The sequence below is a fragment of the Leifsonia sp. NPDC056824 genome, assembly GCF_042789575.1.
In the GTDB taxonomy this organism is placed as follows: Bacteria; Actinomycetota; Actinomycetes; order Actinomycetales; family Microbacteriaceae; genus Leifsonia.
Window position 1 is genome coordinate 1,455,135 of sequence record NZ_JBHUAV010000001.1, and the last position, 102,515, is coordinate 1,557,649.

General features: G+C 69.7%; 106 protein-coding genes and 1 tRNA gene (1 of these 107 only partly in view). 65 read left to right on the plus strand and 42 right to left on the minus strand.

What is annotated here, in order from left to right; genetic code table 11:
• Positions 1–729 carry the 3' portion of a sugar phosphate isomerase/epimerase family protein gene (locus ACFRFH_RS07280; RefSeq protein ID WP_382462315.1) on the plus strand. It extends 408 nt beyond the left edge of the window, so the window shows 729 of its 1,137 coding nt (coding positions 409–1,137); its start codon lies beyond the left edge, outside the window; it ends in the stop codon at positions 727–729.
• Here the strand turns inward: ACFRFH_RS07280 and ACFRFH_RS07285 are convergent.
• On the minus strand, positions 722–1,309 hold the full coding sequence (locus ACFRFH_RS07285; RefSeq protein ID WP_382462316.1) for a TetR/AcrR family transcriptional regulator: 588 nt from the start codon (positions 1,307–1,309) through the stop codon (positions 722–724). The genes ACFRFH_RS07280 and ACFRFH_RS07285 overlap by 8 nt on opposite strands.
• A 113-nt stretch (positions 1,310–1,422) precedes the next feature.
• Between ACFRFH_RS07285 and ACFRFH_RS07290 the strand changes: the two genes are divergently transcribed.
• From ACFRFH_RS07290 to ACFRFH_RS07330, 9 genes are read left to right on the plus strand one after another with little or no spacing between them, the layout of a single operon-like run.
• On the plus strand, positions 1,423–2,412 hold the full coding sequence (locus tag ACFRFH_RS07290; protein WP_382462317.1) for a sugar phosphate isomerase/epimerase family protein: 990 nt from the start codon (positions 1,423–1,425) through the stop codon (positions 2,410–2,412).
• Complete coding sequence (locus ACFRFH_RS07295) at positions 2,409–3,419, plus strand: sugar phosphate isomerase/epimerase family protein (RefSeq protein ID WP_382462318.1); 1,011 nt, start codon at positions 2,409–2,411, stop codon at positions 3,417–3,419. The genes ACFRFH_RS07290 and ACFRFH_RS07295 overlap by 4 nt, the downstream gene beginning before the upstream one ends.
• Positions 3,420–3,421: 2 nt before the next feature.
• Positions 3,422–4,714 carry an ABC transporter substrate-binding protein gene (locus tag ACFRFH_RS07300; RefSeq protein WP_382462319.1) on the plus strand — a complete coding sequence of 431 codons (1,293 nt, stop codon included), beginning with the start codon at positions 3,422–3,424 and terminating at the stop codon, positions 4,712–4,714.
• 55 nt (positions 4,715–4,769) lie between these two features.
• Positions 4,770–5,816 carry a sugar phosphate isomerase/epimerase family protein gene (locus tag ACFRFH_RS07305; protein WP_382462320.1) on the plus strand — a complete coding sequence of 349 codons (1,047 nt, stop codon included), beginning with the start codon at positions 4,770–4,772 and terminating at the stop codon, positions 5,814–5,816.
• On the plus strand, positions 5,809–6,591 hold the full coding sequence (locus tag ACFRFH_RS07310) for a nuclear transport factor 2 family protein (RefSeq protein ID WP_382462321.1): 783 nt from the start codon (positions 5,809–5,811) through the stop codon (positions 6,589–6,591). The genes ACFRFH_RS07305 and ACFRFH_RS07310 overlap by 8 nt, the downstream gene beginning before the upstream one ends.
• Positions 6,592–6,601: 10 nt before the next feature.
• Positions 6,602–7,018, plus strand: a complete 417-nt coding sequence (locus ACFRFH_RS07315; RefSeq protein ID WP_382462322.1) for a DUF6379 domain-containing protein — start codon at positions 6,602–6,604, stop codon at positions 7,016–7,018.
• Positions 7,015–8,196, plus strand: coding sequence for a Gfo/Idh/MocA family protein (locus tag ACFRFH_RS07320; protein ID WP_382462323.1), 1,182 nt, complete (start codon positions 7,015–7,017; stop codon positions 8,194–8,196). Before ACFRFH_RS07315 ends, ACFRFH_RS07320 begins: the two co-directional genes overlap by 4 nt.
• A gap of 14 nt (positions 8,197–8,210) precedes the next feature.
• Positions 8,211–9,218 carry a sugar phosphate isomerase/epimerase family protein gene (locus tag ACFRFH_RS07325; RefSeq protein ID WP_382462324.1) on the plus strand — a complete coding sequence of 336 codons (1,008 nt, stop codon included), beginning with the start codon at positions 8,211–8,213 and terminating at the stop codon, positions 9,216–9,218.
• On the plus strand, positions 9,218–10,084 hold the full coding sequence (locus ACFRFH_RS07330; protein ID WP_382462325.1) for a ThuA domain-containing protein: 867 nt from the start codon (positions 9,218–9,220) through the stop codon (positions 10,082–10,084). Before ACFRFH_RS07325 ends, ACFRFH_RS07330 begins: the two co-directional genes overlap by 1 nt.
• Positions 10,085–10,165: 81 nt before the next feature.
• On the opposite strand, the gene ACFRFH_RS07335 is transcribed toward ACFRFH_RS07330, so the two are convergent.
• Positions 10,166–11,476 carry a restriction endonuclease subunit R gene (locus ACFRFH_RS07335; RefSeq protein WP_382462326.1) on the minus strand — a complete coding sequence of 437 codons (1,311 nt, stop codon included), beginning with the start codon at positions 11,474–11,476 and terminating at the stop codon, positions 10,166–10,168.
• Positions 11,477–11,731: 255 nt separating this feature from the next.
• On the opposite strand from ACFRFH_RS07335, the gene ACFRFH_RS07340 reads away from it, so the two are divergent.
• Positions 11,732–12,088: a hypothetical protein gene (locus tag ACFRFH_RS07340; RefSeq protein WP_382462327.1), complete on the plus strand. Its 357-nt coding sequence runs from the start codon at positions 11,732–11,734 to the stop codon at positions 12,086–12,088.
• A gap of 45 nt (positions 12,089–12,133) precedes the next feature.
• Here the strand turns inward: ACFRFH_RS07340 and ACFRFH_RS07345 are convergent, their stop codons facing one another.
• On the minus strand, positions 12,134–13,120 hold the full coding sequence (locus tag ACFRFH_RS07345; RefSeq protein ID WP_382462328.1) for an Abi family protein: 987 nt from the start codon (positions 13,118–13,120) through the stop codon (positions 12,134–12,136).
• A gap of 104 nt (positions 13,121–13,224) precedes the next feature.
• Positions 13,225–14,493, minus strand: coding sequence for an ROK family protein (locus ACFRFH_RS07350; protein WP_382462329.1), 1,269 nt, complete (start codon positions 14,491–14,493; stop codon positions 13,225–13,227).
• Between the two features lie 226 nt (positions 14,494–14,719).
• Between ACFRFH_RS07350 and ACFRFH_RS07355 the strand changes: the two genes are divergently transcribed.
• Genes ACFRFH_RS07355 through ACFRFH_RS07385 form a run of 7 tightly spaced genes read left to right on the plus strand, consistent with a single transcriptional unit; the run spans position 14,720 to position 21,660 of the window.
• A complete protein-coding gene (locus tag ACFRFH_RS07355) occupies positions 14,720–15,739 on the plus strand; it encodes a VOC family protein (protein WP_382462330.1) in 1,020 nt (339 codons plus the stop codon).
• A gap of 2 nt (positions 15,740–15,741) precedes the next feature.
• Positions 15,742–16,740: a cyclase family protein gene (locus ACFRFH_RS07360; protein ID WP_382462331.1), complete on the plus strand. Its 999-nt coding sequence runs from the start codon at positions 15,742–15,744 to the stop codon at positions 16,738–16,740.
• A gap of 48 nt (positions 16,741–16,788) precedes the next feature.
• Positions 16,789–17,922, plus strand: coding sequence for an FAD-dependent monooxygenase (locus ACFRFH_RS07365; RefSeq protein ID WP_382462332.1), 1,134 nt, complete (start codon positions 16,789–16,791; stop codon positions 17,920–17,922).
• A complete protein-coding gene (locus ACFRFH_RS07370) occupies positions 17,919–18,902 on the plus strand; it encodes a fumarylacetoacetate hydrolase family protein (RefSeq protein WP_382462333.1) in 984 nt (327 codons plus the stop codon). Before ACFRFH_RS07365 ends, ACFRFH_RS07370 begins: the two co-directional genes overlap by 4 nt.
• Complete coding sequence (locus ACFRFH_RS07375; protein WP_382462334.1) at positions 18,899–19,681, plus strand: SDR family NAD(P)-dependent oxidoreductase; 783 nt, start codon at positions 18,899–18,901, stop codon at positions 19,679–19,681. Before ACFRFH_RS07370 ends, ACFRFH_RS07375 begins: the two co-directional genes overlap by 4 nt.
• A 19-nt stretch (positions 19,682–19,700) precedes the next feature.
• Positions 19,701–20,861 carry an alpha/beta hydrolase family protein gene (locus ACFRFH_RS07380; RefSeq protein WP_382462741.1) on the plus strand — a complete coding sequence of 387 codons (1,161 nt, stop codon included), beginning with the start codon at positions 19,701–19,703 and terminating at the stop codon, positions 20,859–20,861.
• Between the two features lies 1 nt (position 20,862).
• A complete protein-coding gene (locus ACFRFH_RS07385; protein ID WP_382462335.1) occupies positions 20,863–21,660 on the plus strand; it encodes an SDR family NAD(P)-dependent oxidoreductase in 798 nt (265 codons plus the stop codon).
• A 9-nt stretch (positions 21,661–21,669) separates the two neighbouring features.
• Here ACFRFH_RS07385 and ACFRFH_RS07390 read toward each other — a convergent pair whose 3' ends face one another.
• The 3 genes from ACFRFH_RS07390 to ACFRFH_RS07400 are packed head-to-tail and all read right to left on the minus strand — an operon-like array spanning position 21,670 to position 24,721.
• Entirely contained in the window at positions 21,670–22,386 is a 717-nt protein-coding gene (locus ACFRFH_RS07390; protein WP_382462336.1) for an SDR family oxidoreductase, read from the minus strand.
• Between the two features lie 35 nt (positions 22,387–22,421).
• Positions 22,422–23,270 carry an aldo/keto reductase gene (locus ACFRFH_RS07395; RefSeq protein WP_382462337.1) on the minus strand — a complete coding sequence of 283 codons (849 nt, stop codon included), beginning with the start codon at positions 23,268–23,270 and terminating at the stop codon, positions 22,422–22,424.
• Between the two features lie 11 nt (positions 23,271–23,281).
• Complete coding sequence (locus ACFRFH_RS07400) at positions 23,282–24,721, minus strand: MFS transporter (RefSeq protein ID WP_382462338.1); 1,440 nt, start codon at positions 24,719–24,721, stop codon at positions 23,282–23,284.
• Positions 24,722–24,821: 100 nt separating this feature from the next.
• Between ACFRFH_RS07400 and ACFRFH_RS07405 the strand changes: the two genes are divergently transcribed.
• From ACFRFH_RS07405 to ACFRFH_RS07415, 3 genes are read left to right on the plus strand one after another with little or no spacing between them, the layout of a single operon-like run.
• Positions 24,822–25,712: a helix-turn-helix domain-containing protein gene (locus tag ACFRFH_RS07405; RefSeq protein ID WP_382462339.1), complete on the plus strand. Its 891-nt coding sequence runs from the start codon at positions 24,822–24,824 to the stop codon at positions 25,710–25,712.
• A 14-nt stretch (positions 25,713–25,726) separates the two neighbouring features.
• Positions 25,727–26,062 (plus strand): carboxymuconolactone decarboxylase family protein, encoded by a 336-nt coding sequence (locus tag ACFRFH_RS07410; RefSeq protein ID WP_382462340.1) that lies wholly within the window; start codon positions 25,727–25,729, stop codon positions 26,060–26,062.
• 11 nt (positions 26,063–26,073) lie between these two features.
• On the plus strand, positions 26,074–27,057 hold the full coding sequence (locus tag ACFRFH_RS07415) for an aldo/keto reductase (protein WP_382462341.1): 984 nt from the start codon (positions 26,074–26,076) through the stop codon (positions 27,055–27,057).
• A 42-nt stretch (positions 27,058–27,099) separates the two neighbouring features.
• Here ACFRFH_RS07415 and ACFRFH_RS07420 read toward each other — a convergent pair whose 3' ends face one another.
• The gene (locus ACFRFH_RS07420; RefSeq protein ID WP_382462342.1) at positions 27,100–27,828 is read right to left on the minus strand and encodes a FadR/GntR family transcriptional regulator; all 729 of its coding nucleotides are present in this window, start codon (positions 27,826–27,828) and stop codon (positions 27,100–27,102) included.
• A gap of 124 nt (positions 27,829–27,952) precedes the next feature.
• On the opposite strand from ACFRFH_RS07420, the gene ACFRFH_RS07425 reads away from it, so the two are divergent.
• The 11 genes from ACFRFH_RS07425 (at position 27,953) to ACFRFH_RS07475 (ending at position 41,254) form a co-directional block, all read left to right on the plus strand.
• Complete coding sequence (locus tag ACFRFH_RS07425; protein WP_382462343.1) at positions 27,953–29,224, plus strand: ABC transporter substrate-binding protein; 1,272 nt, start codon at positions 27,953–27,955, stop codon at positions 29,222–29,224.
• Entirely contained in the window at positions 29,221–30,213 is a 993-nt protein-coding gene (locus ACFRFH_RS07430; RefSeq protein WP_382462344.1) for a carbohydrate ABC transporter permease, read from the plus strand. Before ACFRFH_RS07425 ends, ACFRFH_RS07430 begins: the two co-directional genes overlap by 4 nt.
• On the plus strand, positions 30,213–31,046 hold the full coding sequence (locus ACFRFH_RS07435) for a carbohydrate ABC transporter permease (RefSeq protein WP_382462345.1): 834 nt from the start codon (positions 30,213–30,215) through the stop codon (positions 31,044–31,046). Before ACFRFH_RS07430 ends, ACFRFH_RS07435 begins: the two co-directional genes overlap by 1 nt.
• A gap of 10 nt (positions 31,047–31,056) precedes the next feature.
• Complete coding sequence (locus ACFRFH_RS07440) at positions 31,057–32,244, plus strand: mandelate racemase/muconate lactonizing enzyme family protein (RefSeq protein WP_382462346.1); 1,188 nt, start codon at positions 31,057–31,059, stop codon at positions 32,242–32,244.
• A gap of 9 nt (positions 32,245–32,253) precedes the next feature.
• Positions 32,254–33,102, plus strand: a complete 849-nt coding sequence (locus ACFRFH_RS07445) for a fumarylacetoacetate hydrolase family protein (protein WP_382462347.1) — start codon at positions 32,254–32,256, stop codon at positions 33,100–33,102.
• Complete coding sequence (locus ACFRFH_RS07450) at positions 33,099–34,493, plus strand: aldehyde dehydrogenase (NADP(+)) (RefSeq protein WP_382462348.1); 1,395 nt, start codon at positions 33,099–33,101, stop codon at positions 34,491–34,493. Before ACFRFH_RS07445 ends, ACFRFH_RS07450 begins: the two co-directional genes overlap by 4 nt.
• A gap of 103 nt (positions 34,494–34,596) precedes the next feature.
• Positions 34,597–36,039, plus strand: a complete 1,443-nt coding sequence (locus ACFRFH_RS07455) for a glycoside hydrolase family 5 protein (RefSeq protein WP_382462349.1) — start codon at positions 34,597–34,599, stop codon at positions 36,037–36,039.
• Between the two features lie 3 nt (positions 36,040–36,042).
• Entirely contained in the window at positions 36,043–37,146 is a 1,104-nt protein-coding gene (locus ACFRFH_RS07460; RefSeq protein WP_382462350.1) for a zinc-binding dehydrogenase, read from the plus strand.
• 24 nt (positions 37,147–37,170) lie between these two features.
• Positions 37,171–38,898: an IlvD/Edd family dehydratase gene (locus ACFRFH_RS07465; protein ID WP_382462351.1), complete on the plus strand. Its 1,728-nt coding sequence runs from the start codon at positions 37,171–37,173 to the stop codon at positions 38,896–38,898.
• Positions 38,895–39,776: a fumarylacetoacetate hydrolase family protein gene (locus ACFRFH_RS07470; protein ID WP_382462352.1), complete on the plus strand. Its 882-nt coding sequence runs from the start codon at positions 38,895–38,897 to the stop codon at positions 39,774–39,776. Before ACFRFH_RS07465 ends, ACFRFH_RS07470 begins: the two co-directional genes overlap by 4 nt.
• On the plus strand, positions 39,773–41,254 hold the full coding sequence (locus tag ACFRFH_RS07475) for an aldehyde dehydrogenase (NADP(+)) (RefSeq protein WP_382462353.1): 1,482 nt from the start codon (positions 39,773–39,775) through the stop codon (positions 41,252–41,254). The genes ACFRFH_RS07470 and ACFRFH_RS07475 overlap by 4 nt, the downstream gene beginning before the upstream one ends.
• Here the strand turns inward: ACFRFH_RS07475 and ACFRFH_RS07480 are convergent.
• Together ACFRFH_RS07480 and ACFRFH_RS07485 are read right to left on the minus strand one after the other, a co-directional pair.
• Entirely contained in the window at positions 41,242–42,105 is an 864-nt protein-coding gene (locus tag ACFRFH_RS07480; protein ID WP_382462354.1) for an SMP-30/gluconolactonase/LRE family protein, read from the minus strand. The two genes, ACFRFH_RS07475 and ACFRFH_RS07480, sit on opposite strands and share 13 nt — an antisense overlap.
• On the minus strand, positions 42,102–42,881 hold the full coding sequence (locus ACFRFH_RS07485) for an SDR family NAD(P)-dependent oxidoreductase (protein WP_382462355.1): 780 nt from the start codon (positions 42,879–42,881) through the stop codon (positions 42,102–42,104). Before ACFRFH_RS07485 ends, ACFRFH_RS07480 begins: the two co-directional genes overlap by 4 nt.
• A 139-nt stretch (positions 42,882–43,020) precedes the next feature.
• Here ACFRFH_RS07485 and ACFRFH_RS07490 point away from each other — a divergent pair, with 139 nt between their 5' ends.
• The 9 genes from ACFRFH_RS07490 to glsA all read left to right on the plus strand — a co-directional run bounded on the left by ACFRFH_RS07490 (position 43,021) and on the right by glsA (position 51,892).
• The gene (locus ACFRFH_RS07490) at positions 43,021–44,049 is read left to right on the plus strand and encodes a LacI family DNA-binding transcriptional regulator (RefSeq protein WP_382462356.1); all 1,029 of its coding nucleotides are present in this window, start codon (positions 43,021–43,023) and stop codon (positions 44,047–44,049) included.
• A gap of 247 nt (positions 44,050–44,296) precedes the next feature.
• Positions 44,297–45,673 carry an ABC transporter substrate-binding protein gene (locus ACFRFH_RS07495; protein ID WP_382462357.1) on the plus strand — a complete coding sequence of 459 codons (1,377 nt, stop codon included), beginning with the start codon at positions 44,297–44,299 and terminating at the stop codon, positions 45,671–45,673.
• On the plus strand, positions 45,670–46,599 hold the full coding sequence (locus ACFRFH_RS07500; protein ID WP_382462358.1) for a carbohydrate ABC transporter permease: 930 nt from the start codon (positions 45,670–45,672) through the stop codon (positions 46,597–46,599). The genes ACFRFH_RS07495 and ACFRFH_RS07500 overlap by 4 nt, the downstream gene beginning before the upstream one ends.
• Positions 46,599–47,387 carry a carbohydrate ABC transporter permease gene (locus ACFRFH_RS07505; protein WP_382462359.1) on the plus strand — a complete coding sequence of 263 codons (789 nt, stop codon included), beginning with the start codon at positions 46,599–46,601 and terminating at the stop codon, positions 47,385–47,387. Before ACFRFH_RS07500 ends, ACFRFH_RS07505 begins: the two co-directional genes overlap by 1 nt.
• A 23-nt stretch (positions 47,388–47,410) precedes the next feature.
• Positions 47,411–47,767, plus strand: coding sequence for a tautomerase family protein (locus ACFRFH_RS07510; RefSeq protein WP_382462360.1), 357 nt, complete (start codon positions 47,411–47,413; stop codon positions 47,765–47,767).
• Positions 47,764–48,846, plus strand: coding sequence for an NAD-dependent epimerase/dehydratase family protein (locus ACFRFH_RS07515; protein ID WP_382462361.1), 1,083 nt, complete (start codon positions 47,764–47,766; stop codon positions 48,844–48,846). Before ACFRFH_RS07510 ends, ACFRFH_RS07515 begins: the two co-directional genes overlap by 4 nt.
• Complete coding sequence (locus tag ACFRFH_RS07520) at positions 48,843–49,790, plus strand: aldo/keto reductase (protein ID WP_382462362.1); 948 nt, start codon at positions 48,843–48,845, stop codon at positions 49,788–49,790. The genes ACFRFH_RS07515 and ACFRFH_RS07520 overlap by 4 nt, the downstream gene beginning before the upstream one ends.
• Positions 49,787–50,770, plus strand: coding sequence for a Gfo/Idh/MocA family protein (locus ACFRFH_RS07525; protein ID WP_382462363.1), 984 nt, complete (start codon positions 49,787–49,789; stop codon positions 50,768–50,770). The genes ACFRFH_RS07520 and ACFRFH_RS07525 overlap by 4 nt, the downstream gene beginning before the upstream one ends.
• Before the next feature lie 51 nt (positions 50,771–50,821).
• Positions 50,822–51,892, plus strand: coding sequence for a glutaminase A (gene glsA / locus ACFRFH_RS07530; RefSeq protein ID WP_382462364.1), 1,071 nt, complete (start codon positions 50,822–50,824; stop codon positions 51,890–51,892).
• 21 nt (positions 51,893–51,913) lie between these two features.
• Here the strand turns inward: glsA and ACFRFH_RS07535 are convergent, their stop codons facing one another.
• Positions 51,914–52,888 carry an RNA polymerase subunit sigma-70 gene (locus ACFRFH_RS07535; protein ID WP_382462742.1) on the minus strand — a complete coding sequence of 325 codons (975 nt, stop codon included), beginning with the start codon at positions 52,886–52,888 and terminating at the stop codon, positions 51,914–51,916.
• Between the two features lie 173 nt (positions 52,889–53,061).
• On the opposite strand from ACFRFH_RS07535, the gene ACFRFH_RS07540 reads away from it, so the two are divergent.
• Positions 53,062–53,508, plus strand: a complete 447-nt coding sequence (locus ACFRFH_RS07540) for an SRPBCC domain-containing protein (RefSeq protein ID WP_382462365.1) — start codon at positions 53,062–53,064, stop codon at positions 53,506–53,508.
• A 13-nt stretch (positions 53,509–53,521) separates the two neighbouring features.
• Here ACFRFH_RS07540 and ACFRFH_RS07545 read toward each other — a convergent pair whose 3' ends face one another.
• Positions 53,522–54,376 carry a lipase family alpha/beta hydrolase gene (locus ACFRFH_RS07545; protein WP_382462366.1) on the minus strand — a complete coding sequence of 285 codons (855 nt, stop codon included), beginning with the start codon at positions 54,374–54,376 and terminating at the stop codon, positions 53,522–53,524.
• 215 nt (positions 54,377–54,591) lie between these two features.
• Here ACFRFH_RS07545 and ACFRFH_RS07550 point away from each other — a divergent pair, with 215 nt between their 5' ends.
• The 3 genes from ACFRFH_RS07550 to ACFRFH_RS07560 are packed head-to-tail and all read left to right on the plus strand — an operon-like array spanning position 54,592 to position 55,813.
• Positions 54,592–54,927, plus strand: a complete 336-nt coding sequence (locus ACFRFH_RS07550; RefSeq protein WP_382462367.1) for a metalloregulator ArsR/SmtB family transcription factor — start codon at positions 54,592–54,594, stop codon at positions 54,925–54,927.
• A complete protein-coding gene (locus ACFRFH_RS07555) occupies positions 54,924–55,427 on the plus strand; it encodes an SRPBCC domain-containing protein (protein ID WP_382462368.1) in 504 nt (167 codons plus the stop codon). Before ACFRFH_RS07550 ends, ACFRFH_RS07555 begins: the two co-directional genes overlap by 4 nt.
• Positions 55,428–55,432: 5 nt before the next feature.
• Positions 55,433–55,813, plus strand: coding sequence for a VOC family protein (locus tag ACFRFH_RS07560; RefSeq protein WP_382462369.1), 381 nt, complete (start codon positions 55,433–55,435; stop codon positions 55,811–55,813).
• Here the strand turns inward: ACFRFH_RS07560 and ACFRFH_RS07565 are convergent.
• The 7 genes from ACFRFH_RS07565 to ACFRFH_RS07595 all read right to left on the minus strand — a co-directional run bounded on the left by ACFRFH_RS07565 (position 55,801) and on the right by ACFRFH_RS07595 (position 63,545).
• Positions 55,801–56,934, minus strand: a complete 1,134-nt coding sequence (locus tag ACFRFH_RS07565; protein ID WP_382462370.1) for an alkaline phosphatase family protein — start codon at positions 56,932–56,934, stop codon at positions 55,801–55,803. The genes ACFRFH_RS07560 and ACFRFH_RS07565 overlap by 13 nt on opposite strands.
• On the minus strand, positions 56,931–58,226 hold the full coding sequence (locus tag ACFRFH_RS07570) for an alkaline phosphatase family protein (RefSeq protein WP_382462371.1): 1,296 nt from the start codon (positions 58,224–58,226) through the stop codon (positions 56,931–56,933). Before ACFRFH_RS07570 ends, ACFRFH_RS07565 begins: the two co-directional genes overlap by 4 nt.
• A gap of 87 nt (positions 58,227–58,313) precedes the next feature.
• Complete coding sequence (locus ACFRFH_RS07575; protein WP_382462372.1) at positions 58,314–58,520, minus strand: hypothetical protein; 207 nt, start codon at positions 58,518–58,520, stop codon at positions 58,314–58,316.
• Between the two features lie 65 nt (positions 58,521–58,585).
• Entirely contained in the window at positions 58,586–59,824 is a 1,239-nt protein-coding gene (locus ACFRFH_RS07580) for a DNA polymerase domain-containing protein (RefSeq protein WP_382462373.1), read from the minus strand.
• 73 nt (positions 59,825–59,897) lie between these two features.
• Complete coding sequence (locus ACFRFH_RS07585) at positions 59,898–60,758, minus strand: NAD-dependent epimerase/dehydratase family protein (RefSeq protein ID WP_382462374.1); 861 nt, start codon at positions 60,756–60,758, stop codon at positions 59,898–59,900.
• Positions 60,759–60,762: 4 nt separating this feature from the next.
• Complete coding sequence (locus tag ACFRFH_RS07590) at positions 60,763–62,559, minus strand: glycoside hydrolase family 2 protein (RefSeq protein WP_382462375.1); 1,797 nt, start codon at positions 62,557–62,559, stop codon at positions 60,763–60,765.
• Positions 62,556–63,545, minus strand: a complete 990-nt coding sequence (locus ACFRFH_RS07595) for a LacI family DNA-binding transcriptional regulator (RefSeq protein ID WP_382462376.1) — start codon at positions 63,543–63,545, stop codon at positions 62,556–62,558. Before ACFRFH_RS07595 ends, ACFRFH_RS07590 begins: the two co-directional genes overlap by 4 nt.
• Positions 63,546–63,708: 163 nt before the next feature.
• On the opposite strand from ACFRFH_RS07595, the gene ACFRFH_RS07600 reads away from it, so the two are divergent.
• From ACFRFH_RS07600 to ACFRFH_RS07615, 4 genes are read left to right on the plus strand one after another with little or no spacing between them, the layout of a single operon-like run.
• Positions 63,709–65,034 carry an ABC transporter substrate-binding protein gene (locus tag ACFRFH_RS07600; protein ID WP_382462377.1) on the plus strand — a complete coding sequence of 442 codons (1,326 nt, stop codon included), beginning with the start codon at positions 63,709–63,711 and terminating at the stop codon, positions 65,032–65,034.
• A 57-nt stretch (positions 65,035–65,091) separates the two neighbouring features.
• Positions 65,092–66,045, plus strand: coding sequence for a carbohydrate ABC transporter permease (locus ACFRFH_RS07605; protein ID WP_382462378.1), 954 nt, complete (start codon positions 65,092–65,094; stop codon positions 66,043–66,045).
• Positions 66,045–66,932 (plus strand): carbohydrate ABC transporter permease, encoded by an 888-nt coding sequence (locus ACFRFH_RS07610; protein WP_382462379.1) that lies wholly within the window; start codon positions 66,045–66,047, stop codon positions 66,930–66,932. Before ACFRFH_RS07605 ends, ACFRFH_RS07610 begins: the two co-directional genes overlap by 1 nt.
• Before the next feature lie 18 nt (positions 66,933–66,950).
• Positions 66,951–68,165: a family 1 glycosylhydrolase gene (locus ACFRFH_RS07615; protein ID WP_382462380.1), complete on the plus strand. Its 1,215-nt coding sequence runs from the start codon at positions 66,951–66,953 to the stop codon at positions 68,163–68,165.
• Between the two features lie 38 nt (positions 68,166–68,203).
• Here the strand turns inward: ACFRFH_RS07615 and ACFRFH_RS07620 are convergent, their stop codons facing one another.
• Positions 68,204–68,635, minus strand: a complete 432-nt coding sequence (locus tag ACFRFH_RS07620) for a VOC family protein (protein WP_382462381.1) — start codon at positions 68,633–68,635, stop codon at positions 68,204–68,206.
• 61 nt (positions 68,636–68,696) lie between these two features.
• Here ACFRFH_RS07620 and ACFRFH_RS07625 point away from each other — a divergent pair, with 61 nt between their 5' ends.
• The 6 genes from ACFRFH_RS07625 to ACFRFH_RS07650 all read left to right on the plus strand — a co-directional run bounded on the left by ACFRFH_RS07625 (position 68,697) and on the right by ACFRFH_RS07650 (position 73,972).
• Entirely contained in the window at positions 68,697–69,296 is a 600-nt protein-coding gene (locus tag ACFRFH_RS07625; RefSeq protein WP_382462382.1) for a class I SAM-dependent methyltransferase, read from the plus strand.
• Positions 69,297–69,429: 133 nt separating this feature from the next.
• A complete protein-coding gene (locus tag ACFRFH_RS07630) occupies positions 69,430–71,052 on the plus strand; it encodes a Re/Si-specific NAD(P)(+) transhydrogenase subunit alpha (RefSeq protein ID WP_382462383.1) in 1,623 nt (540 codons plus the stop codon).
• Positions 71,049–72,425, plus strand: coding sequence for a Re/Si-specific NAD(P)(+) transhydrogenase subunit beta (gene pntB / locus ACFRFH_RS07635; protein ID WP_382462384.1), 1,377 nt, complete (start codon positions 71,049–71,051; stop codon positions 72,423–72,425). The genes ACFRFH_RS07630 and pntB overlap by 4 nt, the downstream gene beginning before the upstream one ends.
• Positions 72,426–73,091 (plus strand): DUF2510 domain-containing protein, encoded by a 666-nt coding sequence (locus tag ACFRFH_RS07640; protein ID WP_382462385.1) that lies wholly within the window; start codon positions 72,426–72,428, stop codon positions 73,089–73,091.
• Positions 73,092–73,161: 70 nt separating this feature from the next.
• Positions 73,162–73,250: transfer RNA gene (locus ACFRFH_RS07645), tRNA-Ser, on the plus strand.
• 188 nt (positions 73,251–73,438) lie between these two features.
• Positions 73,439–73,972 carry a hypothetical protein gene (locus tag ACFRFH_RS07650; RefSeq protein WP_382462386.1) on the plus strand — a complete coding sequence of 178 codons (534 nt, stop codon included), beginning with the start codon at positions 73,439–73,441 and terminating at the stop codon, positions 73,970–73,972.
• Here ACFRFH_RS07650 and ACFRFH_RS07655 read toward each other — a convergent pair.
• Positions 73,933–74,481 carry a tyrosine-type recombinase/integrase gene (locus ACFRFH_RS07655; protein WP_382462387.1) on the minus strand — a complete coding sequence of 183 codons (549 nt, stop codon included), beginning with the start codon at positions 74,479–74,481 and terminating at the stop codon, positions 73,933–73,935. The genes ACFRFH_RS07650 and ACFRFH_RS07655 overlap by 40 nt on opposite strands.
• 449 nt (positions 74,482–74,930) lie before the next feature.
• Between ACFRFH_RS07655 and ACFRFH_RS07660 the strand changes: the two genes are divergently transcribed.
• Both ACFRFH_RS07660 and ACFRFH_RS07665 read left to right on the plus strand, forming a co-directional pair.
• The gene (locus ACFRFH_RS07660) at positions 74,931–75,608 is read left to right on the plus strand and encodes a DUF433 domain-containing protein (protein WP_382462388.1); all 678 of its coding nucleotides are present in this window, start codon (positions 74,931–74,933) and stop codon (positions 75,606–75,608) included.
• A 1-nt stretch (position 75,609) separates the two neighbouring features.
• Positions 75,610–76,026, plus strand: coding sequence for a hypothetical protein (locus ACFRFH_RS07665; protein ID WP_382462389.1), 417 nt, complete (start codon positions 75,610–75,612; stop codon positions 76,024–76,026).
• Positions 76,027–76,496: 470 nt separating this feature from the next.
• On the opposite strand, the gene ACFRFH_RS07670 is transcribed toward ACFRFH_RS07665, so the two are convergent.
• From ACFRFH_RS07670 to ACFRFH_RS07690, 5 genes are all read right to left on the minus strand, one after another.
• On the minus strand, positions 76,497–76,895 hold the full coding sequence (locus ACFRFH_RS07670) for a DUF2834 domain-containing protein (protein WP_382462390.1): 399 nt from the start codon (positions 76,893–76,895) through the stop codon (positions 76,497–76,499).
• Positions 76,892–77,863, minus strand: a complete 972-nt coding sequence (locus tag ACFRFH_RS07675) for a hypothetical protein (protein ID WP_382462391.1) — start codon at positions 77,861–77,863, stop codon at positions 76,892–76,894. The genes ACFRFH_RS07670 and ACFRFH_RS07675 overlap by 4 nt, the downstream gene beginning before the upstream one ends.
• A complete protein-coding gene (locus ACFRFH_RS07680) occupies positions 77,860–78,486 on the minus strand; it encodes a MerR family transcriptional regulator (RefSeq protein ID WP_382462392.1) in 627 nt (208 codons plus the stop codon). Before ACFRFH_RS07680 ends, ACFRFH_RS07675 begins: the two co-directional genes overlap by 4 nt.
• Before the next feature lie 54 nt (positions 78,487–78,540).
• The gene (locus ACFRFH_RS07685) at positions 78,541–79,179 is read right to left on the minus strand and encodes a hypothetical protein (protein WP_382462393.1); all 639 of its coding nucleotides are present in this window, start codon (positions 79,177–79,179) and stop codon (positions 78,541–78,543) included.
• 94 nt (positions 79,180–79,273) lie between these two features.
• Entirely contained in the window at positions 79,274–80,557 is a 1,284-nt protein-coding gene (locus ACFRFH_RS07690; RefSeq protein ID WP_382462394.1) for a DNA cytosine methyltransferase, read from the minus strand.
• Here ACFRFH_RS07690 and ACFRFH_RS07695 point away from each other — a divergent pair.
• A complete protein-coding gene (locus ACFRFH_RS07695) occupies positions 80,505–81,419 on the plus strand; it encodes a helix-turn-helix domain-containing protein (RefSeq protein ID WP_382462395.1) in 915 nt (304 codons plus the stop codon). The genes ACFRFH_RS07690 and ACFRFH_RS07695 overlap by 53 nt on opposite strands.
• A gap of 41 nt (positions 81,420–81,460) precedes the next feature.
• Here the strand turns inward: ACFRFH_RS07695 and ACFRFH_RS07700 are convergent, their stop codons facing one another.
• The 6 genes from ACFRFH_RS07700 to ACFRFH_RS07725 all read right to left on the minus strand — a co-directional run bounded on the left by ACFRFH_RS07700 (position 81,461) and on the right by ACFRFH_RS07725 (position 86,773).
• Entirely contained in the window at positions 81,461–82,057 is a 597-nt protein-coding gene (locus tag ACFRFH_RS07700; RefSeq protein ID WP_382462396.1) for a TetR family transcriptional regulator, read from the minus strand.
• Between the two features lie 288 nt (positions 82,058–82,345).
• Positions 82,346–82,609: a putative immunity protein gene (locus ACFRFH_RS07705; RefSeq protein WP_382462397.1), complete on the minus strand. Its 264-nt coding sequence runs from the start codon at positions 82,607–82,609 to the stop codon at positions 82,346–82,348.
• Positions 82,610–82,637: 28 nt separating this feature from the next.
• The gene (locus ACFRFH_RS07710; protein WP_382462398.1) at positions 82,638–82,958 is read right to left on the minus strand and encodes an ATP-dependent DNA ligase; all 321 of its coding nucleotides are present in this window, start codon (positions 82,956–82,958) and stop codon (positions 82,638–82,640) included.
• 251 nt (positions 82,959–83,209) lie between these two features.
• Complete coding sequence (locus ACFRFH_RS07715) at positions 83,210–84,304, minus strand: fatty acid desaturase family protein (RefSeq protein ID WP_382462399.1); 1,095 nt, start codon at positions 84,302–84,304, stop codon at positions 83,210–83,212.
• A gap of 145 nt (positions 84,305–84,449) precedes the next feature.
• A complete protein-coding gene (locus ACFRFH_RS07720) occupies positions 84,450–84,656 on the minus strand; it encodes a cold-shock protein (protein ID WP_369961448.1) in 207 nt (68 codons plus the stop codon).
• A 635-nt stretch (positions 84,657–85,291) separates the two neighbouring features.
• Positions 85,292–86,773, minus strand: coding sequence for a PQQ-binding-like beta-propeller repeat protein (locus ACFRFH_RS07725; protein WP_382462400.1), 1,482 nt, complete (start codon positions 86,771–86,773; stop codon positions 85,292–85,294).
• 54 nt (positions 86,774–86,827) lie between these two features.
• Between ACFRFH_RS07725 and ACFRFH_RS07730 the strand changes: the two genes are divergently transcribed.
• Both ACFRFH_RS07730 and ACFRFH_RS07735 read left to right on the plus strand, forming a co-directional pair.
• Positions 86,828–87,469: an NADPH-dependent F420 reductase gene (locus ACFRFH_RS07730; protein ID WP_382462401.1), complete on the plus strand. Its 642-nt coding sequence runs from the start codon at positions 86,828–86,830 to the stop codon at positions 87,467–87,469.
• A gap of 79 nt (positions 87,470–87,548) precedes the next feature.
• Positions 87,549–89,399, plus strand: a complete 1,851-nt coding sequence (locus ACFRFH_RS07735) for an alpha-amylase family glycosyl hydrolase (RefSeq protein WP_382462402.1) — start codon at positions 87,549–87,551, stop codon at positions 89,397–89,399.
• Positions 89,400–89,420: 21 nt separating this feature from the next.
• Here ACFRFH_RS07735 and ACFRFH_RS07740 read toward each other — a convergent pair whose 3' ends face one another.
• The 3 genes from ACFRFH_RS07740 to ACFRFH_RS07750 all read right to left on the minus strand — a co-directional run bounded on the left by ACFRFH_RS07740 (position 89,421) and on the right by ACFRFH_RS07750 (position 91,181).
• The gene (locus tag ACFRFH_RS07740; RefSeq protein ID WP_382462403.1) at positions 89,421–89,714 is read right to left on the minus strand and encodes a DUF2277 domain-containing protein; all 294 of its coding nucleotides are present in this window, start codon (positions 89,712–89,714) and stop codon (positions 89,421–89,423) included.
• Between the two features lie 244 nt (positions 89,715–89,958).
• A complete protein-coding gene (locus ACFRFH_RS07745) occupies positions 89,959–90,444 on the minus strand; it encodes an FBP domain-containing protein (protein ID WP_382462404.1) in 486 nt (161 codons plus the stop codon).
• 290 nt (positions 90,445–90,734) lie between these two features.
• Positions 90,735–91,181 (minus strand): hypothetical protein, encoded by a 447-nt coding sequence (locus ACFRFH_RS07750; RefSeq protein ID WP_382462405.1) that lies wholly within the window; start codon positions 91,179–91,181, stop codon positions 90,735–90,737.
• Positions 91,182–91,328: 147 nt separating this feature from the next.
• Here ACFRFH_RS07750 and ACFRFH_RS07755 point away from each other — a divergent pair, with 147 nt between their 5' ends.
• Genes ACFRFH_RS07755 through ACFRFH_RS07765 form a run of 3 tightly spaced genes read left to right on the plus strand, consistent with a single transcriptional unit; the run spans position 91,329 to position 94,046 of the window.
• Positions 91,329–92,888 (plus strand): phospholipase D family protein, encoded by a 1,560-nt coding sequence (locus ACFRFH_RS07755; RefSeq protein ID WP_382462406.1) that lies wholly within the window; start codon positions 91,329–91,331, stop codon positions 92,886–92,888.
• Between the two features lie 59 nt (positions 92,889–92,947).
• Positions 92,948–93,463, plus strand: a complete 516-nt coding sequence (locus ACFRFH_RS07760; RefSeq protein ID WP_382462407.1) for a GNAT family N-acetyltransferase — start codon at positions 92,948–92,950, stop codon at positions 93,461–93,463.
• Between the two features lie 31 nt (positions 93,464–93,494).
• Positions 93,495–94,046, plus strand: coding sequence for a GNAT family N-acetyltransferase (locus ACFRFH_RS07765; RefSeq protein WP_382462408.1), 552 nt, complete (start codon positions 93,495–93,497; stop codon positions 94,044–94,046).
• A gap of 19 nt (positions 94,047–94,065) precedes the next feature.
• Here ACFRFH_RS07765 and ACFRFH_RS07770 read toward each other — a convergent pair whose 3' ends face one another.
• The 6 genes from ACFRFH_RS07770 to ACFRFH_RS07795 all read right to left on the minus strand — a co-directional run bounded on the left by ACFRFH_RS07770 (position 94,066) and on the right by ACFRFH_RS07795 (position 98,895).
• Positions 94,066–94,545, minus strand: coding sequence for a hypothetical protein (locus ACFRFH_RS07770; protein ID WP_382462409.1), 480 nt, complete (start codon positions 94,543–94,545; stop codon positions 94,066–94,068).
• Positions 94,542–95,870 carry a hypothetical protein gene (locus ACFRFH_RS07775; RefSeq protein ID WP_382462410.1) on the minus strand — a complete coding sequence of 443 codons (1,329 nt, stop codon included), beginning with the start codon at positions 95,868–95,870 and terminating at the stop codon, positions 94,542–94,544. The genes ACFRFH_RS07770 and ACFRFH_RS07775 overlap by 4 nt, the downstream gene beginning before the upstream one ends.
• A gap of 104 nt (positions 95,871–95,974) precedes the next feature.
• Positions 95,975–96,706, minus strand: a complete 732-nt coding sequence (locus tag ACFRFH_RS07780; protein WP_382462411.1) for a hypothetical protein — start codon at positions 96,704–96,706, stop codon at positions 95,975–95,977.
• A gap of 123 nt (positions 96,707–96,829) precedes the next feature.
• Positions 96,830–97,516, minus strand: a complete 687-nt coding sequence (locus ACFRFH_RS07785) for an SDR family oxidoreductase (protein ID WP_382462412.1) — start codon at positions 97,514–97,516, stop codon at positions 96,830–96,832.
• A gap of 24 nt (positions 97,517–97,540) precedes the next feature.
• On the minus strand, positions 97,541–98,221 hold the full coding sequence (locus ACFRFH_RS07790) for a GntR family transcriptional regulator (RefSeq protein ID WP_382462413.1): 681 nt from the start codon (positions 98,219–98,221) through the stop codon (positions 97,541–97,543).
• Positions 98,221–98,895: a GntR family transcriptional regulator gene (locus ACFRFH_RS07795; protein WP_382462414.1), complete on the minus strand. Its 675-nt coding sequence runs from the start codon at positions 98,893–98,895 to the stop codon at positions 98,221–98,223. The genes ACFRFH_RS07790 and ACFRFH_RS07795 overlap by 1 nt, the downstream gene beginning before the upstream one ends.
• A 293-nt stretch (positions 98,896–99,188) precedes the next feature.
• On the opposite strand from ACFRFH_RS07795, the gene ACFRFH_RS07800 reads away from it, so the two are divergent.
• Entirely contained in the window at positions 99,189–100,133 is a 945-nt protein-coding gene (locus ACFRFH_RS07800; protein WP_382462415.1) for a helix-turn-helix domain-containing protein, read from the plus strand.
• 36 nt (positions 100,134–100,169) lie between these two features.
• On the opposite strand, the gene ACFRFH_RS07805 is transcribed toward ACFRFH_RS07800, so the two are convergent.
• Positions 100,170–100,889 carry a GntR family transcriptional regulator gene (locus ACFRFH_RS07805; protein WP_382462416.1) on the minus strand — a complete coding sequence of 240 codons (720 nt, stop codon included), beginning with the start codon at positions 100,887–100,889 and terminating at the stop codon, positions 100,170–100,172.
• Positions 100,890–101,025: 136 nt separating this feature from the next.
• Here ACFRFH_RS07805 and ACFRFH_RS07810 point away from each other — a divergent pair, with 136 nt between their 5' ends.
• Positions 101,026–102,378, plus strand: a complete 1,353-nt coding sequence (locus tag ACFRFH_RS07810; protein ID WP_382462417.1) for an ABC transporter substrate-binding protein — start codon at positions 101,026–101,028, stop codon at positions 102,376–102,378.
• Positions 102,379–102,515: the final 137 nt, after the last annotated feature.

The following is a 102,515-nucleotide window of genomic DNA, read 5'->3' on the forward strand; positions in this document are numbered from 1 at the left end:
TCGATGGCCGCGCTCGCGCCGATCGCCGAGCAGTACGGCGTGACGCTCGCGCTGGAGGTGCACGCCGACCAGTACGCCTCGCACCCGCGCATCCTCGCGCTGCGCGACCGCTACGAGGAGGTCGGGTCGCCCTTCCTGGGCTTCACCGCCGACTGGGGCGCCACCACGGTCGGGTTCGCGCCGTCGCTGCTTGAGGCCTACCGGCGACGCGGCGCGACGGAGGAGCTGCTGGGTCAGGTGGTGGAGCTCTGGAACGAGTTCTACGAGGCCGGGCCTCCCGCCGACCAGGCCGACCACGGCCAGCGGTTCGGCCGGTTCATCGGCCTCGCCGCGCAGAACGGACGTCCCGACCTCGGCATCGACTTCGCCATCAACGGCACCGGCCTGTTCGGTCCGGCGCGCGTCGACGACTGGCTGGAGATCATGCCGTGGATCAAGCACGTCCACGGCAAGTTCTTCGGCATCGACGAGAACCACGAGGAGCCGTCCGTGCCGGTGCGCGACCTCATCGCGCTGCTGGTGGCGAACGGTTACAACGGGGCCATCTCGAGCGAGTACGAGGGCTGGCACTGGAACCACTGGCAGTCGCCGTTCGAGATCATCCGCGACGAGCAGGCCGTGCAGCGGTCGGCGGCGCAGAACACGGGCAGCCGGATGGTCACCGACGCGGCGGAGGCGCGGCTCCAGCTGGGTCGGTGGCTGCCGAGCAGGGAGGGGGCGATCAGTTGAGCAGCATCGCATTCACCTCGCGCATCGTCCGGGCCGGGTCCACCAGCCCGGGAGACAGCAGTGCCTGAAGCGCGAGGCCGTCCTTGAGCGCCAGGAGCATGGTGGCGGCCGTCTCGGCCGGCCACTCCGTGGGGAGCGCCCCGGCCTCCTGGGCCGACGCGATCGCCTCGGTCAGCTGCGCGCGCAGCCGCGTGTAGAGGTCGGCGAAGTACTCGTGAGCGGCGTGCTCGGGGTTCGTGGCCTCAGCCGAAAGGACCGTGTAGAGCCGCATCACGGCGGGCTCGCGGGCGTTGTCGGCCATCGTCTCGGCGAGGGCCTCAACCGGAGTGCTGTTGGTGGCGATCGCGGCCGCGAAGCTGGCGCCGTCGAGCTCGTCGCGTCGCGCCAGTACGGCCGTGAGGAGGTCCTCCTTGCTGGGGAAATGGTGAAGGAGGCCCTGCCGGGAGACCCCGCACGCCGTCGCGATGTCGGTCAGCGTCGCGTTGTCGAACCCCGATGTCCCGAAGGCCGCGATGGCCTGCTCGAGGATGAGTTCCTTGCGCGCGCGCCCCGACGCGTAGCCGTCTTCCCTGCCGCTCATAACCCGTAGCCAATCATGAAAATAAAAACTTACGAAGAGGTAGGTATTCATGTTACGGTCCCCGACAGACGGGTCAAGCCCGCTCGCACGCCATCGACGATGAAAGGCACAGCGTGACCACCGAAGCAACGGTCGCCGGCGACACCGCCGGAACGAGACCGATCAAGTGGAGCTACATGGACCACTGGCGGGCGAACGGCCCCCGCGGCCCGTACGACCAGTGGCACTCCCGCCAGACCATGACCCGCTTCCTCCGCCAGGTCGCCGCCGTCGGGTTCGACGCGATCGACACCTTCGACTTCCGGTTCTGGCAGATCCTCGAGCAGTACGGCTCGGTGGCGAACTACCAGGAGTTCGTGCAGGAGCAGGGCCTCGAACGGATCGTCAACACGTTCCACGGCGTCTACTACGACCCCGAGCGCTACGCGCCGGAGGTGCCGGCCACGCACGACACGATCCTCGAGGACTTCAAGGTCACGCTCGACCGCTGGTCGGGCATCCAGCTCGACAACATCATCGTGATGCCCGGCTCGCGGTTCTTCGACGAGCAGGGCGTGACCGACGACGGCCTGAAGCACGCGGCGGAGGTCTGGGGCAAGGTCGGCGAGCTCACGCAGCAGTACGGCGTGAACCTGACCTGCCACCACGAGTTCTACGGCGGCATCCGCACCCGCGCGCAGATCGACGCGTTCTACGGCTACGCCGACCCGCGCTACGTGAAGTTCTTCGTCGACACCGCCCAGCACTGCATCGCCGACGTCGACCCGGTCGACGTGTACGAGGCGCACCACGAGCGCGTGAGCGGCTTCCACTTCAAGGACACCCGCACCAAGGACGTCAACGACGACTACCGCCTCTGGCCCGACGCCGAGCTCTCGGCCGTCACGACCGAGAAGTGGTTCTACGAGATGGGCACAGCGGAGGGCCTCGTCGACTTCGAGTCGATGATGCGCTCGGTGCGCGACCACGGCTACACCGGCTGGATCAGCGTGGAGCACGACAAGGCCGACAAGATCGGCGGCGACTACTCCGAGAGCACGGCGATCGCGCGCTGGTACGCCAAGAACGTGCTCGACCGCATCTACCAGGAGGAGCGGGCATGACCGGCATCCGGTGGGGCTACGCCCTCAACCAGTGGGACACCAACATCGACGCGTTCGTGCGCAAACGCGACCACGAGCGGGCCTTCAAGACGATCTCGATCAGCGGGTTCTCCGGCGTCGAGCTCACCGCCGAGAGCTTCGGTCCGTGGGAGCCGCTCGGCTCGCCCGAGCAGATCGCGAATCTCTACGGGTCGCTCGACGGCCTCCGTCAGGTGCTCGCGGACTGCGCGCTCGACGGCGTCTCCAGCTACGTCTACGACCCGTTCATCGGGTTCGACGTGGAGATGGGCCGCGGCCACGACCCGCTCGACCCCGAGGCCGTCCCGCGGATCACCGCGACCGCGGTCTGGTTCGCGGAGGCCCTGGCCGAGCTGGGCGGGGAGGTGCTCGTCGTCCGCCCGTGCGGCTCCGCGTGGCAGACCGGCGCGCTCGACGACGACCGCATCGCCGCCCTCGCGACGTGCTGGAACACGGTCGGCGCCGCCGTCGCCGCGGCCGGCATCTCGCTCGCCCTGCACTTCGACTTCCTCTCGGCGCTCCGCCTCGACGACGGCCTCGCCCGGCTGCTCGACGCGACCGACCCGGAGCTGGTCGGCCTCGCGCTCGACACGGCCGAGTTCGCCGTCGCCGGCCTCGACCCCGTCGCGGTTTTCGAACGCCACGCGGATCGCGTCCGGCACATCCAGTTGAAGGACGCCCGCGAGGTGGTGGACGCGACCGACGCCCTCACCCCGCACGCCGAGCAGTTCGTCCGCACCGAGGGCGGCGCTCGCCGCGTCGAGCGCTGGTTCTTCGAGCCGACCGACGAGGGCGGCCTCGTCGACTTCGAGTCGTTCGCGCGGTCCCTCGCGCGCCACGAGTACACCGGTTGGATCGTCGTCGAGTCCGACCAGAGCCCTCACCCCGCCGAGAGCGCGATGGTGAGCGGCTGGTACGTCCAGAACGTCCTCGCACCACTCACCTCCGCTGCGGGAGAACTCTCCGCCAGCGCCGTCGGAAAGGCCTGACCATGACCACTCGCACAGCACCGTCGAAGCGGGCCCTCCCGCTCGCGGCCGCCCTCGCCGCCGGGGCACTCGTCCTCGCCGGCTGCTCCGGCAGCGGCTCCTCGGGAGGCGCGGAGCCCAAGACCATCACGTTCGCCTTCGGCGCGACGAACGACCAGGACAAGGCCGCCTACTCCGGCCTCGCCACGGCGTTCGCCAAGACCCACACGGGCGTGACGGTCACCCCGCAGAACCTCCCGGCGCAGAGCTACCCGAGCACGATCGGCACCCGCGTGCAGGGCGGCAACGCCCCGGACACCTTCCAGTCCGAGGGCGGGACCGGCCAGTCGTACTCGATCATCCCGTTCGCCAAGGCCGGCCAGCTGCTGCCGCTGACGGACAGCGCGATCCTCTCGGCGCTGCCCTCGTCGCAGAAGGAGCTGTGGGTCTACAACGGCAAGGCCTACGGCGTGCCGCTCGGCAGCAACGCCAACGGCGTCATCTACAACGACGACCTGGCGAAGTCGATCGGCGTGGACATCACCGCCGCCACGAGCCTGGACGGGATCATCGCCCAGTGCGGCAAAGCCCGCGCAGCAGGCAAGACGATCTACGGCCTGGCCGGCGGGGCGACCGCGAACAACGCCTTCTTCGCCCTCGGCCTGGCCACCTCCACCGTCTACGGCCCGGACAAGAACTGGAACACGAAGCGCGCCCAGAACACGGTGACCTTCGCGGGCACCAAGGGCTGGAGGACCGCGCTCGAGTCGATCAAGAAGATGTTCGACGCCGGCTGCTTCCAGGACGGCGCGGCGAGTGCCGGTTTCGACGCCCTGACCAACGGCGCCTCGTCGGGCAAGATCCTCGGCTTCTTCGCCCCCAGCAACGCGGCCAAGGAGATCATGGACGCCGCAGGCGGTCATGTGAAGCTGGTGATCCTGCCGATCGCGGCTCCGGGCGGCACCAAGACCTACCTGTCCGTCAGCGCCGACCAGAGCGTCTCCGCGAGCGCGAAGACCAAGAGCCCGCAGCTCGCGCAGGAGTTCCTGAAGTACATCGTCTCCAAAGACGGCCAGGAGGCCTACTCGCAGGCGGTCGGCACCATCCCGGTCACCGCGGACGCCTCCACGAAGCTCCTCCCGCAGTTCGAGCCGGTGAAGGACCTCATCGACGCGAACACCGTGCGCGGCCTCCCGTCGACCGACTGGACCAACGTCAAGGTCTACAACGACCTCGGAAACGGCGTGCAGGGCATCCTGACCGGCCAGCTCACCGTCAAGCAGGTGCTCCAGCAGATGGACGCCGACTGGGGTTGATCCCGGCCGGACCGATCGCACGACATCGAACGACCACACGAAAGGAACCACCATCATGGTGAACGACACCGGCATCGCCGGCACGGGCATCGAGCTCGGCACCACCCTCTACTCGATGACGAGCGAGTTCGCGGCGGGCATCTACACGCCGGAGACGCTGATCGCGGCGGTCGCCGAGAACGGCATCGGCCCGGGCGTCGAGTTCAACATCGCCCAGCTGCTGCGCACCTACCCGGACGTCGACGCGGAGTTCGTGAAACTCTGGTTCGACTCCCTGGAGAAGTACGGCCTGGAGCCGAGCGCCGTCGGCACGAACCTCGACATGGGCCGCCGCAAGGACCGCGACATGACGCCGGACGAGGAGCACGACTTCCTCGCCCGCCAGCTGAAGACCGCGCACACGCTCGGCTTCAAGCGGGTGGTCATCCGCTCGGCCGGCCGCGAGCTGCTGCGCAGCCTCCTGCCGCTCGCCGAGAAGTACGACCAGCGCCTCGGCTACGAGATCCACGCGCCGCAGGGTCCGAACGACCCCAAGGTGCTCGGCATCCGCGAGCTCTACGAGGAGCTCGGCAGCGACCGGCTCGGCTTCACGGCCGACTTCTCGTCCACGATGCACAGCCTGTCGCCGACGCTGCTCTCGCAGCTCGCGAAGATGGGCCTCGACGAGAAGCACTTCGGCGTGATGGACGAGATCTGGCACGAGCCCACTCCCATGCATGTGCGCAACCAGAAGTTCGAGGACTACCTCACCGGCGAAGGCGTGGACCCGCTGCGGTTCGGACCGTTCACCCGCCTTGCGTTCAACATGCACGGGCTGGTGCCGCCGGAGGAGTGGCTCGACATCATGCCGCAGATCTTCCACGTCCACGCGAAGTTCTACGACATCGACGCGGAGGGGCAGGAGCCCGCGATGGACATCCCGCGCATCGTCCGACAGTTCGTGCAGGGCGGCTACCGCGGCTACCTGTCCAGCGAGTGGGAGGGCCACGCGTTCTCCGACCTCGGCGAGGCCGACCCGATCGACCTCGTGAAGAAGCAGCACGCGCTCATGCGGCGCACCATCGAAGACGCCGTCGCCGAGAAGGAGTCCCTTCATGTCTGACACCGCCGTCGAGCCGAACATCGCCGACCTGACCGCCGAGCTCGCGCGCCTGCGCGAGGAGGTCGCCGCCGCGCAGGGCCTCGCCCGTCGAGCCGCCGACCGGGGCGAGCTCGAGAACCTGTTCAGCACCTACATGTACCTGCACAACGCGTTCCAGGACGAGCGGATCATCCCGCTCTGGGTGAAGGAGGGCACGGAGGGCATCCGCGCCCGCTACACCAACGCCGGGCAGTACACGACGTGGGAGAGCGTCACGCGCTACCATCGCGGCCGGCCGTCGCCGGAGGGCAAGCTCATCCTGCACGCGACGACCACGCCGGTCATCGAGGTCGCCGCCGACGGGAACACCGCCAAGGGCGTCTGGCTCATGGCGGGCACCGAGTCGGGACTGACCGACCCGGAAGTCGCCAAAGCCTTCCCCGACATGTATTCGCCCGACCTGGTGCAGGGCAAGAAGGTGTGGGCGCACTGGGTCTGGTGCAAATACGCCATCGACTTCCTCCGCCAGGACGGCGAGTGGAAATTCTGGAAGTTCCGCTGCTACGAACTCGCCCGCGCGCCCTTCGAGGAGAACTGGGTCAGCTTCGGCGAGAAGAACCAGGGCGCGTTCGACCTGGACCTCATGTACTTCGGCGACGACGGCACGCCCGTCTTCATGCCGCCGGCCGACGAGCCGGTGCCGAGCGAGAACCACCCGTACAGCCCGTCGACCGTGCAGCAGCTCGAGCCGGAGCCTCCCGCGCCGCACGGCACGTTCACCGACACGTTCAAGTAAGGGATCGATCATGGCAACTCACAACTCGCTGTTCTCCGAGAAGGACGTCCGGCGTACCGCCGACGGCATCGCGGTCTCGGTCCAGCTTCCCTGGTACCGCAGCCTGTGGCTCTCCGCCGTCGACGACGTCGCGGCCACCGTCGACGGCGTGCCGATCCCGCGCGACGGCCTCCGCTTCGAGCTGAACGGCCGCAGCTACCGCATCGAGGAGCTGCCCGAGCAGTCCGAGACGCTCTGGTTCGTCGCCGACCGTCCCGACGTCGTGATCCCGCTGGGCCACGCACCGGAGGCGGGGGAGAAGCACACAGTCGAGGTCGTCCTCACGATGCGCCTGCTCTACATGCAGATCATGCCGGGCGTCGACGGCGGCCCCGGCCGCTACGTCACCAACCGGGTCCCGGTCGAGCGCGAGCTGGTGCTGGCATGACGCTCCGCGTGGCCATGATCGGCCACGGCTTCATGGGTGCGGCGCACTCGGTGGGCTGGCGGCAGGCGCCGCGCGTCTTCGACCTCCCGGAGGCCGTGGAGCTGGCCGTGATCGTCGGCCGGAACGAGCAGGCGGTGTCCCGGGCCGCCGCGAAGTGGGGCTGGGCATCGCACGCGACCGATTGGCGCGAGGTGATCGCGCGCGACGACATCGACATGGTCGACATCGTGACGCCGGGCGACTCGCACGCCGAGATCGCCATCGCTGCTCTGGAGGCCGGAAAGCACGTCCTCTGCGAGAAGCCGCTCGCGAACAGCGTCGAGGAGGCCGAGGCGATGGCCGCCGCCGCCGAACGCGCGGCCGAGCACGGCGTGCACGCGATGGTCGGGTTCACCTACCGGCGTGTGCCGGCGGTCTCGCTGCTGCAGGACCTCATCGCGCGTGGCACCATCGGCGAGGTGCGGCAGGTCCGCGCCGCGTACCGCCAGGACTGGCTGGTCGACCCGTCCGTCCCGCTCGGCTGGCGGCTCCAGAAGGAGCACGCCGGTTCGGGCGCGCTGGGCGACATCGGCGCGCACATCGTCGACATGACCCAGTTCGTGACCGGCAGCCTCGTGACGCGGGTCTCCGGCACGGTCGAGACCATCGTCTCCCAGCGACCGGTGCTCGGTGAGCGGTCGGGGTTCACCGGCAGCGCCACCGGAGCGCTCGGCGAGGTGACCGTCGACGATGTCGCGATCTTCACGGGCCGGCTCGACAACGGCGCGCTGGTCTCGTTCGAGGCCACGCGCTTCGCGACCGGACGCAAGAACGCCCTCACCATCGAGGTGTCCGGCTCGGAGGGCGCGCTGGCGTTCGACCTGGAACGCCTCAACGAGCTGCGGCACTACGACCGGAACGCGCCGGCGGAGCTGCAGGGGTTCACGACGATCCTCGTGACCGAGCCCCAGCATCCCTACGTCTCGGCGTGGTGGCCGCCCGGGCACATGCTCGGCTACGAGCACGGCTTCTCGCACCAGGTCGTCGACTTCGTCACGGCCATCGCGCACGGCTCCGCGCTCGACCCGACCTTCGCCGACGGGCTCGCGGTGCAGCGCGTGCTCGCGGCGGTGGAGGAGAGCTCCGCCCAGGATTCGGCGTGGGTCGCGGTGGAGGCCGCGGCTCCCGCGCGCGTGTAGAGAGAGGAACCACCATGACTCGCCCGATCACCCTGTTCACCGGCCAGTGGGCCGACCTGCCCTTCGAGGAGGTGGCGCGGCTCGCCGGCGAGTGGGGCTACGACGGCCTCGAGATCGCCTGCTGGGGCGACCACCTCGACGTCGCCCGCTGGGACGATGCCGACTACGTGCAGTCGCGCCGCGACATCCTGGAGCGCAACGGCCTGAAAGTCTGGACGATCTCCAACCACCTCGCCGGCCAGGCCGTCTGCGACGACCCGATCGACGAACGCCACCGCGACATCCTGAACGACCGGGTGTGGGGCGACGGCGACCCGGACGGCGTGCGGCAGCGCGCCGCCGAGGAGCTGAAGCTGACCGCCCGGATGGCCGCCGCGCTCGGCGTGAAGACCGTGACCGGCTTCACCGGCTCCTCGATCTGGAAGGCCGTCGCGATGTTCCCGCCGGCCTCCGACGAGTGGATCGCCGCCGGCTACCGCGACTTCGCCGACCGCTTCCATCCGATCCTCGACGTGTTCGAGGAGGTCGGCGTCCGGTTCGCGCTGGAGGTGCACCCCTCCGAGATCGCTTACGACTACTGGACCGCCAAGGCGACCCTGGAGGCGATCGGCCACCGGGAGAGTTTCGGCATCAACTTCGACCCGTCGCACTTCATGTGGCAGCAGCTCGACCCGGTGGCGTTCGTGCTCGACTTCGCCGACCACATCTTCCACGTCCATGTGAAGGAGTCGATTACCAACCTCGACGGCCGCAACGGCGTGCTCGGCTCGCACCTGCCGTGGGCGAACCCGCGCCGGGGCTGGACGTTCGTCTCGACCGCGCACGGCGAAGTGCCGTGGGAGCCGATCTTCCGCGCGCTCAACTTCATCGGCTACACCGGCCCGACCTCCGTCGAGTGGGAGGACGCCGGCATGGACCGCCTCCAGGGTGCGCCGGAGGCCATCGCGTTCGTCCGCGGGCTCAACGCGATCACCCCGCCCGCCGCCGCGTTTGACGCGGCCTTCTCGACGAAAGCCGACTGATGACCGTGCTGAACGCCCTCATCCTCTCCGGTCACATGACCCGCGAGCACGACAACGAGCACCGCAGCTTCCGTCAGCACAACGTCTGGCTCACCCAGCTGCTGGAGGACACCGGCCGCTTCCGCGTCCGGGTCGTGGAGGACCCGCGCGGCCTCGGCGCCGAGATCATCGACAAGTACGACGTCGTGATCGTCGTCTTCGAGGGCCGCGACGGCTACCACGAGAAGGCCGTCGGTTTCGGCGCCGAGACCGACGCGGCACTGCTGAGGTTCGTGCGCGACGACGGCAAGGGCATCGTCTGGTTCCACGGCTCGGCCGCCCAGGAGGCCGACTGGGGCTACCCCGACGAGTACAACGTCCTCCGCGGCTCCCGGCTGACCGTGGCCGGCGGACTCCGGCCCCGGCCGTGGGGCGAAGCCCAGCTCGACACGACGGAGCCGCGGCACGCGATCACCGACGGCATCAGCGCACGCTGGACCGTCACCGGCGACGACATCCTCACCGGTGTGGAGATCCTCGACGGCGCGCGGGTGCTGCTCACGACCTACGACGACCTGGAGTCCTACGAGAAGGCTCCGGTCTGGCCGATGTCGCACTACCCGGTGGCGATCCCGGAGCAGGGCATCGCCGGCCTCCCCGGCATGAACACCGACCAGCCGATCGCCTGGATCAACGAGTACGGCGCGGGCCGCTCGTTCACGATCACGATCGGCCACGACATCGACACGTTCCGCCGGATCGAGTTCATCCGGATGTTCCCGCGCGGCGTCGAGTGGGCCGCGACCGGCGAGGTCACCCTGAACGGCCCCGACCGCCGGGGCGAGCGCCGCTTCCTCCCCTGGCCCTACTACAACCACGAGGCCTAAGCCCGTTCTCGCCTCCGCCGAGGGGCACGTAGTTGTCACTTTTCGCGCCCGAAAGCGACAACAACGTGCCCCTCGGTGCGCTCAGAGGGAGGCGCGGGCGAGGGCGAGGTGGGCGCGCGTCATGTCCGCGGGTGAGGCGTCCAGCCACTCGTGGCCGCCCCACTCGCTGCACAGGATGCCCGCGAAGCCGGACGGGCGCAGAAGCCCGCCGAGGTCACGGAGCGGCTGCGAGACCCGGCCGTCGGCGTCGTCCAGGTCCCAGAACTTGAGGTGGAAGGCGCCGACGAGCGGGAGGACCCCGTCGAGAACCGACACCGACGAGCGGCCGAAGCGCACGAGCAGGTTCATGTACAGCGCGTGTGCGGCGGGCGGCACCGCTCCCGAGCGCAGGTGGCTCACGATCGCGTCGAGAGTCTCGGCCTCCAGCCACGCGTCGGTCAGTCTCGTCAGCAGGCCGCCCGGGATGCTCGGGGCGAGCGCTGCGAGATAGCTGACCGGCAGCGCCGGCATCAGCATGCTGGTGTCGACGAGCAGCCGCACCCGTGGATCGTCGAGCGCTGCGATGTCCTCGATCGCCCCGGCGACCATCGGCGTGCTCGGTGTCTGCTGTCCTTGCAGCTCCTCGTAGAGGGTGAGCCCGAGCTCGTGCAGCACCGGCTGAACACGGTGGAGCAGCGCGGGCCCGGCCTGGCCGATCGGCAGACGTACGCCCTCCGCGCCGAGGTCGTGCGCGGTGCGGAGCTGGGGGAGCAGGAAGGCGAACCGCTCGTCGTCGTCGCGCCTCCGGGCCGGGCTCAGCCAGTCGTCCAAGCTCGCGCCGACAATGCCGACCCGGCCGCCGGCGGCTGCGATCCGGTCGCGCAGGTCCTCAGCCTCCGCCGCGGGCGTCGACGGGAACGACCGCCACAGCTGTCCCGGTTCGAGTTCGACCACGCGCGCCACGTCGGAGGCCACGATCCCGACCGCGATGTCGGTGGCGGGACGGTCGGCGCGGATGACCTCCGGCGTCCAGTTGAAGGCGCTCGCGGCGAGCGTCCACGGTGTCTCGGCTGCCGTCGGGAGCGTCCGGAGCCTCCGCTCGATCGCGAAGTCGAGAGTGAGTGGCGCGTCCGGGCCGGCCGGGAGATACGGGATGAGCAGCCGGAACGACAGCGCGACCGTGTGCATGCCGGGGGAGAGCGCGCCCGGTCCGCGCAGGAGGAGGCGATCCTGGACGAACCACCAGCCGTCACCCACCGGCGCTTCGACGGCGCGCTCGTCCCCGTCGATGCGGAGGCGCACTTCCGAGACGCTCGAGAGCGGGAGTGACCGGATCCACGGGAGGCTCACGCGAAGAGCGAATCCGTCCGCGGTCATCGTCAGGGCGTCGTCGGTCAGGATCGGGAGGGCCATGAAACGCCTTCGCATCGGCTTATGGACGCAAACTACACGCTTATGTCTGAAACCGAAAGAAGTTGGGACTGGGCTGCGCTGAGCGAGTCGGCGACCATTTGATTGCTACAAAATAATAGCCCGAATATTTGTAGCCGTGATAAAGTGACGCATGGTACCGCCTGGTGAACGTCTATCCGGACGGGCGCGAGTCCGGTGTATTCCATGCAATGGAGCTGGGTCCGAAGTTCCGGCGATACAGGGAGGAGAATTCGAATGGCTGAGAAGAACGATGCAGAGTACGCCGCACTTGCCGCACGGCTCACCGATCCCGAGGTGGAACTGCCGAAGCCGCAGGGTGTCCTGACGGGCGACGACGCCGCGGCGGCCGGACGCGAATTCATGCTGCGCGAGTACGGCTCGCCGGAAGCGCTGGATGCGGCATTGCGAACTGCTGGGCGACCGCGGCTGGGCACACATCCCAAGGGTGCTTCCCCAACGGTGCGTGGTCGGATCGCCGAGGCTGAGCGCGCCGCGTTCGATGAACTGATCAGGCAGACCGGAAAGAAGGAGAGCGAACTGGTCCGGGAGGCGGTCCACCTCCTGCTCGAGCAGCACAAGCTGGCCAGCTGAGCGCTCCCGCGCGCGGGCTCACGGCACCGCCTTCCACAGTCGTCGTTACGGCGTCCATAGTTCAAGGCGATCCCACCGCTCCGGTGCTCCCAGCGAAGCGACCGTGAGTGCGTCCGACGCGGGGAAATCGCGCAGCAGCGCGACTAGGCGCGCGGGCCAGTCGGTTTCGGGATCGATCGATGGCAGCAGGAAGGCGACCACTGCGAGCGCGTTGTAGACGCCGAAGACATTCTTCGCGTCCTCGCTGTCGCGAAGATGATCGAGCACAGGGATCTGTCCCCGTTTGGGCCGTGCCGGTGCGTACTGGAGTTTGCGATTGAAGAGTCGTGCGTGGTGGGCCGCGGCATTTCGCACGTAGTTCAGACTGGCCAACCAGCTCGACATCAGTGTCTTGGTCGGGACCCCGAACGCCACGGCGATCTCCTCCGCATCGATCTGGTTCACGCCGCGGTAGAGCACGGACAGCTGCCCGAGCTCGAGGAGCTCGGTGAGCGCCCAGACCGGCATCCGGTCGTCATACTTGTCGCGAAAATGCGCCACGAAGAGTTCGTCGGAACTCGCTCTGCGCGCGTTCACCCGCTGGAGCCACTGAACGTGCTTGCTCGGACTCGGGCGTCCATCGTCGATGATCTCCGCGCTGAAGGGCTCCACGAAGTAGGTAGGGTCCTCGTGGGCGAACGCTGCCCTGCGACCGAGCACGTACCCGATGCGCATGCGCACCGCGATCTCGATTCGCTCGACGGCTTCCAACACCAGGATGCGCAGCCGTCGGTCAAAGTCGAGCGTCGCCTCACCGTGGGCCAGGGTGGTCCCGTGTCTGTAGTCGCTCAGCACTCGGATGCGCGTGCGACCGCCCGCGTCGACGTATTCTTCGGATTCGCGGAACGGGTAGAGGTAGCCGGTCAGACGGTAGTAACCGATGGCGCCCAGGATCACTTCGGCATGGCTCGTGTCCTCGACCACGAGGCCGTGCTCCACCAGCCGCTCGACCTGCTCGTCCAACGACAGCCATGGCTTGGTGTATTCGACCAACAGCCCCCCCAAAAAGAAAATCAGCCCGCGCCTTTCGGCAACGGGCTGATCATGATGGGAAAACGCTACCACAGCCAACCGACACGATTACCGGAACCCATGCGTCAGGCGGCCACCGCCTTCACCCCGTCGATCGTCGGCCGCCCCTCCGCGAACCAGCGCGGGAAGGTCACCTCGAACAGTTCCTCCAACGCCAGCTCCGCACCCCCGCGCAGCGGCTCCTTCTCGTCGCCGACCGAGCGCACGATCGACAGGTCGCGCGTGGCGAGCGGCAGCGACAACTCGTAGACGCGCTGCCGCACCTCTGCCAGGAAGATCTCGCCCGCCGCCGACACGGCGCCCCCGACGACGATCACACCGGGGTTGAACATGTTGACGAGCGCGGCGATCGACTCGCCGATCAGCCGTGCGGAGCGCTGCACCAGCGAGATCGCGAGCGCATCCCCGTCCATCGCCGCGATCGAGACCGCCTCCGGGGTGATCGGCTGGCCACGCTCGACCAGGCCGGCGAGGATGCCGCCCGCGCCCCCCTCGAGCGCGCGCTCGGCGTCGCGCATGATCGCCCAACCGGAGGCCTCCGCCTCCAGGCAGCCGACCTTGCCGCACCGGCAGACCTCCGTCGAGTCGCGCACGCGGACATGGCCGATGTCGCCCGCCGCCCCGTTCGCACCGCGGTGGATGCGGCCGTGCGAGACGAGGCCGGCGCCGATGCCGCTGCCGACCTTGCAGTAGATGAGGTCCACGTTGTCGTCGCGGCGGTGGCTACGCTCCGTAAGGGCCAGGAGGTTGACGTCGTTGTCGACCCAGACCGGGGCCTCGAACCGCTGCTCGAAGCGGCGGCGCACGTCGAAGCCGTTCCAGCCGGGCATGATGGGCGGCGCGACGGGCGAGCCCGTCTCGAAGTCGACCGGGCCGGGCACGCCGACGGCGACCGCCCACACCGGCCGGTCGTCCTCGGCGGCGAGAAGCTCGTCGATCATCCCGAGCGCGGTGTCGATCGTCTCGGCGGGGCCGCGGCCGATGTCCCAGGGGCGGTGCGCCTCCGCGACGACCTCGCCGTCGAGGGTGGCCAGCCCGACGCGGATGTGGAGGGCGCCGAGCGCGCAGACGACGATCCGGCCCTGGTCCGAGCGGAAGCGGAGGGTGCGCGGTGCGCGGCCGCCCGACGACGGGCCGTACTCGCCGTCCTCCAGGAAGCCCATCTCGATCGCCGCGTCGACGCGTTGCGCGACGACGCCGCGGCCGAGGCCCGTCAGCCGGCCGATCTCGGGCCGGGTGTCGGCCTCCCCGGTGCGGACGAGGTTCACCACGCGCAGCAGGCTCATGACCTCGTCGGTCTGCGCGCCGAATCGGAGTGCGGAATCCCTAGCCATGCTTGATTCTGACACAACCTCACCCAGTGGGAGGTAGAACGAGCCCGTACTTGGGTGTCGAATTTCGCAGCTTGCGCCGCAGTGCGACCAAAGAAAGACCGTTGCCGACCTAGGGAATCAGTCTCATCGATCCCCGGCATAGCCGATACGCGGTTCCCCGATATCGCTCTGGCACCGAAAGTAGAAGCCGGGCACTCACATTCCGCCCGTCTGGAAAGGATCAAGGATGATCAAGCTTCTCTCCCACCTGTCGTATGTGGAGATCACGTCCCCGGATGTCGAGACGTCCGTGAAGTTCTACGAGGAACAGGTCGGACTGACCGTCGTCGACCGCATCGACGGCTCGGTGTACCTCCGCTGCTGGGGCGACTACTACGCATACTCGGTCGTCGTCTCGCCCGGCCCCGAGCCGACGCTCGCCACGATGGCCTGGCGCACGTCGAGCGCCGAGGCCCTCGAGGAGGCCGCCGCGCGCATCGAGGCTGCCGGCATCGAGGGCGAGTGGCTCGACGATGTGCACGCGATCGGCCGCGCCTACCGCTTCACCGGCCCGTGGGGCCACTCGATGACCCTGCACTGGGACGTCACCCGCCACCAGGCGCCCGGCCACGTCGCGTCCATCTACCCGGACCGCCCCGAGAAGCGCAGCAAGGTCGCCGGCGCCCCGCGCCAGCTCGACCACGTCACGATCGCGACCAGCGATGTCGACGGCTTCGCGCAGTGGTACAACGACGTGCTCGGCTTCCGCATCATGGCCCGCACCGTGCTCGACGAGGCGCCCATCTCGATCTTCTCGGTGCTCACCACCAACGAGAAGTCGCACGACCTCGGCGTCGTGCTCGACGGCTCCACCCGCGCCGGCCGCGTGAACCACTACGCGTTCTGGGTCGACACCTACGAGGAGCTGCTCATCGCGGCCGACACTCTGATGGAGAACGGCGTGCCGATCGAGTACGGCCCCTCCATCCACGGCATCGGCGAGCAGACGTTCCTCTACTACCGGGAGCCGTCCAGCCTCCGCATCGAGCTCAACACCGGCGGCTACCGCAACTACGTGCCCGACTGGCAGCCGAACACCTGGAAGCCGTCGCTGGGGTCCAGCAACTTCTACCGGAACGGCGCCATGCCGATGTCGATGACCGAGTCGTTCCCGGCCGCCGACGGCCCGAGCGCCACCGAGGAGGGCGTGCCCGAGGAAATCAAGGAAGCGCTGCTCAACCCGTACGCCGTGCAGGGTCGCGGCTGACGATGGCCGCACCGAGCGAAGACCCGGCCGACCTGGACCGCACCGACCCGGAGGCCGAGATCGCGGCGCGGGCGGAGGCCTACCGCAACTGGGGTCGCTGGGGCGAGGACGACGTGCTCGGCACGCTCAACCTCATCGACGCGGCCAAACGGGCGGACGCCGCCGCCCTCGTCCGTGAGGGCACGGCGATCTCCCTGGCGCAGTCGTTCGACATGAACGGCCCGCAGAAGGGCTGGCGCCGGCGCACCAACCCGGTGCACACGATGCTGGACACCGGGACGGACGCCGAGCGCGGCACCCAGGGCTTCCCGCACGGGCTCGGCGGCGCCGACGACGTGATCGCGATGCCGCTGCAGTGCTCGACGCAGTGGGACGGGCTCGGCCACATCTTCGATCACGGCTACGCCTGGAACGGCCGCCGGGCCGGGGACGTCGTGACGAGCGACGGCGACCTGGTCACCGGCATCGAGCACGCGGCCTCCGCGATCGTCTCGCGGGGGGTGCTGCTCGACCTGGGGCGGCACCTCCGGCCCACGACCGGAGAGTTGGAGGACGGCTACGCGATCACCGCAGCCGACCTCCGCTCGTGCGCGGAGGCGCAGGGCCCCTCGAGCACGGTGCGCACCGGTGACATCGTCCTGGTACGCACCGGACAACTCGCGCGCGTGCGTCGCGACGGCTGGGGCGAGTATGCGGGAGGCCCGGCCCCCGGCCTCTCGCTGACGACCGCCGGCTGGCTGCACGACACCGGGATCGCCGCGATCGCGACCGACACCTGGGGCTTCGAGGTCCGCCCGAACGAGTTCGACGTCCCCGCGTTCCAGCCGCTGCACCAGGTCGTCATCCCGAACCTCGGGCTCACCATCGGCGAGATGTGGGACCTGGAGGAGCTTTCGGCCGAGTGCGCGCGGCTCGGGAGATACGATTTCCTCCTCTCGGCTCCGCCGCTGCCCATCACGGCGGCCGTCGGGTCGCCGATCAACCCCATCGCACTGCTGTAGCGGCCTCGCCGTCCAGCCGCGTACGCAGAAGAACAGAGAGGTTCTCACATGACCGCCGTCACGAAGGTCGCGATCGCCGGAAGCGGTGTCGCGGGTCTGGCCACCGCCATCCAGCTCGCCAAGGCCGGCGTCGAGGTCGACGTCTTCGAGTCCAAGCCCGAGCTGAGCGCGCTCGGCTCGGGGATCACGCTGCAGGGGAACGCCCTGCGGGCCTTCGCGGCGCTCGGCGTCTGGGACGATGTGCAGCGCGAGGGCTACTTCTTCGAGGGGCTCACGCTGCGAGCGCCGGGGCCGGACGCCCCCGCCATCGCCGAGCTGCCCGAGGTGAAGACGGGCGGTCCGGACTTCCCCGCGACGGGCGGGATGTACCGTCCCGACCTGGCGCGCATCCTGCTCGCGCACGCCCAGGCGGCGGGAGCGAACGTCCGGTTCGGCGCGAAGGTCACGGGCGTGGCCGAGACCGAGGGCGGCGTCGCGGTGGAGGTCGACGGTTCGCCCGCAGGCGCATACGACCTCCTCGTCGGCGCCGACGGCCTCAACTCGGCCGTCCGCGAGCTGATCGGCATCGACACCAAGCCGCTGCCGACGGGCATGGGCATCTGGCGCTCGTTCGTCTCGCGTCCCGCCTCCGTCGAGCACAGCGAGCTGTACTACGGCGGCCCGGTCTACATCGCGGGTTACACGCCGACCGGCGAGGACACCATGTACGCCTACCTGGTCGAGCGCGCACAGGACCGCACCGGGCTCAGCGACGAGGAGTCCGTCGCGATCATGCTGGAGGAGTCGGCGGCCTACGGCGGACCGTGGAACGACATCCGCGCCGACCTCCAGGCCGGCGCGCACGTCAACTACACCTGGTTCACCCAGCACATCGTGCCGGCGCCGTGGAACCGTGGCCGCTCGGTCGTGATCGGCGACGCGGCGCACTCCTGCCCGCCCACGATCGCGCAGGGCGCGGCGCAGGCGCTGGAGGACGCGCTGGTGCTGACCGAGCTGCTGCTCGCCGCCGACACCGTCGACGACGCGCTCTGGGACGCCTTCCACGCCCGCCGCATCCCGCGCGCGCAGGCCGTCGTGGAGGCCTCCGTGCAGCTGGGCCAGTGGCAGATCGACCACGACCGGGAGGCCGACGCCCCCGGGCTCATCTTCGGCATCGCGCACCGGATGGCGGAGCCCGCATGAGGATCGCCCGCTGGACCGGCGACGGCGCGACCGTCTCCGAGGGGTTCGTGATCGGGGATCGGGTGGCCCCGTTCCCGGAGGGCCTCACCGTAGCCGAGGTGCTCGCCCGCGGGCTCGCCGAGGCGCACGCGCTGTTCGCTGCGGTTCAGGAGGCCGACGGCGCCGCCCTCGCCGACGCCCGGCTCCTCGCCCCGCTCGTGCCCGCGTCGATCCGCGACTTCGTCGCGTTCGAGGAGCATGTGGAGGGCGTGAGCGCGTCCGTCGATGGCAAGAGCGAGGTCGTGCCCGAGTGGTACCAGGCGCCGACGTTCTACTTCACCAACCCGCACACGGTGCTCGGGCCGGACGAGGTGCTGCGGCCTCCTGTCAGCGCCCGCCTCGACTTCGAGCTGGAGGTGGCGACCGTGATCGGCGGGGCCGGCGGCGCGAACCTCACCGCCGACGAGGCGGCCGGCGTGATCTTCGGCTACACGATCATGAACGACTGGTCCGCCCGCGACCTCCAGTCGCGCGAGATGAAGGTGCGCCTCGGCCCGGCCAAGGGCAAGGATTTCGGCACCAGCCTCGGGCCGTGGATCGTGACGGCCGACGAATTCGAGCCCTTCCTCGACGACGACGGCTTCCTGGCCGTCCGGGCCGAGGTGTTCGTGAACGACGAGCGCATCGGGCACGACCTCGTGTCGAACATGGGCTGGCCGTTCCCGGAGCTGGTCGCCTACGCCTCCCGGAACTCGCGGGTCGTGCCGGGCGACGTGCTGGGCTCCGGGACGACTGGCAACGGCGGCTGCCTGGCCGAGCTGTGGGGCCGCCGCGGCGAGCTCACTCCGCCTCCGCTGACCGAGGGCGACACCGTGCGCATGGCGGTGGAGGGCATCGGCGAGCTGATCGGACCCGTCGGTGCGGCCGTCGCCGCCCCCGAGCTGCCGGCGGCGCGCGAGCGTTCGCGTGCCCGCAGTCGTGGGGAGCGGGTCGCGCAGTGACCGCGCCGGACCTGTTCGCGGATCTCGACGGCGCGACCGTCGTCGTCACCGGCGCCGCGCGCGGTCAGGGGGCCGCGGAGGCGCGGCTGCTCGCCGCCCTGGGCGCGCGTGTGATCGCGACCGACGTCGTCGATCCCGCCGACGCCCTAGATGACGCCATCGCCTTCCGCCACCTCGACGTCACCGATGAAGCGGCCTGGGCGCAGCTCGCCGCCGACCTGGCCGAGACGCTCGACGGAAGTCCACTCCGCGGCCTGATCAACAACGCGGGCGTCACCCACCGCGCCGGCATCGACCGGACCGAACGCGCCGACTGGGACCGCGTCATCGCCGTGAACCTGACCGGCCCGATGCTCGGGATGCGCGCGCTGTCGCCGCTCATGGCAGCAGGCTCCTCGATCGTCAACGTCGGCTCGGTCGCAGGGCTGACCGGTCACTACACGGCCGCGTACACAGCCTCCAAGTGGGGCCTGCGCGGGTTGTCGCGGGTCGCGGCGACCGAGTACGGGCCGCGCGGCATCCGCGTGAACACCATCCATCCCGGGTTCATCGAGACCGACATGACCGCCAATGCGCCGGCGGCGATGCGGGAGGCGCAGCTCGAACTGACGCCCCTGGAAAGGCTGGGTGAGGCCGCCGACGTCGCCGGTCTCGCCGCCTTCCTGATCTCGGACGCGTCGGGCTACATCTCCGGCGCCGACCTCCCCGTCGACGGAGGCTTCGCCTCCTCGGCCGGAGCCAAACACCTCGCCGACCGCATCGCGGCCGGCGCGCAGTAGAAGGAGCCCTCCCGTGTTCATGTACTTCCCGACCAACTACGTGTGGAGCCTCGCCGTCGTGGCGACCCTCAACAACGGCGGCTTCATCGACGAGGTCGACCGGGCGTGCAAGCCGGTGCTGCTCGCCGCGCAGAACGGCGACGACGCCGGGACGGCCGAGCTGTACGCGGCGTGGGAGGCCGTCGCCGACCGGCTCGTCGCCAAGGCACGCGCCGACGAGGAGGCCGGCCGCCGGATCGGTGCGGGGGAGACGTACTACCGGGCGTCGCTGTACACGTCCCAGGCCGAGCGGCTGCAGTCGCCGCGCTGGGAGGGCCGCAACGCCGCGTACCAGAAGTCGATCGACCTGCTGCTGAAGCATGTCGAGCTCAGCGGCGTCCCGCTCACCCGGGTGGAGGTGCCGTACGAGGGCTCGTCGCTGCCCGGCTACTTCTACCGCGCGCCGGGCGACGGCCCGCACCCCGTCATCATCCAGTGGAACGGCCTCGACTCGACCAAGGAGATGATGTACTACTCCGGGTTCCCGGCCATGCTGGCCGAGCGCGGTATCTCCACGCTGATGATCGACACTCCCGGGTCCGGGGAGGCCCTGCGCCTCCGCGGCCTGACCGCCCGCTACGACACCGAGGTCTGGGCGGCCGCCATCGTCGACTGGCTGGAGGCGCACGCCGCCGAACTCGACGTCGACCCCGGACGCATCGGCATCGTCGGCTGGTCGCTCGGCGGCTACTACGCGCCACGCGCCGCGGCGTTCGAGAATCGCCTGAAGCTGGCCGTCGCGTGGGGTGCGAACCACGACTGGGCCGCCGTGCAGGAGGCTCGTCGCAACCGGGAGGGCGAGAACCCGGTCCCGCACTACTGGGACCACGTCTTCTGGGTCTGGGGCGTGAACGACATGGACGAGTTCATCGCCAAGACCAGCTCGATGCATTTGAACGGCGTCGCCGAGAAGATCACCGTGCCGCTGCTGATCACCCACGGCGCCGGCGACCGGCAGATCCCGGTGCGGTACGCCCACGAGACCTACGAGCAGGCGGTGAACAGCCCGCGCCGCGAACTGCGGGTCTTCGACGACCCGGAGGGCGGTACGGAGCACATCTCCATCGACAACATGCCCTACGTGGCCGGCATCATCGCGGACTGGATCGCTGAGACGTTCTCCGCGGACGGACCCCGATGAGATGACGACGCCTGAACCGGCTGGAGGCAGCGGCAGGCTGCAGGGCAAGGTCGCGGTCATCACGGGAACCGCGGGCGGTCAGGGACGAGCGGCGGCCCTCCTCTTCGCACGGGAAGGCGCCACGGTCATCGGCTGCGACCTCGACGCCGGGCGGAGCCGCGAGACCGTCGCCCTGGTGAAGGCCGCCGGCGGCACGATGCAGAGCACGCACCCGCTCGACCTGACCGACGACCAGGCCGTGGCCGCGTGGGTCGCCGGCATCGTCGCCGAACACGGCCGCATCGACATCCTCTACGCCAACGCGGGAGCGACCCGCTTCGCGCCCGTCGAAGAGACCACAGCCGCCGACTGGTCCTGGGTGCTGCGGCACGAGCTGGACATCGTCTTCCTCCCGGTCAGGCACGCCTGGCAGCACCTCAAGAAGACCGCGGGAACCGTCGTGCTTGTGGGCTCTACGGCAGGCGTGTCCGGCTCGACCACGAACACCCGGATCGCACACACCGCGACCAAGGGCGGAGTGGTGGCGATGACGAAGCAGCTGGCGGCCGAGGGCGCCCCGTTCGGAATCCGCGTCAACTGCGTCAGCCCCGGCATGATCCGCACCCCCGCGACGGAGGGCGACCTGCTCGCACCGGACCATCCGATGCGAACCATCGCGGCGTCGATCCCGCTCGGCCGGATCGGCCTGCCGGAGGAGGTCGCATCCTGTGCGCTGTTCCTGGCGAGCGGGGATGCGTCGTACGTGACCGGGGCGAATCTCATGGTCGACGGCGGGTGGTCCGCGGTTCTGCCTGGATAGGCGGGCCGCTCAGACCTGAGTCGCCGGCCGAAGCAGGATCTCGTTGATCGCGAGGTGGCGCGGACGGCTGAGGGCGAACACGATGACCTCGGCGATGTCGGCCGCGGTGACCGTGGCCTGGCTGTACGCGTCGTTCACCGCCGCGCTGGTCTGCGCGTGGGTGATGTGGGTGGGGAGCTCGGTGGCGACGACGCCGGGCTCGATCAGGGTCACCCGCACACCGGGAAGGAGTTCTTGGCGCAGCGACTCGGACCATCCGTTCAGCCCCCATTTGGTGGCCGCATACACGCCGTTGCCCGCGCGGGCGGTGCGTCCGGCGACGGAGGAGATGTTGACGATGTCGCCCCTGCCAGCGGTGAGCTGGTCGAGGAAGACCTCCGTTGCGGTGATCGCGCCGAGCAGGTTGACGTCGATCATGCGCCGGTAGTCCTCGCGCTGGTCGGCGGAGAACGGTCCGAGCAGCATGATGCCGGCGTTGTTGATCAGCACCTTCGCCGGTCCGAGTTCGTTCCGGACGCGTTCGGCGGCGGCGACGAGCTGATCGCGGTCGGTGACGTCCGCTTCGATGGCGATCGACCCGTTTCCGAGTTCCGCCGCGAGGGCGTCGATGCGATCCGCGCGGCGTGCGAGCAGCGCGACCCGGTAGCCGGAGGCGGCGAGCGCGCGGGCGGTGGCTTCGCCGATTCCGGAGGAGGCTCCGGTGACGACGGCGACGAGGTCGGACATGGGTGTTCCTTTCGTGGGGTGTCGGATTCGAGTGGTCAGCCGAGTCGGCGGGCGCTCAGCCAGCGGACCATGTCGGGGTCGGCGTGGTCGAAGAACTGCGACTCGCCGGTGTGGAGGCCGGCGATCCGCGCCATCTCCTCGCCCGAGAGCTCGAAGTCGAACACGTCGATGTTCTGCGCCATCCGGTCGGGGCTGACGGTCTTCGGGATGACGACGACCTCGCGCTGGATCATCCAGCGCAGCACCACCTGGGCGACGGTCTTGCCGTGCGCGTCGCCGATGGCCGTCAGGACGTCGTTGGTGAACAGGCCGTTCTTGCCTTCGGCGAACGGGCCCCAGGACTCGAGCTGGACTCCCTCACTCTTCATCAGCTGCTGGTAGTCGACGTTCTGCCGGAACGGGTGGGTCTCGATCTGGTTGACGGCCGGGGTGATCTCGTTGTTGATGATGAGGTCGAGGAGCTGGTCGGGTGCGAAGTTGGAGACGCCGATGGCACGGGCGCGGCCGTCGCGGTTGAGGTTCTGCATGGCGCGCCACTGGGCGTAGTAGTCGCCGAAGGGCTGGTGGATCAGGTAGAGGTCCACGTAGTCGAGCCCGAGCTTCCCGACCGAGTCGTCGAATGCGCGAGCGGTGTTCTCCTCGGCGGGCTGGTCCTGGATCCAGAGCTTGGTGGTGATGAAGAGGTCCTCGCGCGGGATGCCGCTGGCCGTGATCGCGGCGCCGACGGCCTCCTCGTTGCCGTAGGCGGCGGCGGTGTCGATGGAGCGGTAGCCGGCGGCGAGGGCGGCCTCGACGGCCTGCTGGGTCTGGGCGTCGTCGACCTGGAAGACGCCGAAGCCGAGGATCGGCATCGTCGTGCCGTTGTTGAGGGTGACGGTCTGCATGAGTGTTCCTTTCAGTGGTGGTTGGTGGCGGACCGGCGTGCGGCGAGGTCCGCGGGAAGAATGAAGATCAGGGTCACGACCAGGGCGATGCCGACCATGACGGCACCTCCGGTGTACGAGTCGGCGACCCGGTCCGCCAGGGTGGCGGCGCCGGCTCCAATGGCGGTGAGGGCTGCGACGCCGAGGGTGCTGCCCAGCTGGTGGGCGGTGTTGACCAGGCCGGACGCGGCGCCGGCGTCTTCGGCGGGAGCGCTGGCGATGCCGGCGGCGGTGAGTGGCCCGAAGCAAAGGCCTTGTCCGATGCCGAACAGGGCGAGCGGGCCAGCGAAGCCGAGTAGATACGAGGTTTCGGGGGTGATCTGGGCGAGCCAGATCAGCGCGGCGAGGACGATGGCGATGCCGACGGCGACCAGCCACGCGTTCCCGAACCGGCGGGTGAGCCGGGCGACGAACAGGGAGACCCCGAATTGGAGCAGGCTCATCGGCAAGAATGCGACGCCGGTCTGCAGAGGTGTCCACCCGTAGACACCCTGCAGGAACTGGGTGGTGAAGAAGAAGAACCCGATTCCGGTGCCGGCGAACAGGAGCCGGGCGACGGCGGCGCCGCTGCGTTCCCGGCTGGCGAACAGCCGCAACGGCATGATCGGCTGTTGTGCTCGCCATTCGTTCAGAACGAAGATGGCAAGCACCACCACTCCCGCTGCGAGGGGGACGAGGGTTCCGGGTGCCGTCCAGCCGTGGTCGCCGCCCTCGACGATGCCGTAGACCAGCGCGCCCATTCCCAGCGTGGAGGTGATCGCGCCGAGCAGGTCGAAGCGGCCACGGACGATCGGTGAGGTGGGCAGGAACCGGAGGGCGAGCACGATCATTACGATGGCGATCGGCACGTTGATGAAGAACCCGACCCGCCAGCTCAGCAGCGAGGCCAGCGCACCACCGGCGACCATCCCGACGCTGGCGCCGATCCCGGCGGTTGTGCCGTAGGCCGCGACCGCACGGGTCCGCTCGCGTCCTGGTGCGAAGGTGGCGGTGATCAGCGACAGCGAGGACGGTGCCACGATCGCCGCGCCGATGCCCTGGAACGCGCGGGCCCCGATGATCCATGCTTCTGACTGGGCGGTTCCGACCAGCAGCGATGCCAGACCGAACAGTGCCAGGCCGACAATAAACACCCGGCGCCGTCCGAGCAGGTCGCCGGCGCGAGCCCCGAGCAGCAACAGCCCGCCGAAGACGAGCGTGTACGCATCCTGAACCCAGGAGAGCGCGGCCGGGGTGAGTTGCATCGTCTTCTGGATCTGCGGGAGACCGGTGAAGATGATGGAGTTGTCCAACACGATCATGAAATAGCTGACCAGCACGATCACCAGCACCGCCCGAGGATGCGCGGTCGCCCGAGTCGACTGAGGGGTCGCCTGAAGGGCGGCCGGGCGAGTGTCGTTGTTCGTTGTCATTGATCCAGTTCAACCCGTATCTCTCCCGCGAGGCAGTGACGGGTTATCCGTGTACCGGCAGTCAGTCGCTCGATACCCGCCGGCGTCGTAGCGTTGCGGCATGGACAACAGGGACGAAGTCAGCGAGTTCCTCCGGACCCGCCGCGCCCGCCTGACCCCCGAGGGGGCCGGGATCATCGGCGGCGGCCGGCGTCGCGTGCCGGGCCTGCGCCGGGAGGAGGTCGCGATGCTCGCCGGAATGAGCAGCGACTACTACGCGAAGATGGAGCGCGGCAACCTCGCCGGCGTCTCCGCCGAAGTGCTCGACGCCCTCGCAGCAGCCTTGCGGCTGGATGAGGCCGAGACCGAGCACCTGCACGACCTCGCCAGGGGCGCCGGTCCCGAGCCGGTCCGACGCCGCCCGCGGCCGGTCGCCGCCACCACGATCCGCCCGAGCCTTCAGCGGTTCCTCGACACGAACACGATGACGCCGACCTTCGTCCAGAACCGGCGCAAGGATCTGATCGCAGCGAACCCGATCGGACTCGCCCTGTTCTCGCCGCTGTTCGCGGACCCCGCCAACCAGCGAAACAACGCCCGGTTCACGTTCCTCAGTCCCGCCTCCCGGGTCTTCTTCACGGACTGGGACAAGGGCGCCGACAGCATCGTCGCGTCGATGCGGACCGAGGCCGGGAAACACCCGCACGACAAAGACCTGACCGACCTGATCGGCGAGCTCGTCACCCGCAGCGACGCCTTCCGCATCCGCTGGGCGGCCCACAACGTCAAGCCGCACCGGTCCGGGAGCAAACGCATCCACCACCCCGACGTCGGAGACCTCGAGTTCGAGTTCGAGGGGATGGAGCTGCCCGGCACCCCCGGCTGGATGCTCTACGCCTACACGACGGAGCCCGGCTCCTTCACCGAAGAACGCATCGCGCTCCTCGGCAGCCTCAGCATCACCCCGGACGAATCCACCGGCACGACCGCGCACAGCCGCGATCGCGCCTGACCGTGAGGACAACCATGTCAGCAACCAACCCCGCCGTCGCACCCGACCTCATCCGCCGGCACGCGCCGAAGCTCGCCGATCTCACCGACGACGTCCTCTTCGCCGACGTCTGGGAGCGGCCGGAGCTGTCGCCCCGCGACCGCAGCCTGATCACCGTCGCCGCTCTGGTCGCGCTCGGCCGCGACGCACAGCTCGTCGGCCACCTGCGCCGCGCGCTCGCCAACGGACTCACCACCGACGAGCTCACCGAGGCGATCACCCACCTCGCCTTCTACGCCGGGTGGCCTGCGGCCATGAGCGCGGTCGGGGTCCTCGCCTCCGTGACCGCCGAGTCGGCCTCCCAGGACTGAGGACGACTCGCATGCAGACACGCACCCTCGGCACCGACCTTGCTGTATCCGCGATCGGATTCGGATGCATGGGCCTCAACCACGGTTACGCGGACAAACTCGATGAGAGCCACAGCATCGACGTGATCCGCAGGGCGGTCGACCTCGGCGTGACCTTCTTCGACACGGCCCAGGTGTATGGGCCGTTCACCAACGAGGAACTCGTCGGGCGAGCCCTCGCGCCCGTCCGGGATCAGGTCGCGATCGCGACCAAGTTCGGCTTCGACTTCGACGGATCCCGCGAGAGCGGCCTCAACAGCTCACCGGAGTACATCCGCAGCACGGTGGAGGCATCTCTGAAGCGCCTCGCGGTGGAGCGCATCGACCTCCTCTACCAGCACCGCGTCGATCCCGACGTGCCGATCGAGGACGTCGCCGGTACCGTCACGGAGCTGATCGCCGAGGGCAAGGTCGCCCACTTCGGTCTATCTGAGGCCGGCGCCGCGACGATCCGGCGCGCCCACGCCGTGCAGCCGGTCACCGCCCTGCAAAGCGAGTACTCGCTCTGGTGGCGGGAGCCCGAGGCGGAGATCTTGCCGACCCTCCGAGAGCTGGGGGTCGGTCTGGTGCCTTTCAGCCCTCTCGGCAAGGGATTGCTCACCGGCGCCGTCGACAGCTCGACGTCCTTCGGCGAAGGGGATGTCCGAGCGACTCTTCCCCGCTATTCCGCCGAAAGCCGGAAGGCCGGCGCCGATCTGGTCGAGCTGGTGACCAGGATCGCCGAGACCAGGAACGCCACTCCCGCTCAGGTCGCGCTCGCCTGGCTGCTGGCGCAGGGGCCCTCGGTCGTGCCCATCCCCGGGACGACGAAGCTCCACCGGCTCGAAGAGAATGTCGGCGCGGCCTCCGTCGACCTCAGTGAGGACGAGCGAGAGCAGCTCGACGCGGCGTCGGCCCGCATCGACACGACCGCTGCGCGCTACCCGGAGAAGATGCAGAAGTGGATCGACCGGTGAGGTGAGCGGCGAGCGCCACTGGCGCCGGAGGAGCCCGAGGTGTCAGCCGGCCTCCGGAGGCTCGACCGGCTGAGGCTCTTCGAACGGCGGCTCCCCGCCGCGGAGGTCGAGGTCGGACTCCCGGATCGCGTGCTTCATGGCGCGTTCGGCGGCGGCGGGGTCCCCGGCGGCCACTGCATCGAGCACGCGTTTGTGGTCGGGGACGGGGTCGAGCCAGTCGGCGCCGGGATGGTGCTGGATGCGGTTGCGGGCGTCCAGGGCGTGGATCACGACGACGTCGAGGCGCACCATCAGCTCGTTGTGGGTGGCGTGCAGCAGCGTGAGGTGGAAGTCCCGGTCGGCCTCCGCGAGGCGCGATGCGTTGCGCCCCGCGCCCTCGAACGCAGCGAACGCCGTCCGGAGCGCCTCGATGTCGGCTTCGTCACGGAACTCCGCAGCCAATCGGGCCGCTGCGGGCTCGATCACATCGCGTAGTTGCGAGAGCTCGGCCAGCAGACGGTCGTCGTCCCGCCGAGCCTCGCGCCGCCACAGGATGACGTCGCCGTCGAGCAGCTTCCAGTGGTCCCGGCTCGTGACGATGGTGCCGCGCTTGGGCCAGGAGTCGATCAGCCCCTTCTCGCGGATGACGCGCAGCGCTTCGCGGATCGCCGTCTTGCTGACCCGGAACTCCGGCTCCAGCGCGTCGATGTCGATGCGGCTTCCCGGTGGATAGTCGCCTCGGACGATGCGGAGCCCGAGGGTGTCCACGAGCGCCGCGTGTAGATCTGCCATGAGTGGACCCTATCCGTCCGGGTGTTCGTGCCCGGCCTTTTTGCGTTTAGACGTATTGTTACTATTATTCCTATTAATTCGGACTCCCGTCCGATCATCCGCACCGTTTACGAAGGAGTAGGCCATGCAGTCACGTCCCCCTCGCCGCAGCAGAGTGCTGGGCTTGGTCGCAACGCTCGCGGTGGGCGTCGTCGCCCTCGCGGGATGCTCGTCCTCCAGCCCCAGCAGCACCGCCGGGGCGAACACGCCGAAGCCCGCGACGATCACGTTCGCGGCGTCGACGCTCGGCGACCCGGGCCGCGGCCCCGGCCTCCAGAAGCTCATCGACGAATACAACGCCAGTCAGAAGATCGTCACCGTCAAGCCCGCGTCCGTCCCGTACCCGACCTTCGGCCAGACGGTCCTGACGCAGATGGGCGGCGGCGAAGGGCCCGACCTCGTCCGGTTCGACATGCCGGAGTTCGAGGCGGCGGCCGGGTCGAGCCTGCTGGAGCCGCTCGACGACAAGATCGATGCCAAGGCGCTGCACCTCATGCCGGGCCCCGACAAGTACCTGACGGTCGACGGCCACCGTTACGGCGTCGTGTTCGAAGACGCGAACTACGGCATGTTCTACAACACCGCCCTGATCCCGACCCCGCCGACGACGTTCGACGAGTTCCTGCAGACCGCCAAGGGCCTCACCGCGGGCGACACGTACGGTCTCGCCTTCCGCCAGACCCAGGCGGAGGAGGCTGACGTCTGGCAGGACATCTTCAACTACGTGCTCGGTTTCGGCGGCAACTGGTCGGACGGCAAGAAGCTGACGATCGACTCGCCGAACGTCATCAAGGGCCTGGAGGCGTACCAGAAGCTGTACGACGCGAACGTGATCCCGAAGGGCGCCGACGCGGCGACCTTCCGCAAGATGTTCGCCAACGGCAAGGTCGGCATGGAGCTCAACAACGGCGGCTACGCCACGGCGACCACCGCGGCGAACCCGCAGCTGAAGTTCTCGGTCGCCCGCATCCCCTTTCCGGTGAAGAAGCAGGGAGCGCTCCTCGCGCCGATCGTGATCAACGCGAACAGCAAGCACAAGGACGCCGCGCTCGACTTCATCCACTGGCTGCTCAAGCCCGCCCAGCAGGTGAAGCTGCAGGAGGTGCTCGGCGCCAGCAGCGTCGCGACACCCACCAAGCGCAGCGAGGCCAGCCTGCAGAAGTACCCCTTCCTGCCGGTCCTCGACGACCTGACCGACTCGGGCGTCCCGCAGATCGTGCTCGGCTTCGGGGCGCAGACCCCCGACATCCGTCACATCGTCGTCACCCAGGTCCTCTCCGCCCTCAAGGGGGAGAAGGACATGAAGTCGGCGATGCAGACTGCTCAGAAGCAGGCAGCGGAGCTGGTCGGGCAGTGAGCACCACGACGGGGTCGCGCCGGGAGGCGCGGCCCCCGCACTCCGCGCAGCCCCCGGAGCAGGTGCGGCGCGCGCCGACGGAGCAGCTTTCCGCCCGCCGGCGCCGCCGGGTCGTGGGAAGCCCGTGGACGCCGTACCTGTTCCTGGCGCCCGCTGTGCTCTACATCGTCGTGTTCCAGCTGGTCCCGCTGGTTCAGGAGGTGTACCTGAGCTTCACGAGGACGACCCTGCTCAACCCCGCGGTCAGCGTGTGGGTGGGCCTGGCGAACTACCAGCGCGTGTTCGCCGACCCGGAGTTCCAGCAGACGCTGCTGACCACTGCCGTCTACGTCGTCTGCTGCGTGGTGGGGCCCGTCGGGCTGGGCCTGATCGTGGCGCTGCTGCTGAACGGACGGTTCCCCGGCCGGGGCGTCGCCCGTTCGCTGGTGACGATCCCGTGGGCCGCGCCCGGCATCGCCGTCGCCCTGATCGCGACCTGGATGTTCAATCCGCAGTTCGGCATCCTGACGAGGCTGCTGCGCGCCGTCGGCATCGACCCGGGCGCCAGCGGCGCCCTGGACAACCCGCGGCTCGCTCTCGCGGCGATCCTCCTCACCACGATCTGGCAGCTCGTCCCGTTCGTGGCCGTCGTGCTGCTGTCGGCTCTGCAGTCGGTGCCGCAGGAACTGGTCGAGGCGGCGTCGATGGACGGCGCGGGACGGTGGGCGGTCTTCCGCGTCGTCACCTGGCAGGTGCTCAAACCGACGGTCGGCCTCGTCGCCGTCCTGATGACGATCTGGTCGCTGCGACGGTTCGAGCTGATCTGGCTGATGACGCGCGGCGGCCCGCTCGGGTCGACGCGGACGCTGGTGATCGACCTCTACTCGCAGGCTTTCGAATCCAAACAACTCGGCGTCGCCGCGGCGATCGGGATGGTCGGCATCGTCATCTCGGCGATCGTCATCATCGGCAGCAGACTCGTCGCCCGCGCCGCGGCACGGGAGGCATGATGCGCACCGCGCGACGCTTCGGGGTGACCGCCCGCATGATCGCGGTCCTGGTCGTCCTGGGCCTGGCGATCTTCCCGGTCTACTGGATGTTCGTCACCGCTCTCACACCGGACTCCGCCTTGTACAGCGGCGGGACGAGCCTGCTGCCCGACTTCGGCCGGATCGGCGTCTTCGCCGACGTGCTGGCGGACGGCCAGGTGCTCGGCTGGCTGCTCAACAGCCTCATCGTCGCCGGGGGCACCACTGTCCTGGCCGTGGGCTTGGGCATCCCGCTCGGCTACGCGCTCTCGCGGTTCGGCTTCCGCGGCAAGGTCGCCATCGGGGTGGCGCTGCTGTTCACGCAGATGCTGCCGGAGGCGCTGCTCGTGGTCCCGCTGTTCTCGATCTTCCGCCGGTTCGAGCTGCTCAACTCGCTGCACGGCCTGATCCTGGCCGACACCGCGTTCGCGCTGCCCGTGGTCGCCCTCATCCTCAAGGGCGCGATCGACGGCGTGCCGCGCGAGCTCGACGAGGCGGTCCGCGTGGACGGCGGCCGGCCGTTCACGGTGCTCAGCCGCGTCATCCTGCCGCTCATCGCACCTGCGGTGGCGGCGTCGGCGGTGATCGCGTTCTTCAGCGCCTGGAACGAGTACGTCTTCGCCGTGACGTTCGTCTTCGACAAGGGCCTGCAGCCGGCGTCGGTCGGCGTCGCCGGCTTCATCGGCGAGCAGGACACCTCGATCCAGAGCATCATGGCGGTCGCGTTGCTGTTCACGCTGCCCGCCGTCGCCTTCTACCTGTTCGCACAACGCTACGTCGTCAGCGGTATGACCGCCGGCGCCGTGAAGGGATAGCACCACCGATATGAAGATCACCAGTCTCGACACCGTCGTGGTCGACTTCTACCGCACCAATCTCGTCTTCGTCCTGCTGGGCACCGACGAGGGTCTCACCGGTGTGGCCGAAGCGACGCTCGAGGGGCAGGAGCACGCCGTCGTCGGCGCGGTCCGGCTGCTCGGGGAACGCGTCCTCGGCGACGACCCCACCCGGATCGCGGAGACGATCTACCGGCTCAACCGCGACTCGTACTGGCGCGGCGGGCCGGTCTCGATGACCGCGCTCAGCGCTCTCGAGACCGCGATGTGGGATGTCTCGGCCCGGGCGCTCGGCGTCCCCGTTCACCGGATGCTCGGCGGTCAGACGCGCGACCGCGTGCGTGCGTACGCCAACGGCTGGTTCTCCGGAGCCCGCACTCCGGAAGACTTCGCGGAGGCCGCGGTCGCGACGGTCGCCCAGGGCTTCCGCGGGCTGAAGTGGGACCCGTTCGAGGCCGCCGACCTCACCGTCGGCGCGGGCGACCTGCGCCGCATGCTCGAGCCCGTGGCGGCCGTCCGCGACGCGGTCGGAGACGACATCGAGCTGTTCATCGAGGGCCACGGCCGCTTCGACGTGCCGAACGCCATCCGGATCGCTCGCGAGCTCGAGCAGTACCAGCCGGTGTTCTTCGAGGAGCCGAGCCCGCCGGACAGTGTCGACGCGCTCGTGGAGATCCGGTCGAAGTCGCCGATCCCGATCGCGGCGGGGGAGCGCTGGTTCGGCCGCAACGCCTTCCTGCCGGTGCTGGAACGCGGAGCCGTCGACTACATCCAGCCGGACGTCACCCACGCTGGCGGCCTCTCCGAGCTCGTCTTCCTCTCGACCCTGGCGGCCGCGCGCTACGTGCCGTTCGCGCCGCACAACCCGTCCGGGCCGCTGAGCACGGCGGCGACACTGCAGCTCGGGGCGGCGCTGCCGAACTTCCGCTACCTGGAGATCATGGCCGTCGACGTGCCGTGGCGCGGCGACATCTCGAACGAGGCGTTGCAGCTCACCGACGACGGCGACATCCTCATCCCCGAGGGCATCGGGCTGGGCATCGACCTCGACCTGGAGGCGATCGCCGAGCATCCCTATCGCGCGCATCCCATGCGGCTCTTCGACGACGCCGTGGCGGACATCCGTCCCGACGACGCGCGCTCGTACTTCACCAACCCGCTCGTCGCCGTCGGCTAGGAGACCACCGTGCACCTGTACCGCTCCACCGACGGCCGTGTCATCGCCCACCGCGAGGACGGCCACCGGCTCGTCCCCGTCGCCTCGATGGCCGAACTGCTCCGACTGCGGTCGGACGAACTCCGCACGCTTCTGGAGGGCGAGCTCGCACCGACCGAGCCCGGCACCGCCGCCGCCCCGATCGACGGCCGGACGGAGGTGTGGGCGAGCGGGGTGACCTACCTGCGCTCGCGCTCCGCCCGCATGGACGAGTCGAGCGACCCCGACATCTACGACCGGGTCTACGCGGCGGAGCGGCCTGAGCTGTTCTTCAAATCGGCCGCGTGGCGGGTGGTCACCGACGGGGAGCCGATCGCGATCCGCGAGGACTCCTCGTGGGATGTGCCGGAGCCGGAGCTCGCGGTGATCGCCAACCGGCACGGGGAGATCGTCGGGTACGGCGTCTGCGACGACGTCAGTTCGCGATCGCTGGAAGGCGAGAACCCGCTTTATCTGCCGCAGGCGAAGGTGTTCGCGGGGGCGTGCGCGATCGGCCCGGCGATCCGCCCGGCATGGGAGGTCGACGCGACGGCTCTCGACATCCGCCTGCGCGTCGAACGCGACAGCCGCACGCTGGTGGACGACGCGACCTCGACGGCGTCGCTCGCCCGGCCGCTCACCGAGCTGGTCGAGTTCCTGTTCCGTGCGGAGAACTTCCCGGACGGCGCGTGGCTCTCCACCGGCACGGGCATCGTCCCCGCGGACGATTTCACGCTGCGGGTCGGCGACCGCGTGACGGTCGAGGTCGAGGACGTCTCGTCGGTCACGAATCCGGTTGCTCAGGGGCGCGCATCGTGGGACTTCCTGGAGGGCCGGTGAGCGCGGCAGCGGCGGTGGCCGCGGACGGGGTGGACGTCGCCTGCCGCGCGGCCGCCGATGCGGCAGCCGGGTACGCGGACGCCACGGTCGAGGTGCGCTCCGCGCTGCTGAACGATATCGCTGACCGTCTCGACGGCGACAGCGATGCACTCGTCTCGCTCGCCGACGAGGAGACGCACCTGGGCGCCGGCCGTCTCGCCGGTGAGGTGCTCCGCACGACCGGTCAGCTGCGGGCGTTCGCGGAGCTGATCTCCGGCGCGTCCGGAGTGGTCGTGGACCAGCCTCCCGGCTTCCCCGAGCTGCGCCGGTACGTGGTGCCGCTCGGTCCGGTGGCGGTCTTCGCGGCCAGCAACTTCCCGTTCGCGTTCAGTGTGGCGGGCGGCGACACCGCGTCTGCGCTCGCCGCCGGCTGCCCGGTCGTGGTCAAGGCGCATCCCGGGCACCCGGCGCTCTCCCGGAGGACGGCGGGTCACGTCGCCGACGCCGTGCGCGCCGCCGGTCTGCCGGCGGGGGTGTTCGGCCTGGTCGAGGGCTTCCACTCCGGCCCCGCGCTCGTGCAGCATCCGGCCATCGCGGCGGTGGGCTTCACCGGCTCGCTCGCCGGTGGCCGGGCGCTCTTCGAACTCGCCGCCGCGCGGCCGGACCCGATCCCGTTCTACGGCGAGCTGGGCTCGGTGAACCCGGTCTACGTCACCCGTGAGGCGGCGAGAACGCGCCTGCGGGAGATCGCCACAGGCTTCGCCGGGTCGTTCACGCTCGGAGTCGGCCAGTTCTGCACCAAGCCGGGCATCGTGTTCGTCCCCGACGGCGACGCGTTCGCCTCCGCCGTCGCGGACGCGCTCGACGGCCGGGACGCCGCACCCATGCTGAACGAGCGGATCCTCAACGGCTATCAGAGGTTGGCTTCGCGCTTCGGGGGGCATCCCGGGGTCACGACGGTGCTGGACGGCTCCGCTGAGCCCGGGGGAGTGACCCCGAGCCTCTACGTGACTGACCTGGAGACCTTCGAGCGTGATGTGGACTCGCTCGGCGAGGAGCGCTTCGGCCCGAGCGCCCTCGTCGTCGGCTACGACGATGTGCGGCGCCTGCCCGAGGCCGCACGGGCGATCGGTGGGACCCTCACCTCGTCGGTGCACGCCGAGTCAGGCCGTGACGAAGGACTGCACCCGCTCGTCGCCGAGGCGACCCGGCAGAGCGGGCGCCTGGTCTGGAACGGCTGGCCCACCGGCGTCGCCGTCTCGCCCGCGATGACCCACGGCGGCCCGTACCCGGCCAGCACGGCGGCCGGGACGACCTCCGTCGGAACAGCGGCGATCGACCGCTTCCGCCGGCCCGTCACCTTCCAGGGCTTCCCGCCGGAGGCGATCCCGCCGAGCGCCGGGCCCGCTTGACACGCCCTTCCGCCGTCCCTAGCCTGAGAACGCGACGAAACCAGTCGTAAATCTTTGGAAAACTTTCGCACTTGCGAAAAGCGATGACAGCGAGGTCAGCCCGATGGTCCACGAACGTCCGCCCGCATTCGTCCGCACCGAGGGGAGCCGCTTCCTCGACGGCTGGGGGCGGCCGATCCGCTTCACCGGGGTGTGCGTCGGCGGCTGGCTCAACATGGAGAACTTCATCACCGGCTACGCCGCGAACGAGTCGCTGATGCGGGCCAGGGTCGCCGGAGTCCTCGGCGCCGACCGGGCGGACCGGTTCTTCGAGCGGCTGCTGGGCGCGTTCTACGGCGAGGCGGATGCCGAGTTCCTCGGCTCGCTCGGGATGACGATCATCCGCATCCCCGTCAACTACCGACACCTCGAGTCCGATGCGGACCCGTTCACCATCCTCCCGACGGCGTTCGAGCACCTCGACCGGGCGATCGAGGTGTCCGGGCGGCACGGCATCTACTCGATCATCGACTTGCACGCGCTGCCCGGCAGCCAGAACCACCACTGGCACTCCGACAACGCCACCCACGAGCCGCACCTGTGGCAGCACCCGCACTTCCAGGACCGGGTGGTCAGCATCTGGCAGGCGATCGCCGAGCACTACAAGGACAACACTTGGGTCGCCGGCTACAACCTGATGAACGAGCCGGCAGACGAGACCCGTGCCGCGGTCGGTCCGCTGTACCGCCGGGTCTTCGAGGCCGTGCGCGCCATCGACCCCGACCACACGGTCCTCCTCGACGGGAACACCTACTCCACCGAGTTCGACATGTTCGATGACGAGCCCTGGCCGAACGTCGTGTACTCGCTGCATGACTACGTCGCGGCCGGCCTCGGCCGCGGGGGCGACTACCCCGGCTACACCGACGGCACGTACATCGACGCCGCCTACGCCCGGGAGAAGTTCCTGCAGCGCTCCGAGTACGCCCGCCGCACCGGGACGCCGATCATGGTCGGCGAGTTCGCTCCGATCTACACCGGCGACGAGCGCGTCGACGCGATGCGCCGGCAGCTCCTGGCCGACCAGCTCGAGCTGTACCGCGAGTTCGACGTGAGCTGGACGAGCTGGATGTACAAGGACCTCGGCAGGCAAGGCCTGGTCACCGTGCCCCCGGAGTCGGCGTACCGTCGCCGCTTCGACGACTTCGTGGCCAAGAAGAACCGCCTCGCCGCCGACCAGTGGGGCAGCGACCGGCTCGGCGGCGAGGGCGTCCGGCCGGTCAGCGAGGCCGTCCAGGCCCTGATGGAGCGCGAGTTCCCGAACTGGAGGCCGTACCCGTGGGGACGGTTCGACACCGTCGCGACGGTGCTCAACAACCTCCTCTTCGCCCAGCCGCTGGCCGACGACTACGCGGAGCTGTTCCGCGGCCTCAGCGACGACGAGCTCGACGCGCTGGCCGACTCGTTCGCCTTCGAGCACTGCGTGGTGAGCGAGAGCCTCCGCGACCAGCTCGTCGCCGGTCAGGACGCGCAGGCCGTCACCGCCGCCGCGACCGGGCAGGCCTGAGGCGTGCGGGCCGTCGTCCTCCGGACCCCCGGGCAGCCCGCCCGGATCGAGGAGGTCGCACTCTCGGCGCCGCGCGACGGCGAACTGCTCGTGCGGATCGAGGCCGCGGGCGTCTGCCACAGCGACTACCACTACATGACGGGCGACCTCACCGCCCCGCTGCCGCTCGTGCTCGGTCACGAGGGTGCGGGGATCGTGGAGCAGGTGGGCGACGGCGGGTCGGGCCGGGTGCAGGTCGGCGACCGGGTGGCGCTGTTGTGGCGCCCCCGGTGCGGCCGTTGCGCCGCGTGCATCGCGGGCAACCCGGTGCTGTGCGAGCTCGGGCCGGTCCAAGCACAGTCGGGCGGCCTCCCCGACGGCACCTCACGGCTGGCGCAGGCCGACGGCGGCGAGCTGCACCACCTCATGGGGGTCTCCTGCTTCGCTGAGCGCGTCGTGGTGAACGAGAACGCCGCTGTGGTCGTGCCGGACGGCGTGCCGCCCGAGGTCGCCGCGATCGCGGCGTGCGCGGTCATCACCGGCGTCGGAGCGGTCTTCCACGAGGTCACGGAGGCCGCCGGACGGCCGCTGCTGGTCGTCGGCGCCGGAGGCGTCGGGCTGTCGAGCGTGATGGCGGCGGCACTCGTCGGCGCCCATCCGATCGTCGTCGCCGACATCGACCCTGCCAAACTCGAGCTCGCCCGCGAGCTCGGCGCCACCCACACCGTGGACGTGCGGCAGGAGGACCTCGTGGAGCGGGTGCTCGCCCTCACCGGAGGCGCCGGGGTGCCGTGGGCGATCGAGGCCATCGGGCGCGCGCAGACGCTGGAGCAGTCCCTGGCCTGCGTCGCGCCGGGCGGGACCCTCATTGCCGTGGGCCTCGGGGCGGCCGACGCGGGGTTCTCCGTGCCGCTGAACCAGCTCGTGCAGCGGCAGAAGCGGGTCGTCGGGTCGCTCTACGGCTCCAGCAACCCGCACCTGGACCTCCCGCGCATCTTCGGCCTGTACCTGGCCGGCCGGCTCCCGATCGATCGGCTGCTCGGGGACCGGCTGCCGCTGACCGAGTTCGAGGAGGCGTACCGGCGGTTGACCTCCGGTGCGGTCGGCCGCGGCATACTCGTGCCGTGACAGGCACAGAAACAGCACGACGACGTGAAAGAGTCTGAGCACATGGTCCGATCACAGGGCTGGTACGGCGGCGAGGGCCGCGATCCCTACATCCACCGGGCGTGGATGCGCCGGGGCGTGCCCGATCACGCGTTCGACGGGCGTCCGCAGATCGCCATCGCCAACACGGCGAGCGATCTCACCCCGTGCAACCTGCACCTCAACGAGGTGGCCGAGTACGTGAAGCAGGGCGTCTGGGAGGCCGGCGGCGTGCCGGTCAACCTCCCGATGGTCTCGCTCGGCGAGACGCTGGTCAAGCCGACCGCGATGCTCTGGCGCAACATGGCGGCGATGGCCACCGAGGAGCTGCTGCGGGCCAACCCGGTCGACGCGGCGGTGCTCCTGGGCGGCTGCGACAAGACGATCCCGGCGCTGCTGATGGGCGCGGCCTCGGTCGACCTGCCCGCCGTCGTCGTGCCCGGCGGCCCGATGCTGAACGGGTACTTCCGCGGCGAGCGGATGGGCTGCGGCACAGGGGTGTGGAAGCTGTCGGAGGAGGTGCGCGCCGGCACGCTCGCCGAGGCGGAGTTCGAGGCGACCGACAAGACGATGATCCGCAGCAAGGGGCACTGCAACACGATGGGCACGGCCTCCACGATGGGGCTGATGGCCGAGGCGCTCGGGATGACCATCCCCGGCGTCGCGGGAACGCCGGCCGCCGACAGCAGGCTGCTGGAGGCCGCGCACGCCTCCGGGCGCCTGGCGGTGGAGCTCGCGCTGGAGGACCGGCGGATCTCGCAGGTCATCACGAAGGAGTCGTTCCACAACGCGATCGTGGCGCTCGCCGGGATCGGCGGCTCGACCAACGCGGTCGTGCACCTCCTCGCGATCGCCGGGCGGCTGGGCATCGACCTGACCCTGGAGGACTTCGACCGGATCGGCGCCCAGGTGCCGCTGCTCGTCAACCTGCAGCCGTCCGGGGCCTACCTGATGGAGGACCTGTTCCGTGCGGGCGGCTTCCTGGCGGTGCTCGACCAGCTCGCCGACCTCCTCGATCCGGCGGCGACGACGGTGACCGGCCGACCGCTCACCGACTACCTCGGCACCCAGCAGGTGTGGGACCGCGACGTCATCTCGCTCCGGGAGGACCCGCTGCAGGACGACGCCGGAATCGCCGTCCTGCGCGGCAACCTGGCGCCGCGCGGGGCGATCATCAAGCCGGCCGCGGCCACCCCCGAACTGCTCGTCCACACCGGCCGCGCCGTGGTGTTCGACTCGATCGAGGACGTGCACGCCCGCCTCGACGACCCGGACCTGGAGGTGGACGCCGACTCGGTGTTCGTCCTGCGCGGCTGCGGTCCGAAGGGCTACCCGGGCATGCCCGAGGTGGGCAACATGCCGTTGCCGCAGAAGCTGCTCGAACAGGGTGTGCGCGACGTCGTCCGCATCAGCGACGGCAGGATGTCCGGCACGGCGTACGGAACGGTCGTGCTCCATGTCGCTCCGGAGGCGGCCGCCGGCGGCCCGCTCGCGCTCGTCCAGGACGGCGACCTGATCTCGCTCGACGTGCCGAACCGCCGCCTGGAGCTGCTGGTCGACGCGGCGGAGCTCGCCGCCCGGACCGCCGCGCAGCGTCAGGTCGACGCCTTCGCGAAGGCCGACCGTGGCTGGCAGAAGCTCTACATCGAGCATGTGCAGGGCGCGGACACCGGCGCCGACCTCGACTTCCTGGTGGGGTCGAGCGGATCGGCCGTCACGAGGGAGTCGCATTGAACGCCCAGGACAGCAGCGCCCGGCCGCAGGTGGCCCTCGCGCGGGTGGAGGCCGACGGCCGCATCCTCTGGACCGTCCGGCGCGGAGACGAGTACTCGCCGCTCGGGATCACCCTGTCAGAGCTCCTCGGCCTCGCGGCCGACGAGGCCCGTGCCCGGGTCGAGCAGGCGCACGGCGGCGGTGTCCGGCCGGACCGTGTGCTCGCCCCGATCGACCCGCACCAGGAGGTGTGGGCGGCAGGGGTCACCTATCTGCGCAGCCGGGACGGCCGCATCGAGGAGGCGACGGACGGGACGCCCTACGACCGGGTGTACGCCGCCGAACGGCCGGAGCTGTTCTTCAAGGCGACCGGAGCCCGCGTGATCGGGCCGGGCGGTGCGGTCGGCGTCCGCGCGGACTCTCCGTGGAACGTCCCGGAGCCCGAGCTCGGCCTCGTCCTCGACGCCGCGGGCGACCTGTTCGGCTATGTGGCGGGCGACGACGCGTCCAGTCGGTCGATCGAGGGCGAGAACCTCCTCTATCTGCCGCAGGCCAAGGTCTACACGGCGTCGTGCGGACTCGGGCCGGAGATCGTGCCCGCCTGGCTGGCCGAGCCGCCGTTCGCGATCGCCCTGGAGATCCGCCGGGACGGGGCACTCGTCTTCAGTGGGTCGGCGTCCACGGACCAGCTCGCCCGCGGGCTGGACGAGCTCGCCGAGTGGCTGTTCCGCGGGATCGAGTTCCCCGACGGAGTGGTCCTCCTCACCGGCACCGGCGTCGTCCCGGACGCGGACTTCTCGCTGCTGCCCGGCGACGAGGTCGCCGTGGACATCGCGGGGGTCGGCCGCTTGGTGAACGGAGTGATGCGGGTGGGCCGCGGAGGAGGAGCACGGACATGACGACGAAGGAACAGGCCGCGGTCGATCTCGAGACGGCGATGGCGGCCGCAGCGCAGGCCGCCCCCGCCCTCGCGGACTCGACGCCCGCGACCAGGGCCGCCTGGCTGCGGGCGATCGCCGACCGGCTCGACGCGGACGCCGAGGCGCTGATCGACCTCGCCGCGCGCGAGAGCCGCCTGACGCCGACGCGGCTCGGCGGCGAGCTCGTCCGCACGACCTTCCAGCTCCGACTCTTCGCCCGTGTCGTGGAGGACGGCGGCTACCTGGAGGCGACCATCGACCACGCGGACCCGGACTGGCCGATGGGCGCGCGGCCGGACCTCCGGCGCGTGCTGCGGCCCCTGGGACCGGCGGCCGTGTACGCCGCCAGCAACTTTCCGTTCGCCTTCTCCGTCGCGGGCGGCGACACGGCCGCGGCGATAGCCGCGGGGGCGCCGGTCGTCGTGAAGGCGCACTCCGCCCATCCCGAGTTGAGCAGGGTCGTCGCCGCGCACGTCCTCGCGGCGCTCGCCGAGGCCGGCGCCCCGCCCGGGGTCTTCGCCCTGGTCGAAGGCCGGGAGGCCGGTCGCGCGCTCGTGCTCGACCCGCGGCTGACCGTGGCGACCTTCACCGGCTCGCTCTCGGGAGGCCGCGCCCTCTTCGACCTGGCCGCGTCCCGGCCGCAGCCCATCCCCTTCTACGGCGAGCTCGGGAGCGTGAACCCGGTCTTCGTGACCGAGGCGGCCGCCGCCGAGCGCGAGCAGGAGATCGCCGCCGGCTTCGCGGCCTCGCTCACCCTCGGCGTCGGGCAGTTCTGCACCAAGCCCGGCGTGCTGCTGGTGCCGGCCGCCTCGTCGCTGGAGGCCTCGATCGTGGAGGCGGTGCGGCGCTCGGCCGGAGGACCGATGCTCTCCGAGCCGATCCGGGACGGCTATTTCGCCTCCCTCGCGCCGCTCGCGGAGCGCGACGACGTCGAGCTGCTGACCGGGTCGCCCACCGCGGTGGAGGAACCGGTCCCGACGCTCTACGCCACGGACGCCTCGACCTTCCTCCGCAGCGCCGACGAGCTGCTGGAGGAGCACTTCGGACCGGCCGCACTGCTCGTGCGCTACCGGTCCACGGACGAGCTCCTGGCGGTGGCCCGCGCGTTCCCCGGGCAGCTCACCGCGACCATCCAAGGCGCTGAGGGCGATTCGGCCGGAGGCGAGGCGGTCGGCCCGCTGCTGGAGCTCCTGGCGGCGCGTGCCGGCCGGGTGCTCTGGAACGGCTGGCCCACGGGAGTCTCGGTGACGTACGCGCAGCAGCACGGCGGCCCGTACCCGGCCACGACCGCGCCGCACTTCACGTCGGTCGGCACGGCCTCCATCGCCCGCTTCCTGCGCCCGGTGGCCTATCAAGACACCCCGGACGCGCTGCTGCCGCCCGCGCTGCAGGACGCCGATCCGTGGCGGGTGCCGCGCCTTGTGGACGGCGTCCGGACCGAGGGTCAGCCCGCGTAGTCCGGCAGCGCGACGCCGCGCACGCCCGGCCGGACCGCGAAGACGGCGCCGGCCTCCGGCTCGGCGTCGTCGGGCAGGTGCTGGCGCGAGGAGGTGATGTAGAGCGTGTCCAGGTCGGCGCCTCCGAACGCCGCTGCGCTGGTGTGACTGACCCCCGGCACGTCGACGACCTCGGTCAGCGCCCCGCTGCCGTCGAAGCGCCGGACCTCGCCGCCGCCCCAGAGTGCGACCCAGAGGCCGCCTTCCGCGTCGATGGTCATGCCGTCGGGTGCGCCCGCCACATCGTCCGCCAGGGGCACGAGCGGCCGGCGATCGTGGAGGCTCCCGTCCGCGGGGTCGACGTCGAAGACATCCACCTGCCGGGTCGGGGTGTCGATGTAGTAGGCGAGTCTGCCGTCCAGGCTCCACTGGAGGCCGTTGGAGATGGTCACGCCGGTCAGCACCGTCGAGACCGTCCCGTCCGGGTCGAGGCGGTAGAGCGCGGCGGCCCCCGTCGTCTGGTCGTACGCCATCGAGCCGATGTGGAAGCGGCCCAGCGGGTCGCAGCCGCCCTCGTTGAGCCGGATCGCCGGATCGTGCAGCACATCGGGCAGCCGGCCCACGGGGGAGAAGCCCTCGTCGAACAGGCCGAAGCCGTGCTCGGTGGCCACGACGAAACCGCCCCGGCTCCTGCGCCGGATCACGGCGGCGACCGGGCTGCCGACCTCGTGCCGCACGGGGTGCTCGAACGATGCGAGATCGACCACGGCCCCGGCCAGCATGTCGACCACCAGCAGCCGCCCGCCCTCCCGATCCCAGAAGGGGCCCTCCCCGTGCCAGGTGACCGGCGCGCTCGCCTGCTCCGCTCTCACTGCCAGCCTCCGTCCACGACCCAGGTCTGCGCCGTCGCCAGCCGCGAGTCGTCGGCGGCCAGCCACAGCAGGAGCCGGGCGACGTCGGCAGGATACAGGAGCTCAGGAAGGCACTGGGCCGCCAGGATCTTCTCGTGCTCGGCCTCGCCGACCCAGTTCGCGAGCTGCCGCTCCGTCATGATCCAGCCGGGGACGATGCAGTTGACCCGGATGCCGTCCCCGCCGAACTCGCGCGCGAGCGTGCGGGTGAGCCCCTCGATGCCGGCTTTCGCCGTGATGTAGACGGGCAGGTCGACCAGGTCGATGTGCGCGCTGATCGAGCCGAGGTTGACGATCGACCCTCCGCCCGCGGCCTTCATCATCGGCCGGACCGTCTGGGCGGCGAAGAAGTGGTGCCGCACGTTGACGGCGATCCCGTCGTCCCAGGCCGCGACGTCGATGTCGGAGACGGGGCGGCGGGCGTCGTTCGCGGCGTTGTTCACGAGCACGGTCGGCGGCCCGAGCAGGTCGGCGGCGCGGACGATCGCGTGCTGGAGGGCGGGGACGTCCCGCACGTCGACCGCCTGGAACAGCGGTGCGGGGTGACCGAGCTCGGCGATCGTGGCCGCCAGCGCGGTTCCCGCCGTCTCGTCGAGGTCGGCGAACGCGACCCGGACGCCCTGTGCGGCGAGCTGCGTGACGAACTCGGCGCCGAGTCCGGTGGCGCCGCCGCTGACGAACGCGGTGCGTCCGGCGAGCGACGGATACCGGGCGAACTGCTCCGTGGCGATCGTCATCGATTCCCGTTTCACTGTAAGGTTTCGTCAGTCAAGAGAAAACTATCCGAATCGTCAGACTATGAGCACACGATCATCGCGTCAACCGTCCCGTACCGCCGGCCCGGCGCTCGGCGCGGCCGCAGCTAGCATGAGGCGCATGGAGAACGACGCCGCCACTGCGCCCGCGAGCCGAGCCACCCTCTCGGAGGTCGCCGCGCTCGCCGACGTCTCGGTGGCGACCGTCTCGAAAGTCCTCAACGGCCGGACCGGCGTGTCGGACGACACCCGCAAGCGGATCGAGTCGCTTCTCGACGAGCGCAACTACAACCGCCGGCTGAGCGCCCAGAGCGACGCGCCGCTCATCGACGTGCTGTGCTTCGAGATCGACAGCCCGTTCGGCGGCGCCGCGATCGCCGGCATCGAGCGCGTCGCGAGCGAGCACGGCATCGGCATGGTGGTCTCCGCCGCCCAGGAGTCGCACCTGCCCGGCGCCGGATGGGTCGACGGCGTGCTCCGCAGGCAACCGCTCGGCATCATCCTCGTTGCGGCGCTCCTGCCCGAGAAGGACAAGGCCAAGCTCCGCAGCCGTTCCATCCCGATCGTGATGATCGACCCGTACGGCGCCCCTGCGTCCGACGCGCCCTCGATCGGCTCCGCCGACTGGAACGGGGCCTTCCAGGCCACGCAGCACCTGATCGGGCTGGGGCACGAGCGCATCGCCATCATCACGGGGCCCGACAGCATGATGGCCTCCACGGCGCGGCTCTCCGGCTACCGGGCCGCGCTCGAAGCGGCCGGTCTCCCGGTGCGGCGCGGGTACATCCGGCCGGGGGAGTTCCACCGTCAGGACGGCTTCGTCGAGGCGACGGAGCTGCTGTCGTCGGGCGATGCGCCGACGGCGATCTTCGCCTCCAGCGACATCCAGGCCCTCGGCGTCTACGAGGCCGCCCGCGTGCTCGGGCTCCGGGTGCCGGAGGACCTGTCGGTCGTCGGCTACGACGACTTGTCCATCGCCGAGTGGGCGGGACCTCCGCTCACCACCGTGCGGGTTCCGCTGGCGGAGATGGCGGAGCAGGCGACGCATCTGGTGACGCGGCTGCGCGATGAGCCGGAACTGGCGTTCAGCCGGGTCGACATGGCGACCTCCCTCGTGGTGCGCGAGAGCACCGCTCGCCCCCGTTCCTGACGGCCGAGGCCGGGCGCGCGGGAGGGTACTGAGCCGTCCGTTTACGAAACGTTTCTAATTTTCACGTAAAACTTGACTTCATGTTTCGTCACGCCTAGATTCGCCTCACTGCCACGGCGCGTCCGACGGATGCGCCCCGCGAAGACGAAGAGGTCACCCCGGCCCCGTCGACCTTCGACCACGCCGGGTCCGCCGACCCGGCGCTCACCCGGACACGCTGCTGTGTCCGCGACGCAAGAGGACGGACATGCGAATCACGTTCACATCGAAGACAGCTCTCCGGTCGATCGCCGCACTCACGATCGCCGGCCTGGCGAGCATCGGACTCGCCGCCTGCTCGGGCTCGAGCACGGGCGACGCAGGCTCGGCCACCAGCGGCACGATCAACTGGTGGGGCTGGACCCCGACCAACACGGACGAGGCGAAGGAGTTCATCGCCGCGTTCAACAAGGAGTACCCGAAGATCAAGGTCGATTTCAAGCTGATCGGGATCTCCGACTACCAGGCGGCGATGCGCCCGGCCCTCGCCTCCAACGGCGGCCCGGACGTGTTCGACCTCCAGCCCGGCGCCTACGTGCAGCAGTTCGGCAGCTACGCCGAAGACCTGACCCCGGCCGCCCAGAAGGCGCTCGGCAGCGACTGGAAGTCGAAGATCGCGAAGATCTCGGTCGACGGCCTCACCGCGAAGGGCAAGCTGACGGCGCTGCCGATCGGGTCGTCCTACGCCGGCTCGCTCTGGTACAACGCCGACATCCTCAAGAAGTACAACCTCCAGCCGCCGACGACGCTCGACGAGTGGAAGCAGGTCTGCAAGACCCTGCAGAGCAACGGTCAGGGCTGCTTCGCCCAGGGCGCCTCCCAGGAGGGCTTCGATCAGGACACCCTGCAGGCCATCTCCAACTCGGTCGAGCCGGGCTACTGGACCAAGGCGTCCAAGGGCGAGGCCAAATGGGACTCGCCGCAGATCGTGCAGACCCTCTCGATCTGGAAGGACCTCTTCACCAGCGGGATCATGCAGCAGGGCGCCCTCGGCGCGCAGCAGTACCCGGACATCAACAACGCCTTCCTGACCGGCAAGTACGCGATGGTCATGATGGGCAGCTGGTACACCCAGTATGCGACGCAGAGCGCCATGACCCAGTCCATCTCCGCGGCGGGCGTCGCCGGCGCGAAGCCGTTCTCGATCCTGCCGATCCACTTCCCGGACGTGGCGGGCAAGGGCAACGCCAGCGAGATGTTCGGTGACGCGGACTACGGCCTCGCGGTCGCCAGCAAGTCGAAGAACCGTGCGGCGGCGGAGACGTTCGTCAAGTGGATGTCGACCAGCACGAAGGGCCAGCAGGTCGTCGCGGACCGGCTCGACACCACCCCGGTGCTGAAGGGCGTCGCGCCGGACTTCTCCACCATCAAGTTCGTGGACGAGTCGCTGCAGAGCAAGCAGGTCAACGACTACCTCGGCGGACTGACCTCCATCGACGAGCCGCGCTTCGCCCTGCTGAACGCCGACATCGAGAACGCGTTCCTCGCGGCCGCGCAGTCGGTGGGCAGCGGCAGCGCCACCCCGCAGGCGGCGGCCAAGACGCTGCAACAGGCCGCCGACGCGGCCAAGGCGGCGAACGGATGACTGTCTCCACCCAGCGGTTGACCCGCGCGGTCGGCTCCCAGAGCCGGCCGCGCGGCCGCCGCCTTCAGGCTCCCGGTCTGCCGTGGATCCTGCCGGCGCTCGCTCTCAGCGCCGGACTGATCTACTACTGCATCGGCTACACGGGCTACATCTCGACGCTCAACTGGGACGGCGCGAGCCCCGACCCCGCGTCGGTCGGGCTGCGGAACTACGCCAACATCGCCAACGACCCGGTGTTCTGGTCGGCGATCTCGCACACCGTCGCGTTCTTCATCGTCACCTTCACGCTGCAGACGGCGATCGGGATGCTGTTCGCGGTCATCATGCACTCGCGCATCAAGCTCGCAGTGCTCTACAAGGTGGTCATCTTCGTGCCCGTCGTGCTGGCCCCGGCCATCATGGCTCCCGTGTTCCGGCAGATCTTCGCGGCCGACGGGCAGCTCAACCAGGTGCTGCACTTCCTCGGCCTCGGCTTCCTGGCCCAGCCGTGGATCGGCCAGACGTCGACCGCCCTCCCGGTGATCATGCTCATCACCATCTGGCAGTGGACAGGCCTGACGTTCGTCCTCTATTACGCCGCGATGAGCCAGATCGACCCCTCGCTGCTGGAGGCGGCGCGCATCGACGGCGCGGGCAACATCCGCACGCTCACGAGCATCATCTGGCCCGGCCTCCGCGGCACCACGCTCGCGCTCGGCATCCTCAGCGCGATCGGCGCGCTGAAGACCTTCGACGTGCCCTGGCTGGTCACCGTCGCCGGACCGAACAACGCCACGCAGTTCCTCGGCACGTACATCTACCAGATGACCATCCAGCTCGCGCATGTGGGCTACGGCGCCGCGCTCTCGATCATCCTGCTCGTCATCGCCCTGGCGATGGCGATCGTGCTGCAGGTGGCCGGGCGCGAGAGAACAGGAGGACGCTGATGTTCGAAGTCCGCCGCTGGTGGAGCAAAGGGCTGCTGCAGCTGCTGGCCACGCTGCTCGTGCTGCCCTACCTCTTCCCGCTCATCGCGATGGTGCAGGGCTCGTTCGCCGGCCAGGGCTGGGGCAACTACCGGGACGTGCTCGCGGTGCCCGGCTTCTTCCGGTTCTTCCTCAACAGCGCGATCATCTCGGCCGGCGTCATCGTGCTCGTGTACGCGGTCACGATGCTCGCGGCCTACGGGTTCGCCAAGCTCCACATCCGGTTCAGGGAGGTCTACTTCTGGATGCTGCTTGCGTGCCTCACCCTGCCCGAGGTCGTGCTGCTGACCCCGCTGTTCGTGACCACCCAGGCGCTCGGCCTGTTCAACACCTACGCGGCGGTCATCCTGCCGCTCGCTGCTCTGCAGGTGCCGTTCGCCGTGCTGCTGACCCGCAACTTCATCAACGGTCTGCCCGACGAGATGTTCGAGGCGGCACGGGTCGACGGGGCGAGCTCGATGCGCGGGTTCCTCTACCTGATCGTGCCGCTCACCCGGCCGATCGCGGCCGCGGTGCTCATCTTCACGCTGATCGGGGCGTGGAACGACTACCTGATGCCGTTGGTGTTCCTGCAGTCGCAGGACATGCAGACGATCACGCTCGTCCCGCAGTTCTTCGTCGGCGAGTTCAGCAACGACCAGACCAAGATCCTCGCCTCCGCCGTCCTCACCGCCATCCCCGAGATCGTCGCGTACCTCTGCCTGCAGGGCATGTTCGAGCGCGGTCTCGCCGCCGGCGCCATCAAATGATCCGACCACTAGGAGCCTGAAAAATGCCACTCATCCAAGTCGACCTCGATCGCGGGCTGTTCGAGAACTCGCACGCCGAGATCGGGGACGCCATCCACGACGCCCAGATCGAGGCGCTCGGGATCCCCGCCGACGACCGGTTCCAGGTCTTCCGTCCGCACGGCGCGGACGAGCTGAAGTTCGACCCCGGCTACAACGACGTCGACCGGCGGAGCCTGCTGCTCATCCGGGTGACGGCGGTGCACATGTACCCCGTCGCCGTGAAGCGCCGGTTCTTCGAGACGGTGGTGGCGAAGCTCGGGACGCTCGGGATCCGGCAGGAGGACGTGCTGATCTCCCTGGTCGAGAACGGCTTCGAGGATTGGTTCGCGGGACGATGAGCGGCGAACTGCTGCTGGCCAACGACGGAGCCCCCCTCCGCGTCCTCTTCCTGGGCGGCACGGGCACGATCAGCGCCTCGTGCGTGCGCCTCGCCGCGGCGAACGGCATGGCTGTCACGGTGCTCACCCGCGGCGCGAACGGGTCCGGCCGCGCGCTGCCCGCCGAGGTCGAGCAGGTGCGCGGGGACGTCTCCGATCCGTCGTCGGTGCGCGCCGCCCTGGACGGGCGCTCCTTCGACGCCGTGGTGAACTTCCTCTCCTACGACGAGGACGACGTCGCCCGCTGGGTCGAGCTGTTCGCGGGCCGCACCCGCCAGTACGTCCACATCAGTTCCGCGTCGATCTACGCCAAGCCGGTGCTGGTCTCCCCGATCAGCGAGTCGACACCGGTCGGCCCCAACCCGCCCCTCCCGTACGCGACGGCCAAGTGGCGGGCCGAGCTCGCCCTCGCGCGCGCCCACCGCGAGCAGGGCTTCCCGGTCACGGTGATCCGGCCCTCGCACACCTACGACGACGCGAACCCGCCGCTGCCGGGCGGCTGGACGGTCATCGACCGGATCGCCCGGGGGGACGAGATCCCGGTGCACGGCGACGGCACCTCACTGTGGACGCTCACTCACGCCGAGGACTTCGCCCAGGGGCTCGTCGGCCTGCTCGGCAGCGAGCGCGCCGTGGGGGAGACGTTCCACATCACCGGGGACGATGTGCTCACCTGGGACCAGATCTACGGGCTGTTCGCCTCGGCTCTCGGCGTGGAGGCCCGGCTGGTGCATGTGGCCAGCGAGCTCTTCCCCGTCGTCGCGCCCGAATGGTTCTGGTCGGGCGAGTTCGTCGGCGACCTCGGCCACTCCGCGGTCTTCGACAACGCGAAGATCCGGCGCTTCGTCCCCGGCTTCGCCCCGCGGCTGACCTTCGAGCGGGCGGTGCGCCGCATGCTGGAGTGGCGAGCAGCGCATCCCGAGACGGCGCGCGGCGACCTGGCCACCGAAGAGGTGCTCGACCGCGTCGTGGACGCGTACCATGCGGCCCACCAGGCGTTCGCCGACCGGGCGCCCGTCCTGCAGGAGGCCGCATCGTGACACCGACCACGCGCCCACTGGGCGCGACCGGTCTCGCGGTGACGGAGCTCTGCGTGGGGACCAGTCCGCTCGCGAGCATGCCCCAGCTCTACGGGTACGACGTGAGCGAGGAGCGGGCCGTCGCCACGATCGAGGCCGTGCTCGACAGCGACATCCGGTTCATCGACACCTCGAACGGCTACGGGGCCGACGGGGAGGCCGAGCGGCGGATCGGCGCGGCGCTCGCCGAGCGGGGCGGACTCCCGGACGGCGTCGTGCTCGCGACCAAGGTCGATCCGGACCCGGTGACGGGAGACTTCTCGGGCGCACGGGTGAACGCCTCCTACCGGGAGAGCCTCGACCGGCTCGGCGTCGACGGGGTGCCGCTGCTGTATCTGCACGACCCGGAGCGGATCCCGTTCGAGGACGCGGTGGCGGCGGGCGGCCCGGTCGACGCGCTGGTCTCGTTGCGTGCGCGCGGGCTCGTCGGCCACATCGGCGTCGCGGGCGGCCCGGTGGAGCTGATGCGCCGATACCTCGAGACCGGGGTCTTCGACGTGGTCCTGAGCCACAACCGGCACACGCTGGTCGACCGGTCGGCGGACGGGCTCTTCGCGTTCGCGCGCAAGCACGGGATCGGTGTCGTGAACGCCGCGCCGTACGGCGGCGGGATGCTGGCGAAAGGCCCGGACGCGCAGTCGAAGTACGGCTACGGAGAGCGCCCGGGGCCGCTCGCGGCCGCGGTGCGGTCGATGGCGGACGCGTGCGCCGCGCACGGCGTGCCGCTCCCGGCCGCGGCCCTCCAGTTCTCGCTGCGGTCCCCGCTGATCGACGCCACCGTGGTGGGGGTCTCCTCGCCGGAGCGGGTCGCCCAGACGCTCGAGTACGCCGGCTGGGACATCCCGGACGCGCTCTGGGCGGAGCTGGACGAGCTGGCGCCGTCGCCGGAGCACTGGCTCGGATGACCGCGGGGCCGGGTGCGCCGAGGCTGCGGATCGGCGTCCTCGGGGCGGCCGGCATCGCGCCGCGCGCCCTCCTGTCCCCGGCGCGCCGCCGCGACGATGTGGAGGTCGCGGCGGTCGCCTCACGGCACGACGCCTCGGAGTTCGCGAGCCGTCACGGCATCCCGACGGCGTACGGACGCTACGACGACCTGCTCGCGGATGAGACCATCGACCTGGTGTACGTGGCGCTCCCGCCCTCGGAGCACGCCCGCTGGACGATCGCAGCGCTCGAGGCCGGCAGGGACGTCCTCTGCGAGAAGCCGATGACGATGGATGCTTCCGAGGCCCGGGAGGTGCTGGCCGCCGCCGAGCGGACCGGCCGCCGGGCGTTCGAGGCGTTCCACGACCACTACCATCCGCTGCAGGCGTGGGTCCGGGAGTTCGTCCGGTCGGGTGCGCTGGGCTCCCCGGTCTCAGCGACGGCCACCTTCAACGGCGCCAACCCGTTCGACCCGCGCTCGATCCGGCACGCGCCTCAGCTGGGCGGTGGCGCCCTCATGGACCTCGGCTGCTACCCGGTGCACTGGCTGCGCGACCTGTTCGGCGAGCCGGAGGTGGTCGCCGCACGCGCTACGCTCAACCCGCTGGGCGCCGACCTCACGATCGACGCCTCGCTGTCCTTCGCCGACGGGGTGAGCGGCCGGGTGCTCGCGAGCATGTATCCTCACGTCGCGCTGGAGTCCTCCCTCGAGCTGCGTGGCACGGACGGCCGGCTGCGGGTGGACAACCTGGTGTTCCCCGTCCAGGGCCACACCATCGCCGTCGAGCGCGACGGCGTGACGCGGCTGTCGACGGTCGCGGGACTCGACACCTACGACCACCAGCTCGCGGCGGTCGTCGAGGCTCTGCGGACGGGTGAGCGGCTGCCCACCGAGGGTGCGGACTACGTGGGCAACATGGCGGTGATCGACGCGGTGTACGCGGCGGCCGGGGTGCGCTGAGCGCAGCCGGTCGCTACTCTGCAGAGCGAGTGGATCGTGAGGGAGGACCGGATGGCCTACATCGAACGACAGACTCCGCTGCCCGATTTCTCGACGGACGCCGTCCATCGGGACGAACTGCCGCCGCAGGAGAAGGCGGTCTCCACCGGCACCCTTCCCGATGTCGGGCGAGTCCACGCACTGATCGAAACCGCCCACGAGCGCTACCGCGGCCTGGATGACGGGAAGGTCGCCGACTACATCCCCACGCTCGGCGAAGCAGACCCGGCGCTCTTCGGTATCAGCGTGTGCAGTGTCGGCGGGCTCACGACCAGTGTCGGCGACTCCGCCCACACCTTCTCGATCCAATCGATCTCCAAGGTGTTCGTGTTCGCCCTGGTCTGTCACGAGCTGGGACACTCCGAGGTGTCGCGTCGGGTCGGCGTGAACAACACGGGACTCCCTTTCAACTCGGTCATGGCACTCGAACTGAGCGACGGCGACCCGAGGAACCCGCTCGTGAATGCCGGGGCGATCACGACGACGAGCCTCGCGCCCGGCTCGACGGCGGCAGAGAAGTGGGACTTCGTGCAACGCGGGCTGTCACGCTTCGCCGGGCGACCGCTCGAGATCGACCGCGATGTCTACGCATCGGAGTCGGCCACCAACCAGCGCAACAGGGCGATCGCCCGGCTCCTCCAGAGCTATGGGCGGATGGAGTTCGACCCCGTGGAGGCGACCGACGTCTACACGAAGCAGTGCTCGCTCCTGGTGTCCGCCGAGGATCTCGCCGTCATGGCCGCCACCCTTGCTGACGGAGGTGTCAACCCGATCACCCGCGAGAAAGTGATCGATGCATCCGTCTGTCGGGACACGCTCGCCGTGATGGCGACGAGCGGGCTCTACGAGTTCTCGGGGGACTGGCTGTTCGAAGTGGGTATTCCAGCCAAAAGCGGTGTCTCGGGCGGAATCGTCACGGTCGCACCGGGCAAGGGTGGGCTCGGAACCTTCTCCCCGCGCCTCGATCCAGCCGGCAACAGCGTGCGGGGACAGCGCGCCGCGCGATTCCTCTCCCATTCGCTGGGGCTCGACATCTTCGCATCGACTCCGGGAGTCCTCGCCGAGGCCGCGAGCCCGGAGTGATGCCCCGGCGATCAGCGCCGCTCACCCCGCCAACCGCCGCGGCAGCCCTAGCCACGCGCCGGCCCCCGGCTCGAAGTGCGTCACCTCGGCCACCCGGCCACCGACCAGCCCGATCACCAGCACCCCCACCAGGTGCAGTCCGCCGGACACCGGGTCGCGCACGTATTCGCCCCACGCCGGCTGCCCGTTCGCGCCCGTCGGCACCATCCGCTCGATCGTCCGCCGGTGTCCGGTCATCGGCCCGAAGAACGTCGCCGCCGCATCGGGTCCGTGGTACTCGAACGGCAGCGGTGGCATCCGGACCCACACGTCGTCCGTCATCAGGGCGACCAGGTCTTCGACCGCGCCGGAGGTGAAGGCGGTGACGAAGCGGTCGAGCAGCTCCGGGTCGGGGTCGATCGCGTCCAGCGCGGGCGGCGCCTCCGCCAGCGCTGCGCGGGCGCGTTTCAGTGCGCCGTTCAGAGAGTCGACCGTGACGTCGAGGAGGTCGGCGGCCTCCGACGCGGGGTAGCCGAGCACGTCACGGAGGAGGAGGGCCGCGCGCTGGGAGGGCGGCAGCAGTTGCAGGGCGCGGGTGAAGGCCAGGGTGATGGCCTCTCGGGACTCGTACTGGGCCTCCGGGCCGGGGGCCGTCTCGGGGAGGCCGTCGAGCAACGTGTCGGGGTACGGCTCCAGCCAGGACACCTCGCCGAGCGCCGTCGGGCGGGCGACCGGAGGCTCCACCTCGAGCGGACGGCGGCGTCCGGCGCGCAGGATGTTGAGGCAGCGGTTGGTGGCGATGCGGTAGAGCCAGGTCCGCAGCGACGAGCGGCCCTCGAATCCCGGCAGGCCCAGCCAGGCGCTGAGGAGGGTGTCCTGCACGGCGTCTTCCGCGTCCTGCACCGAGCCGAGCATCCGGTAGCAGTGCACCTGCAGCTCGTGGCGGTGCGGCTCGACGAGCGCGTCGAAGGCGGCGCGGTCGCCGCCGAGCGCCGCGTGCAGCAGGTCCTCGTTCATGGTCACCGTGCCCTCCCTGCGATCCGATTCTGGTCGTCCGCCTCTCCTGTGTCGACACCGCGGATGCCGAGAACCGGTCGAGGAGGGCGTGACCAGTTCCCGCGCCGAGCGGCGTCTACCCGGGTGAATCGACAACCGCGGGTCGATGATCCGCCCACCGAACGGAGAACACCATGACCACACAGACCGCCACCGACTACACCACCACGATCGACCTCGACCGCAGCCCGGGCGACGTCTCCGCCGCCATCGCGGACGTCGGCCGCTGGTGGCTCGGCGACGTCAGCGGCGCGGCGGACCGGGTGGGCGACGAGTTCACCTACCGCTACGGCGACCTCCACGACAGCACGCAGCGTGTCGCCGTGTTCGAGCCGGGGCGACGCATCGTCTGGGACGTGATCGACAGCGAGCTCGGCTTCGTGGACGAGCCCGACCCGTGGACCGGCACGCGGATCGTGTTCGACCTGCAGCCGACCGGCGACGGGACGCGGCTGACCTTCACCCACGAGGGGCTCACACCCGCGAAGGAATGCTACGACGCGTGCTCCTCAGGCTGGGACCACTTCGTCGTCGGCAGCCTGCGCCGGTTCGTGGAGACCGGCGCAGGCGTGCCGCTGTGACGGAACGTTCCGGTCAGCCGGCGCAGTTCGGCTGGTAGGCCGGGTCGGCGGGGCCCTTCGGCACGCTGAGCGCCTCCAGCACCAGCTGCTGCACGACCGGGTCGTTGGGGGACTGGTCGTGCTCGATCGGGTCGGCCGGGCACTTGTCCTGAATGACGGTGTTGGTGACCTGCGTGGGCGAGCCGCTCAGCGCCTGGCTCTGGTACGGCGTGACGACCTCGTCGTGGGTGGTCGAGATGACGGTGTAGCTCGGTCCCCTCACGGTGTCGCCGATCGAGTTGAGCTTCTGCAGGAACGCGGAGCCCGCGGTCTGGTCGGCGCACGCCGGGCACGCCGACGGGTCCGCGCTGGTCAGCGCCGGCAGCCCGTCCGGTCCCGGGACGATGACACCATGAGTGCCGTGGTTGGACGGCGCGATGCCGATCAGCTGGTGCACCTTCGCGGCCCCGCCGAGGAAGCCCAGGTAGTAGCGCGGCATCATGCCGCCCTGGCTGTGCCCGACGAGGTCGACCTGCTTGGCTTTCGTGGAGGCCAGCACGGCGTTCACGAACGGCGAGAGCTGCTGCGCGGACTGGACGATCGGGCCGGACGCGTCCACCCCGTTGTACTGCCCGTAGTCGAGGGCGAACACGCAGTAGCCCGCCTGCTTGAGCACGGGGGACATACTGGACCAGTTCTTGGCCATGCTCTCGAACGTCCCCGGGACCAGGATCACCGGGTAGGGGTGCGCGGCGGACGGCACGCACGACCAGTCGTTGGCGCCGGGGGGCGAGACGGACACGGTGTCCGCCTGGGCGGGCAGGGCGATCGCCAACGACCCGAGGGCCGCCGCGGCGGCGGCGACCAGCAGCTTCTTGAGTAACGACATCGGTACCTCTTCCTGTGCGCCGGCGGTGCGGAGTAGGGGGTCTCCGCCGCAGACGCTGGTGATGACGCGACACGGTAGACGCGGTGGTGGCAGGGTCAACCGGATCGCAGGCTTCCGGGAGGCTTCGCCCAGGTGATGCGCAGGTGGGGAAAATGAGCAGGGTTCGTTCATATTTCGTCCTTGCCTTAATTAAGCGCGCGCTGTATTATCGACCCATGACCACCCCCACCACCGCCTTCGCCGCGCTGGCCGACCCCACCCGGGCGGCCATCGTCGACCTGCTCGCCCGGCGCGGCGAGCTGGCGGCGGGGGAGATCGGTGCGGAGTTCACGAGCAGCGCGTCCGCCATCTCCCAGCACCTCAAGGTGCTGCGCGAGGCGGGCCTGGTGACCGTGGAGAAGCGGGCGCAGCAGCGCGTCTACCGGCTGGACGCCTCGGCGCTCGCCGGGGTGGAGGGCTGGCTGGGCGACCGCGCCCGGCAGTGGAGCGCGCGGATGGACAAGCTGGCCGCGCACATCGAGAAGACACGAGACAGGGGAGAACTCTCATGACGAACGAGACGACGGACATCGTGGTGCGGCGCATCCTGAACGCACCGGTCGCCACCGTGTGGCGGCTGTGGACCGACCCGGAATTGGTCACCGAGTGGTGGGGGCCGGAGGACTACACCTCGCCGTCGGCGCAGGTCGACCTGCGGGAGGGCGGCTCGTACGTGTTCAGCATGCGCGCGCCGGAGTTCCAGGGCGGCGCCGAGAGCTTCACCGGCGGCACCTACACGGCGATCGTGCCGGGGGAGCGGCTCGAGTTCACGCAGAGCATCACCGACGCGGAGGGCGTGCCGCTTCCCGACGACCAGCTCCCCGAGGGCTTCACGCAGAACATCCGCACGGTCGTGGAGTTCGCCGACGTCGACGGGCTCACCGAGCTCACGATCACCGAGAGCGGCTGGTCGCGCAGCCTGATGTCGGTGTTCGCGTACGCGGGCATGCACCAGTCGCTCGACAAGCTGACGACGGACGTGCTCCGCCGGCTGACCGCCGCGGTCGCCTGATGGAAATGCGGCTGGAGCTCGTCCCGCTGCCGGTCTCCGACGTCGACCGCAGCAAGGCGTTCTACGCGGACACCATCGGCTTCGTCCTCGACCACGACGTGCAGCCGGGCAACGGGATGCGGATCGTGCAGCTCACCCCGCCCGGCTCGGCGTGCTCGATCGCGTTCGGCACCGGGATGGGGACCGGGGAGCCGGGCGCAAGCGCGGTGAACGGACTCCACCTGGTCGTCGACGACATCGCCGCCGTGCGGGACGAGCTCGTCTCGCGCGGCGCCGACATCGGGGCGATCCGTGAGATGGGCGGCGTGAAGTTCGCCTCGTTCAGCGACCCCGACGGCAACACCTGGGAGCTGCAGGACCTGACCGGGCTCGCTCAGTTGCGGTAGTTGTACACGTCCAGCCCGAAGCGATTGAGCCCCGGCGTCGCGGCGTAGCCCAGGTACGGCAGCCCGAAGGTGTCCTCGATGCTCGCGAGCAGGCTGTAGTGGTTGTACGGGGTCGTCGACCAGGTGCCGCCCTTGACGAACGGCGACAGCACGAGCGCCCCGACCCGGCCGCCGCCGAGGCCCGAGATGCCGGGCAGCGGCGAGTTCGGCCCCGGCCCCTCGTTGCAGCAGCTGGAGGCGTCGGACTGCGGCCCGTCCGACTCGTCGAAGGTGATCACGAGCACGCCGTCCTGTTTGAACGCGGGCGAGGAGGTGATCTTCGGCACCCACTGCTTGAGCCAGGCGTCGGCGCTGGCCAGGCCGCCCGGCCTCCCGTCGACGCACGGCGAGTCGTGGCCGTCGTCGCACAGGTTCGGCGTGATCAGCGAGAAGTTCGGCGTGGTCGCGACGGACGCGAGGTCGGTCGGGAGACGCGAGAGGTCGACGTCGTTCGCGGCGCAGTCCGCCGATCCCGTGATGCGCTGGAAGTACACGAAGGGGTTGTGGCGGGCGGCGTACTGGTCGCCGACCTTCGCCTTCTGGGTGTCGTCGACCGCGCCGAGGGCGGGATGCCGGCACGGCGTCCCCATGTCCTCCATGTAGCCCTTCCAGGTGCGGCCGGACGCCGTGAGCTGGTCGGCGACCGTCTTCACCGTGGAGGGGAACACGCAGCCGTCACCGACCGCCTGACCGGGGGAGGCGGTCCCGCTGCCCGCGAACGGCGAGTAGTTCTGGCAGTCGCCCTGCATCTGCGGGTTCGGGCCCTGGCCGGAGATCTCGGCCACATAGTTCGGCTGCGAGTTGTGGGCCGTGCCGTAGTAGGAGTTGAGCAGCACGCCCTGACTGCGCAGCGTCGTCGACAGGTACGGCGCCGCGGAGCCGGGACCCCAGGTCTCGTCGTAGCCCTTGTTCTCCAGGTTGATCACGAAGACGTGCTTCGCGCCGGGGAGGTAGGAGCCGGTCGTCGCGGCGCTCACGGTCGCGGTGGCGGACGGCAGGAACGCGACGGCGACGCCCGCGACGGCTGCTGCCGCGACGGCGAGGCCCGCGAGGAGGCGTGTGCGTGTTCTCTTGATGGTCACGGGAGCGTCCACCCTTCTGCGACGGCCTTCTGTTTGAGCGGCGCCCACTCCTCGGCGGCGGGCGGGCCGACCGGCGCGCACGCCGGGCCGGCGACGAACGGCGGCACCGTGTAGGCCGGCGCGGCCAGTCTCGGTGCCGAGGTGAAGTCGAGCACTTCGGCGAGGTTGCGTGCGCCGGCGTCGCGCGGGGTCAGAGCCGGGAGGCCGAACCTCCACTCGATCGCCTTCAGCACGGACGTGTGGTCGTACGTGCCGTGCGCCACCGAGCCGCGACGGGCGCGTGGCGAGATCACCATCGACGGCACCCGGAAGCCGCGCTGGCCAGTGCCCGCCGCGGGTGTCGCGTCGGCGGCCGTGCCCGGCACGACGTGGTCGAAGAAGCCGCCCCACTCGTCGTAGTTGATGACGAGCATGGTCCTGGCCCAGTTCGGCGAGGTCGTGACCGCGTGGTACACCTCGTTCAGGAACAGCTCGCCGCTGCGGAGGTCGGCGTGCGGGTGGTCGTCGCCCGAGGTGCCGGAGGACTCGTCCTCGAAGCGCGGGTCGACGAACGACACCGCGGGCAGCGAGCCGCTCGCGCAGTCCGCGACGAAGTCGGAGTACTGGTGCGAGATTCCGAGGTACTTCGACCCCCACAGCGCCAGAAAGGGCACGTCGTTGAAGTAGTACTTCCCGCTGACACCGGCCGCCGAGAGCTTGTCCCAGATGGTCGGCATCGTCGCCGTCGCGGTCGAGTTGTGGAGGCGGTCGGTCTGCGCGGCGTGCATGTAGAAGCGGTTCGGATAGGTCTCGGCGAGCGTCGCGGCGAAGTACTGGTCGCACACCGTCCACTGCGGGCCGGCCTGCCCCCAGAAGCCGAGGTCCGCCTGCGCGTAGTAGCCGATGGAGAAGTCGTCGTTCTCGCCGGCCTTCAGCCAGCCGTCGCACTTCCCGCCGTTCAGCTCGATGCGGCCGCCCTCGTAGGAGTGGTCGGGGTCGGGATGCCCGCAGCCCTGGAAGTCGGCGAGGTGGTGCGGCGTGTGCGGGAAGCCGTACCGGTCGGTGTAGCGCAGGCCGCTCGGCATCCCGGTCGCGCCGGGCATCCAGCCGGTGAGGTGGTCGAACGAGCGGTTCTCCATCATGACGACCACGATGTGGTCGATGCCGGAGGCCGCGGGAGAGGGCAGCGGCGGCACGGACGCCGTCGTCGCGCCGGGTGTCGCGGCGTTCGCGGCGAAGGCGGTGCCCGCGGCGATGGCTCCGGCCGTCAGGCCGCCCGCCAGGGTCAGGAAGTGTCTGCGATCGACGTTCACGTCAGGCCACGGAACCACGGGGGCGCGTGGAAGTGACCCCCGTCGGGTGAGGCGTCACGCAGACGTCACTCAGCGGTCACCTGCTGTTCACCCGGTGCGCCGGGGGCGCCTCCGCATGATCCCGACCACGATCAGCACCACCCCCACCACCAGCAGGACCACGCCGACGATCCCCCAGAACGAGGACCCGCTCATCACGGACCCGCCGAGCACGTCGGTGCCCTGCAGCGTCCACACCAGACCGATCGCGGCGAGGATGATGCCGGGGACGAGGAACGGCCAACTGCGCTTCATGGGCTCAGAGTACGTCGTGAACGCCCGGCCAGGAATGACCGATCGAGCCCGAATCGCCGATCGTGTCAGGGCCTCCCGGGCCACTCCCGCCCCGCCCACGGGTCGTAGTCGGCGACGAGCGCGCCCTGCTCCGGCCGGTCGGCCTCCGGGACGTGCTGGAGGTTGATCCGCACCCGGTACCACTGCGAACTCGACCCGCGCATCCCGTCCAGCAGCTCATCGGCCGGGTGCAGCGAGTCCGCGACCTGCGGGTGCGCCGCCTTCCACTGCTCGAGGGCCGCCAGCGCCTCCGGCTTGGTCTTGGTGCGCGCCACCTCGATGAGCGGCATCTGCGAGACCCGGCGTCCAGCGCCGTCGCCCGCCCGCGGTGGCTTCTCGGCGGGGCCGAGCCGCTTCGCCAGCGCCAGCAGGGCGTCCAGCGAGCCCGCGGCATCGTCGATCCCGGCGTGCGGGTCGCCGACCTCCGCGAACCGCTCGGGCACTGTCAGCACGGTGAACTCCTCCGGCCGGCGCTCGCGCACCTCGTCCCAGTCGAGTGGGGTGGAGACGCGCGCGTCCGGCAGCGGCCGGATCGAATAGGCGGAGGCCACGGTGCGATCCTTGGCGTTCTGGTTGAAGTCGACGAACACGCTCTCGCCGCGCTCCTCCTTCCACCAGCGCGCGGTCGCGAGTCCGGGTGCCCGGTTCTCGACCTCCCGCGCGAGCGTCTCCGCCGCGAGCCGCACGTCCGCGAAGCCCCACTCGGGCGCGATGCGGACGAGGATGTGGAGGCCGCGGGAGCCGCTCGTCTTCGGCCAGCCGACCAGCCCGTGGTCCTCCAGCACCTCCCGCGCGACGAAGGCCACATCCACGATCTGCGACCAGTCGACGCCCGGCATCGGGTCCAGGTCGACGCGCAGCTCGTCGGGATGGTCGAGGTCCTCGGCGCGGACGGCGTGCGGGTTCAGGTCGAGGCAGCCGAGGTTGGACACCCACGCGAGCCCCGCGGCGTCCCGCAGCACGGCCTCCTCGGCGGAGGTCCCGCGGGCGTAGTGCAGGGTCGCGGTGTCGACGAAGTCGGGATGCCCCTCCGGCACCCGCTTCTGGAAGAACGGCTCCTGCGTGAGCCCCTTCACGAACCGCTTCAGCACCATCGGCCGCCCGCCGGCGCCGCGCAGCGCGCCGTCCGCGACACCGAGGTAGTACCGGGCGAGGTCGAGCTTGGTGAGGCCGGGGCCGGGGAAGACGACCTTGTCCGGGTTCGAGATGCGCACCTCGTGCCCGCCGGCCTCCAGAAAGGCCTCGGACTTCGACGACGGGGTCATGCCGCCACGGTAGCCGGGAAGGGCTGCGCCCACCAGATCCGCGGCGGCGGTGGCGCAGGAAGGTGTCGATCCGTCAGTACGGGCTCGGCACAGCGCGCGCCGCTTCCGCGGTCATCCCGCGCAGCTCGTCGAGGAACGTCCCGAAATGGTGCTGCGGCCGGTAGCCGATCTCGGCCCAGCCGGACGACGGCTGCAGGAGCGGCGTCGCCGAGACGTCGAGCCCGTGCCGTTCGATCGCCTCGCGAGCGCCGGGAAAGATCCGTTCGGCCGTCCCCACCGGGTCGTCCTGCCAGCCGGCGATGTCGGTCGCCGTGAAGACGTCCTCCCGCACCGCGTCGACGACGAGCTCGGCGTGGGGAGTGCGGGCGAGGTACTCGATGCTCAGGAGCGCGGCGCTCAGCACATCGCGCCGGTCCACGCCGATCCCGAGGAGTCGCACGCCGTACTCCTGCGGCCAGTCCTCCGTCCACGGGGTGAACGCGGCCGGCCGGAGTGCGACATAGCTCAACCCGGACTGTCGATGGTGGTAGGCGAGAAGCTCCTCGCCGATCCGCTTGGTGAACCCGTACTTTCCGTAGCGCTCGTTCCACGCCTGCGACGACAGGAACAGCACCCGAGCGCCCGCGGCGACCGCCGCCTGCGCCACCCACATCGTGCCGTCGACGTTGAGCCGCCAGAAGTCGACCTCGGTCCGCGAATCCGTATGGATGCCGTGCCAGGCCGCGGTGTGCACGATCACGTCGCAGCCAGCAGCGGCGCCCTCTAGACCGACGCCGATCTGGAGGTCGGCCTGGACGAATGCGACCTCCGGGTGCCCGTCCAGCCAGGCGGGACGGACGAGATCGGTGGCCACCAGGTCGTGCCCCGCGGCAAGCAGGGGCTCCGCGAGCCCGCGCGCGACGTTCCCCCCGGCTCCCGTGATGAGGATGCGCATCGCCTTACCGCCTTCCGATCACGTCGCGCAGCACCGAGAACGGGAGTTTGGGCGTGCGATCCGCGCGCAGGAGTCCGTTGGTCTCCTGACCGGTGTCCGCGAGCTGGGTGTAGCAGAAGCCCGCCAGCACCGGCGAGTCGCGCACGGCCCGGATGAGCCCGGACACGCGCACGCCGAAATCCTCCGAGTCGCGCGCCGAGGAGTACCCCCACGCGTCGGCCACGTCCTCGTCGATCCAGCTCACCCCGCCGAACTCGGTCAGCATGATGGGCCGCGCCGACGGGGCGCCGTGCACAGAGATGCGCCGGCCAGCGGGGCCCGGGCCGGCCAGCAGCTCGTCCATCGCCGAGCTGCTCCCGTACCGGTGGCCGAGGAGCTCGGGGTCGCTCTCGTAGTCGTGGATCGTGATCAGGTCGGAGTCGGTGTGCTCCCAGCCGTCGTTGGAGATGACCGGCCGCGTGCCGTCGATCGCCCGGGTCAGCTCGCTCAGCGCGCGGCTGTATGCGCGCTGCTGCGGGTCGTGCGAGATGTGCTGAACGCCCCAGCTCTCGTTGAGCGGCACCCAGACGACGATCGACGGGTGCGAGCGGTCACGCCGCACGAGTTGCATCCACTCCTCGGTCAGGAGTTGCACCGACCGGGCGGAGAACTCGTAGGCGCTGGCGGTCTCGGCCCAGATGAGCAGCCCCAGCCGGTCGGCCCAGTACAGGAACCGTGGGTCCTCGGCCTTCTGGTGCACGCGCGCCGCGTTGAAGCCCAACTCGAGGATGAGCTCCACTTCGCGACGGAGCGCGGCGGCGGAGGGGGCGGCGAGATGCGACTCCGGCCAGTAGTTCTGGGACAGGACGGCCCGGAGCTGGAACGGCCGGTCGTTCAGGAGGAAGCTGTGGCCCGCCGTCCGGACGCTCCGGAGTCCGAGGTAGCTGGCGACAGCGTCGTCGCCCTCGCCGTCGGCCTCCAGGGCGACGGTCGCGCTCAGCAGCCGAGGGTGCTCGGGAGACCAGAGGAGCTCCTCGTACTGCTGCCCGTTGCGCTGGCGGGAGAGCGCCAGCCGGAGGTGCGACGTGGTGTCGAGCACCCGATAGCGGGCCTCGGCAAGCAGCTCGCCCTCATGCTCGATGCGGACCGCGGCCCAGACCGGAGCCGCCGGGCGTGCGTTCAGGACGAGTTCCAGGTCGACCGAGGCCGCGTCGGGCTCGGTGAGCCACGCGATCGACTCGATGTGCAGGGCGGGCGTGCACTCCAGCCAGACCGGCTGCCAGATGCCGGTCGTGCGGTGGTACCAGATCGAGTGCGGGGTCTCGCGCCAGTCCTGTTTGCCCCGGGGGATGGACACGTCGAGAGGGTCGTCGACCGCCCGCACGACGAGCTCGTTGAGCCCGTCCGGGTCGACGATGTTCCGGACGTCGAAGTGGAAGGGCGTCTGGCCTCCGACGTGGTGGCCGAGGAACCGGCCGTTGAGCCAGACATCGGCGGCGTGGTCCACGGCCCCGAAATGCAGCCGCACCTGCGGGCTGCCCTCGCTCAGGCCCGCGGCCGCCAGCTCGTCGGCACCGAAGGTCCGCCGGTACCAGACGACGGGGTGGTACCCGGTGTCGCCGATGCCCGAGAGCGCCGACTCCGGCGGGTACGGGACGACGATGGTGCGGTCGAACGCGATCCCGTCGGGCGACGCGTCGGGGGAGGCGCCGAACGCGAACTCCCATTCGCCGCCGAGGTCGCACCAGTGGCGGCGAAGGAGCTGCGGCCGGGGGTAGGTCCCGTCCTGGGTCAACGGGTCCGGCAGTGCGTCGGCGGTCATGCGCTCATCCTTCTGGCGATCGAGAACGGAACGGTGGTCTCTCCAGCGGCCGGGGTGTCGGCGAGGAGGAGGTCGAGGGCCAGCCGGCCGATGGCCGCCTTGTCGGGGGCGACCGTGGTGAGGGGCGGCGTGCTGTAACGGCCTTCCTCGATGTCGTCGAAGCCGATGACGGCGACGTCCTGCGGCACCCGCAGGCCCGCCTCGGCCAGCGCGTGCATCGCGCCGAGGGCCAGGAGGTCGTTGAAGGCGAAGACCGCGTCGAAGTCGACGCCCTCGGCGAGCAGCCCTTCGATCGCGGCGGCGCCCTCCCTGCGGCGGAAGTCGACCACGGTCCTCACCAGCCGGCCGTCCTCCGCGAGGCCGGCGGCTCGCAGCGCCGCCCGGTAGCCGGTGAGGCGCAGCTCGGAGGTCTCGTTGGGGCCGGTCGGCTGAGCGCCCACCGCTGCGATCCTGCGCCGGCCGGATGCGATGAGGAGTTCCGTCGCGGCCTGGGCGGCCGCGGCGTTGTCGACGGTGAGGTGCGGGAGTGCCGACTCGCCGATGTGCTCGCCGAGCAGGACGATCGGCGTGGAGTCCATCCGGTCGGACAGGTCTGCCGCGGTCAGGGCGAGCGGGGAGAGGATCAGGCCGTCCATGGCGGGGAGGCCGACCCCGTCGCTGATGCGGCGCTCGGTCTCCGGGAGGCCGTTGGTCTGGTTGATCATCACCGTGATCATGCGCTCCTGCGCCGCCGCCACGATCGCCGACGCGAGTTCGGCGAAGTACGGCTGGCTGAGGTCTGGCACCGCGAGCGCGATCATCCCGCTGCGCCCGCTGCGGAGCTGCCTGGCCGCCGAGTTGGGGTGATAGCCGAGTTCGACCACCGCCTGGCGGACCCGCGTCTTGAGGTCTTCGCGCACCCAGCCGGTGCCGTTGATGACGTTCGAGACGGTCTTCGCAGAGACGCCGACGTGGTCGCCGACGTCTTTCAGTGTCGTTCTGCGCATCCGCGTCTCCCTTGATCTCGTGACGCGCCGTCCGCTCGACGGCGCCTTCCGGTCAACGTTTACCATCGCACATGAGGTGCCACTTGTTCAACGATTACCGGTCGTGTATAACTTGATACCACATTCCCCGTTCAACGTTGAACGTCGCTTCGAAGGAGAAGACATGCAATCACGTTCCCGCCGGGCAGCACGTCCGGCGCTCGCAGCAGTCGCGGCGACCGTCGCGGCTGTCGCGCTCGCGCTCACCGGATGCGCCGGTCAGGGCTCGGGCGGCAGCAACGCCAACACCGACCAGAACGGAAAGATCACCCTCAGCTTCTGGAACGGCAACACCGGTCCGGACGGCCCCGCCATGCAGAAAGTGATCGACGCGTTCAACGCCTCGCAGTCGAAGGTCGTGGTCAAGGGCGTCACCATGCCGTGGGACACCCTGTACCAGAAGCTCCTCACCGGAGCCACCTCCAAGGGCGGCCCGGACATCGTCGCGCTCGACTTCTCGCGCATCCCGGCCTACGCCTCGCAGGGGCTCTTCCAGCCGATCGACGACTACTACGCGGGCGGCGCCCACGACTCGGGTCAGCTCCCGAAGACCGCCATCGAGGCCTCGAAGTACAAGGGCAAGAACTACGGCGTCCCCGTCGATATCGCCACCACGATGATGTACTACAACAAGGCCCTCTTCACCAAGGCCGGCCTCGACCCGAACAAGCCCCCGACCACCTGGGACGAGTTCGCGGCGATGGTCCCCAAGCTGACGACCACCCCGGCCGGCGCCGCCAAGCCCGACCAGTACGCGATCGCGCTCGCCGACCACGAGACCGTCGACATGTACCCACCGTTCCTGTGGAACGCCGGCGGCGGGATCGTCTCGGCCGACAACAAGAAGTCCACGCTCGACTCCGCCGAAAGCCTGAAGGCGTTGAACTTCTGGGTCGACCTGGTGAAGGGCAAGCAAGCGTCGCCCATCGGACTCTCGGGCGCCGACGCCGACAAGCTGTTCGCCACCGGCAAGGCGGCGATCGAGATCAACGGACCGTGGGCGACCACCGGCTACAAGCAGGCGGGCATCGACTTCGGCGTGACTCGGCCGTTCGCCGGACCGTCGGGCAACTCCATCCTCGCCGACGTCGAGTCCATGGCGCTTCCCGCGAAGGACGACAAGGCGACGAAGGACGCCGCCTACCAGTTCATGTCGTTCTGGACGACCAAGCAGTCGCAGAAGACCTGGTCGCAGGGCTCCGGCTTCTCCCCTCTGGAGCCTGAGGTCGGCGCCCAGATCACGGACAACCCCTACCCGGCCATCTTCGGGGCGAAGGATGTCGTGGACGACTCCCGCATCCTGCTCCCCGGCCTGCAGTCGGGCTCGTCGATCATCCAGGACATCTTCTACCCGTCGCTGCAGAAGGCGTTGAATGGGCAGGGTTCCGTGGACGACGTGTTCAAGGCCGCGTCGCAGCAGGTCCAGGCCAAGCTCGACCAGACGAAGTAGTCCGCCCGGGCGGGGTCCGTCGGCACAACGGACCCCGCCCGTCGACCCGGAGGCACCATGACCACATCACCCACGGTCGCTGCGAGGCCGACGCCGCCGACGGCGCGGTCGCAGGCCGGCCGCCGCGGCTTCCTCCGCGGCCGGCGCCGGACGGCGCTGACCGCGTGGCTCTTCCTCGCTCCCTCGCTCATCGCGCTGGCGCTGTTCACGGTCTATCCGATGATCCAGGCGGCCTATCTCTCGTTCACGAATTACAACCTGATCCGGGCCGCGCAGTGGGTGGGCATCTCCAACTACCAGGAGCTCTTCGGAGACCCGGCGTTCTGGAACGCGTTCTGGAACACCGTGGAGTACGCGGTGGTCGTGACTCCGGTCACCGTCGTCCTGGCCCTCGCGCTGGCGGTCTTCCTCGACCGCGGGTTCCGCGGGCGCTCGTTCGTGCGCACCTCGATCTTCCTGCCGTTCATCGTGTCGCTCGGGATCATCGCGATCGCCTGGTCGTTCCTGCTCGACCCGAACATCGGACTCCTTTCGTACTGGCTCTCGAAGCTCGGCATCGTCTCGAGCCAGGGCCTCCTCTCCGACCCGACCTGGGCACTCCCCGCGGTCATGTTCGTCGGGGTGTGGAAGAACGTCGGCTTCTACATGGTGATCTACCTCGCCGGGCTGCAGTCGGTGCCGACCGAGCTCCACGAGGCCGCACGCCTCGACGGGGCGAACCCCTGGCAGCGATTCCGTAACGTGACCCTCCCGCTGCTGTCGAACCAGACGATGCTCGTGTCGGTGATGGCGCTGATCGCCTCGCTCCAGGCGTTCGACCAGATCTACGTCATGACGCACGGCGGACCGTTCTTCCGCACGGAGACGCTGGTCATGCTCATCTACCGCGAGGGCTTCCAGGAGCTGCGGTTCGGCTACGGCGCCGCCATCTCGTGGGTGCTGCTGGTCTTCGTCTTCCTTCTGTCCATGATCCAGTACGGCTTCTTCCAGCGCCGGCAAGTGAGGTACTGATGACCGCAACACTCGAACGACCGGCGACGGCACGGCCCTCGACCGCGCGCCGGCGCCCGCACTACACCAGCACGCGCAGCCTCCTGCGTTGGATCACGACGATAGCCGGCGTGATCATCGCGCTGGCGATGCTGCTGCCGATCGTGTGGATGACCTTCACCGCGTTCAAGCCCGAAGCGGACATCGTCACCTTCCCGCCCACGTTGTGGCCGCGCGAGTTCACGCTCCAGCACTTCATCGACGTATGGAACCGGATCCCGTTCGCCCACCTGTACCTCAACACGATCGTCTTCGCCGGGTCGGTGACGGTGATCTCGCTGTTCTTCGACTCGATGGCCGCCTACGCGCTCGCCCGGCTGGAGTTCCGCGGCAGGAACCTCGTGCTCGTGCTCGTGCTGATCCTGCTCATGCTGCCCTTCCAGGTGACGCTCATCCCGCTGTACGACATGCTCAACGGGCTCGGGTTGACGAACAGTCTGCCCGGCATGATCATCCCGCGCGTGACGAACGCGTTCGGCATCTTCTTCCTGCGGCAGTTCTTCCTCTCGTTGCCGAAAGACCTGGAGGAGGCCGCACGCGTCGACGGAGCGGGGGAGTGGCGGATCTACTGGCGTGTCATCATGCCGCTGGCCCGGCCCGCGCTGCTGACCCTCGGGCTCTTCCACTTCCAGTACAACTGGAACGACCTGCTCTGGCCGCTCATCATGTCGTCCGATCTCGACAACGCCACGCTGCCCGCCGGCCTCGCGCTCTTCATGGGGCAGCACGTCGTGGAGTACGGCCTGCTGATGGCCGGCTCGTTGCTCGCGCTGCTGCCGGTGGTCATCTTCTTCCTCGTCATCCAGCGGAGTTTCGTCGCCGGCATCGCGACGACCGGACTCAAATAGCCCTCACGAAAGGAACACATGACCACCCAGCACTGGCTTCGCGACGAGCGCCTGCACTTCGGCGTCGGGATCGAGGACACCTTCGTCCCGCAGGAGGGCGTCGGCCGGCGCCGGCTCGACGAGTACGAGCTGATGCAGCACTACGAGAACTGGCGGGAGGACCTCGACCTCGCCGCGGAGGCGGGGGCCGAGTTCATCCGCTGGGGGATCCCGTGGTACCTCGTGGAACCGCGTCCCGGCGAGTTCGACTGGCGCTGGCTCGACCAGGTGAGCGCGCACATGCAGCAGCTCGGGCTCCGCTGCGTGGTCGACCTCATGCACTACGGCACGCCGCTCTGGCTCGACAACCAGTTCGTCAACGCCGCCTACCCCGAGCGCATCGCCTCGTACGCGCGTGCGGTGGCGGAGCGCTATGCGGGGGTCTGGGACGACTTCACCCCGCTCAACGAGCCGGTCATCAACGCGATCTACTGCGGCGAGGACGGCGTGTGGCCTCCCTACCTCGTCGGTGACGACGGCTTCGCGAAGGTCATCGTCGCCCTCGCGAAAGGGATGGTCAGGACCCAGCAGGAGATCGCGGCGGTCAACCCCGCGGCGCGCTTCGTGCACGTCGACGCCGGCTTCCGCTGGGAGGGCGACCACGGCGGCCGCCTCGGCCGGGAGCTCCTCGAAGAGCGCCGGTTCATCTCGCTCGACCTGATCACCGGCCGTGTCGTGCCGGGGCACGCGATGCACGCGTACCTCACGCGCAACGGCATCTCCGCGCACGACCTCGCCTGGTTCGCGGACAACGCGGTGACGCCGGACTACGTCGGCGTCAACTACTACCCGGGCTTCACGACGGCCCGCTACCGCGCGGACGGCTCGACCGAGCCGGTCGAGGCCGGGACGACCGGCCTGCGCGACCTGATCGAGCTCTACTGGAACCGCTACGAGCTGCCCATCGTCGTCACCGAGACCTCACGCGGCGGCTCCGTGGAGTCGCGCCTGGCCTGGCTCGACGAATCCCTGGAGGAGATCGACGCGCTCCGCCGCGAGGGCGTGCCGGTGCTGGGCTACACCTGGTTCCCCTTCTTCACGCTGGTCGACTGGCTCTACCGTCACGACACGAAGACACCCGACGACTGGTTCGTGCACATGGGGCTCGTGGACGTGGTCCGTGGCGCCGACCGGCGGCTGGAGCGTCGGAAGACCGATGTGTTCGGGGCCTTCCAGGACCGGGCGCGCGTGTGACGGGCTGATGAGCCGTTCTGCCTGCGGCGACCGCGCACTCACTGCAGGCAGAACTCGTTCCCCTCCGGATCGCGCATCATGATCGCGAACTCCGGATACGGCCCCCACGACCCGTCGAGCACCTGCTCCACCGTCGCGCCCAGCCCGACGAGCCGGGCGGCCTCGGCCTCCACTTCTTCCTTCGTCGCGTGGCGGTCGGCGGAGGGGGTGATGTCGATGTGCATCCGGTTGCGCTGGCGCTTGTCGTGGTCGTAGCGGGTGAAGTAGAAGCGCTGATGGGCCGGGTTCTCGTCCCAGGCGACGGCGCGGGCTGCGAGGTCGTCGTCGGTCAGGCCGGCGGCGCGGAGCTCGGCCTCCTCCTCCGGTGTCAGCCACTCCGGCTCGGGGTAGCCCATGACGGCGGCCCAAAAGCTGGCGAGGGCGGCAGGGTCGGCGGCGTGGAAGGTGACGTTGGCGATCCGTGCGGTCATCCTCCGGAGTGTATTCGGAAGGAGGGGGCGGTCGGGAGACCTGCTCGCTAAGCTGCCGCGCATGACCTTCGACCCCGACCGCGACATCGCCGCCTACGGCAGGCGCGCGGCCGGGTACGAGCGCGGGCCGCGCGGGTTCCTGCACGGCGAGATCGTGCGGCGCGTCGGAGTGCTGGCGGTGTCGCTCATCGACGGGACGCCCGAGCCGCGCATCCTGGACGTCGGGTGCGGCAGCGGCGCGCTGTTGCGGTTGCTCGCCCGCCTGCGCCCGGACGCGCGGCTCACCGGGGTCGACCCGGCGGCGGGGATGGTGCGGGAGGCGGTGGCCTCCACGCGCGCCAAGGTGCTGCAGGCGTCCGCGGAGGCGCTCCCGTTCGGGGACGGGGCTTTCGACCTGGTCGTGAGCTCGTCCTCCTTCAGCCATTGGGAGGACAAGGCGGCCGGCCTGGCCGAGTGCCGGCGGGTGCTCGCGCCGGGAGGCGCGCTGCTGCTGGCGGACGTGTTCGCGACGCGCGGGCTGCCGGTGCGGGTGTTCGGGCCGGGCGGGGCGGCGGGGAGCCGGGAGTGGGCGGAGGAGGGGATGGGAGCGGCCGGCTTCGCCGTGCCGCTGTGGCGGCCGCTGTTCGCTCGTGTGATCTGGGGTGCGGTGGCGCGCGCTTGACGCGCGCGCAGGAAGACACGTCCCGATCTCCTTCCGAACGGCGTTCGGCAGGAGTTCGGGCGCGCGTCCTCCCCGAAACTCCTTCCGGAGGCACGAGGCTGCTAGTGTCACGTCAAAAGCCGAGGGAGGCCAGGTGTCGGTAGTCGGCATCGTCGCTGAGGGGCCGGGCGAGAGCCGGGTCGCGTCCAGCCCGAGTTCCGTGAAGAAGCTCGTCTCCCTGGGGTACGACGTGCGCGTGGAGTCCGGCGCCGGCGTCCAGGCCGCGTTCACGGATGAGGCCTTCGCCGCGGCCGGCGCGACCGTGACCTCCCGGGCCGACGCGTGGGCCGCCGACATCGTGATCAAGGTCGCCCCGCCGACCGACGACGAGATCGCCCTCCTCTCCGACGGCGCCACCCTCATCGCGACCCTCAGCCCCGGCTTGCGCCCCGACCTCCTCGCCGCGCTCTCGCAGCGCGGGATCACCGCGCTCGCCCTCGACGCCGTGCCGCGCATCTCCCGGGCGCAGTCGATGGATGTGCTCAGCTCGATGGCGAACATCTCCGGCTACCGGGCCGTGGTGGAGGCCGCCCACGAGTTCGGCCGCTTCTTCACCGGGCAGGTCACCGCGGCGGGCAAGGTCCCGCCCGCGAAGGTGCTGGTCGCCGGGGCGGGCGTCGCCGGCCTCGCCGCGATCGGCGCCGCATCCAGCATGGGCGCGATCGTCCGCGCCACCGACCCGCGGCCGGAGGTCGCCGACCAGGTGCGGTCGATCGGCGGCGAGTACCTGGCCGTGGAGGTCGCCGGCGACGACGCCATGCAGTCCACCGACGGCTACGCCAAGGCGACTAGCGAGGCCTACGACCGCCGCGCCGCCGAGATCTACTCGGAGCAGGCGCGGGACGTCGACATCGTCATCACGACCGCGCTCATCCCGGGCCGTCCCGCGCCGAAACTGCTCACCGAGGCGGACGTCGCGAGCATGCGGCCCGGCACGGTCGTGGTGGACATGGCCGCCGCGCAGGGCGGGAACGTCGCCGGGTCTGTCGCGGGGGAGCGGGTGGTCACGCCGGGCGGGGTGATCGTCCTCGGCTACACCGACCTCCCGTCCCGGCTGCCGACCCAGTCGTCGCAGCTCTACGGCAACAACCTGGTCAGCCTCCTCACCCTCCTCACGCCCGGCGCGGACGGGAGGCTCGTCCTCGACTTCGACGACGTCGTCCAGCGGTCGGTGACCGTCGTGCGCGACGGCGAGACCACCTGGCCGCCGCCTCCTGTGACCGTCTCCGCGGCGCCGCCTCCCGCCGCCGCCGCACCGATCGCCGTGCCCGCGCCGAAGGAGCCGTGGCTGACGCCGGTGCGCAAGGCGGTGCTGACCGCTGTCGGCCTCGCCGTCCTGCTCGCGCTGGCGGCGCTGGCCCCACCCCCGCTGCCGCAACACTTCACCGTGCTCGTGCTCGCGACCGTCATCGGGTTCTACGTGATCGGCAACGTCCACCACGCGCTGCACACGCCGCTGATGAGCGTGACCAACGCCATCTCGGGCATCATCGTCGTCGGCGCGATCGTGCAGCTCACGTCGCACGACCCGCTCGTGCAGGCGCTCGCCGCGATCGCGGTGCTGGTGGCCTCCATCAACGTGTTCGGCGGGTTCGCGGTGACGCGGCGGATGCTGGCGATGTTCACGCGGAGCGACGCGGTCGGCGGCGGCGGGCCCGGCGGTAGCGGCCGGGGTTCCGGTCGCAAGGCCTCCGGACGCAACGGGGCGAACCGGTGAGCCTCAGCGTCGCGGACGCCGCCTACCTGGTCGCGGCCGTCCTCTTCATCATGAGCCTCGCCGGCCTGTCGCGGCACGAGACCGCCCGCGGCGGCGTCGTCTACGGCATGGTCGGGATGGGGATCGCGCTCGTCGCGACCATCGGGTTCCTCGTGCTGCCCGCGTCCTCCATCGTCCTGCTGATCGTCGCCATGGTGGTCGGCGCCGCGATCGGTCTGTGGCGCGCGCGAGTCGTGCAGATGACCGGCATGCCGCAGCTGATCGCCCTCCTGCACAGCTTCGTCGGCCTCGCCGCCGTGCTCGTCGGCTGGACCGGCCACCTCTCGCACCCCGAGCTGTCCGGCTCGCTGCGCGGCGTGCACAACGCGGAGGTCGTGATCGGCATCTTCATCGGCGCCGTGACGTTCACCGGGTCGATCGTCGCCTACCTGAAGCTCTCCGCGCGCATCTCGTCGCGCCCCCTCGTGCTGCCCGGCAAGAACGCGCTGAACATCGGCGCGCTCGCCGTGTTCGTGGCGCTGACCGTCTGGTACGTGATCACCCCCGAGCTGTGGCTGCTGGCCGTCGTCACCCTGATCGCCCTCGCCCTCGGCGTCCATCTCGTCGCGTCGATCGGCGGCGGCGACATGCCGGTCGTGGTGTCGATGCTGAACAGCTACTCCGGCTGGGCCGCAGCCGCCTCCGGCTTCCTCCTCGACAACGACCTGCTGATCGTCACCGGCGCCCTCGTCGGCTCCTCCGGTGCGTACCTGTCGTACATCATGTGCAAGGCGATGAACCGCTCGTTCCTGTCTGTCATCGCCGGAGGGTTCGGGATCGAGGCCCCGTCCGCGGCGGTCGAGGAGCAGGGCGAGTACCAGGAAGTCTCCGCCGAACAGACCGCCGAGCTGCTGCAGAACGCCACCACTGTCGTCATCACGCCGGGCTACGGGATGGCCGTCGCCCAGGCGCAGTATCCCGTCGCCGAGCTCGTCCAGAAACTCCGCGACCGCGGCGTCACGGTCCGGTTCGGCATCCACCCCGTCGCCGGGAGGTTGCCCGGCCACATGAACGTGCTGCTGGCGGAGGCCCGCGTCCCGTACGACATCGTGCTCGAGATGGACGAGATCAACGACGAGCTGCGTGACACCGACGTGGTGCTCGTGATCGGCGCCAACGACACGGTCAATCCGGCCGCCGCCGAGGATCCGGGCAGCCCCATCGCCGGCATGCCGGTGCTGCGGGTGTGGGAGGCGCGCCAGGTCGTCGTCTTCAAGCGCTCGATGGCCGCCGGCTACGCGGGCGTGCCCAACCCGTTGTTCTACCGCGAGAACGCGAGGATGCTGTTCGGGGACGCGCGGAAAGCGGTGGACGAGATCGTGGGGTACTTCTGAATGGTGGACGGTGACGCGGGCGAGGTGAGCCGCCGCCTCGGACCCGGCTGGTATCCGGACCCGTTCGGCGAGGCGCCGCTGCGCTGGTGGGACGGCACCAAGTGGGAGGCGGCGGTGAGCGGGAACCCGCCCGCCGCGCCGAACGTGTATTACGCCTCGGAGCGCCGCCCGCTGCCCCAGGAGACCCCGGTCTCCACGCCGTGGGTCTGGCTGGTGGTGCTGCTGCCGCTGGCGAGCACCCTTGTGTCGCTGGTCACGATCGGCGACCTCACCCGCTCGCTCACCGAGTTCGCGGCGCGCGGCGCCGCGAATCCGGCCGGTGCGAACCTCGCGATGTTGACGTCGCCCGGCTACCTCCTCAGCAGCATCCTCGGCTGGGTGGTCTTCGCCCTGTCGATCGTCTTCAGCTGGCTCGACTACCGGGCATTGGACCGCCGCGGCGTCGACCGCCCCTTCCACTGGGCCTGGTCCTTCCTGGCGTGGCCCGTCTACACGATCGGCCGCGCGGTGATCGTGCGCCGCGTCGCGGGAGGCAGAGGGATGGGAGTCCTCTGGGCCACGATCGCGGTAGTGGTCGTCACGATCGCCGCCGGAGTCGCCGCCACGCTCATCCTGACGTCGGTGCTCCTCCAGACCATCCACCAGCTCCCGGGCGCCGGCGCCTGAGAGCGGCGTGTCCGGCCGCGCCCGCAACGTCCGTTATGATGGCTGTCGTGCGTCCGCCCGCGGACGCTCAGGAGACGTCGCATAGTCAGGCCTAGTGCACCACCCTGCTAAGGTGGAGTCCTCGTAAGGGGACCGAGGGTTCAAATCCCTCCGTCTCCGCCGATCGAAACCCCCGGAATCCCAATGATTTCGGGGGCTTTTCAGTTGGTGGGCGGTGGGCTTGCCCACATTTTGCCCACACCTGCTTCGGAGACTGCCGCGTGACGAGCTCAGCTCACGGCAGCAAGCTCTGCGACTGAGTTTGGCTACGGCTCGGCCCGGCGATCCTTACTGGTAAGGTTCGGCCTGTGACAGATCCGCAGGTAAGCGACAGTGCGGACTTTCCGAATGTCGAGGGACACGAAAACACCGACCGTTTGCGCCCCAACTGGCTGGTCCGAGTAGTGATTCTGCTTCCATGCGGGCTACTCACGGGAAGTGCAGTCGCCGCATGGTTGGCCAGCCCGATCGGGTCGGGATGGGACCTCGCGATCATTGTCTTTCTGGCCTGCGCGTATGTCGTCATCCGGTGGATGTTCTTCATGGGGGTTCGCCGGGACAGAGCTGTCCTCGTGGCGACAGGGGCGATTTGGTCACGTCGGATTCCGCTGGCGAGGATCGAGCGGGTAACCGACTTCCACGTCTTCGTTCGGTGGCGCACGCGTTCTGGAATCCGAGTGTTCACACCTCTAGTAGCGTTTTCCGCTCAAGAGGGTTCGATCGAGTCCGTGGCAAACCGCAACAGGTGGGCCATCGCCCAGATTCGCCGCTGGGTGCAGGAGCAGAACACCGCGAACAAGGCTCAGGACGATCGCAGTTCATCGCTGAACGGACCAGGCTGATTCGGTGGCGGCAGGCTTGTCCAGGTCTTGCCCGCATCCGACGCTTCGACGGCCGCGTGAAGGCGCATCGCGACGTCGTCGAGGTCGTCGTCGAAGAGGTCGGCGTACAGATCGAGGGTCATCGCAGCGGACGCGTGCCCGAGCATCCGCTGGACCGCCTTTACGTTGGCACCCGAGCTAATGGCAAGGGAAGCGGCTGTATGGCGGAGGTCGTGAAGCGTCATCGGCTCGAGTTCCGCCTCTCGCAGCGCAGTCTTGAACCAGCTGCGTGAGCCGCCGCTGACTCGTGTGCGTCGAAGGTGTTGCCCGTAGGCGTCGCTGAACACGAGATCGTCTCGACCTTTGCCTGCAATCTGTTCGGCCATCAGCTCGGAAAGGAACGGGGGATAGGGAACGTCGCGTCGCTTGTGCGTCTTTGGCGTTCCGATCTCGATGACCCCGGCGACCTCGACGGCATTCACTGTCACCGTGATTCGTCGGCGGCGCAGGTCGACATCGCGGGTTCGCAATCCGATCGCTTCACCCCAGCGCAGCCCGGTGTAAGCGAGTAGGAAGACGAGAAGAGCGTGCTGGCCTTTCCCTCGTGTTCGTCGTCATTCCTTCTTTGTCTACTCCTTGCTTTGGGTAGCTCCCGTTTCACTTCCTCATTTCGTAATTCCCTTTCTTCCTTCTTCGTACCTTCACTTCTTGCCTCCGTTTTGCGTTAAATCTCGCCAAGTGTCGTAGCGGGGGCGAGACGCGCGAGACGCAGATGCGCGGGTCGAGCTCCGCGTCTTCAACGTGCTCGTCGACGAGCTCCCACAACCCCTGGAGCGTCGAACGTCCAGAGACTCGCTGGCGTACACCCGGTGGCGAACGGCGAGCTGCTCCGTGCCGCGAGTCTGTTCTAGCTCCCCATCTCGGTCTTTCGATGTTGTGCGGGATGGCGCCGCGGAAGAGAGGACGTTAGTCTGTTTGCATGCAAACACCGTCGGATTCGGATCTGGCGTACACGAGCCCGATCTACTCGCAGAGTGAAGCCGCCCGCATCATTCAGGCTCCATCGACCTCGTTCGCCCGATGGGCGCATGGACACAAGTTCAGGCAACGGACCGAGGGTGAGTGGGGTGAAAGCGCACCCCTACTTACTGGCGTGGAGGCGGGTAGAGGCGTCACCGTACCGTTCAATGCTCTGGCCGAGGGCTTCATCATCGAGTCGTTCCGGCGGGTCGGACTCCCCATGGCGAGAATCCGTCCGGCAATAACGGTGCTTCGGAACGAAATTGGCTTGGAGAACGCGCTCCTGAGTCAACGGTTGATGACGGATGGTGCCGAGATACTGATTCGCAACGGGGATGACGACCTGGTCGTCGTCCGCAACCATCAGGGGATGTTCAAAGAGGTCGTAGCCGAGTTCCTCAAGAGCATTCGTTACGAGGACGGATATGTCAGCTTGATCCACCTGCCCACTTTCGAGGTGGTGGATGTGATTGTGGATCCGCGGCGCAACTCGGGACAGCCGACCATCGACAGGCTCGGGGTGCGCGTCGATGACGTACTCAGTCGCATCCGGGCCGGAGAAGATCCAGCGGAGGTCAGCGAGGATTTCGGCCTCGAATCTCGTGAACTCAGGTCGCTAATTATCCAGGCGGCCTGAAGTGACAAAGGTGGTTGCCCGATTCCTGCTTGACCGTTCGTTGGGCCAGCGAAAGCTACTGGCTCGTTTACGGGAAGCTGGCTGGGAGGCGACCACGCTCGCTGATCAATTCGGAGATTCGCGTGCACAGCGGATGCTGGACGAGGAATGGATCGCCGAGGGCACTCGACTCGGATTCGTGCTCCTTGCCAAAGATCACCGGATCGCGACCGTGCCGCTAGAGGCTAGTTGCATCTACCTCAACGATGCACGCGTCGTGACATTCGCGCGCGGAGACCTCACCGCGGAACAGATGGGTGATATCTGCCTCGCGCACGAAAAGGCGATCCATCGCCTTGCTACCGTTCAGGGCCCGTTTGTGTTCTCGGTCTCTGCAAATGGTCTGCGGCGAAAGCGCCTGAACTGGCCTCCTGACTAAGGCTGACGTGCTGACTAAGGCTGACGTGTGGGCCAGAGTGGCAAGCTGGACGTGTCTGCCCAGAAAATCCGCGCCTTCCTGCGCGAGGAATGCTCCAAGCATCTGCACTGCGCCTCTTAGGAACTGGACGACGACCAGTCCGCCGTGGTCCGGGCTCGCTTCTCTGACTGATCGACCCGACCGGCTTGAAGCAACGTGCCTGCACGCCTGATCGCCCGTGATCGCCGCGGCCCTCGCGCTGCGCCGATCGCTTAGCGCCGCCCGGTGTCCAGGTTCACGCCGATCCCGTACTTCCGGTGAGTCGATGCGCTCGCGCGACGTCTGTCCCAGCGTTAGCGAATTTGCCCACAGTTTGCCCACAATATAGCGAGATAACGGTGCTATTCATGTGATCTCAATGAGCGCGTTAATCGATGCTGGTCGGGGATTTCCCTCAATCTGGCGGGCCTGGAGATGTAAAGATATAGGGTTCAAATCCCTCCGTCTCCGCCGATCGGAACCCCCGGAATCCCAGTGATTTCGGGGGTTTTTGAGTTCTGAGGCACCCAACTCGCAAGCTCCCGCTCCCGCATCGCCAGGAACAGCGGCAGCGCGAAGGCGAGGGCGACCAGCGGGATCAGCACGATGTAGACCCAGACGCGTCGCATGCCGATGCGGCGCGATTCGATCACCATGAAGACGGCGGAGGCCGTCGCGGCGACCAGGACGTCGACGGTGAGGGACAGGACAGCCGGCCCGCTGCCGATCCAGTCGCCCACGTAGTCGCGATGGGTGGCGATCGCGAGCACGTTGAAGGTCCAGGTTCCGATCAGTCCGACGAGCGCCAGGACGAGGTACACGGTCGCGCGGCCGTTCCAGCGCCCGGTCATCGGCCGGCTCCGACCGGGTCGGGTTCGAGCGCGGGTCGGTCATCGGGGTGCGGGCGCGCCCTCCGCCCGGTGACGAGCACCAGCACGGCGGAGAGCACTCCGCCGATCGCCAGCGCCCAGCCGCCCCAGAGGAACACGCCGCCCGGCCGCACGATCGACTGACCGGCGAGCGCCTGGAACGTCACCAGCGCGACCGTGCCGGCGTAGACGACCGTCGCGACGATGACGAGCCGCAGCCGAACGCGGTCGTCGGCGAGAGGTCGCCAGTGCCGGCCGGCCCAGCCGAGCAGGATCGCGAAGAGGGGCAGCAGCTGGAGGGCGTGCATGCCGACGAAGTGGGGGATGCGCAGGTCTCCGGCGACGGTGCTCCATCCGAGCAGCGGGAGGCCGGGGCCGCCGTCGGGGATGCCGACGGTGTGGGCTCCGGCGATGCCCTGGAAGTCGTGGAGCTGTTGCGAGGTCGGGCTGGTCATCAGGTAGGCGAGGCCCATCCCGACCAAGGCGATCACTGCGCCTGCCCGCACGGCGATGGTGGTCGAACGCGTCGGGAGGCGCAGGAAGAACACGGCGACGGTGGTCAGGAATGTGCAGACGTAGAGGACCGTGATCGACACGGCCATCGTCGTCCAGATGCCGGTGGCGAGCGGGGTGGAGACGTTGAAGTGGCTGGTCGTCCCGGCCGCGGCGGCGCCGAGGATGAGGGCCTGTTCCACGACGAGCGCGACGGCGACCACGGTCCCGGCGACATGCGCGGTGCGCCGCCAGCGGGGGAGGTGGGCGATGAGCCAGGCCCAGGTGACGCTGTAGAGCAGGATCGAGATCGAGAACTTGAGGGGTTTGGTCCAGGCGTCGAGGCCGGTGACCTGGCGGGGATCGACGAGGAGGCCGACGAGGCAGACGATGGTGCTCACGAGCATCAGCGCGGCGACCGTCATGAGGGGACGGTGCCACGCGAAGACGGTCTTCATAGTGTTCTTCTCTCATTCGTGACGACGGCCTGCGCCATGCGGCGCAGTCCGAGAGCGAGGGTGTCCCCGAGCACGGTGCCGACGACGACGAGCTCGGTCATGCGCGCGGGGTCGGGGAGGGTGCCGACAGTGTCGAGGTCGGCTTCGGCCTGCAGCCGCGCGGCGGCCGCGTAGCCGTCGAGGTAGGCGTCGGGCAGCGGGAAGCCGGCGTTGTCGAACGCGTCGATCACCTGGGCGGCGATGCCACGGCCGATGTTGTCGTCGCAGTCGGCCCAGCCGGCGCGGGCGATGAGCGCATCGACCCGGTCGAGCGCGGGGACGCTCGGCGGGGCGACGTCGGGCACAGCCGAACGGGACACCGCCTGCTGGGCGACGTCGAACGCGTGGACGACCGGGGCGCCGGGCTCGTCGAGGGCGTCGAGCACGGTGCGCACGGCGGCGATGGAGAGCTTGCCGACCTCCAGCATCGCCCGGATCAGCTTCAGCCTGCGCTCGTGCTCGTCGGTGTACTCCGTGCGGTTGCCGCCGACGCGATCGCCCGCGGGCAGCAGGCCTTCGCGCACGTAGTACTTGATGGTGGCGGCGGGAGTGCCGGTTCGGTCGGAGAGTTCGGAGATGAGCACGCGCTGATAGTAGCACTACCGGTAGTGGTGCTACCAGTAATTCTCGATTCGTACTCAGCGGGGGTCGGGAAGGTCGAGGTTCCAGTGGCGCGAGACGACGATGATCCACTCCTGATCGTGGTCACCATGCCCTGGCGGCCCGTGCGAGATGAAGAACCGGGAGACCACGCGTTGCGAGCCCTCGGCATCCCCGTAGAGCACGTCGACGCAGAACCCCTCTCCCGCGGCCCCGGAGCGTGCCACCTCGAAATCGGTCGACCCCGGTTCGCGGATGGCCACCTGGCAGAACCCCGGGTCGTTCGTCGGCACGTAGATGTCGCGGGTGAGTCGGTGGAACTCGTCGACCGGGGGTAGCGGCGCCCGTGCGTCCGCGGTGAGGGACCAGCCGTGCAGGATCGCGACGCCGGCCCCTGCGTTTCGCACGGACATCACGAGGTAGACGGCCTCATCGGTGATCTCCAGGGCCGCCCGACCGCCCAGAGCTGTCAACCACCTGCCGTCCGCGAACCGCACCTTCTGGGGTGGGTCGGACCAGTTGGAGGGAAGCAGGATGGGGCGGATTCCCTCCAGGAGCGCCCGTTCGGCGACCCGGGCGGACCGGTTGGCGGAGCGCGTCGAGGCGAAGGTCGCGGCCGCCAGCGCGGTGGTTCCCACAGCGGTGCCGAGGTCGGCGACCAGAACCCAATCGAACACAGGCGCCATTCAACGCCAACGGAAGTCGCCTTCGGAAGGGGCAATCTGCCCACAGGCCAATCAGCGTTATGGCACGGTTGAGCTTGCGCCCACCCTACGCCCCCAAGGCCTCGAGAACACTCCCCGCGATCGCCCGCCCCAGCAACGGAGGCACCGCGTTCCCGATCTGCTTCACGATCTGCGCACGGCTCCCCGTGAACACGAAGTCGTCGTCATACGACTGCAAGCGCGCCCCCTCCCGCGGGGTGAGTGCGCGATCCAAGTCCGGATGAATGCACTTGTTCGACGCGGGGTGGACGAAGTTCACCGTGATCGTGACCGCCGGCTCGTCGCCTCGCAGTCGCGAGTAGCAGGAGGAGAAGCCGCTCGTGATGAGGTGAGGCGGGATGGAGGAGATGTTGTCGCCGGAGTGGCGGATGATCTCCATCATCTTCGCCGAGTGCTTCGTCGACGCATGGAGGGTGAGCTCGTCCCCGGCATTGGCGCGTCGGGCGCGCTGGAACTCCGTCCGGGGGTCCGCCGAATACTTTTCGGCGCTTCCGCCACTGTGGACGATCGGCAGGTCGTCGATGGCCTCTCGCACGGTCACCGCACTCGGGAGGGAGGTCGCGGTCTCGGTGTCGAGGAGCGTCGGGGCGAGTGAACGTCGAGCGTGCATGCGCGTCCGGTCTTTGTGACCGATCGTCCGTGCCATTGTGGCGTGGGTGATGCGGGGGAAGTCGATCGAGCCGCCTCGTTCGACCCCGAGCAGGATCAGTCGTTCCCGCTTCTGGGGCACGCCGTAGTTCGAGGCGTTGAGGATGCGCCAGTCGCACTCGTAACCCAGCTCGGAGAACGTCTCGAGGATGCGCTCGATCGTGTGGCCTTTCTCGTACGTGGCGAGGCCGACGACGTTCTCCAGGACGAGAGCTTTCGGGCGGAAGAAGTTCACGTACGACGCGAACTCTTCGAACAACGAATTGCGCGGGTCGTCGTCCTCGGACGACCGGAACGGGCGGATCGACGAGAATCCCTGGCAGGGCGGTCCGCCGATGATCACGTCGACGTCGCCGCGCTTCAGGCCGGTCGCCTCGGCCACCTCGGACCGGCGAACCTTCCGGATGTCGCCCGCGATGCCGAAAGCGTTCGCGTGGTTCGCGCGAAAAGTCTCCACGGACGTCGGCAGGACGTCGATCCCGTGAACGACCTCGAACCCTCCGGCATTCTCGAAACCCTTCGAGAAGCCGCCTGTTCCGCAGAACAGGTCCATCACCTTGTACACGCCACCTCCGGTGGAGACTATAGTCTCGTGGAATTTCAGCCTATGCTCGGCCATTGTCGAGAGCGTGCCTGACACACCGCTTCCCGATGACCCGACTGCCGCCCTCATCGCCGTCATCGCCCGCCTTCGGCGCGAAGCCGGATTGACTCTAGAGGATCTCGCCGACATCGCCGGCCTCCATCGCACATCGCTCGGGCTGATCGAACGCGGCGAGCGGGGGCTGACCATCGAAAGCGCGGCGAAACTCGCCAAGGCGCTCGACCTGAGTCTCGGGGCGCTCATCGCACTGGCGGAGGCGCGCGAGGAGGGCGTCTCGTCGAACGAGACGGCGTTGTCCCCGCGACGGCTCTCGAGTTCTGTCGGTCGCAATGCCGACGAACTGTTCGAGCTGACAGGCCTCGATATCGCGGCCATCCGCAGCGCGGTCGAATACACCTATGACACGCTCGACCTCATCGACGCCGAGCTGGTGGCGCGGGGCTCTGCGCCGATGAGCGGGCTGGTCGAGCTCGCGAACCTCTCCTCCATGATCGGCAACTTGGTGGGAGCCGGCATCGCGGAAGCCTCCGCGGGGTTGTACCTCCGCAACCGTCCGCACGCGTTCCCGGATCTCGTTCCACAGCGCGACGACCTGCCGGACCTAGAGGTGAAGACCGCGTTGGAGAGCAATACGCCGAAGGGGCACCTCCCGAAGCCTGGGGTGTACCTCACGTTCCGTTACGCGCTTGGCGGACCCAACGGCGAATACGAGAAAGGCACGAAGAATCGGGGCCGTACGGCGTGGATCTGGGAAGTTCGCGTAGGGAGGCTCGAAATCGAGGACTTCGCACTCAGTGACACGAAAGGCGATTCCGGCAAGACGGCCGTCATCAAGAACGCGTCGTTCAAAGCCATGTCGCCGGTGCTCTTCGACGCGCGATTCTTCCCGTACGCCCGCAGCTGGGGCGGTCTGAGCGCGATCGGCTCGTCCCGCGCTTAGCCAGCAGGGAAAAAAGTCTGCTCCGTTTCCAGCACCCCTGCCTACCCCGCCCCTCCGGTACGCAGACCGGGCGTGACGAGTCTCCAGAGCGCCTCGAGCTCGGCGTCGACCTGGTCCTCCGTTCCCGAGTCGATGGCCACCGACAGCACACCGAACAAGCAGTTGACGATCGTCTTGGCCGCTCGGGCGCGATCGAGGGAGTCCGGCGCGTCGCCGTCGTCCACCGCTTCGTCCAGGAACGGGATGAAGCGCTGGACCCAGACGTCGTACGGGTTGACGCCCTGCGGGACGAGCCGGAGCTCCTGGCTGAGCCGCATGGCGGCGCGGGTGCGGATGTTGGTCGCCATGGTCCGCGTCACCCGCCAGGCGAGGAGCCGCATGCCGGAGAGGCCGCGGCCGCCGTGGTCCCGGACGTCCTGAACGAGCGCCGGCCACGCGTCGAACCGCCCGGAGAGCACCGCATCCGCCATCGCCTTCTTCGACGCGAAATGGAAGTAGACGGCTCCCTTCGTGAAGCCGGTCGCGGCGATGATCCGGTCCAGCCGGGCCCCGCTGAAACCGTAGCGGGCGAACTCGGCGGCGGCGGCGTCGAGGATGGCTTCCCGGGTCTCGTTCGCTTGCCGAGCGCGTTCTGCCATCCGACGAACCTTCCTCGACAGCAGCGTGTTCTGCTTCGGTGAAGGATAGCGCGGCCGGGGATGCCCAGCGGAAAACCAGACGGTCGGAACGGACGACCGGGCGCGCTGATTGACGACGGCCGCATGGCCCTCTACTCTGTGATCAGCGCTGACAGGGATTTTGGTATGTTGGTGTTGCGTTATCGACGTCGTGAGCCGCGGGGGAACCGGTTCACAGTGACGGGAACGCATCGGAGGGCGGCGTGGGGGCGCCGCCCTCACCACTCTCACGCCGGCGCTGCTGGTGAGTCACGCTCTCCGACTCGGATCACAGCTGCGCCTGAATCCTCCGGATGGCGACCCCGAGCGCGCCCGTCGTGAGCAGCCCTGGCCCGAGGGGACCCGCGCTGTCCTCACCGAGGGCATCGCGTCGCGGGGCCTCGGATCCTCCGGTGCCTCTGCCTCGAACAGCACGAGCACCCGCGAGGCGCAGTCGGCCGCCCAGGCGGCCACCAGCCGCCGATCGGCGAGGCTCAGGGTCTGCGGTGACGGCACACCGGCATCGTGCCACACGTCGAGGCGCGGCGCGCCCGCGCTCGGCTCACGCCGTCTGCAGCGCCCGCAACGGTGCTCGTTCCTCGGATTCGATGATCAGTCCGCGCGAGCTCTCGGCGGAGTCCGCGAGCTGCTGGAGCCAGTCGCCGTTGAGCGCGGGGGTGCGGGAGCCGTCGAAGTGGAAGCGCAGGTTGCTGGACGGGTGCAGCCAGATGCTGGTGCGTCCACCGCCCACGGCGGCGGCGTCCTTCCAGGACATGGCGAAGCTCTGGCCCTGCCGGAGCTTGTTGACGATGACGATGTGCAGGTGAGCGAGGGTTCGGTCGTCGAACTGGTGCTCGGTGTTTTCGTAGCTGAGGTAGCCCATGATGTTGCCCTCCTTCGGTTAGTCCGGAAGGGGGGCAAAGAATCGGGTGCCAAGCGAGGCTTCACGTCAACCGGAGGTGCCTGCCCAGTCTGGCCCACTCGGCTGGAGAAAGGCCATTTGACGGAGCCGATTGCCAGGTGGGCTGGAGCGAACGCTCGATTTCCGCGTGAACCAGGACTTCTACAGCCTCAGCGTCCTCTCACACAGCGGTCCATAGCCGCTTGACATCCGGCGCCGGGAGGGTAGGAGGCTTACGCTCGGCGGTACTGGTTGGCCGCCGGGCAGTCGAACGGGTCGCGGGCGGCGAGGCCGACCCGGTTGAGGTAGCGGATGACGATGCCGTAGGAGTTCACCAGGCCCGTCTCGGTGTACGGGATGTCGTGGGCGGCGCAGTGCTCGCGGACGAGTTCGCGGGCGCGGCGCAGGTGGGGGCGCGGCATGTTCGGGAAGAGGTGGTGCTCGATCTGGTGGTTGAGACCGCCCATCAGTACGCTCATCTGCCAGCCGCCGCGGATGTTGCGGGAGGTCAGTACCTGCTTGCTGAGGAAGTCGACCCGGGAGCCGGCAGGGAGCAGCGGCATGCCCTTGTGGTTGGGAGCGAACGACGCGCCCATGTAGACGCCGAAGACCGCGAGCTGCACGCCGAGGAACGCGAACGCCATCCCGAGCGGCAGCATCAGGAACACGATCGTGAAGTAGATCGAGAGCCGCAGCGCGATCGCCACCAACTCGCTCTTCCGGCGCTCGACCGGGCCGCGGGCCAGCAGCGAGCGGATCGACGTGACGTGGAGGTTCACGCCCTCCAGGAGGAGCAGCGGGAAGAAGAGGTAGCCCTGGCGCCGGGTGATGACGGCGAGGAGGCCGCGCTGTCGTGCGGCGTCCGTGGTCGTGAAGGAGATCGTGTCGAACGCGATGTCGGGGTCTTTGCCCTCGGTGTTCGGGTTCGCGTGGTGGCGCGTGTGCTTCGTCATCCACCACTGGTAGCTCATGCCGACCAGCCAGGTGGCGATGAGGCGGCCCGCGCGGTCGTTGCGGGGGCCGGAGGCGAACACCTGACGGTGGGAGGCCTCGTGGCCGAGGAAGGCGAACTGGGTGAAGATCAGGCCGAGCGCCGCAGCGATGAGGAGCTGGAACCAGGAGTCGCCCAGCAGGATGAAGCCGGCGACGGCGCCGAGCAGCCCGACGCACAGGATGGAGAACATCGTGATGTAGAAGCCGCGGCGGCGCTCGAGGAGCCCTTCGCCACGGACACGGCCGAGCAGTTCGTTGTACGTGCTCGTGACGGGTGGCCGTGATTCGTCCCGCTGCCGGGTCTTCAGCACGGGCCCGAGAATGGATGCGGTCATTCTTTCCTCCGCTGGTGCGACGACTTCCCAGCCGAGGATGTGGGCAGATCGCCCGAGATGCCGCAAGCGTAGGCGCGGTTCCTGGGTGTCGCCGGTGTGGTCAGGGGGAGTCGGTGCCCGGCCTTGCGGCCGGGCACCGGAACCATCAGGCCTGGCGGATGTTCGCGGCCTGGGGACCCTTCGGTCCCTGTGCGAGGTCGTACTCGACCTTCTGGTTCTCGTCGAGGTTGCGGTAACCGCCGTTGGAGGCGATTTCGCTGTAGTGGGCGAAGACGTCGGCGCTGCCGTCATCCGGGGCGATGAAGCCGTAGCCCTTTTCCGAGTTGAACCATTTGACGGTGCCAGTGGGCATCTTTTCTTCCTTCATTCTTCGGGAGCCGAGAGGTCGGCTCCGGTCGCCGCGCGCGAATCGGCGCGGACGTCTGTGAACACCGCGGGGAACGCGGTGGGTCGGGGTGCGCCGGAGGAGTGTCTCCGCCTCGGCGATGCTGGGCGCTGTGCCGACGGGGCGCGAACGGCCGTCGAGCACGCGGAATCGTCCGTTTTCGAGCTCGGCGATGCCGGCGTACTCCTCGTCGATGGTCGCCACCCAGAGGGTGTCGTCGGCTTGGCGCCAGGTGAGTGCGGCCGGTGGTCGCAAAACGATGGTGATGGTGAGTCCTTTCGCCTCTCTCGAGGCGGGTGTCGTCGCGGCAGCGCTGCTGCGACGGAAGATGATGGCCGGGTCATGGGCGGTGGAGGCTGACCTCTCGAGTCCCGTGGAACTGTCGGAACCCCTTCGGGGATGTCGGAAGCCGGTAGAGGATGGCGGCCCCGCACGCGACACTCGGATGGGAAGGACCGGTTTCTGATGCGGGACCGTCACGGTCACACGGTCAGAAACGCGTGATCATGCCCGGCCGATCGACGAAACGTAGACTGCCGGACTCAACCAACCATACACGGTGCGCTTGGAGGCATACTCAGCGACTGCTCCGGCCACGCGGCTCACCCGCCCCCGCGGAAGGCGAACACCCCCGAATCCGTCCCCACCAGCAGCACCCCGAGGCCTGCGCTCGGGCTCACGAAGTGCGGCACGGTGTCTCCCACCGCCTGCCGTTGCAGCAGCGCGCCGCTCGACGCGTCGAACTGGCTGACCGTCCCGTCCGGGTACTCGACCGCCCACACCGTCCCTCCGATGACGACGGGGGCCCCGTTCGCGCCCGGGAGGCGCTGACCGCGCTGACCGGACGCGAGGTCCACCGTCTGGATGCCGCCGCCGCTGCACGGGACGAACAGGCGGTTCGTCGCCGGGTCGTAGGCCGCGCCGCCGTCGGGATCGCTGCCGCAGAGCCCGCCGATGCTCGCGACCTCCGACAGGTCGGACTGGCGGAGGACGAAGCCGACGTCCGTCTTCCCTGCGACGAACAGGAGGCCTCCGGGCAGCAGCACCGGATTGCCCGTCCCCAGGTCGTCGTCGCCGCCCGCGCCCTGGTCCTTGAAGGCAGCGAGCGGTCGCAGGTCGGGCGACAGCTTGACCACACTCTCCGCGTATTGGACGGGGTCGGGGCCGCCGGCCGGCGGGTCGGGGTTGGAGTTGCCCGTCGACACGTAGAGGTCGCCGGCCGCGTCGACGGCGGGAGCGCCGCCGCCCTGCCAGATCGCGCCGCCGTGGCCGTCCGCCGCCGCCTCGAACGCGACGATGCCGGGCGCACCGGTCTCGTTCACCCCGACGACCCAGCCGTGGTAGTCACCGCAGTCGCCGTAGTTGCCGCCGTAGGAGATGTAGACGCGGCCGTTCGCCACCGCGAGCGACGCCCGCTGGAGGAGATGCACAGGGTCTTCGCCCGCAGGAAGCGGCGGGTCGACGGTCTCCGAGAGCAGCACCTGTCCCGTGGCGACACTGAAGCCCTCGAGCTGGTGGTGCACCGCGCCTCCGCCGGTGCTCACCTCGCCGACGACGTACACGGTCCCGGTGGCGGTGTCCACGGCCGGGGTGCTGGTGACGCCGAGCGGGTCGATGTCGCCGCAGCCGGCGACCGAGCCGACGTCCGTCAGTGGTGCGCCGAGGGAGGCCGACCAGACGACGTTCCCGCTGCCCGGGTCGAGCGCGACCACGCGATCGGTCTCCGTGGCCGCGATCACCCGGCCGCCCGCGACGACGGGCTGGCCGAACACCGCGCCGCCGAGGTCGGCCGACCAGGCCCGCGCGAGCGAGGCGAGCGACGCACCGGCGACCACGGCCCCGGTGCGCGCCAGGTCGGCGTGGTACGAGGACCAGGCCGTGACGCCGGGCACCTGGACGGCGACCGGTGCAGACGATGCCGACGGCGTGGGACGGGAGGGCGACGGGGTGCTCGACGCACGGGAGGTCGTCGGCGACGGCGGCGCAGACGCGGTGCAGCCCGCGAGCAGCAGCAGGCCCGCCAGCGCGGCCGCTCCGAGGCGAGCGCGCGTGCGGCCTCCGGGTCCCCGCGTCGCGCGGTGCATGGCGACAGCGTATGCCTCCCGGAATTCTCCGGGGCCCCTCCGGTTGCACCCGACATGACGAACATCGGAATCATCGGAGCAGGACACATCGGCCAGGCTCTGGCACACACCTTCATCCGGCACGGCCACACCGTGACGATCGCGAACTCCCGCGGGCCGGAGACGCTCGCGGAGGTGGTCGCCGACCTGGGCCCGTCGGCCACCGCGGCGACGGCGGAGGAGGCCGGCGCGGCGGGCGAGATCGTGGTGGTGACCGTGCCGCTGCGCAACTACCGGGACGTCCCCGTGGAGCCGCTGGCGGGCAAGGTCGTGATCGACACGAACAACTACTACTTCGAGCGGGACGGGCACATCGACGAGCTCGACGAGGGGACCGCGACCACCTCCGGCCTCCTGCAGGCGCACCTGCCCGAGTCCCGCGTCGCCAAGGGCTTCAACCACATCGCCGCACGCGACATCGCGACCACGGGGTCGCCGGCGGGGACCGCGGACCGTCGCGCGCTCGCCACGGCGAGCGACCACGAGGGCGCCGCCGCGATCGTCGCCTCGATCTACGACGACTTCGGCTTCGACACGGTCAACGTCGGCCCGCTCTCGGAGAGCTGGCGCGTGGAGCGCGATCGCCCCGCCTACGTGGTGCGGCAGAACCGCGAGGAGCTCGAGGCCAACGTCGCCAGGGCGCCGCGCACGGTCTGAGGCCGTCCCGCTCCTCCATCGCGCGTCCCGCGACGGAAACCCCTTGGTCAAACGAGGGCAGCGCCCTACGTTGGGTCTCGTGAGCAGCGAGAGCAGCACGATCGAGGGTGAGCGTCGCGAGTTCGAGCGCAGGCTCGCGGTGGAGGGGGAGCGGCTGCGCCGGCTCCTCGGCGCGATCTACGGCGACCATCCGGGACTGCCGGCGGCGCTGGCGAGCACGCTGGAGCTCGTGGACGCCTCCTGGCGGGAGCGCACCGCCGAGCTCAAAGACCTCGACCGCCGCCGCTCGGAGCAGCCGGACTGGTTCCAGTCCAACGCGATGCTCGGCGGCGTCTGTTACGCCGACCTCTACGCGGGTGGAGTGCCCGGGCTCCGGGAGCGCATCCCGTATTTCCGGGAGCTGGGCCTGACCTATCTGCATGTGATGCCGCCGTTCCTCACCCCGGAGGGGAACTCGGACGGCGGCTACGCGGTCTCCAGCTACCGGGAGTTGAACCCGCATCTCGGCACGATCGACGACCTCCGGACCCTGGGGGAGGCGCTGCGCGGGAACGGCATCTCGCTCGCCGTCGACTTCGTCTTCAACCACACCGCCAGCAACCACGAGTGGGCCAGGCGCGCGGTCGCCGGCGACCCGGTCTTCCGGGACTACTACTGGATGTTCGACTCCCGCGAGCAGCCGGACCGGTTCGAGGAGACGACGCGGGAGATCTTCCCGGACGACCACCCCGGTTCTTTCGTCCAGCTCGCGGACGGCACATGGGTCTGGGCGTCGTTCCACACGTTCCAGTGGGACCTCAACTACTCCAACCCGGCGGTGTTCCGGGCGATGGCGGGGGAGATGCTCTTCCTCGCCAACCTCGGGGTGGAGGTCCTGCGGATGGACGCCGTCCCGTTCATCTGGAAGCAGCTCGGCACCTCCAGCGAGAACCTGCCCCAGGCGCACCTGCTGCTGCAGGCCTTCAACGCCGTCTGCCGCATCGCCGCGCCCGCGATGGTCTTCCTCTCGGAGGCCATCGTGCACCCGGACGACGTGCTCTCGTACATGCGCCCGGACGAGTGCCAGCTCAGCTACAACCCGCTGCAGATGGCGCTCACCTGGGAGGCGATGGCGACCCGCGACGTGCGGATGCTCCAGAGCGCGCTGGCCGACCGCCACCGGACGCCGGCCGGGACCGCGTGGGTGAACTACGTGCGCAGTCACGACGACATCGGCTGGACGTTCGCGGACGAGGACGCCGCCCGGCTCGGCATCGACCCGTACGGTCACCGCCGCTTCCTCAACGACTACTACACGGGCCGCTTCGAGGGCAGCTTCGCGCGCGGCGTCGCCTTCCAGTTCAACCCGAAGACGGGCGACAGCCGGGTCGCCGGGACGACCGCCTCCCTGGCAGGGTACGAGTCGGGCGACGCGGGAGGCCCCGCCCGGGTGCTGCTCGCCTACTCACTCGCGCTGTCGACGGGCGGCATCCCGCTGATCTACCTGGGCGACGAGGTGGGCCAGCTCAACGACTACGCGCAGCTGGAGGCCGAGGGGCGCCGGGAGGACTCGCGGTGGGTCGGCCGGCCGTCGTATCCGGCGCGGCTGTACGAGGAGCGGACGGATGCGTCCACGCCGGCCGGCAGCCTGTACGAGCGGATGAGGTGGCTGATCGCGCTGCGCAGGAGGTTCGGTGAGTTCGGGGGCGGCGAGCTGGTCGCGCTCGACACCGGGAACCCGAAGGTCCTGGGGTACGTGCGACCGGGCCGGGACGGGCGCTCGCTCCTGGTGCTGGCGAACTTCGGCGACTACCCGGAGCGGGTCGAGCCGTGGGCGCTCGCCGGGCAGGCGGCGCAGCGGACGGATCTCGTGACAGGCGACGGCCACGACCTGCGGGAGGGCGTGACGCTCGGCGCGCACGGGTTCGTGTGGTTGGTCCCGGAGGAGTGAGGTCCCCGTCGGACGCCGGCATCACACCGCCGTGCGGATCCGCACCTCCCGCTCCATCCGCTTCTCGTGCCGCTCCCGGCCCTTCAGCGCCTCGGCCTCTCGGGTCTTCGGCGGCGCGTTGGTGACGAGCTGGTCGAGCATGCGGCGCGTGGCCTCGGCGATCTCGTCGATCGCCTCGTCGAACGCGGCCGCGTTCGCTCGAGAGGGGCGCGTCGAGCCAATGACCTTGCGGACGAACTGGAGGGCGGCCTCCCGGACCTCGTCGTCCGTCGTGGGCGGTTCGAAGTTGTGGAGGCAGCGGATGTTCCGGCACATGCCGCGACGATACCGCCATTCAATCCCGGGTGTTGTGCGTCTTCTCAGGTTGAATGGCGGAAGATTTCCCGGTTACCCCCCCACAGCACGATAGGACCACCCCATGAGCTCGCTTCGCGATCACATCGAGCGCACCCTCCCCGAGACCGAGGGCATCGCCGCCGAGGTCGACGGCCTCACGAACACCGGCGCCATCACGCTTCCGCAGCTCTGACACCGTCCGCGAGGCCGCGGCCTCCCGGACTCAGCCCTCGGCGACGCGACGGACGAACGTCGTGACGTGCTCCCGCAGCGCCTCCATGCGCTGGAGGCGGGCGGCCTCCACGTCGAAGCCGACGTAGGCGAGCGGCGGTCGTTTGCGGACGTTCGCCGAGCACTCGAAGCCCGCGCACACGAGCGTGCCCAGCGTGTTGCCGTTGCGGCCCGCCGCGCCCGCGCGCTTCGCGATGAAGAAGACGACCTCGTTGGGCAGGTGCACGTCCTCGCACCACGAGCACTGCGGCCGGCTGCGGACGCCGCCGTCGGCCTTCCGCAGCAGGACGCCGACGAGCTCGCCGTCGACCTCCGCGATCACGTAGCCCTGGTTCGGGTTCCGACGGTCGCGCCAGCCGAGGTAGTCGAGGTCGTCCCAGCGCGTGTTCGCCAGGTCGGGGAGGGTGAGTTCTTTGCGCTCGCGCTGGGAGGCGTTGACGAAGGAGGAGCGGAGCTGCTGCTCGTTCAGGGGAAGCATGGATGGGTGTCCTGTCTGTCTGCGGACCGCGGCACGGGAACGGCGACGGGTCCGGCGTGATGGGGTGCTCGCGGGGCCGGCGCGGAACTGCGCGACCACGGCGCGGGAGCGCGCACGAAAACGAGCGGGAGCGTGCGAAAAATGGCGCGCCGGATCACGGGAAGAGAGGCGGGGCTATCTCACGCCGGCGATGGGAACGCCGACGACCTCCAGACGCCCGACGGGCTGAGACGCGATGAGCCGATCCACGCGGGTAGTCTACGACACGCCCGGGAGGCGACAGGCTCCGGCTACGCCCGCGAGGTGCTGCCGAGCCCGTACGAGGCGAAGAACGTGCCGCCGTACAGCGCGGCCGCGACCAAGAACCCGGCCGCCATCACGTACGACGCCCACTCGCTCCCGGTGGCGATCGTGCCGACGCCGGCGAGGAACGTGATCACGATGACGATGAGGCCCCACAGCGCCAGGCGCTGACCGATACCGGCCTTGCGCGCCGCGAGGAGCAGCCGGATGCTGACCACGACCAGGCCGATCGCGACCAGGATGTGCAGGATGACGATGATCGTGTCCACGACGATCACGAAGGTGCCCTTCGGCTCCCCGATGAGGTTGGCCGCCATCCCGAGCAGGAACTGGAGGGCCAGGGCGGACAGCGCCTCCCGCGAGCGACGGCGCAGGCTCTCGGTCGGGCTCGGGGTGGGGCGCGATGCGGCGGACGGTGCGGCGGATTCGGACATGGTCTCCCTGCCTCGCGATGCGGCTCGGACGCGACTATTGTGCTCCCGCAAGCGTCCGTCAGTACAGAGGCGCGGCGAACAACAGTAGGAGGTCCACTTTTGCGCGCCAGGGTCGCGGAGCGGCGTCCCCGGCGTAAAGTGCGAGGCGTGCCGACAGACGCCTCCGACTGGTTCCTGAGCCGAGCCGAGCGGGGGAACCCGGCGTCCGCGGTGCAGGCCGGGCCCTCCGGGACCGCGTCCTGGTCGGAGGGGAACCTGGTGCGGCCCCTCGTCCACGGCGCGACCTACTTCGCGCGTCTGCGCGAGGAGCTGTCGGCGCTGGAGCCGGGCGACAGGGTGTTCTTCACCGACTGGCGCGGCGACAAGGACGAGCTGCTGACGCCGGGCGGCCCGACGATCGGGCAGCTGCTGGCGGACATCGCCCGTGCGGGCGTGGAGGTGCGCGGCTTGGTGTGGCGTGCCCACGGCCAAAGCATCCGGGGGCGGATGAGCGGTCTGTCGAACGCGCTGCTGGGCCGGGAGATCAACGACGCCGGCGGCGAGGTCCTGCTCGACCAGCGGGTGCGCGCCTTCGGGTCGCACCATCAGAAGCTCTTCGTCATCCGGTACACGCACGACCCGGCCCGGGATGTCGCGTTCGTCGGCGGCATCGACCTCTGCCACAGCCGCCGGGACGACGTCGAGCACGCGGGCGACCCGCAGACGGTGGCCATCGACCCGCGGTACAGCGAGCGTCCGCCCTGGCACGACGCCGCACTCGAACTGCGCGGACCCGTGGTCGGCGACCTCCTCGACACCTTCGCGGAGCGCTGGGACGACCCGCACCCGCTGGACCATCACAACCCGTACCGGATGCTCGTGCAGCGTCTCGCCGATATGCCGCGGCACCCGAAACCGCTCCCCGAGGCCGCGCCTCCGCCTCCGGTGGCGGGAACGCACTCCGTGCAGGTCCTGCGGACGTACGCACCGAAACGACCGGCGTTCCCGTTCGCCCCGCACGGGGAGCGCAGCATCGCGCGCGCCTACCTCAAGGCGTTCGCCCGCGCCCGCTCCTTCATCTACATCGAGGACCAGTTCCTCTGGTCGAGGGAGGTCGTGGCCGGGATCGCGAAGGCGCTGCGGTCGAACCCGGCGCTGCAGGTGATCGTGGCTGTGCCGCGTTACCCGGACGACGACGGCGGGCTTTCGGGCCCTCCCGGACGCCTGGGTCAGCATCGGGCCGTGTCGCTGCTCCGCCGCGCGGCGCCCGACCGGGTGGGCGTCTTCGACCTCGAGAACGAGGCGGGCACTCCGATCTACGTGCACGCGAAGATCTGCATCATCGACGACGAGTGGATGACGGGCGGCTCCGACAACTTCAACCTGCGCTCCTGGGCCAGCGACAGCGAGCTCACCTGCGCCGTCGTCGGAGGGGACGTCGCGCGCGACCTCCGAGCGCAGCTCTGGGCCGAGCACCTCGGCCTGGACCGGGACGACCCGCGCATCACGGACGCAGCCGACGGGCTGGCGCTGTGGACGGAGAGCAGCGACGCGCTCGACGCCTGGCACCGGACGGGACAACGATCGGCCCGGCCGCGCGGCCAGGCCCGGCGCCACCGCATCGAACCGGTGACGTGGCTGCAGCGTGTGTGGGGGGAGCCCTTGTACCGGTTCGTCGTGGACCCCGACTCGCGCCCGGCGCGCCTGCGGGGGACAGGCCGGTTCTAGGGCGGTGCCGCTGGCGTCCGTCGTACGCGCCTTCCGCAGCCCGCGTGTAGTGTCGCGGCGTGGACGGTGACCGAGTGCGGCTGCAACCGTGGACCGAGGCCGACCTGGCCGTGGAGCTGCGGAACGACGCTGCGGACATGACGGTGTTCTTGGGCGGTCCGCAGGGTGAGGAGGTCGTGCGCCGGCGTCACGAGCGGTTCCTCGTCGGGCAGGCGGACGGGACCATCTCGCCGTTCACGGTGTGGTCGGACGCCGCGGACGAGCCCGTCGGCGCGGCGGCCTACTGGCAGATCGAGCATCACGGCGACGCCGTGTACGAGTGCGGCTGGTTCGTCTTCGTGCCCCATCAGCGCCACGGGTACGCGCAGGCGGCCGTGCGCCCCCTGCTCGAACACGCTGCGGCCCGGGGCGACCGCGACACCATGTTCGCCTTCCCGCGCGTCGACAATGCGGCCTCCAACGCGCTCGCCCGCTCGGTGGGGTTCGTGAACACGGGGGTCGAGGACTCCGAGTACCCGAAGGGCGTGCCGATCACCGTGAATGCGTGGGCGTTCGACCTGCGCGCGCTGCGCTGAGCGGGTTCGCCGCCCCTGTAGCGTGTCCCTCATGTTCTCGAAGACCCTCGCCTCCGGCGCCCAGTTCCGCCCCCTCGAGCCCTGGATGGCGGAGGAGTTCGCCGCCCACCTCGACCGCGCCAGGGAGCACATCCGGCCCTGGGTGGGGCCCTCGTTCGTCACCGACGACGTCGCGGGCGCCCGCGCAACCCTCGGCCGGTACGCCGAGCGCGCTGCCAAGGAGGGCGCGGGCATCTATGGCATCTGGTCGCACGGCACGCTGGTGGGCGGAGTGATGTTCGTGGAGTTCGTCCCGGCAACGGGCGGCTTCGAGGTGGGCTGCTGGCTGGAGCCGGGCGCCGAAGGCCACGGGCACATCACGAGCGCCGTGCGCGAACTGCTCGCCTACGCGTTCGACGAGCGCGGCATGCACCGCGCGGAATGGCGCTGCCGCAACGACAACGAGCGCAGCTCGGCCGTCGCACGCCGCCTCGGGATGACGCTGGAAGGCGTGCTCCGGGAGGCGTGGCCGGTCGGCGGGGTGTTCCACGACAAGCAGCTGTGGTCGCTGCTGGCGTCCGAGTGGACTGACGTTCACAGCTGAACGCCGGGACGTTCTGACGTCAGCCGACGTAGGAAAGGCCGGCGATGCTCACTGCGCCAAGGCTGGCGAGTGACGCGACGCTGACGGCGCGGTGGCGCGAGAGCCAGGGGAGCAGCATCGCGGCGACGGTCATGCACCAGATGATAGGGATGCCGAAGCCGATGAGCGCAAGGAAGAAGTTGCCTCCGAAGGCGGGCGCGACCGCAGCGACGAGCACAGCGATCCCAAGCGAGAGGACGAAGATCGCCACCCCTGCGCTGAACGGATGAAGGCGCCGGTCTCTGAGAACGCGGAGGATGATGAGCCCGACGACCAGCGTTCCCGCGGCCAACGGACCGACTCCCATCAGCGTGTAGGTGCTGACGATCCTGAAGGCGTCGGGTGACGGCAGAAGAAGGGCGAAGAAGAGCGCTCCGGTGAGCAGACCGACCCCCGCGCCGGCGAACATCCCGAGCGCGGTGTAGCGGGGGCCGCCCTTCTCACTGTTCACGGCGATCAATATGTCGCAGAACCGTAGACCTGCTTAGAGCCGCAGAGCCCGGTGAGGCAGGTGAAGCCCTCGTTGCCCAGACGAGCGAGCGAGCGCCAGAGCTTGTTGCCGTTTCCGTCGTCCCAGCCGCCGTAGATCTCGTGCGCGGGGACGGGGAATCGACTTCCGCTGACCTCGAAGGTGCCGCTGCGGTAGAAGCGCGCCCATGCGTTGTAGGTGATGGCTCCGGCTGCACAGAAGGGATTTCCGACGGAGTGATTGATGTACGCCTGCGCGTAGTTCGAGCTAGCGGAGATGTTGGAAAGCTGGATGCCGTTCGCGGACGCAGTGCGCTGCTCTTTGAGCACACCGTTCTGATAGAGCGTTGTCGGGTGCACTTCACGCGTCCACACCACGTCGTACGGTGCCGCATTGTCCCAATTGATGTTGATGAACACCGATGTGCGGAACGACGTGGAGTCCCACGGCGTGTTGAACGGCGGTGTCACCCAACTGCGCCCATCGCCCCCGAACGTCATCCCCGACTGACCGGCTTGACCGCAGCCGAGGGTCGTCATCAGGTCCATGTTGACGCGGGAATCCGGAATAAACGTCCGATACACGAAGCCCGAGACCCACGGCTGATAGCTTCGGCCGGTGCGCGGTTGGGCGCTCGTCGCAGGCAGCGTGACGGGAATCATCCGTGTTCCAACGGTCTCCCCGGATTCATCCAGAGAGATGACCTGGTAGTCATACCGTCGCCCGGTTTCCAGCCCGGATTCCGAGAAGGCCCCCGCCCGGCCCTCGGAGACGACCGCCCCGTCCCGCATGACCTGGGTAGCGGCCACTCCATCGCGCGATGCCCAGGCAAACGAAACCGAATGCGGGGTCAGCGCCTGGATGAACCGCAACTCGAACGTTGATGGGTCTGTCGGAGCCGTCGTCGTCTCTTCGCGAATCGTCTGGTCGTCGGCTCCCTCGACGAACTCGGTTCCCACCAACTCGGAGGGAAGCGAGCCATCGATCCGTTGCGCTTCCTGAATGGCATCCGACGAAACGTCCGTTGGAAGCGATGTCACGGTCGGCGCGTCAGCAGGGGCGCTTTGTCGAAGGATGACGACCGGGGTCCCGGAAGCGGTGTCGGCACGAGTCGTCGACTCGCCCTCGTCCCCTGTCGAGGATGTGACCCGCAGCGCAGCGCCGGCGGCGTCGGTCACCTGATTTCGTTGGAAATCGATCAGTGGCGGTGATTCAACGGGCGCGAAGCCCCATGCTGCGGGCGCGCCGACCAGTAATGACACCGCGAACACGAGCGATGCGCTTCCGAGAACGAGGCGACGGGTGCGATTCTCCAAGACGACTCTCCTTGCTTCCATGTCACATTGACAACTAAAGCCCAATATATGAGAGCTTTCAGGATGGAAGCAAGGGATCGCGGCGATCGCCGCGCCCCTCCGCCCTACTTCTTCACCGCCTCCCGCACCGCCTTCGCGTCGGCCTGCGCCTTCTTCACCGCAGCGCGCGCGGACGTGAGGGACGACTTCGCCGACGACAGCGCCGAGTGGTCGGAGTCGTAGGAGGCCGGGGTCACGGCCAGGGCTGCGGCGGCGACTCCGCTCGCGTCGTGGGACGCGGTCGAGAGTTGCGCGGTCATGTCGCTCAGGTCGGACTGCAGCGCGGCGGTGGACTTGGCCTTGTCCTTCCCCGACAGCAGAGCGGCGAGGGTGGACTGCTCCGTGGTGAGCTTGGGGATCGTGGTTCCGGTGAGGCGGTCGGCGTCCGCTGCGAGGCGGGCCTGGGGGAGGGCGACGGCGTCGACGCGGTAGGAGGTGAAGACCTTCGTGAGGTCGGCGGTGGCCTGGGTGGTCGTGGTGTCGGCGGCGATGGCGGAGGCCGAGGACTTCATGCCGGCGAGGTCGGTGTTGAGGGTCGCGAGGATGGCGGACTTGTCGCTGGAGGTCAGGGTCGTGTCGGCGTTGACCTTCGCGATCGCGGCGGTGAGCTTGGTCTCGCGGTCGCTGGTGGCCTTCGCGCCGGCGGCCTGGAGCTGCGCGAGCGTCTTGGGGGCGTGGGAGGCGGACGGGGTCGGCGTCGGCGTCGTGGTGTCGGCGAAGGCCGGCCCGCCGATGAGTGCCGCGCACGCGATTCCCGCGGTCGCCGCCGTGATGATGCCGATGGATCGTCTGGACATGGTTCTCCCGTTCAGAGGTAAGCCGCCGGGGGTTTTCCGGCTGAGTCCAGCCTCGTCGGGGAATGTTCGGGGATCGTAAAGGACGGGTTCGGGGTGGGTACGCGGTTCAGCGCCGCCGTACCATCAGCGCCGCCGCACCGGCCGCACCGTCAGCGCCTCCACCATCCCGGTGCTCGGCAGGTCGACCGCCACGCGCACGGTGGCCGCGACCATCTCCGGAGTGATCGTGTACGCGGCGTCGTATTCGTGCCCTTCGCGGGCGACGAGCGCGCGCTGCATGTCGGTGTCGACCCGGCCGGGGTGGATGCTGGTGACGCGGACGCCGTTCGGGCGCTCCTCCTCCCGCAGCGCGTCGGTGAGTGCGCGCAGGGCGAACTTCGAGCCGGAGTAGACGCCGCCGCCGGCCCCGCTACTCAGCCCCGACCCGCTGTTGATGGCGACGACCAGGCCGCCGGCCGCCCGGAGGGCGGGGAGGGTCGCCCGCAGCAGCGCCGCGACCGCGAAGACGTTGACCTCGAACACCCGCCGCCAGGTCGCGTCGTCCGTCTCGGCGATGGTGCCGCCGTCCTCCACGCCGGCGGACAGCACGAGTACGTCGAGCGGGCCGGGGAGCGCAGGCAACGTGTCGCCGGTCAGGTCCGCGACGAACGGCTCGGCCGACGGCAGCTCGGCCACCACGGACGCGACGCCCGCGGCATCCCGCCCGCCGACCAGGATGTGATGGGTGCTGCCCAGCTCGACGGCGATGGCCCGGCCGATGCCGCGCGACGCTCCGGTGATCAAGGCGACGGGACGTGAGTTCTGAGCCATGCCCCGAGCCTAGGCCGCGGAGGCCTAAGCGGCGGAAGACGGGGGAGTGCCGCTCCCGCTCCCCAGCTGGAAGATCCGCTTCGTGGAATCGACGACTCGCTCGTCATCCCCGTCCAGCAGCGCCTCGGACAGCTCCGTGTAGTCCTGCGCCAGCTCTCCCAGATCGGCGTCGAGCGCACGGTGGGTGACGGTGACGTGATAGCTCAGCGACGGCCCGGTCTGCGCGATCACCTGGATGAACACCGGGTTCGGGCACGCCCGCACGATCGAACCGAAGTACGCCTCTGCAGCCTTCGTGATCGAGGGGATGTCGCCGCTCCGATGCTGGACGGTCACCTCGCGGGCCAGCGCGGCGAGGCGCGTCCGGTCGTCGGGGGTCAGCTGCGGCAGGGTCAGGATGGTGGCGCCGGTGACGAGCACGCCGATGGTCTGGAGGGTGTCGCGCGCCTCCTCGGGGCGGGGCGCGATGACGGCGGAGTGCGACTGGGGCGCCGTCTCCACCAGGCCCTCCAGGCTGAGCGTGTGCAGCGCCTGCCGGATGGGTGTGCCGGAGACGCCGAGCCAGCCGCGCAGTTCGGCCTCGTCCAGGCGCTCGCCCGGCAGCAGCACGCCGGAGAGGATGGCCTCCTTGAGCTGCGCGTAGACGCGTTCGCGGACGAGCTCGCGGGGGGTGGTGGTCTTCTCGGGGGAGCGGGGGATCGGCATCAGTCGTGTCCTTCCCCGGCGGCCTGCGGGGCGTCGATGCGGAAGATCTCCCGCTCCGCCGCGGCCACAGCGTGGGAGTCCGCGGACGCGAGCGCCGAGCGAAGGGCCGCATACGCGTGCGCGGCCTCCGGCCAGTCGATCCGGAGAGCGCGGTAGGCGACCCCGACATAGTACGCACGCGCGGCGAGCGTCCGCGCGGCAAGCTGGAGCAGCACGCGGTTCGGGCACAGCGTCATCAGCCGCCCGTAGTACCGCTGGGAGGCAGCGAGCGACGCGTCGAGGTCCGCCGCCTCCAGTGCGGCGATCAGGCGGTCGACGTCCGCGACGAGAGCGTCCCGGTCGGCGTCGGTCAGGCCGTCCAGGGTGAGGTCGAGCACCCCGAGGACGAACACGCCGATGGTCTGCAGGTTCAGCACGGCGTCCTCCACCCGCGGCTCGACCACGCGGGTGTACGACTGGGCGGCGGTCTCCACGAAGCCCTCGACGGTCAGCGCGTGGAGCGCCTGCCGGATCGGCGTCTTCGACATCCCGAGCCAGGCTTGGAGCTCGGCGTCCTCCAGCCGCTCGCCGGGCCGGATCGTGCCGTCGAGGATCGCCGCGCGGAGCGACTCGTACGCGCGATCGCGCGCCAGCACGCGCGTCTGCCGGACCTCCGACACCCCCGGGACGGGCATCTTCCCCACTTTCTTTCGCGCGCACGCGCGTCCTCGACTCCGATCGTACCGAGAGAAGACGGATTGCTGGAACTAGAGCATGGACTAAAGTTCCAATCTCGACGTATACTCGCCGCAGGAAGACGATTCCGACATTTTCCCCCCAGGGAGGGCCCGCCCCCAGTGGTCCCTCCGCCCGACGGGCTCCCGCATTTCGGGTGCCGGGCGCCCGTCGAGGGGTCCTGCGTTTCGGGTACGCAGGACCCCTCAAACTTTCCGCGACGCCGGACCGGCAGTTCAGAGGAGTTGGCGCGATGGAATCCCCCGTCGATCAGCCATCGCCGACCTACGTCGAGCGCCGGTTCCGCTCGCGCGACCGCGACGAGACGCAGGCGTACCTGGCCGGCCACTACGGCCGGGTCGATCTCGGCCGTCGCTTCTCCGGCTACGCCGAGCATGTGGTCGGCGACGGTCGCTTCCTTCTGGCCGACGCGGCGATGCTCGGCGAGCTGCGCTGCGTGGTCGACCCGGACGTGCTCCTCATCTCGACCGGCACGCCGGGCAGCGGCTGGGAGGTCGGCGACGAGACCGGCAGCTTCGCTGCCGAACCGGTGATCTTCCAGCCGGGCCAGCAGTCCGTGCACCGGATGTCGGATACGCAGGGTCGCGCCGTCGCGTTCCGCGTGCCCGACCTCACCCGCACCGCCCGGCTGCTCTACGCGCGGGACGACCTGGAGCTCCGCTTCGACGGTCCCCGGCCGATCAACCCGCGGCGTGCCGCGTCCTGGCTGGCGACCCTGGAGGTCGCCAGGCGGGAGTGGAAGACGGGCGCGCTCTCGAACGACTCGTTGCGCGCGACCACGTACCGTCAACTCGCCGCGGCGGCGCTGGAGACCTTCCGGCTCGTGGGGGACCGGCGCGAACTCCGCGTGTCCGCCGAGCGCCGGGCGCGCGTGTTCCGCGTCGGAGCGCAGTACCTGCGCGACCACGCCGCCGCCCCGATCACCATCGAGGACGCCGCTTTCGCCGCCGGCGCCTCCACCGGCGAGCTCGTGCTCGCCTTCCGTTCCCGCGCGGACGGCGTCGGCCCGACCGCCTACCTGCGGCGGTCCCGGCTGAGCGCCGCGCACGACCAGCTCTCCAGCACACCGATCACCGTGCGCGCGGCGGCGGAGCTGTGGGGCTTCTCGTCGGAGGCCGTCTTCGTGCGCGCCTACCGCGAGGAGTACGGCGCGGACCCGGTGGGGTCCGACGCCTAGACGGAGGACCGCTGAGCCGCTGGGCCGGCGGGGTCGTCAGCCGGCCCGGTACAGATCCGCCTCGAACCGGTACGCGTCCCCCCGGTAGGTGTTCAGGCCGAGCAGCACCGGGCCGCCCGCCCGCTCGTACGCGATTTCGCGACCGATCAGCACAGGGCTCCCCGCCGCGATGTGCAGCAGCCCGGCGATGTCCGCGTTCGCGGCGTCGGCCTGGACGCTGTACGCGCTGCGGTAGATGTCGACCGAGCACAGCGTCTGCAGCGACTCGTACAGCGACGCGTCGGTGAGGTCGGCTTCCACCAGGGGTGCCGCGACCGAGAGCGGGATGACATTGGTGTCGACGCAGATCGGCGTGGAGTTCATCCCGCGCAGCCGCACCAGCACGAGCACGTCGGCGCCGGCGACGATGCCGAGCCGTTCTGCCTCGTCGATGGTGGCCGATCGGACGCTCTTCTCGAGCACCTGGGCTGTCGGCGTGTGGCCGCGCAGCCGGGCCATCTCGCTGAAGCTCTGCAGCGTGCTCGGCGGCTCCCCGACCGTGGGGCTGGGGACGAACCAGCCGCGCTGGGCCGAGCGCGCGATGCGGCCCTGGCGCTCCAGGTCCTCCAGGGCCGTGCGGATGGTGCTGCGGCTGACATGGAGGCCCTCGGCGAGCTGCCGTTCGCCGGGCAGCCGGGTGCCCGGCGGGTACACGCCGTGGTTCAGGGACGTGTTCAGGTCGCGGGTGACGCGCTCTGCGATCGTCGGTGTCTTCACAGGAAGTGACCATACCAGTTCGACCGATGGCTGTTAATACGTTCTCGAATGGACTATCTGGTTTGGTTATGGTTACGGTTGGTTCCGCGCCGGTCCTCGGCGCCACCCCCATGCTCACGAGTTAAAGGAGACTCGCATGAAAAAGAGGCACCTCGCAGGAGCCCTCGCGCTCACCGCTGGACTGGCCCTCGGCCTGACGGCGTGCGCCCCAGGAGGCTCCAGCGCTGCGGGCTCCTCGCACGCCGTCTCGAAGGATGTTTCCGGCAAGCCCGTCACCCTCAAGATCCTCGACTTCTGGCAGGGCGACGAGGGGAAGTGGATGGACTCGGTCGTCACGGCCTTCGAGAGGCAGCACCCGAACATCACCATCAAGCGCACCACGCAGGACTGGGGCCAGGTGATGAACACCCTGAACCTCCGCCTCGCGGACCCGAACGGTCCCGACATCGCGCTCGTCAACAACGGCTGGCAGTCGATGGGCACGCTCGCCAAGGGCGGCCGCATCCTCAACCTGGACGCCTACTCCGACCTGTACGGCTGGAAGAAGGAGATCCCGGACACGATCGCCCGCCAGCTCGAGTTCACCCCGGACGGCAAGCAGATGGGCACCGGCTCGCTGTACGCCACCCCGGCGGCGCGCTCGTCGCTGATCGGCCTGTACTACAACAAGGCGATCCTCGACAAGCTGAGCCTCCCCGTGCCGAAGACGCTGGCCGACTTCGAGAAGGACGCCGCAGCGGTCAAGGCCGCCGGCATCACCCCGATCGCGTACGGCTCGCAGGACAAGGGCTCGGCGACCTCCATCCTCTTCGCCACGCAGGACCTGTACGGGACGTCGAAGAACATCGGCGACTTCGTCTACTCCAGCGGCAAGGTCCCGATCACCTCGACCGGTATCGTCGACGCCGCCAAGGACGTCAAGAAGTGGGCGGACGACGGCTGGTTCACGGCGAACTACCCCGGCGTGCAGTACGCCGACGCGCAGGCCGAGTTCCTGGGCGGCAAGGCTGCGTTCCGCTTCGAGTACACCGGCTCGCTCGGCTTCTCGGACGCGCAGAAGCAGACCATGGGCTACGTGCAGCTCCCGCAGGTGCAGGGCGGCAAGGTGGTCGGCACCGGCTCGACCGCGGCCAACCTGTCCATCTCGGCCAAGTCGAAGCACCCGGACGCCGCGGCGGCCTTCCTCGACTTCATGGCGTCGAAGACCGCAGCCCAGCAGGCGGTCGGCCACGGCTTCCTCCCGCTGCTGCACTCGGGCCTCAGCACCCCGAGCGGCAACCCGGAGCTCTCCACCGAGATCTCGGCGCAGCAGAAGCTCGACACCGGCAACGGCTACGTGCCCTACTTCGACTGGTCCACCCCGACGATGATCGACACGGTCGGCGGACAGCTCCAGCAACTCTACGCCGGCCAGGTCACGCCCGACCAGCTCGCGGCGGCCGGTCAGAAGGACTACGACGCCTTCCAGGCCCAGCGGAAGCAGGGCTGACGGGATGACCTCGTCCCAGGTGGTGGGGCGGGCGGGAGCGCCCGCCCCGGCACCCGCGGCCCCCCGCCCCCCCCCGCCGCCCCCCCCCCGCGCGGGCCCGGGGCGGCGCCCCCCGCGGCGCTCGCCGCCGCCTACCC

Coding starts and splice junctions, on each gene's coding strand:
- ACFRFH_RS07540 (WP_382462365.1), top strand. CDS start 53,062: ATGACCACACAGACCGCCACCGACTACACCACCACGATCGACCTCGAC.
- ACFRFH_RS07600 (WP_382462377.1), top strand. CDS start 63,709: ATGCAATCACGTTCCCGCCGGGCAGCACGTCCGGCGCTCGCAGCAGTC.
- ACFRFH_RS07620 (WP_382462381.1), bottom strand. CDS start 68,635: ATGACCGCACGGATCGCCAACGTCACCTTCCACGCCGCCGACCCTGCC.
- ACFRFH_RS07395 (WP_382462337.1), bottom strand. CDS start 23,270: ATGCAGACCGTCACCCTCAACAACGGCACGACGATGCCGATCCTCGGC.
- ACFRFH_RS07300 (WP_382462319.1), top strand. CDS start 3,422: ATGACCACTCGCACAGCACCGTCGAAGCGGGCCCTCCCGCTCGCGGCC.
- ACFRFH_RS07715 (WP_382462399.1), bottom strand. CDS start 84,304: ATGACCGCATCCATTCTCGGGCCCGTGCTGAAGACCCGGCAGCGGGAC.
- ACFRFH_RS07605 (WP_382462378.1), top strand. CDS start 65,092: ATGACCACATCACCCACGGTCGCTGCGAGGCCGACGCCGCCGACGGCG.
- ACFRFH_RS07640 (WP_382462385.1), top strand. CDS start 72,426: ATGGTGGACGGTGACGCGGGCGAGGTGAGCCGCCGCCTCGGACCCGGC.
- ACFRFH_RS07615 (WP_382462380.1), top strand. CDS start 66,951: ATGACCACCCAGCACTGGCTTCGCGACGAGCGCCTGCACTTCGGCGTC.
- ACFRFH_RS07740 (WP_382462403.1), bottom strand. CDS start 89,714: ATGTGCCGGAACATCCGCTGCCTCCACAACTTCGAACCGCCCACGACG.
- ACFRFH_RS07730 (WP_382462401.1), top strand. CDS start 86,828: ATGACGAACATCGGAATCATCGGAGCAGGACACATCGGCCAGGCTCTG.
- ACFRFH_RS07560 (WP_382462369.1), top strand. CDS start 55,433: ATGCGGCTGGAGCTCGTCCCGCTGCCGGTCTCCGACGTCGACCGCAGC.
- ACFRFH_RS07810 (WP_382462417.1), top strand. CDS start 101,026: ATGAAAAAGAGGCACCTCGCAGGAGCCCTCGCGCTCACCGCTGGACTG.
- ACFRFH_RS07575 (WP_382462372.1), bottom strand. CDS start 58,520: ATGAAGCGCAGTTGGCCGTTCCTCGTCCCCGGCATCATCCTCGCCGCG.
- ACFRFH_RS07335 (WP_382462326.1), bottom strand. CDS start 11,476: ATGGCCCTCCCGATCCTGACCGACGACGCCCTGACGATGACCGCGGAC.
- ACFRFH_RS07515 (WP_382462361.1), top strand. CDS start 47,764: ATGAGCGGCGAACTGCTGCTGGCCAACGACGGAGCCCCCCTCCGCGTC.
- ACFRFH_RS07365 (WP_382462332.1), top strand. CDS start 16,789: ATGACCGCCGTCACGAAGGTCGCGATCGCCGGAAGCGGTGTCGCGGGT.
- ACFRFH_RS07550 (WP_382462367.1), top strand. CDS start 54,592: ATGACCACCCCCACCACCGCCTTCGCCGCGCTGGCCGACCCCACCCGG.
- ACFRFH_RS07500 (WP_382462358.1), top strand. CDS start 45,670: ATGACTGTCTCCACCCAGCGGTTGACCCGCGCGGTCGGCTCCCAGAGC.
- ACFRFH_RS07420 (WP_382462342.1), bottom strand. CDS start 27,828: ATGGCAGATCTACACGCGGCGCTCGTGGACACCCTCGGGCTCCGCATC.
- ACFRFH_RS07790 (WP_382462413.1), bottom strand. CDS start 98,221: ATGCCGATCCCCCGCTCCCCCGAGAAGACCACCACCCCCCGCGAGCTC.
- ACFRFH_RS07355 (WP_382462330.1), top strand. CDS start 14,720: ATGATCAAGCTTCTCTCCCACCTGTCGTATGTGGAGATCACGTCCCCG.
- ACFRFH_RS07475 (WP_382462353.1), top strand. CDS start 39,773: ATGACGACGAAGGAACAGGCCGCGGTCGATCTCGAGACGGCGATGGCG.
- ACFRFH_RS07325 (WP_382462324.1), top strand. CDS start 8,211: ATGACTCGCCCGATCACCCTGTTCACCGGCCAGTGGGCCGACCTGCCC.
- glsA (WP_382462364.1), top strand. CDS start 50,822: ATGGCCTACATCGAACGACAGACTCCGCTGCCCGATTTCTCGACGGAC.
- ACFRFH_RS07700 (WP_382462396.1), bottom strand. CDS start 82,057: ATGGCAGAACGCGCTCGGCAAGCGAACGAGACCCGGGAAGCCATCCTC.
- ACFRFH_RS07310 (WP_382462321.1), top strand. CDS start 5,809: ATGTCTGACACCGCCGTCGAGCCGAACATCGCCGACCTGACCGCCGAG.
- ACFRFH_RS07590 (WP_382462375.1), bottom strand. CDS start 62,559: ATGACCGCCGACGCACTGCCGGACCCGTTGACCCAGGACGGGACCTAC.
- ACFRFH_RS07295 (WP_382462318.1), top strand. CDS start 2,409: ATGACCGGCATCCGGTGGGGCTACGCCCTCAACCAGTGGGACACCAAC.
- ACFRFH_RS07690 (WP_382462394.1), bottom strand. CDS start 80,557: ATGACGGCGATGAGGGCGGCAGTCGGGTCATCGGGAAGCGGTGTGTCA.
- ACFRFH_RS07315 (WP_382462322.1), top strand. CDS start 6,602: ATGGCAACTCACAACTCGCTGTTCTCCGAGAAGGACGTCCGGCGTACC.
- ACFRFH_RS07405 (WP_382462339.1), top strand. CDS start 24,822: ATGGACAACAGGGACGAAGTCAGCGAGTTCCTCCGGACCCGCCGCGCC.
- ACFRFH_RS07765 (WP_382462408.1), top strand. CDS start 93,495: ATGTTCTCGAAGACCCTCGCCTCCGGCGCCCAGTTCCGCCCCCTCGAG.
- ACFRFH_RS07780 (WP_382462411.1), bottom strand. CDS start 96,706: ATGTCCAGACGATCCATCGGCATCATCACGGCGGCGACCGCGGGAATC.
- ACFRFH_RS07800 (WP_382462415.1), top strand. CDS start 99,189: ATGGAATCCCCCGTCGATCAGCCATCGCCGACCTACGTCGAGCGCCGG.
- ACFRFH_RS07285 (WP_382462316.1), bottom strand. CDS start 1,309: ATGAGCGGCAGGGAAGACGGCTACGCGTCGGGGCGCGCGCGCAAGGAA.
- ACFRFH_RS07750 (WP_382462405.1), bottom strand. CDS start 91,181: ATGTCCGAATCCGCCGCACCGTCCGCCGCATCGCGCCCCACCCCGAGC.
- ACFRFH_RS07545 (WP_382462366.1), bottom strand. CDS start 54,376: ATGTCGTTACTCAAGAAGCTGCTGGTCGCCGCCGCCGCGGCGGCCCTC.
- ACFRFH_RS07410 (WP_382462340.1), top strand. CDS start 25,727: ATGTCAGCAACCAACCCCGCCGTCGCACCCGACCTCATCCGCCGGCAC.
- ACFRFH_RS07380 (WP_382462741.1), top strand. CDS start 19,701: ATGTACTTCCCGACCAACTACGTGTGGAGCCTCGCCGTCGTGGCGACC.
- ACFRFH_RS07425 (WP_382462343.1), top strand. CDS start 27,953: ATGCAGTCACGTCCCCCTCGCCGCAGCAGAGTGCTGGGCTTGGTCGCA.
- ACFRFH_RS07675 (WP_382462391.1), bottom strand. CDS start 77,863: ATGAAGACCGTCTTCGCGTGGCACCGTCCCCTCATGACGGTCGCCGCG.
- ACFRFH_RS07495 (WP_382462357.1), top strand. CDS start 44,297: ATGCGAATCACGTTCACATCGAAGACAGCTCTCCGGTCGATCGCCGCA.
- ACFRFH_RS07785 (WP_382462412.1), bottom strand. CDS start 97,516: ATGGCTCAGAACTCACGTCCCGTCGCCTTGATCACCGGAGCGTCGCGC.
- ACFRFH_RS07610 (WP_382462379.1), top strand. CDS start 66,045: ATGACCGCAACACTCGAACGACCGGCGACGGCACGGCCCTCGACCGCG.
- ACFRFH_RS07490 (WP_382462356.1), top strand. CDS start 43,021: ATGGAGAACGACGCCGCCACTGCGCCCGCGAGCCGAGCCACCCTCTCG.
- ACFRFH_RS07455 (WP_382462349.1), top strand. CDS start 34,597: ATGGTCCACGAACGTCCGCCCGCATTCGTCCGCACCGAGGGGAGCCGC.
- ACFRFH_RS07745 (WP_382462404.1), bottom strand. CDS start 90,444: ATGCTTCCCCTGAACGAGCAGCAGCTCCGCTCCTCCTTCGTCAACGCC.
- ACFRFH_RS07710 (WP_382462398.1), bottom strand. CDS start 82,958: ATGGGCTACCTCAGCTACGAAAACACCGAGCACCAGTTCGACGACCGA.
- ACFRFH_RS07625 (WP_382462382.1), top strand. CDS start 68,697: ATGACCTTCGACCCCGACCGCGACATCGCCGCCTACGGCAGGCGCGCG.
- ACFRFH_RS07595 (WP_382462376.1), bottom strand. CDS start 63,545: ATGCGCAGAACGACACTGAAAGACGTCGGCGACCACGTCGGCGTCTCT.
- ACFRFH_RS07400 (WP_382462338.1), bottom strand. CDS start 24,721: ATGACAACGAACAACGACACTCGCCCGGCCGCCCTTCAGGCGACCCCT.
- ACFRFH_RS07670 (WP_382462390.1), bottom strand. CDS start 76,895: ATGACCGGGCGCTGGAACGGCCGCGCGACCGTGTACCTCGTCCTGGCG.
- ACFRFH_RS07580 (WP_382462373.1), bottom strand. CDS start 59,824: ATGACCCCGTCGTCGAAGTCCGAGGCCTTTCTGGAGGCCGGCGGGCAC.
- ACFRFH_RS07505 (WP_382462359.1), top strand. CDS start 46,599: ATGTTCGAAGTCCGCCGCTGGTGGAGCAAAGGGCTGCTGCAGCTGCTG.
- ACFRFH_RS07585 (WP_382462374.1), bottom strand. CDS start 60,758: ATGCGCATCCTCATCACGGGAGCCGGGGGGAACGTCGCGCGCGGGCTC.
- ACFRFH_RS07725 (WP_382462400.1), bottom strand. CDS start 86,773: ATGCACCGCGCGACGCGGGGACCCGGAGGCCGCACGCGCGCTCGCCTC.
- ACFRFH_RS07370 (WP_382462333.1), top strand. CDS start 17,919: ATGAGGATCGCCCGCTGGACCGGCGACGGCGCGACCGTCTCCGAGGGG.
- ACFRFH_RS07340 (WP_382462327.1), top strand. CDS start 11,732: ATGGCTGAGAAGAACGATGCAGAGTACGCCGCACTTGCCGCACGGCTC.
- ACFRFH_RS07385 (WP_382462335.1), top strand. CDS start 20,863: ATGACGACGCCTGAACCGGCTGGAGGCAGCGGCAGGCTGCAGGGCAAG.
- ACFRFH_RS07440 (WP_382462346.1), top strand. CDS start 31,057: ATGAAGATCACCAGTCTCGACACCGTCGTGGTCGACTTCTACCGCACC.
- ACFRFH_RS07415 (WP_382462341.1), top strand. CDS start 26,074: ATGCAGACACGCACCCTCGGCACCGACCTTGCTGTATCCGCGATCGGA.
- ACFRFH_RS07660 (WP_382462388.1), top strand. CDS start 74,931: ATGCAAACACCGTCGGATTCGGATCTGGCGTACACGAGCCCGATCTAC.
- ACFRFH_RS07555 (WP_382462368.1), top strand. CDS start 54,924: ATGACGAACGAGACGACGGACATCGTGGTGCGGCGCATCCTGAACGCA.
- ACFRFH_RS07510 (WP_382462360.1), top strand. CDS start 47,411: ATGCCACTCATCCAAGTCGACCTCGATCGCGGGCTGTTCGAGAACTCG.
- ACFRFH_RS07330 (WP_382462325.1), top strand. CDS start 9,218: ATGACCGTGCTGAACGCCCTCATCCTCTCCGGTCACATGACCCGCGAG.
- ACFRFH_RS07350 (WP_382462329.1), bottom strand. CDS start 14,493: ATGGCTAGGGATTCCGCACTCCGATTCGGCGCGCAGACCGACGAGGTC.
- ACFRFH_RS07535 (WP_382462742.1), bottom strand. CDS start 52,888: ATGAACGAGGACCTGCTGCACGCGGCGCTCGGCGGCGACCGCGCCGCC.
- ACFRFH_RS07435 (WP_382462345.1), top strand. CDS start 30,213: ATGCGCACCGCGCGACGCTTCGGGGTGACCGCCCGCATGATCGCGGTC.
- ACFRFH_RS07720 (WP_369961448.1), bottom strand. CDS start 84,656: ATGCCCACTGGCACCGTCAAATGGTTCAACTCGGAAAAGGGCTACGGC.
- ACFRFH_RS07485 (WP_382462355.1), bottom strand. CDS start 42,881: ATGACGATCGCCACGGAGCAGTTCGCCCGGTATCCGTCGCTCGCCGGA.
- ACFRFH_RS07525 (WP_382462363.1), top strand. CDS start 49,787: ATGACCGCGGGGCCGGGTGCGCCGAGGCTGCGGATCGGCGTCCTCGGG.
- ACFRFH_RS07795 (WP_382462414.1), bottom strand. CDS start 98,895: ATGCCCGTCCCGGGGGTGTCGGAGGTCCGGCAGACGCGCGTGCTGGCG.
- ACFRFH_RS07360 (WP_382462331.1), top strand. CDS start 15,742: ATGGCCGCACCGAGCGAAGACCCGGCCGACCTGGACCGCACCGACCCG.
- ACFRFH_RS07305 (WP_382462320.1), top strand. CDS start 4,770: ATGGTGAACGACACCGGCATCGCCGGCACGGGCATCGAGCTCGGCACC.
- ACFRFH_RS07390 (WP_382462336.1), bottom strand. CDS start 22,386: ATGTCCGACCTCGTCGCCGTCGTCACCGGAGCCTCCTCCGGAATCGGC.
- ACFRFH_RS07320 (WP_382462323.1), top strand. CDS start 7,015: ATGACGCTCCGCGTGGCCATGATCGGCCACGGCTTCATGGGTGCGGCG.